This is a genomic window from Streptomyces sp. enrichment culture (genome assembly GCF_964273145.1).
Taxonomy (GTDB): Bacteria; Actinomycetota; Actinomycetes; order Streptomycetales; family Streptomycetaceae; genus Streptomyces.
In genome coordinates, this window is sequence record NZ_OZ186873.1 from 6,022,987 (window position 1) to 6,135,044 (window position 112,058).

Annotated in this window: 104 protein-coding genes and 1 pseudogene (2 of these 105 only partly in view); 55 read left to right on the top strand and 50 right to left on the bottom strand. The window is 74.3% G+C overall.

Annotated features, from left to right (window positions below; translation table 11 throughout):
- Positions 1-176 carry the 3' portion of a polysaccharide deacetylase family protein gene (locus ACSU6Z_RS26675; protein WP_437049412.1) on the top strand. Its footprint begins 661 nt before the window's first position, so only the last 176 of its 837 coding nucleotides appear in the window; the start codon falls outside the window, past its left edge; the stop codon is at positions 174-176.
- A 30-nt stretch (positions 177-206) separates the two neighbouring features.
- Here the strand turns inward: ACSU6Z_RS26675 and ACSU6Z_RS26680 are convergent, their stop codons facing one another.
- Positions 207-872: a class F sortase gene (locus tag ACSU6Z_RS26680; protein WP_437049414.1), complete on the bottom strand. Its 666-nt coding sequence runs from the start codon at positions 870-872 to the stop codon at positions 207-209.
- Positions 873-1,204: 332 nt separating this feature from the next.
- Here ACSU6Z_RS26680 and ACSU6Z_RS26685 point away from each other — a divergent pair, with 332 nt between their 5' ends.
- Positions 1,205-1,690, top strand: coding sequence for a hypothetical protein (locus ACSU6Z_RS26685; protein ID WP_437049416.1), 486 nt, complete (start codon positions 1,205-1,207; stop codon positions 1,688-1,690).
- Between the two features lie 178 nt (positions 1,691-1,868).
- Here ACSU6Z_RS26685 and ACSU6Z_RS26690 read toward each other — a convergent pair whose 3' ends face one another.
- The 3 genes from ACSU6Z_RS26690 to ACSU6Z_RS26700 form a co-directional block, all read right to left on the bottom strand.
- A complete protein-coding gene (locus ACSU6Z_RS26690; RefSeq protein WP_437049418.1) occupies positions 1,869-2,411 on the bottom strand; it encodes a hypothetical protein in 543 nt (180 codons plus the stop codon).
- 216 nt (positions 2,412-2,627) lie between these two features.
- The gene (locus ACSU6Z_RS26695; protein WP_437049419.1) at positions 2,628-3,392 is read right to left on the bottom strand and encodes a DUF4239 domain-containing protein; all 765 of its coding nucleotides are present in this window, start codon (positions 3,390-3,392) and stop codon (positions 2,628-2,630) included.
- A 33-nt stretch (positions 3,393-3,425) separates the two neighbouring features.
- Positions 3,426-3,554, bottom strand: a complete 129-nt coding sequence (locus tag ACSU6Z_RS26700; RefSeq protein WP_437049420.1) for a hypothetical protein — start codon at positions 3,552-3,554, stop codon at positions 3,426-3,428.
- Between the two features lie 1,081 nt (positions 3,555-4,635).
- Between ACSU6Z_RS26700 and ACSU6Z_RS26705 the strand changes: the two genes are divergently transcribed.
- Positions 4,636-5,457, top strand: coding sequence for an SAM-dependent methyltransferase (locus tag ACSU6Z_RS26705; protein ID WP_437049422.1), 822 nt, complete (start codon positions 4,636-4,638; stop codon positions 5,455-5,457).
- Positions 5,454-7,598 carry a putative bifunctional diguanylate cyclase/phosphodiesterase gene (locus ACSU6Z_RS26710; protein ID WP_437049423.1) on the top strand — a complete coding sequence of 715 codons (2,145 nt, stop codon included), beginning with the start codon at positions 5,454-5,456 and terminating at the stop codon, positions 7,596-7,598. The genes ACSU6Z_RS26705 and ACSU6Z_RS26710 overlap by 4 nt, the downstream gene beginning before the upstream one ends.
- Before the next feature lie 65 nt (positions 7,599-7,663).
- On the opposite strand, the gene ACSU6Z_RS26715 is transcribed toward ACSU6Z_RS26710, so the two are convergent.
- A complete protein-coding gene (locus ACSU6Z_RS26715; protein WP_437049425.1) occupies positions 7,664-8,818 on the bottom strand; it encodes a hypothetical protein in 1,155 nt (384 codons plus the stop codon).
- A gap of 170 nt (positions 8,819-8,988) precedes the next feature.
- Positions 8,989-9,873 (bottom strand): LysR family transcriptional regulator, encoded by an 885-nt coding sequence (locus ACSU6Z_RS26720; RefSeq protein ID WP_437013946.1) that lies wholly within the window; start codon positions 9,871-9,873, stop codon positions 8,989-8,991.
- A gap of 120 nt (positions 9,874-9,993) precedes the next feature.
- On the opposite strand from ACSU6Z_RS26720, the gene ACSU6Z_RS26725 reads away from it, so the two are divergent.
- The 5 genes from ACSU6Z_RS26725 (at position 9,994) to ACSU6Z_RS26745 (ending at position 15,388) form a co-directional block, all read left to right on the top strand.
- Positions 9,994-10,665, top strand: a complete 672-nt coding sequence (locus tag ACSU6Z_RS26725) for a succinate dehydrogenase (RefSeq protein WP_437049427.1) — start codon at positions 9,994-9,996, stop codon at positions 10,663-10,665.
- 2 nt (positions 10,666-10,667) lie between these two features.
- The gene (locus tag ACSU6Z_RS26730) at positions 10,668-12,617 is read left to right on the top strand and encodes a fumarate reductase/succinate dehydrogenase flavoprotein subunit (protein ID WP_437049429.1); all 1,950 of its coding nucleotides are present in this window, start codon (positions 10,668-10,670) and stop codon (positions 12,615-12,617) included.
- Positions 12,614-13,363, top strand: a complete 750-nt coding sequence (locus ACSU6Z_RS26735; protein WP_437013942.1) for a succinate dehydrogenase/fumarate reductase iron-sulfur subunit — start codon at positions 12,614-12,616, stop codon at positions 13,361-13,363. Before ACSU6Z_RS26730 ends, ACSU6Z_RS26735 begins: the two co-directional genes overlap by 4 nt.
- A gap of 457 nt (positions 13,364-13,820) precedes the next feature.
- Positions 13,821-14,591 (top strand): GNAT family N-acetyltransferase, encoded by a 771-nt coding sequence (locus ACSU6Z_RS26740; RefSeq protein ID WP_437049431.1) that lies wholly within the window; start codon positions 13,821-13,823, stop codon positions 14,589-14,591.
- A complete protein-coding gene (locus ACSU6Z_RS26745; RefSeq protein ID WP_437049433.1) occupies positions 14,591-15,388 on the top strand; it encodes a lysophospholipid acyltransferase family protein in 798 nt (265 codons plus the stop codon). The genes ACSU6Z_RS26740 and ACSU6Z_RS26745 overlap by 1 nt, the downstream gene beginning before the upstream one ends.
- A gap of 164 nt (positions 15,389-15,552) precedes the next feature.
- Here the strand turns inward: ACSU6Z_RS26745 and ACSU6Z_RS26750 are convergent, their stop codons facing one another.
- On the bottom strand, positions 15,553-16,578 hold the full coding sequence (locus ACSU6Z_RS26750) for an LLM class flavin-dependent oxidoreductase (protein ID WP_437049435.1): 1,026 nt from the start codon (positions 16,576-16,578) through the stop codon (positions 15,553-15,555).
- 139 nt (positions 16,579-16,717) lie between these two features.
- A complete protein-coding gene (rpmF, locus tag ACSU6Z_RS26755) occupies positions 16,718-16,888 on the bottom strand; it encodes a 50S ribosomal protein L32 (RefSeq protein ID WP_437049437.1) in 171 nt (56 codons plus the stop codon).
- 116 nt (positions 16,889-17,004) lie between these two features.
- Between rpmF and ACSU6Z_RS26760 the strand changes: the two genes are divergently transcribed.
- The gene (locus ACSU6Z_RS26760) at positions 17,005-17,496 is read left to right on the top strand and encodes an LNS2 domain-containing protein (protein ID WP_437049438.1); all 492 of its coding nucleotides are present in this window, start codon (positions 17,005-17,007) and stop codon (positions 17,494-17,496) included.
- A gap of 27 nt (positions 17,497-17,523) precedes the next feature.
- Here the strand turns inward: ACSU6Z_RS26760 and ACSU6Z_RS26765 are convergent, their stop codons facing one another.
- The 5 genes from ACSU6Z_RS26765 to egtA form a co-directional block, all read right to left on the bottom strand.
- On the bottom strand, positions 17,524-17,739 hold the full coding sequence (locus tag ACSU6Z_RS26765; RefSeq protein ID WP_437049440.1) for a dodecin: 216 nt from the start codon (positions 17,737-17,739) through the stop codon (positions 17,524-17,526).
- 153 nt (positions 17,740-17,892) lie between these two features.
- Positions 17,893-18,855 (bottom strand): L-histidine N(alpha)-methyltransferase, encoded by a 963-nt coding sequence (egtD, locus tag ACSU6Z_RS26770; RefSeq protein WP_437049441.1) that lies wholly within the window; start codon positions 18,853-18,855, stop codon positions 17,893-17,895.
- Complete coding sequence (egtC, locus tag ACSU6Z_RS26775) at positions 18,852-19,661, bottom strand: ergothioneine biosynthesis protein EgtC (RefSeq protein WP_437049442.1); 810 nt, start codon at positions 19,659-19,661, stop codon at positions 18,852-18,854. Before egtC ends, egtD begins: the two co-directional genes overlap by 4 nt.
- Entirely contained in the window at positions 19,661-20,980 is a 1,320-nt protein-coding gene (gene egtB, locus ACSU6Z_RS26780; RefSeq protein WP_437049443.1) for an ergothioneine biosynthesis protein EgtB, read from the bottom strand. Before egtB ends, egtC begins: the two co-directional genes overlap by 1 nt.
- Positions 20,977-22,314, bottom strand: a complete 1,338-nt coding sequence (egtA, locus tag ACSU6Z_RS26785) for an ergothioneine biosynthesis glutamate--cysteine ligase EgtA (RefSeq protein WP_437049444.1) — start codon at positions 22,312-22,314, stop codon at positions 20,977-20,979. Before egtA ends, egtB begins: the two co-directional genes overlap by 4 nt.
- A 420-nt stretch (positions 22,315-22,734) precedes the next feature.
- On the opposite strand from egtA, the gene ACSU6Z_RS26790 reads away from it, so the two are divergent.
- Both ACSU6Z_RS26790 and ACSU6Z_RS26795 read left to right on the top strand, forming a co-directional pair.
- A complete protein-coding gene (locus ACSU6Z_RS26790; RefSeq protein WP_437050503.1) occupies positions 22,735-23,751 on the top strand; it encodes an NAD(P)-dependent oxidoreductase in 1,017 nt (338 codons plus the stop codon).
- A 169-nt stretch (positions 23,752-23,920) separates the two neighbouring features.
- The gene (locus ACSU6Z_RS26795) at positions 23,921-24,343 is read left to right on the top strand and encodes a PPOX class F420-dependent oxidoreductase (RefSeq protein ID WP_437049446.1); all 423 of its coding nucleotides are present in this window, start codon (positions 23,921-23,923) and stop codon (positions 24,341-24,343) included.
- Positions 24,344-24,554: 211 nt separating this feature from the next.
- On the opposite strand, the gene ACSU6Z_RS26800 is transcribed toward ACSU6Z_RS26795, so the two are convergent.
- A complete protein-coding gene (locus tag ACSU6Z_RS26800) occupies positions 24,555-25,007 on the bottom strand; it encodes a YbhB/YbcL family Raf kinase inhibitor-like protein (protein WP_437049448.1) in 453 nt (150 codons plus the stop codon).
- A 175-nt stretch (positions 25,008-25,182) separates the two neighbouring features.
- Between ACSU6Z_RS26800 and ACSU6Z_RS26805 the strand changes: the two genes are divergently transcribed.
- The gene (locus ACSU6Z_RS26805) at positions 25,183-26,598 is read left to right on the top strand and encodes an RtcB family protein (protein WP_437049450.1); all 1,416 of its coding nucleotides are present in this window, start codon (positions 25,183-25,185) and stop codon (positions 26,596-26,598) included.
- A gap of 29 nt (positions 26,599-26,627) precedes the next feature.
- Here ACSU6Z_RS26805 and ACSU6Z_RS26810 read toward each other — a convergent pair whose 3' ends face one another.
- Complete coding sequence (locus ACSU6Z_RS26810) at positions 26,628-27,083, bottom strand: archease (RefSeq protein ID WP_437049451.1); 456 nt, start codon at positions 27,081-27,083, stop codon at positions 26,628-26,630.
- Between the two features lie 255 nt (positions 27,084-27,338).
- Here ACSU6Z_RS26810 and ACSU6Z_RS26815 point away from each other — a divergent pair, with 255 nt between their 5' ends.
- Together ACSU6Z_RS26815 and ACSU6Z_RS26820 are read left to right on the top strand one after the other, a co-directional pair.
- On the top strand, positions 27,339-27,995 hold the full coding sequence (locus tag ACSU6Z_RS26815; protein WP_437049452.1) for a dienelactone hydrolase family protein: 657 nt from the start codon (positions 27,339-27,341) through the stop codon (positions 27,993-27,995).
- A gap of 420 nt (positions 27,996-28,415) precedes the next feature.
- Positions 28,416-29,081, top strand: coding sequence for a phosphoribosyltransferase (locus ACSU6Z_RS26820; protein WP_437049454.1), 666 nt, complete (start codon positions 28,416-28,418; stop codon positions 29,079-29,081).
- A 281-nt stretch (positions 29,082-29,362) separates the two neighbouring features.
- Here ACSU6Z_RS26820 and ACSU6Z_RS26825 read toward each other — a convergent pair whose 3' ends face one another.
- The gene (locus tag ACSU6Z_RS26825) at positions 29,363-29,926 is read right to left on the bottom strand and encodes an NAD(P)H-dependent oxidoreductase (RefSeq protein ID WP_437049455.1); all 564 of its coding nucleotides are present in this window, start codon (positions 29,924-29,926) and stop codon (positions 29,363-29,365) included.
- Between the two features lie 118 nt (positions 29,927-30,044).
- On the opposite strand from ACSU6Z_RS26825, the gene ACSU6Z_RS26830 reads away from it, so the two are divergent.
- A complete protein-coding gene (locus ACSU6Z_RS26830) occupies positions 30,045-30,707 on the top strand; it encodes a TetR/AcrR family transcriptional regulator (RefSeq protein WP_437049457.1) in 663 nt (220 codons plus the stop codon).
- A gap of 276 nt (positions 30,708-30,983) precedes the next feature.
- Here the strand turns inward: ACSU6Z_RS26830 and trxA are convergent, their stop codons facing one another.
- Complete coding sequence (gene trxA, locus ACSU6Z_RS26835) at positions 30,984-31,379, bottom strand: thioredoxin (RefSeq protein WP_437049459.1); 396 nt, start codon at positions 31,377-31,379, stop codon at positions 30,984-30,986.
- A gap of 118 nt (positions 31,380-31,497) precedes the next feature.
- Here trxA and ACSU6Z_RS26840 point away from each other — a divergent pair, with 118 nt between their 5' ends.
- Both ACSU6Z_RS26840 and ACSU6Z_RS26845 read left to right on the top strand, forming a co-directional pair.
- On the top strand, positions 31,498-32,931 hold the full coding sequence (locus ACSU6Z_RS26840) for a dihydrolipoyl dehydrogenase family protein (RefSeq protein ID WP_437049461.1): 1,434 nt from the start codon (positions 31,498-31,500) through the stop codon (positions 32,929-32,931).
- 188 nt (positions 32,932-33,119) lie between these two features.
- A complete protein-coding gene (locus ACSU6Z_RS26845) occupies positions 33,120-33,716 on the top strand; it encodes a hypothetical protein (RefSeq protein WP_437049462.1) in 597 nt (198 codons plus the stop codon).
- Between the two features lie 160 nt (positions 33,717-33,876).
- On the opposite strand, the gene ACSU6Z_RS26850 is transcribed toward ACSU6Z_RS26845, so the two are convergent.
- The 9 genes and pseudogenes from ACSU6Z_RS26850 to trpD form a co-directional block, all read right to left on the bottom strand.
- Complete coding sequence (locus ACSU6Z_RS26850) at positions 33,877-34,203, bottom strand: plasmid stabilization protein (RefSeq protein ID WP_437049464.1); 327 nt, start codon at positions 34,201-34,203, stop codon at positions 33,877-33,879.
- 459 nt (positions 34,204-34,662) lie between these two features.
- Entirely contained in the window at positions 34,663-35,241 is a 579-nt protein-coding gene (locus ACSU6Z_RS26855) for a DUF6328 family protein (protein ID WP_437049465.1), read from the bottom strand.
- A gap of 448 nt (positions 35,242-35,689) precedes the next feature.
- Positions 35,690-35,809: pseudogene (locus ACSU6Z_RS26860) on the bottom strand (DUF1048 domain-containing protein); the annotation flags it as partial.
- Positions 35,810-36,064: 255 nt separating this feature from the next.
- Positions 36,065-38,884 (bottom strand): SpoIIE family protein phosphatase, encoded by a 2,820-nt coding sequence (locus ACSU6Z_RS26865; RefSeq protein WP_437049467.1) that lies wholly within the window; start codon positions 38,882-38,884, stop codon positions 36,065-36,067.
- Between the two features lie 259 nt (positions 38,885-39,143).
- The gene (locus tag ACSU6Z_RS26870; RefSeq protein WP_437049468.1) at positions 39,144-39,452 is read right to left on the bottom strand and encodes a chorismate mutase; all 309 of its coding nucleotides are present in this window, start codon (positions 39,450-39,452) and stop codon (positions 39,144-39,146) included.
- Between the two features lie 7 nt (positions 39,453-39,459).
- Positions 39,460-42,660 carry an amidohydrolase family protein gene (locus tag ACSU6Z_RS26875; protein ID WP_437049470.1) on the bottom strand — a complete coding sequence of 1,067 codons (3,201 nt, stop codon included), beginning with the start codon at positions 42,658-42,660 and terminating at the stop codon, positions 39,460-39,462.
- Positions 42,661-42,666: 6 nt separating this feature from the next.
- Positions 42,667-43,920, bottom strand: coding sequence for an MFS transporter (locus ACSU6Z_RS26880; protein ID WP_437049471.1), 1,254 nt, complete (start codon positions 43,918-43,920; stop codon positions 42,667-42,669).
- Entirely contained in the window at positions 43,917-45,173 is a 1,257-nt protein-coding gene (locus tag ACSU6Z_RS26885) for an ATP-grasp domain-containing protein (RefSeq protein ID WP_437049472.1), read from the bottom strand. The genes ACSU6Z_RS26880 and ACSU6Z_RS26885 overlap by 4 nt, the downstream gene beginning before the upstream one ends.
- Before the next feature lie 67 nt (positions 45,174-45,240).
- Positions 45,241-46,314, bottom strand: a complete 1,074-nt coding sequence (trpD, locus tag ACSU6Z_RS26890; RefSeq protein ID WP_437049473.1) for an anthranilate phosphoribosyltransferase — start codon at positions 46,312-46,314, stop codon at positions 45,241-45,243.
- Between the two features lie 122 nt (positions 46,315-46,436).
- Between trpD and ACSU6Z_RS26895 the strand changes: the two genes are divergently transcribed.
- Entirely contained in the window at positions 46,437-47,852 is a 1,416-nt protein-coding gene (locus ACSU6Z_RS26895; protein ID WP_437049474.1) for a PLP-dependent aminotransferase family protein, read from the top strand.
- Positions 47,853-47,870: 18 nt separating this feature from the next.
- On the opposite strand, the gene ACSU6Z_RS26900 is transcribed toward ACSU6Z_RS26895, so the two are convergent.
- From ACSU6Z_RS26900 to ACSU6Z_RS26965, 14 genes are all read right to left on the bottom strand, one after another.
- The gene (locus ACSU6Z_RS26900) at positions 47,871-49,214 is read right to left on the bottom strand and encodes a hypothetical protein (RefSeq protein ID WP_437049475.1); all 1,344 of its coding nucleotides are present in this window, start codon (positions 49,212-49,214) and stop codon (positions 47,871-47,873) included.
- 152 nt (positions 49,215-49,366) lie between these two features.
- The gene (locus ACSU6Z_RS26905; protein ID WP_437049476.1) at positions 49,367-50,059 is read right to left on the bottom strand and encodes a hypothetical protein; all 693 of its coding nucleotides are present in this window, start codon (positions 50,057-50,059) and stop codon (positions 49,367-49,369) included.
- Entirely contained in the window at positions 50,056-50,685 is a 630-nt protein-coding gene (locus ACSU6Z_RS26910) for a phenylalanine--tRNA ligase beta subunit-related protein (RefSeq protein WP_437049478.1), read from the bottom strand. The genes ACSU6Z_RS26905 and ACSU6Z_RS26910 overlap by 4 nt, the downstream gene beginning before the upstream one ends.
- A gap of 144 nt (positions 50,686-50,829) precedes the next feature.
- A complete protein-coding gene (locus ACSU6Z_RS26915; RefSeq protein WP_437049480.1) occupies positions 50,830-51,489 on the bottom strand; it encodes a flavodoxin family protein in 660 nt (219 codons plus the stop codon).
- Positions 51,490-51,513: 24 nt separating this feature from the next.
- Entirely contained in the window at positions 51,514-52,713 is a 1,200-nt protein-coding gene (locus ACSU6Z_RS26920; RefSeq protein ID WP_437049482.1) for an MFS transporter, read from the bottom strand.
- Complete coding sequence (locus tag ACSU6Z_RS26925; protein ID WP_437049484.1) at positions 52,710-53,996, bottom strand: amidohydrolase family protein; 1,287 nt, start codon at positions 53,994-53,996, stop codon at positions 52,710-52,712. The genes ACSU6Z_RS26920 and ACSU6Z_RS26925 overlap by 4 nt, the downstream gene beginning before the upstream one ends.
- A gap of 22 nt (positions 53,997-54,018) precedes the next feature.
- Positions 54,019-54,651, bottom strand: coding sequence for a hypothetical protein (locus ACSU6Z_RS26930; RefSeq protein ID WP_437049485.1), 633 nt, complete (start codon positions 54,649-54,651; stop codon positions 54,019-54,021).
- The gene (locus tag ACSU6Z_RS26935) at positions 54,641-56,068 is read right to left on the bottom strand and encodes a phenylacetate--CoA ligase family protein (protein WP_437049487.1); all 1,428 of its coding nucleotides are present in this window, start codon (positions 56,066-56,068) and stop codon (positions 54,641-54,643) included. The genes ACSU6Z_RS26930 and ACSU6Z_RS26935 overlap by 11 nt, the downstream gene beginning before the upstream one ends.
- A gap of 241 nt (positions 56,069-56,309) precedes the next feature.
- Complete coding sequence (locus ACSU6Z_RS26940; protein WP_437049488.1) at positions 56,310-57,029, bottom strand: SDR family NAD(P)-dependent oxidoreductase; 720 nt, start codon at positions 57,027-57,029, stop codon at positions 56,310-56,312.
- Positions 57,030-57,072: 43 nt separating this feature from the next.
- Entirely contained in the window at positions 57,073-57,657 is a 585-nt protein-coding gene (locus ACSU6Z_RS26945) for an anthranilate synthase component II (protein ID WP_437049489.1), read from the bottom strand.
- Positions 57,654-59,126, bottom strand: coding sequence for an anthranilate synthase component I family protein (locus tag ACSU6Z_RS26950; protein WP_437049490.1), 1,473 nt, complete (start codon positions 59,124-59,126; stop codon positions 57,654-57,656). Before ACSU6Z_RS26950 ends, ACSU6Z_RS26945 begins: the two co-directional genes overlap by 4 nt.
- Positions 59,127-59,524: 398 nt before the next feature.
- Positions 59,525-59,821: a GlsB/YeaQ/YmgE family stress response membrane protein gene (locus ACSU6Z_RS26955; RefSeq protein ID WP_437049491.1), complete on the bottom strand. Its 297-nt coding sequence runs from the start codon at positions 59,819-59,821 to the stop codon at positions 59,525-59,527.
- 574 nt (positions 59,822-60,395) lie between these two features.
- Positions 60,396-62,414, bottom strand: a complete 2,019-nt coding sequence (locus ACSU6Z_RS26960; protein WP_437049493.1) for an FAD/NAD(P)-binding protein — start codon at positions 62,412-62,414, stop codon at positions 60,396-60,398.
- Complete coding sequence (locus tag ACSU6Z_RS26965; RefSeq protein WP_437049495.1) at positions 62,411-63,412, bottom strand: amino acid ABC transporter permease; 1,002 nt, start codon at positions 63,410-63,412, stop codon at positions 62,411-62,413. Before ACSU6Z_RS26965 ends, ACSU6Z_RS26960 begins: the two co-directional genes overlap by 4 nt.
- Before the next feature lie 620 nt (positions 63,413-64,032).
- On the opposite strand from ACSU6Z_RS26965, the gene ACSU6Z_RS26970 reads away from it, so the two are divergent.
- The 19 genes from ACSU6Z_RS26970 to ACSU6Z_RS27060 all read left to right on the top strand — a co-directional run bounded on the left by ACSU6Z_RS26970 (position 64,033) and on the right by ACSU6Z_RS27060 (position 82,575).
- Positions 64,033-65,160, top strand: a complete 1,128-nt coding sequence (locus ACSU6Z_RS26970; protein ID WP_437049497.1) for an LLM class flavin-dependent oxidoreductase — start codon at positions 64,033-64,035, stop codon at positions 65,158-65,160.
- Positions 65,157-65,675 carry a GNAT family N-acetyltransferase gene (locus ACSU6Z_RS26975; protein WP_437049499.1) on the top strand — a complete coding sequence of 173 codons (519 nt, stop codon included), beginning with the start codon at positions 65,157-65,159 and terminating at the stop codon, positions 65,673-65,675. Before ACSU6Z_RS26970 ends, ACSU6Z_RS26975 begins: the two co-directional genes overlap by 4 nt.
- Positions 65,672-66,646: an ABC transporter substrate-binding protein gene (locus tag ACSU6Z_RS26980; RefSeq protein WP_437049501.1), complete on the top strand. Its 975-nt coding sequence runs from the start codon at positions 65,672-65,674 to the stop codon at positions 66,644-66,646. Before ACSU6Z_RS26975 ends, ACSU6Z_RS26980 begins: the two co-directional genes overlap by 4 nt.
- 16 nt (positions 66,647-66,662) lie before the next feature.
- Positions 66,663-67,691, top strand: coding sequence for an amino acid ABC transporter permease (locus tag ACSU6Z_RS26985; RefSeq protein WP_437049503.1), 1,029 nt, complete (start codon positions 66,663-66,665; stop codon positions 67,689-67,691).
- Positions 67,688-68,452 carry an amino acid ABC transporter ATP-binding protein gene (locus ACSU6Z_RS26990; protein WP_437049505.1) on the top strand — a complete coding sequence of 255 codons (765 nt, stop codon included), beginning with the start codon at positions 67,688-67,690 and terminating at the stop codon, positions 68,450-68,452. The genes ACSU6Z_RS26985 and ACSU6Z_RS26990 overlap by 4 nt, the downstream gene beginning before the upstream one ends.
- Positions 68,453-68,510: 58 nt before the next feature.
- On the top strand, positions 68,511-69,494 hold the full coding sequence (locus tag ACSU6Z_RS26995; protein ID WP_437049507.1) for an ABC transporter substrate-binding protein: 984 nt from the start codon (positions 68,511-68,513) through the stop codon (positions 69,492-69,494).
- Between the two features lie 50 nt (positions 69,495-69,544).
- Positions 69,545-70,612 (top strand): LLM class flavin-dependent oxidoreductase, encoded by a 1,068-nt coding sequence (locus ACSU6Z_RS27000; protein WP_437049509.1) that lies wholly within the window; start codon positions 69,545-69,547, stop codon positions 70,610-70,612.
- Positions 70,613-70,702: 90 nt separating this feature from the next.
- Positions 70,703-71,260: an NADPH-dependent FMN reductase gene (gene ssuE / locus ACSU6Z_RS27005; protein ID WP_437049511.1), complete on the top strand. Its 558-nt coding sequence runs from the start codon at positions 70,703-70,705 to the stop codon at positions 71,258-71,260.
- Between the two features lie 499 nt (positions 71,261-71,759).
- Positions 71,760-72,977 (top strand): acyl-CoA dehydrogenase family protein, encoded by a 1,218-nt coding sequence (locus ACSU6Z_RS27010; RefSeq protein ID WP_437049513.1) that lies wholly within the window; start codon positions 71,760-71,762, stop codon positions 72,975-72,977.
- Between the two features lie 66 nt (positions 72,978-73,043).
- Positions 73,044-73,502 (top strand): RrF2 family transcriptional regulator, encoded by a 459-nt coding sequence (locus tag ACSU6Z_RS27015; protein WP_437049515.1) that lies wholly within the window; start codon positions 73,044-73,046, stop codon positions 73,500-73,502.
- A gap of 370 nt (positions 73,503-73,872) precedes the next feature.
- Positions 73,873-74,781, top strand: coding sequence for a glutathione S-transferase C-terminal domain-containing protein (locus tag ACSU6Z_RS27020; RefSeq protein ID WP_437049517.1), 909 nt, complete (start codon positions 73,873-73,875; stop codon positions 74,779-74,781).
- 92 nt (positions 74,782-74,873) lie between these two features.
- Positions 74,874-75,338 (top strand): GtrA family protein, encoded by a 465-nt coding sequence (locus ACSU6Z_RS27025; RefSeq protein WP_437049519.1) that lies wholly within the window; start codon positions 74,874-74,876, stop codon positions 75,336-75,338.
- A gap of 107 nt (positions 75,339-75,445) precedes the next feature.
- Positions 75,446-77,038 (top strand): ABC transporter substrate-binding protein, encoded by a 1,593-nt coding sequence (locus ACSU6Z_RS27030; protein WP_437049521.1) that lies wholly within the window; start codon positions 75,446-75,448, stop codon positions 77,036-77,038.
- Complete coding sequence (locus tag ACSU6Z_RS27035; protein WP_437049523.1) at positions 77,035-78,039, top strand: ABC transporter permease; 1,005 nt, start codon at positions 77,035-77,037, stop codon at positions 78,037-78,039. Before ACSU6Z_RS27030 ends, ACSU6Z_RS27035 begins: the two co-directional genes overlap by 4 nt.
- A complete protein-coding gene (locus ACSU6Z_RS27040; RefSeq protein ID WP_437049524.1) occupies positions 78,029-78,916 on the top strand; it encodes an ABC transporter permease in 888 nt (295 codons plus the stop codon). The genes ACSU6Z_RS27035 and ACSU6Z_RS27040 overlap by 11 nt, the downstream gene beginning before the upstream one ends.
- Positions 78,913-79,929: an oligopeptide/dipeptide ABC transporter ATP-binding protein gene (locus ACSU6Z_RS27045; RefSeq protein WP_437049525.1), complete on the top strand. Its 1,017-nt coding sequence runs from the start codon at positions 78,913-78,915 to the stop codon at positions 79,927-79,929. The genes ACSU6Z_RS27040 and ACSU6Z_RS27045 overlap by 4 nt, the downstream gene beginning before the upstream one ends.
- On the top strand, positions 79,922-80,641 hold the full coding sequence (locus ACSU6Z_RS27050) for an ABC transporter ATP-binding protein (RefSeq protein WP_437049527.1): 720 nt from the start codon (positions 79,922-79,924) through the stop codon (positions 80,639-80,641). Before ACSU6Z_RS27045 ends, ACSU6Z_RS27050 begins: the two co-directional genes overlap by 8 nt.
- A gap of 99 nt (positions 80,642-80,740) precedes the next feature.
- Entirely contained in the window at positions 80,741-81,790 is a 1,050-nt protein-coding gene (locus tag ACSU6Z_RS27055) for an LLM class flavin-dependent oxidoreductase (protein ID WP_437049528.1), read from the top strand.
- A 146-nt stretch (positions 81,791-81,936) separates the two neighbouring features.
- Positions 81,937-82,575 carry a class I SAM-dependent methyltransferase gene (locus tag ACSU6Z_RS27060; RefSeq protein ID WP_437049529.1) on the top strand — a complete coding sequence of 213 codons (639 nt, stop codon included), beginning with the start codon at positions 81,937-81,939 and terminating at the stop codon, positions 82,573-82,575.
- Positions 82,576-82,612: 37 nt separating this feature from the next.
- Here ACSU6Z_RS27060 and ACSU6Z_RS27065 read toward each other — a convergent pair whose 3' ends face one another.
- Positions 82,613-83,350 carry a D-Ala-D-Ala carboxypeptidase family metallohydrolase gene (locus ACSU6Z_RS27065; protein ID WP_437049531.1) on the bottom strand — a complete coding sequence of 246 codons (738 nt, stop codon included), beginning with the start codon at positions 83,348-83,350 and terminating at the stop codon, positions 82,613-82,615.
- A gap of 345 nt (positions 83,351-83,695) precedes the next feature.
- Between ACSU6Z_RS27065 and ACSU6Z_RS27070 the strand changes: the two genes are divergently transcribed.
- Both ACSU6Z_RS27070 and ACSU6Z_RS27075 read left to right on the top strand, forming a co-directional pair.
- The gene (locus tag ACSU6Z_RS27070; protein WP_437049533.1) at positions 83,696-85,483 is read left to right on the top strand and encodes a RecQ family ATP-dependent DNA helicase; all 1,788 of its coding nucleotides are present in this window, start codon (positions 83,696-83,698) and stop codon (positions 85,481-85,483) included.
- Between the two features lie 104 nt (positions 85,484-85,587).
- The gene (locus ACSU6Z_RS27075) at positions 85,588-85,875 is read left to right on the top strand and encodes a hypothetical protein (protein ID WP_437049534.1); all 288 of its coding nucleotides are present in this window, start codon (positions 85,588-85,590) and stop codon (positions 85,873-85,875) included.
- A gap of 88 nt (positions 85,876-85,963) precedes the next feature.
- Here the strand turns inward: ACSU6Z_RS27075 and ACSU6Z_RS27080 are convergent, their stop codons facing one another.
- Positions 85,964-87,154, bottom strand: coding sequence for an amidohydrolase (locus ACSU6Z_RS27080; protein ID WP_437049536.1), 1,191 nt, complete (start codon positions 87,152-87,154; stop codon positions 85,964-85,966).
- 195 nt (positions 87,155-87,349) lie between these two features.
- Here ACSU6Z_RS27080 and ACSU6Z_RS27085 point away from each other — a divergent pair, with 195 nt between their 5' ends.
- The 6 genes from ACSU6Z_RS27085 (at position 87,350) to ACSU6Z_RS27110 (ending at position 92,992) form a co-directional block, all read left to right on the top strand.
- Positions 87,350-88,813, top strand: a complete 1,464-nt coding sequence (locus ACSU6Z_RS27085; protein WP_437049537.1) for an aminotransferase class I/II-fold pyridoxal phosphate-dependent enzyme — start codon at positions 87,350-87,352, stop codon at positions 88,811-88,813.
- A 206-nt stretch (positions 88,814-89,019) separates the two neighbouring features.
- Positions 89,020-89,193, top strand: coding sequence for a hypothetical protein (locus tag ACSU6Z_RS27090; protein WP_437049539.1), 174 nt, complete (start codon positions 89,020-89,022; stop codon positions 89,191-89,193).
- 22 nt (positions 89,194-89,215) lie between these two features.
- Positions 89,216-89,932, top strand: a complete 717-nt coding sequence (locus tag ACSU6Z_RS27095) for a hypothetical protein (RefSeq protein ID WP_437049540.1) — start codon at positions 89,216-89,218, stop codon at positions 89,930-89,932.
- Positions 89,929-90,981 (top strand): DUF6895 family protein, encoded by a 1,053-nt coding sequence (locus tag ACSU6Z_RS27100; RefSeq protein ID WP_437049542.1) that lies wholly within the window; start codon positions 89,929-89,931, stop codon positions 90,979-90,981. Before ACSU6Z_RS27095 ends, ACSU6Z_RS27100 begins: the two co-directional genes overlap by 4 nt.
- Positions 90,978-91,901, top strand: a complete 924-nt coding sequence (locus ACSU6Z_RS27105) for a DUF6895 family protein (RefSeq protein ID WP_437049543.1) — start codon at positions 90,978-90,980, stop codon at positions 91,899-91,901. The genes ACSU6Z_RS27100 and ACSU6Z_RS27105 overlap by 4 nt, the downstream gene beginning before the upstream one ends.
- Entirely contained in the window at positions 91,898-92,992 is a 1,095-nt protein-coding gene (locus ACSU6Z_RS27110) for a serine hydrolase domain-containing protein (protein WP_437049545.1), read from the top strand. Before ACSU6Z_RS27105 ends, ACSU6Z_RS27110 begins: the two co-directional genes overlap by 4 nt.
- A gap of 67 nt (positions 92,993-93,059) precedes the next feature.
- Here ACSU6Z_RS27110 and ACSU6Z_RS27115 read toward each other — a convergent pair whose 3' ends face one another.
- Together ACSU6Z_RS27115 and ACSU6Z_RS27120 are read right to left on the bottom strand one after the other, a co-directional pair.
- Complete coding sequence (locus tag ACSU6Z_RS27115; RefSeq protein ID WP_437049546.1) at positions 93,060-94,436, bottom strand: alpha-lytic protease prodomain-containing protein; 1,377 nt, start codon at positions 94,434-94,436, stop codon at positions 93,060-93,062.
- A gap of 137 nt (positions 94,437-94,573) precedes the next feature.
- The gene (locus tag ACSU6Z_RS27120) at positions 94,574-96,238 is read right to left on the bottom strand and encodes an alkaline phosphatase D family protein (RefSeq protein ID WP_437049548.1); all 1,665 of its coding nucleotides are present in this window, start codon (positions 96,236-96,238) and stop codon (positions 94,574-94,576) included.
- Between the two features lie 226 nt (positions 96,239-96,464).
- Here ACSU6Z_RS27120 and ACSU6Z_RS27125 point away from each other — a divergent pair, with 226 nt between their 5' ends.
- The 3 genes from ACSU6Z_RS27125 (at position 96,465) to ACSU6Z_RS27135 (ending at position 98,553) form a co-directional block, all read left to right on the top strand.
- Complete coding sequence (locus tag ACSU6Z_RS27125) at positions 96,465-96,770, top strand: hypothetical protein (RefSeq protein ID WP_437049550.1); 306 nt, start codon at positions 96,465-96,467, stop codon at positions 96,768-96,770.
- 247 nt (positions 96,771-97,017) lie between these two features.
- A complete protein-coding gene (locus ACSU6Z_RS27130; RefSeq protein ID WP_437049552.1) occupies positions 97,018-97,995 on the top strand; it encodes a pyridoxal-phosphate dependent enzyme in 978 nt (325 codons plus the stop codon).
- Between the two features lie 198 nt (positions 97,996-98,193).
- Entirely contained in the window at positions 98,194-98,553 is a 360-nt protein-coding gene (locus ACSU6Z_RS27135) for a cupin domain-containing protein (RefSeq protein WP_437013829.1), read from the top strand.
- A 133-nt stretch (positions 98,554-98,686) separates the two neighbouring features.
- Here the strand turns inward: ACSU6Z_RS27135 and ACSU6Z_RS27140 are convergent, their stop codons facing one another.
- The 6 genes from ACSU6Z_RS27140 to rhaI form a co-directional block, all read right to left on the bottom strand.
- A complete protein-coding gene (locus tag ACSU6Z_RS27140; RefSeq protein WP_437049553.1) occupies positions 98,687-99,361 on the bottom strand; it encodes a LutC/YkgG family protein in 675 nt (224 codons plus the stop codon).
- A complete protein-coding gene (locus tag ACSU6Z_RS27145) occupies positions 99,358-100,836 on the bottom strand; it encodes a LutB/LldF family L-lactate oxidation iron-sulfur protein (RefSeq protein ID WP_437049555.1) in 1,479 nt (492 codons plus the stop codon). Before ACSU6Z_RS27145 ends, ACSU6Z_RS27140 begins: the two co-directional genes overlap by 4 nt.
- Positions 100,833-101,594: a (Fe-S)-binding protein gene (locus tag ACSU6Z_RS27150; RefSeq protein ID WP_437049556.1), complete on the bottom strand. Its 762-nt coding sequence runs from the start codon at positions 101,592-101,594 to the stop codon at positions 100,833-100,835. Before ACSU6Z_RS27150 ends, ACSU6Z_RS27145 begins: the two co-directional genes overlap by 4 nt.
- A 94-nt stretch (positions 101,595-101,688) precedes the next feature.
- Entirely contained in the window at positions 101,689-103,152 is a 1,464-nt protein-coding gene (locus ACSU6Z_RS27155; protein ID WP_437049557.1) for a rhamnulokinase, read from the bottom strand.
- Entirely contained in the window at positions 103,149-105,188 is a 2,040-nt protein-coding gene (locus ACSU6Z_RS27160; protein ID WP_437049558.1) for a bifunctional aldolase/short-chain dehydrogenase, read from the bottom strand. Before ACSU6Z_RS27160 ends, ACSU6Z_RS27155 begins: the two co-directional genes overlap by 4 nt.
- Before the next feature lie 116 nt (positions 105,189-105,304).
- Positions 105,305-106,465, bottom strand: a complete 1,161-nt coding sequence (gene rhaI / locus ACSU6Z_RS27165) for an L-rhamnose isomerase (protein ID WP_437049560.1) — start codon at positions 106,463-106,465, stop codon at positions 105,305-105,307.
- A gap of 372 nt (positions 106,466-106,837) precedes the next feature.
- Here rhaI and ACSU6Z_RS27170 point away from each other — a divergent pair, with 372 nt between their 5' ends.
- The 6 genes from ACSU6Z_RS27170 to ACSU6Z_RS27195 form a co-directional block, all read left to right on the top strand.
- Complete coding sequence (locus ACSU6Z_RS27170) at positions 106,838-108,352, top strand: sugar ABC transporter ATP-binding protein (RefSeq protein ID WP_437049562.1); 1,515 nt, start codon at positions 106,838-106,840, stop codon at positions 108,350-108,352.
- Positions 108,353-108,482: 130 nt separating this feature from the next.
- A complete protein-coding gene (locus tag ACSU6Z_RS27175) occupies positions 108,483-109,523 on the top strand; it encodes an ABC transporter permease (RefSeq protein WP_437049564.1) in 1,041 nt (346 codons plus the stop codon).
- On the top strand, positions 109,516-110,559 hold the full coding sequence (locus ACSU6Z_RS27180; protein WP_437049565.1) for an ABC transporter permease: 1,044 nt from the start codon (positions 109,516-109,518) through the stop codon (positions 110,557-110,559). The genes ACSU6Z_RS27175 and ACSU6Z_RS27180 overlap by 8 nt, the downstream gene beginning before the upstream one ends.
- Positions 110,560-110,611: 52 nt before the next feature.
- On the top strand, positions 110,612-111,691 hold the full coding sequence (rhaS, locus tag ACSU6Z_RS27185; RefSeq protein WP_437049566.1) for a rhamnose ABC transporter substrate-binding protein: 1,080 nt from the start codon (positions 110,612-110,614) through the stop codon (positions 111,689-111,691).
- 16 nt (positions 111,692-111,707) lie between these two features.
- Positions 111,708-112,028, top strand: a complete 321-nt coding sequence (locus tag ACSU6Z_RS27190) for an L-rhamnose mutarotase (RefSeq protein ID WP_437049567.1) — start codon at positions 111,708-111,710, stop codon at positions 112,026-112,028.
- 14 nt (positions 112,029-112,042) lie between these two features.
- A protein-coding gene (locus ACSU6Z_RS27195; RefSeq protein WP_437049569.1) for a BNR repeat-containing protein crosses the window boundary here: on the top strand, positions 112,043-112,058 show its 5' end (the start). The gene runs 1,400 nt beyond the window's last position; only the first 16 of its 1,416 coding nucleotides appear in the window; it begins with the start codon at positions 112,043-112,045; its stop codon lies beyond the right edge, outside the window.

Below are 112,058 nucleotides of genomic sequence, written 5' to 3' on the forward strand. Positions count from 1 at the left end.
CCGGCAGCCGCGCCATCGTCGACCGGGTCGAGGACGGCGCCGCCCCCGGCGTCGTGGTGCTCTCCCACGACGCCGGGGGCGACCGCTCCCAGAGCGTGGCGGCGCTGCGCCGCTACCTGCCCCGCCTGCTGGACTCCGGCTACCACATCACCGTGCCCCGCCGGCAGTACACGTGACCGGCCGGTGCCCGCCGGGCCGGGAACCGCTCAGCGGATCCCGGTCAGGCGGGCGAAGGCGACGACGTTGCCCTCGTACCCGTTCTGCCGGGAGTAACCGCCGCCGCAGGTGATGACCCGCAATTCCGCGCTGCCCTTCGAGGCGTAGACCCGGTCGCCGGGAAAATCGTCCTTCCGGAACACTTCGATGCCGTAGACCTCGAATTCCGCGGTCTTTCCGTCCTGGCGGGAGATCTCCACTCTGTTTCCCTGCTTCAGGGCTCCGAGCCCGTAGAAGACGGCGGGTCCCTGCTTGTTGTCGACATGGCCGACGACGACGGCGGTGCCCTTCTCGCCGGGGGAGACGGCACCGGTGAACCAGCCGGCCAGGTTCGGGTCCTCCGGCGGCGGCGCGCCCACCCAGCCGTCCGCGTCCAGACCGACCGGCATCATCGGCGCGTCGACCTGGATCGCGGGAATCCTGACCCGGTCGGGCACGGCGTACGGCAGCGGCCTCACGGCCGGGTCGGCGAAGGCGCCGCGGGGGACGCGGCTGTCGGACGCCGCCGCCGGCGCCGGTTGCGGCGGGCCCACGTCGAACTCCCCCGAGCCATTGCGAATCAGCGCCAGGCCGGTCAGCAGAACAAGCGCTATGACGCCCCAGGGAGCGCGCTTCCGTTGCCGCTCCTCCTCTTCCGCCAGCTCGGACGCAGACATTCGCCATCCCCTCTCGACACGGCCGTCGCCGTGTCATGTCGCGCATGGGAAAACGCTAAGCGGCGCGCACCCGACCGGCGACGGGGCAGCGGCGAACGGGTGGCGGGTCCCACTTCCGTGCGCCATACGGGGTGTTCACCCGAAGGACATTTCTGACGGTCCGTGACCTGCGGGGATATCCGCTCGCGCGGCTCCCCCCGGTGGGCCCGCTCACCAGGACGGACCATCCCCGACATGCGGCCCCGAGCGGGGCGGCTCAGGGTCTTCGTGGGAGACGCTTTCTCGCCGATCGACCGGGAACGGGTCCCGGGGCGTCTCCCGCGGAGGAACACATGCGCAACACTCGTGCCCTGGCGGCCGCCGGCGCCGCGGTCGCCGTCCTCGGGCTGGCCGCCCCCACGGCCGCCGCGTGGGACACGCCGAGCAACATCGTCGCCCTGCCCAGCGTCATCGCCCGCGGCGGCCAGCTGACCGTCACGGTCGACGGCTGCCCGCACGGCGGCACGATGACCTCGGACGCCTTCCCGACCACCCACCTGACGCCGGTCAGGGGCGCCAACGAGACCTCCAGGGGTGTCGCCACCGTCAACCGCGACGCCCGCCCGGGCTCGCACGACATCACGGTCAACTGCTCCGGCAGAACCCTGACCCGCCCGGCGGCCTTCACCGTCATCGGCGGCGTCCGCGGCGGCGTCGGCGGCAGCAGCTCCAGCGGGGCGACCCCGGCCGACATCGCCATCGGCGGTGGACTCGTGGCCGCGGCCGCCGCCGGTGGCGGCCTGTTCTGGATGCGCCGCCGGGCCGAGAAGCGCATCTGACCTCCGTCGTCCCCGGCCGCACGGCAGGCTCCGCACTCGGGGGCGGACCCCGTGGGGGCGCCGGCCGGCACCACTGTTCCCGATCCCCGCGCCGACACGTCCGACCGCACGCCGACAGGGCTTCGCCCCGGACCCCGACCAGGGAGGGTCCGGGGCGAAGCCCTGTCGGCGTGCGGCGTCAGGCGCCCTCCTGCCCGTCGCGGCGACGCCAGAAGTGGTACGCCGCGCCGATCGAGCCCACGATGAACGCGGCACCCAGAGCGATCTCCCCGGGGTCGGGGCCGTCGAGGCCGCCGCCCTCCCCGGCGTGCACGCCCTTGTCCGGCGGAGGGGGCAGGGGGCTGTGGCTCGGGCTCGGCGCGGGACCGGGGCCGGGACGGCCCGCGATGGTCAGGCTCGTCGCCCCGCTCGTTCCGTCACAGGCGAACGACACCTGGTACACGGCGCCGGGTTTGGCGTCCCGGTCGACCACCGCCCGGGCCGAGGACCGGCCGGGTGGGATGGTGACGGTGTCGAACACCGGTGCCGAGACCGTCGCGTGCCCCTTGCAGCCGTCGCCCGCGCGGTCCACCCACAAGGTGACCTTGCCGCCCGCCGCGACGGTCGGGGGTTCGACGCCGAACCCGAACGGCGTGATGCCGCCCGCGCCGGCGGCCGGTACGCAGGAGGTGAGGGCGGTGAGGCCCAGCAGTGCGGCAGAAGCGGCACATATCGCGCGCATGGTGTGAATCTCCGGTCCCGAGGAGCAGGTGCGGACCAGTTCCGCTCACGCCTGGAATGCACCTCGATGACCGAAACGCTAGGAAGACGCGCGCGACGACGCGATCGCAGTCGCGCGAATGGGGCACGTGTGTGGGCTGCTCAGGGGAGGCGGGTGCGGCGGCCGGGCGACGGCCGTGAGGCGGGGTGCCCCCGGCCGTCGCACCCGGCCCCTGCCTCAGCCCTTCAGGTGAGGGAAGAGGGTCAGGAACGGGTCCGTCGACGCGGCGATGCCGCGGCTGTACGGTGCGTCGAAGTCCCAGATCAGGAAGAGCAGGAAGGCGATCAGGGCGGAGAACAGCCCGGCGAGGACCAGTTCGCGCGCCGTACGCCGGATCTGCAGGGCGAAGACCATGCCCACCGTGACGACGGCGCCGATGACCAGTCCGAACCACACCACGCCCGGCATGGTCGCCCCGGTCGACTCGGCGCGGGCGGTGCGCGCCTGGTCCGCCGCGGCCACCTGGTCCAGGAGCGGCTGGTAGGCCTGGGCCTCGAAGTCGGTGCGCGGCTCGTAGTCGGTGACGTCCGCGCGGACGCGGTCCAGGAGCGCGGTGCCGCGCCCGGTGACCCGGCCCTCGTCGGACATGACCTTCCACTCGGTGGTGACGACGTGCCCGACATAGGCGTTGACATCGTCCCGGATGCGGTCACGGACCTCGGGCGGATAGACCCGGACCCGTTCGGAGATCTCGTGCAGCGCCACGGCCTCCGCCTGGACGTGGTCCTGCGCGGCGCTGCGCGCCTCCCAGACGCCGGCGATGGCCAGGCCCAGGACGATGGCGTACACCACGCCGATCCACATCGTCATGTACTCGATGACGTCCGGGGTTTCGGTGGGGTCCTCGTCGTCGGACGCGGTGCGGTGCCGTACGAGGGTGATGACGACCACCACGGCACAGGCGGCCGCCATCGCGAGAGTGAGAACAAGCCATTCCGCCAAGAGGTTCCTCCAGAGGGTCGGCGCGCCGGCGTGTCAGCGCGGACGCAGCGCGGCGACGGCGATCACCGCGGGTGCCGTGATGAGCAGGACGAAGTAGAGCGGTGACGGGGAGCCACGGGTGAGCCGCCGCGGGGCCTGGGCGCGGTGGCGCGGGTAGTGCACCGGCGTCAGGGAAGGGCGGGGTGCGGGGGTCGCCGACGGTGTGGGAGTGGGGGTGGGCGATGGGGTGGGAGTGGGGCGAGGGGGCTCGGGCTCCGGGAGCCGACGGGGTGGTGGAGGCGGAGGTTCGGGTTTCGGCGCTGCTCCTGGCGGCGGGGGTGGCGGGGGCGGCGGGGGCGGCGCCGGTTCCGGCGGGGGCGGCACCGGTTTCGGTGGGGGTGGGGGCGGCGGAGGTGGCGGAGGTGTGGGGGTGGGTGTCGGTGAAGGAGGCGGGGTGGGGGTGGGAGTCGGTACGGGGCACGGTGGGAACGTAGGCCACGAGTGGTTCCCGGTGATCGCCACCGCTCCGATGCCGCCCGGGGCGTTCGAGACATACGCGCAGGCGTCGGCCCGCGCCGCGCCGGCCGGCGCCCCGGCGAGCGCGAACGTGAGCGCCGCCAGGGCCAACAGCCGTCCGGCGGAAGCGGGGTGACTCGATTCGGGTGCATGCACGACGACAGATCATGAGGGCCGGCGTGCCGCGCCGCGTCCCGGTGCCGGCCGATTGCCCCGAAGGAGGGACATCCGGCACCCATGGCGAACCCGAGTGCGAAAAGATGCGGCCCGCCGTGCTCGTCCGTCCCCGCCGGCGCCGTACCGCGCCCGGAAGGAGATCCCCGCGCCCGCTGAACACGGCGGTGCTCCCGGTGCGTGCCCGGTGCCGCGCGATGGCGCGGCGGGGCGCCGCGAACCCGCGGCGGTGAAAGGGAGGCCGGCGGCGGAGGTGTCCTGGCGGAGCGCACCGCCCGTGGCGGGCGCCGCGGGCGGTAGCGGCACCGACGACGGCGTGCGGCCGGGGCGCCGGCGGCACCACGGCCGGCAGCCGGAACACGGGCCCGGACGCGTCCGGCGGACCGTCCCCTCCGCCGTCCCCTCCGCGTCGCGGCGGAAGGGGACGGCCCGGTGCCCTTCCCGTCGGAGCGCGGGGCACGTGCCGCAGGCAGTGACCGGGAACGGATGGTCAATTTCCGTTTCCCTCGCTCCTTTGGCGGGCGATCAGTAGCCTCTGCTCGAACACCGGATCGCCTATGCCACGGAGAGAGCGATGGAGCGTCCCGCCTGGGCCCCGCGGAGCATCGACATCACGGTGCCCAGCGTGTCCCGGATCTACGACTTCTACCTCGGCGGTTCGCACAACTTCGAGGCCGACCGGGAGGCGGCCCGCAGGGCGATGGAGCACCTGCCGGGACTGCCCAGGATCATGCGGGCCAACCGCGCCTTCCTGCGCCGCGCGGTGCGCTTCGCCGTGGACGAGGGCATCACCCAGTTCCTGGACATCGGCTCCGGCATCCCCACCTTCGGCAACGTCCACGAGGTGGCGCGGGCCGCCCGCCCCGGAGCGCGCGTGGTGTACGTCGACCACGACCCGGTGGCGGTCGCGCACAGCCGGGCGGTCCTGGAGGAGAACGGGGACGGCGAGGACGTGGACGTCGTCGCCGCGGACCTGCTCAAGCCCCAGGACATCCTCACCAGCCCCCAGGTGGAGCGGCTGATCGACCTGAATCGTCCGGTGGCGCTGCTCCTCGTTGCCATACTGCACTTCGTGGACGACGCGGACGACCCGTACCGGGCGGTGGCCGAACTGCGCGACGCGCTCGCGCCCGGCAGCCTGCTCGTCCTCACCCACGCCTCGTACGAGGGAATCCCGCTCCCGCCCGAGCGGGTGGCGGGCGCGGTGGACGTGTACAAGGACATTCACAACCCGCTGATCATGCGCTCGCGCGAGGCGATCGCGCGGTTCTTCGAGGGGTACGACATGGTGGAACCCGGCCTGGTGGCGATGCCGCACTGGCGGCCCGAGACGGCGCCCGAGGACGAGGACCCGTACGCGTTCTCCGGATTCGCGGGCGTGGGGCGTACGGCGTGAGCGCGGAACCGGACGGGCCGGAGGACAGACTGCGCCGGTTCGCGACGATCTGGAGCCGAGCGGTCTTCCCGGTGGCCACGACGTCGGCGACCCGGCCCGAGTTCGAGGCGCGACTGCTGCCGCTGGCCCGGCGGTTGAGCGAGGCCCTGCGGGCGCGGAGCTTCGACGCCGACCAGGGCCGAGCGGTCGGCGCCGCGCTCGTCGACGCGCACTGCACCGCCCCGGAGGCGCTCAGCCGGACGCTGGACTGCGTCGACGCCTACCTGGTGCTCTACTGCGGCGGCGACGGCGACCGGGAGGACCTGCGGGCCCGCTCGGCGCGGCTCCAGCACGCCATGGCCGCCGGGTACGCACAGGCGCTGCGCGACCGGACGCTGGCCGAGCAGGAGGCCATCGCGCAGGCCGCGCTGCGGGCGCAGGGCGTGGTGGCGCAGGCGCTGCACGCCAGCGAGGCCCGCTTCCGGGCCGTCTTCGAAGGTGCCGCGATAGGGATCGGCATCGCCGACCTGGACGGCAACGTCCTCCAGGTCAACCGCGCCCTGACGCGCATGTTCGGCCTGACCGAGCAAGCGCTGCGCGGCCGCAACGTCACCGAGTGGACCCATCCCGACGACGCGCCCCAGACCTGGCGGCTCTACGAGGAGCTGGTGCGCGGCGAACGGGAGCACTACCACGTCGAGAAGGCCTTCCACCGGCCTGACGGAACGGTCCTGTGGACCAATCTGACGGTCTCCCTGCTGCGCGACGCCGACGGCGCCCCCCAGTACCAGCTCGCCCTCATGGAGGACACCACCGAGCGGCGGCTGCTCAACCTGCGGCTGCGCTACGAGGCCACGCACGACGCCCTGACCGGCCTGCCCAACCGCAGCTTCTTCTTCGAACGCCTCGAGAAGGCCCTCAACGCCGGCCAGGGCCAGCGCTTCGGCCTGTGCTACCTCGACCTGGACGGCTTCAAGACGGTCAACGACAGCCTCGGCCACGCGGTCGGCGACCGGCTGCTGGTGGAGGTCGCCGACCGGCTCCAGGCCTGCGCCACCGCGCCCGGTGAGATGGTCGCCCGGCTCGGCGGCGACGAGTTCGTGGCGCTGACCACCGGCCCCGACACCCGCCGGGCGGTCGACGAACTCGCCACGCGCATCATGAACGCGCTGCTCGCCCCGGTCAGCGTCGACGGGCGGGAGCTGACCGTGCGCGGCAGCATCGGCATCGTCGAGGGCCCGGCGGGGGAGCGCAGCCCGGCGGAGGTGCTGCGCAGCGCCGACATCACCATGTACCGGGCGAAGTCGGCGGGCGGCAACCGGTTCGAGCTGGCCGACCCGGAGGCCGACGCCCGCGCCATCACCCGGCACGGGCTGACCACCGCCCTGCCGACGGCGCTGGAGAGGAGCGAGTTCTTCATCGAGTACCAGCCGCTGGTGCACCTCGGCGACAGCAGCGTGCGCGGCGCCGAGGCCCTGGTGCGCTGGCTGCACCCGCAGCACGGCGTGCTCGGCCCCGACCGGTTCATCCAGCTCGCCGAGCGCACCGGGCTGATCGTGCCGCTGGGCCGCTGGGTGCTGGAGCAGGCGGTGCGGCAGGCCCGGCAGTGGCGCGAGACGTGTGGCGGCGACCCCGTGTCCGCCCCGCCGCGCATCAACGTCAACCTCTCGCCCCGCCAGCTGACCGACCCCGGCCTGGTCCGCGACACCGTCGAGATCCTGGAGCGGGCGGGCGTCGAGCCCGACGCGCTGTGCCTGGAGGTGACGGAGTCGGCGCTGATCGGCGCGGACGACGACCTGCTCAAGCCGCTGCGCCGGCTGGCGGACATGGGCGTCGACATCGCCCTGGACGACTTCGGCACCGGCTACTCCAACCTCGCCAACCTGCGCCGCCTGCCGGTGAGCGTCCTCAAGCTGGACCGTTCCTTCACCCGGGGCATGCAGCAGTTCCCCGCCGACCCCGTCGACCTGAAGATCGTTGAGGGGATCGTCTCGCTGGCGCACAGCCTGAACCTCGCGGTCACAGTGGAGGGCGTGGAGACCGGCGCCCAGGCCGAGCAGCTGCGGATCCTGGGTTGCGACACGGCCCAGGGCTGGTACTACGCACGCCCGGGCCCGCCGGAGCGGCTGCACGAGCTGGCACTGGTGGACGCCACGGGGTGAAGCCGGCGTCCTGTCTGCCGTGCCGGGGCGGCATGCCGCCCCGGCACGGCAGACAGGACGGCCGGTCAGCTCGGCGGATCGAGCGAGAACACGACCCGCTTGCCGGTGCTGTAGTTCGCCCGTTCGTTGATGCCCCACAGCCGCTTTGCGGACGGCGACCACGACAGGTTCTGGGTCAGTGGCGGCGCGTACGTGAGTACATGGGGTTCGCCGTTCGGCCGGGCCCAGTGGATGCAGTACGGGACGTCCGCGTTGTCGCTCCCCGCGTACTCGGGGCACTCACCGCTGAAGTAATAGTGCTCCCCGTCGAACGCCGCCCCCTGGACGCGCCAGACGGGCACGCGGAAGGCCTCCTGCGCCTGCACGGTTCCCGTGCTGTTGGACGCCGTGTCCGTCTCCAGCAAGCCGTTGTCGGACAGGGGCCAGCGGACCACGGGTCGGCCGCCGTGTGCGCCGAACTCCGAGGTGATCAGCCCGTCCTCGCCGCTGCGGTCCAGGCTCAGCGACGTCAGACACGGTGCGCTGTCCGTGCAGGCGGCGCCCGGAGCGCCGTTGTGATAGAGGCCGATCATCGGCAAGGCGTAGTTGTGGTACCGCGCCGAGGAGACGCTGCCCCGGATGCCGACCGACTCGGAGGAGTTGTCGCTCATCTTCCACAGGTGCCGCAGGTCGTACACCTGTATCTGGTGGCCGGTCGCCAGGAAGAGCTTGTTGCCGTACCAGGCGATGCCGTCCGCGTGCGCCCCGGGCGCGGGCGAGCGGGTGGTGGCAGGGTCGCCCACCGCGCGGAAGTTGGCCGAGGAACCGCTGCCGTAGGTGTCGACGAGGAGGACGTGGTTGTAGATGGGCGGATGGCCCGGGCTGTTGTCGACCACGGTGATGCGGGCGAACGTGTTGCCGGTGTAGTGCCAGGAGGCGATGTAGACGTACTTGCCGAGCCAGGTTCCCGCGGGCGAGGCGTCGTGGGAGCCGGTGATGCCCTGCGGTGTCCACTCGGAGGAGGTGTCGTCGGCCTTGTTCCAGCAGAAACCGTCGATGGAGTAGGCCGTGTCGAGGTTCGTGGGGTGGCAAAGGCCCTTGCTGCCGGTGTGGCCACGCCCGTCGAGGAGCGGGCCGAGGGCGTCCTCGCCCGGTTCGTAGTAGCTGGTGACCTTGCCGCTGGCCTCGATGTCGGCTATCGCGTCCCACCGGCTCTGGAAGTCGTCCGAGGTCAGCTTCATCGCGGACGCGTCCATCGGCGTCAACGGCGTCGCGGCTGCCGCTGGTCGGGGTACCGCCACCAGGAGGGCCACGGCGCCCAGCGCCGCCGCCGCGGCGGCTGCCGCCCGGCCGGACCAGGTCCGACCCAAGCTTGTGAATCTTGACATTGCTTGATCATACGGATCGGTCGTCACCGCTCCAGCAGCATCCGCTGCAGTTCCCGCGCCGCCCGCGGCGGAGCCACGTCGCTGCGGTGGGCCAGCGCGATCGTCCGGTGCAGTCCGGGCCGGGCCAGCGGCGTCACCCGCAGGCCGCGCCCGGACCGCGCGGCCACCATCCGCGGCACGACGGCGACGCCCAGCCCCGCCCGGACGAAGCCCAGCACCGCGTCCATCTCGCCGCCCTCGACCGCGAAGTCCGGCTCGAACCCCTCCGCGCGGCACGCCGCCACGGTCAGCTCCCGCAGGTCGTAGCCGTGCCGGAACATCACCAGACGCTCGCCCTCCAGGTCGGCGACGCGCACGGTGCGCCGCCCGCCGCCGGGCCGGGGCGCCTCCGGGGACGACACCACCACCAGGTCCTCCCGCAGCAGCTCCACCGTCGTCAGCGCCGGCGACGGGGTGGGCAGCGGCAGGACGACCAGCGCGAGGTCGAGCGCACCGCGCGCCAGCTCCCGCACCAGATCGTGCGAGCCGCCCTCCTCGATCAGCAGCCGGATGCCGGGGTACCGGTCGTGGAAGGCGCGCAGCACGTCCGGCAGCAGGCCCGTGCACAGGCTCGGGGTGGCGCCCAGCCGCACCCGGCCGCCGCGCAGCTGCACCAGCTCCTGCACCTCGTGCCGGGCCGTGTCCGCGTCGGCCAGGATGCGCCGCGCCAGCGGCAGCAGCGCCTCCCCGGCGTCGGTCAGCGTGATGTTGCCGCGGGCGCGCAGGAACAGGTCCGCGCCCAGCTCCCGCTCCAGTGCCTTGATCTGCTGGGACAGCGACGGCTGGGCGACGTGGACCAGCTCGGCGGCCCGGGTGAAGTGCCGGGTCTCGGCGACCGCCACGAAGTACTGGAGCTGCTGGAACTGCACTCCACCATCATAGGCAGCTCCTATCGAATCAAGCCATACCATGTCTTGGACCGATGGCCCCTGCGCCCTCTAGCGTCTTGTGCCATGGCTCTGGCAACGCGGACGGACCGACGGTCGTCCATGGCACGCACCGTGTGGGACTCGACCGTCGGCAAGAAGACGGTGATGGCGGTCAGCGGCCTCGTCATGCTGCTGTACCTGGTCGCCCACATGATCGGAAACCTGAAGATCTTCTTCGGGGCGGGCGAGTTCAACCACTACGCGCACTGGCTGCGCACCGTCGGCGAGCCCTTCATGCACTACGAGTGGACGCTGTGGCTCATCCGCGTCGTCCTGGTCGTGGCCGTCGTCGCGCACGCCGTCTGCGCGTACCAGCTCAGCCGGCGCGACATCAAGGCGCGGCCCAGCAAGTACGTCCACAAGAAGCCGCGCGCCAGCTACGCCACGCGCACCATGCGCTGGGGCGGCGTCATCCTCGGCCTGTTCATCGTCTGGCACATCCTGGACCTGACCACCGGAACCGCGCACCCGGGCGGCTTCGAGACGGGCAAGCCCTACCAGAACGTCGTGGACACCTTCTCCACCTGGTACGGCAACGTCGTCTACATCGTCGCGATGCTCGCCCTCGGGCTGCACATCCGGCACGGCTTCTGGAGCGCCGCCCAGACCCTCGGCGCCGGCAGCCGCACCCGCGACCGCGCCCTGAAGTCCGTTGCCAACGTCCTCGCGCTGCTGCTCACGGCCGGCTTCATCGCCGTACCCGTGGGCGTCATGACCGGAGTGGTGAGCTGAAGATGACCTCCTACGCCGACTACACGACCGGTGCGCCGGTCGTCGACACCAAGGCACCCGCCGGGCCGATCAACGAGCGCTGGGACAAGCGCCGCTTCGAGGCCAAGCTGGTCAACCCCGCCAACCGGCGCAAGCACACCGTGATCGTGGTGGGCACCGGCCTCGCGGGCGGCTCGGCCGGCGCGACCCTCGCCGAACAGGGCTACAAGGTCATCCAGTTCTGCTACCAGGACTCCCCGCGCCGCGCCCACTCCATCGCCGCGCAAGGAGGCATCAACGCGGCGAAGAACTACCGCAACGACGGCGACTCGATCCACCGCCTGTTCTACGACACCGTCAAGGGCGGCGACTTCCGCGCCCGCGAGTCCAACGTCCACCGGCTCGCGCAGATCTCCGTCGAGATCATCGACCAGTGCGTGGCGCAGGGCGTCCCCTTCGCGCGTGAGTACGGCGGCCTGCTCGACACCCGCTCCTTCGGCGGCGTGCAGGTGTCCCGCACCTTCTACGCCCGCGGCCAGACGGGCCAGCAGTTGCTGCTGGGCGCCTACCAGGCGCTGTCCCGGCAGATCGCGGCCGGGAACATCGAGATGCATCCGCGCACCGAGATGCTCGACCTGATCGTCGTCGACGGGCGGGCGCGCGGCATCGTGGCCCGGGACCTGATCACCGGGAAGATCTCCACCTACTTCGCGGACGCCGTCGTCCTCGCCTCCGGCGGCTACGGCAACGTCTTCTACCTGTCGACGAACGCGATGAACTCCAACGCGACCGCGATCTGGCGGGCGCACCGGCGCGGCGCGTACTTCGCCAACCCCTGCTTCACGCAGATCCACCCCACCTGCATCCCGCGCACCGGCGACCACCAGTCCAAGCTGACGCTGATGAGCGAGTCGCTGCGCAATGACGGCCGGATCTGGGTGCCCAAGGCCAAGGGCGACACCCGCCCGCCGAACGAGATCCCCGAGGACGAGCGCGACTACTACCTGGAGCGCATCTACCCCTCCTTCGGCAACCTCGTGCCCCGCGACATCGCCTCCCGCGCCGCGAAGAACGTCTGCGACGAGGGCCGCGGCGTCGGCCCCGGCGGGCAGGGCGTCTACCTCGACTTCGCGGACGCCATCAAGCGGATGGGCCGCAAGAAGGTCGAGGAGAAGTACGGCAACCTCTTCGACATGTACGAGCGGATCACCGCGGAGAACCCCTACGAGGTCCCCATGCGGATCTACCCCGCGGTGCACTACACGATGGGCGGCCTGTGGGTCGACTACGACCTGCAGACCACCGTGCCGGGCCTGTTCGCGATCGGCGAGGCCAACTTCTCCGACCACGGCGCCAACCGGCTCGGCGCCTCCGCCCTGATGCAGGGCCTGGCCGACGGCTACTTCGTGCTGCCGGCCACCATCAACGACTACCTGGCCCGCAACCCGCACAAGGACGAGGTCGGCGACGGCCACCCGGCGGTCCGGGAGGTGCTGGCCGAGACCGAGAACCGGCTCGACCACCTGCTGTCCGTCGACGGCGACCGCACCCCGGACTCCTTCCACCGCGAACTGGGCGAACTCATGTGGGAGTTCTGCGGCATGGCCCGTACCGACTCCGGCCTGCGCAAGGCACTGGAGCGCATCCCGCAGATCCGCGAGGAGTTCTGGCGGCGCGTCAAGGTCCCCGGCACCGGCGAGGAGCTCAACCAGTCGCTGGAGAAGGCCAACCGCATCGTCGACTACCTGGAGCTCGCCGAGCTGATGTGCCTCGACGCGCTGCACCGCACCGAGTCCTGCGGAGGTCACTTCCGCGAGGAGTCCCAGACCCCGGACGGCGAGGCCGCCCGCAAGGACGACGAGTTCGCCTACGCCGCCGCCTGGGAGTTCACCGGCACCGGCGAGGCCCCCGTCCTGCACAAGGAAGACCTGGTCTTCGAGTACGTCCACCCCACCCAGCGGAGCTACGCATGAAGCTCACCCTGCGCGTCTGGCGGCAGAAGAACGCCGACGCCGAAGGCACCATGTCCACGTACGAGGTGGACGGCATCTCGCCCGACATGTCGTTCCTGGAGATGCTCGACACCCTCAACGAGGAGCTCATCCTCAAGGGCGAGGACCCGGTCGCCTTCGACCACGACTGCCGCGAGGGCATCTGCGGTGCCTGCTCGCTCGTCATCAACGGCGACGCGCACGGCCCCGAGCGCACCACCACCTGCCAGCTGCACATGCGGTCCTTCAAGGACGGCGACACCATCGACATCGAGCCGTGGCGGGCCGCCGCCTTCCCGGTCGTGAAGGACCTGGTCGTCGACCGTTCCGCCTTCGACCGGATCATCCAGGCCGGCGGATACATCACCGCCCCCACCGGCTCCGCCCCCGAAGCCCACGCCACGCCGGTGCCCAAGCCGGACGCCGACTACGCCTTCGAGCACGCCGAGTGCATCGGCTGCGGCGCCTGCGTCGCCGCCTGCCCCAACGGCGCGGCGATGCTGTTCACCTCCGCGAAGGTCAACCACCTCAACGTCCTGCCGCAGGGCGCGCCCGAGCGCGAGACCCGTGTGCTGGACATGGTGGCCCAGATGGACGAGGAGGGCTTCGGCGGCTGCACCCTCGCCGGGGAGTGCGCCACCGCCTGCCCCAAGGGCATCCCGCTCACCTCCATCACGAACATGAACCGGGAGTGGCTCCGGGCGACGCGGAAGGCGGCCAAGCGCTGAGGGCCGTCGTCCGAATCGGACGACGGAGGGGCGGCGTCGCCGGCCGGCGCCGGTGAGCGGGGCCCGGCGCGTGCGGCCGCGAGGCGGAGGAGGAAGCCGGCGCGGGCGTCGGCGGGTGACGCGGCGCGGGCGCGGGCCGGACCCCGCGCCCGCGCCGCGAACCGAACGACAACCCCGGACGCGCCGGCCGAAGTGGTGGGGACGAGCGTTCGCCGGCAGGGTGCGGACGGGCGGGACCGGGAGTGGTGCTCATACCCGGTCCCGCCAGGCACCCGCACACCGGACCCGCCCGGATCCGCCCGGCCCGCCCCGCCTTCCGGGCCCCACTCCGTTCAACAACCCCACACCCGCGCTCCCGGCCAGGGTCACGCACACGCCAACCGGCGTCGGAAGAACAGGAGCGGCAGACCGCACCGGTGTGCCGCCGCCGTCCCCGACCCGTGACCTGGAGACCGCCATGACCGGCACACTGGCCGTCGACCGTCCCGCGCAGCCCGCGGCACCTCCCCGCTACACCGTCGGACTCGCCCGCGACGAGGAGGACGTCCGCGCCGCGCAGCGCCTGCGGCACGACGTCTTCGCCGGGGAGATGGGCGCCCTGCTCGCCACGCCGCAGCCGGGGTACGACATCGATCCGTTCGACGCGTACTGCGACCACCTGCTCGTCCGCGACACGACCACCGGCCAGGTCGTCGGCACCTACCGGCTGCTGCCGCCGGAGCGCGCCGCGGTCGCCGGACGCCTCTACGCGGAGGGCGAGTTCGACCTCGCCGCCCTGGACCCGGTCCGGGCGGGACTGGTCGAGGTGGGCCGGTCCTGCGTCCACCCCGATCACCGCGACGGCGCCGTCATCGGGCTCATCTGGGCCGGTATGGCCCGCTACATGGCCGATCGCGGCCACGCGTGGCTCGCCGGCTGCTGCTCCCTCCCGCTCGCCGACGGCGGCGCCCTGGCCTCCGCCACCTGGCACCGGATACGGGACAGGCACCTGGCGCCGGACGAGTACCGCGTACGCCCCCTGCTGCCCTGGACCCCGCAGGCCGTGCCGCCCGCCGCGCCGGCCGGCCTGCCGCCCCTCCTGCGCGGTTACCTCCGCCTCGGCGCCTGGGTCTGCGGCGAGCCCGCCCACGACCCCGACTTCGGCGTCGCCGACCTGTACGTGCTGCTGCCGATGGACCGGATCCACCCGCGCTACCTGCGCCACTTCCTCTCCCTCGTCCCGGCCTGATGAGCCCCTGGCTGCCGAGCGCGCCCTGCACACCGCGGTCGTGCGTGGAGCGGACCGGCACCGCGGCGGCCGTCCCCCGGGCCGTCCTGCGGCTCGCGGCGGTCACCGCCCTGCTCCTCGCCGGGATCGCGCTGTCGCCGCTCGGCGCGCGTGTTCCCGCCCGGCTGGTGCGGGGGTGGTGCCGGTGGATCGTGCGGGCCGCGGGCGTCCGGGTCCGCGTCCGCGGTGGTGCCGCGCCCGCGGGCGGACTGCTCCTCGTCGCCCACCACGTCTCCTGGCTCGACGTCCCGCTGCTGGCCGCCGTCCGCCCGGCCCGGACGCTGGCCAAGGCGGAGATCCGGCGGTGGCCGGTGGCCGGGCCGCTGGCCGCGCGCGGTGCCCTGTTCATCGAACGGGACCGGCTGCGGGCCCTGCCGGACACGGTGGCCCGCGTCGCGGACGCTCTCCGCCGCGGTCGGGCGATCGCCGCCTTCCCCGAGGGCAGCACCTGGTGCGGCCGGGCCCACGGTCCCTTCCGGCGGGCCGTCTTCCAGGCCGCCCTCGACGCCGGGGTCGCCGTGCAGCCGGTGCGCATCGGGTACCGCACCCGCGCGGGAGCGGTGAGCACGGTGCCCGCGTTCGTCGGTGAGGACACCCTCCTCACGTCCTTGTGGCGGGTGGCCTCGGCGTCCGGCCTGGTGGCCGAGGTGGAGGTGTGCCCGGCGATCGCGCCGGGCCGTCATCCCGACCGCCGCGCCCTGGCGGAGGCGGCCCAGCGGATGCTCGGCCGCCCCGCCGGGCCGGAGAGCACGGGGTGATCCCCGCAGCCGGGTCCGGCTCCCGCGCGGCAGCGCGCCCGACGGGCGCCCCTCGACGCCGGCGGGTTCCCCCGCCGGCGGTCCGCCGCCCCGGCCGGCCGTTCTCCCGCGGGGCGGGACGGAGCGGGCGTCCCGCGGCCCGCCCCGGGTGCGGGAGCGCGAGGTCAGGCGGGCGCGGGGGACGGCCGCCCCGGCCCGCGGGCGATCGCGGCCAGCCGCCGGTAGGAGTCCAGCAGCGCCTCGCGGTCGTAGGTGCTGGTCGTCACGAGGACCTCCTGCGCGCCCGTCTCCTTCAGCACGCCCTCCAGCTCGTCGGCGACCTGCTCCGCCGTCCCGGCGATGTGCCCGGCGAGCCCGGACTCGTAGAAGCCGCGCTCCTTGTCCGTCATGGCGCGCGCCTCGACGCGCTCGGCGGGCGGCAGCGGGGGGAAGGTGCCGTGGGTGCGGGAGTACGCCATCGACCACGCCTCCGGCATCAGCAGCCGCCGCGCCTGATCGGGGGTGCCGGCGACGGCGACGGTGCCGGAGACGACGACGTAGGGCTCGCTCGCCCAGGGGGAGGGCCGGAAGCGGGCGCGGTAGTGGTCGATGCCGCGCAGCATCCTCTCCCGGTCGCGCAGGTCGCCGATGACCATGGGCAGGCCCGCCCGGGCGGCGATGGCCGCGCCCTCTCCCATGGCCAGCACGAACGGCGGCACGGTCAGCCCCTCCGACGGGCGCGCGTGCACGCCGGTGGGGGAGGTGCCGCGGAACCAGCCGAGCAGTTCCGCCAGTTGCCCCTCGAAGTCCTCCGCGTCGCCCTTGTCGCGGCCCAGCGCCTTGCGCACCCCGTCGGTGAAGCCCACCGAGCGGCCGATCCCCATGTCGATCCGCCCCGGGAAGAGGGACTCCAGCACCCCGAACTGCTCGGCCACCACGAGCGGCCGGTGGTTGGGCAGCATCACGCCGCCGGTGCCGACGCGCAGGGTGCGCGTCGCGGCGGCCACGGCGGCGGCCAGCACGGTCGGTGCCGAACCGGCCACCCCGGGCACGCCGTGGTGCTCCGAGACCCAGAACCGGTGGTAGCCGAGGCCCTCCAGCTCCCGCGCCAGCCGTACGGTGTCACGCAGTGCCTCGGCGGGCGTGTGGCCCTCGCGGGTGCGGGAGCGGTCGAGGACGGAGAAGCGGGTCCGGGCGATCAGGGATTCCACACGGGGTTCAACGTCTGACGGGCCGCCGCATTCCCGCCGCCCCCGGCCGGGGGCGGGGTGGCCCCGCCCGCCCGGACCCCCGGGGAGGGCGGTGACGGGCGGCCGGCCGGGTCGGTCGGGGCGATCGTGCGGCGTCCGGTCAGTCCCCGGGACGCAGCAGACCGCGCTCGTACGCCTTCACCAGGCGCTGCGGCACGAGGTGGCGGACGCCGTCGACGGTGACCGGCACCAGCGTGGGCGTGGCGGCCTTCCACCGGGCGCGGCGGTGACGGGTGTTGCTGCGGGACATCTTCCGCTTCGGGACAGCCATGGGACTCCTTCTCGGTCGTAGCCGTCCGGGACGCTACATGAAAATGGATCCCATGAGCAATTACGGATGCCGCCGGGCGGGGGCCGGCGCTGCGGGCCAGGCCCTAGGGTGGGTGCGTGACCGATGGCACCAAGCCCCCGCTGGCCGTGTTCGACCTGGACAACACCCTCGCCGGCACCGCCCACCGGCAGCGGTTCCTGGAGCGCCGGCCGCGCGACTGGGACGCCTTCTTCGCCGCCGCGCCCCAGGACCCGCCGCTCGCCGAAGGCGTCGCCATGGTCCGGGCGAGCGCCGAGGACTGCGAGGTCGTCTACCTGACCGGACGCCCCGAGCGCTGCCGGCGCGACACGCTCGACTGGCTGGCCGCGCACGGCCTGCCCCCGGGGCGCGTGTACATGCGGCGCGACGGCGACCGCAGGCCGGCCCGGCGCACCAAGCTGGAAATCCTGCGGCGGCTTTCCCGCACCCGGCAGATCCGCGTCCTCGTCGACGACGACGAACTCGTCTGCGAGGACGCCGAACGGGCCGGCTTCACCGTGGTGCGGGCGCGCTGGGCGGCCCGGTCGGCGGAGCTGGAGGCGGCGCAGGAGCGGGAGGGGCGGACCTGAGCCGGACCGCGGGCCGAGGGGGCGCGGTCAGATCGCGTCCTCCAGGCGGAAGCCGACCTTCAGGCCGACCTGCCAGTGCGCGACCCGGCCGTCCTCGATCTGCCCGCGCACCTGTGTCACCTCGAACCAGTCCAGGTTCCGCAGGGTCTGCGAGGCGCGGGAGATGCCGTTGCGGACGGCCTGGTCGACGCCCTCGGGCGAGGTGCCGAAGATCTCCGTGACCCGGTAGGTGTGGTTCGACATGCGGGTGCTCCTTTCCGTTCGGCGGTGACGGCCGGGGCGCGTGTGGCGCGCGTCACTCCACCGTGCCCCACGCTGCGGCGGAGCGCGAGGTGTCGGCTCCGCCGCCCGTCGACGGGACGAGCCCGTGAACGGGCCCGGCGGGTGCGGGGCGCGTCAGCGCGCCACGCTCAGCGACAGGGCGAAACGGCCCTCGCCGTCGGTCCACCAGTGGGACAGCTCCAGACCCGCCGCGGCCAGTTCGCCGCGCACGCCCTCCTCGCGGAACTTCGCCGACACCTCCGTGCGCAGCTCCTCGCCCGCCGCGAAGTCCACGGCCAGGTCCAGCGCCGGGATCTTCACCGTCTGCGCGGTACGGGAGCGCAGCCGCATCTCGATCCACTCCCGCTCGGCGTCCCACAGCGCCACGTGGTCGAAGGCGGCGGGGTCGAAGTCGGCACCCAGCTCCCGGTTGACCACCGCGAGGACGTTCTTGTCGAACGCGGCCGTCACCCCCGCCGCGTCGTCGTACGCCCGGACCAGCACGTCCTCGTCCTTGACCAGGTCCGTGCCCAGCAGCAGCGCGTCGCCCGGGGACAGCAGGGCGCGCACGGAGGCCAGGAACGCGGCGCGTTCGGCGGGCAGCAGGTTGCCGATGGTGCCGCCGAGGAACGCCACCAGCCGCGGCCCCGGGACGTCCGGCAGCGCCAGCCCGGCGGTGAAGTCGGCGATCAGCGCGTGCACATCCAGCCCCGGCCGTTCGGCGGCGAGTGCCCGCCCGGCCCGCGTCAGGGCGCTCTCGCTGACGTCGACCGGCACGTAGACGCGCAGGCCGGTGAGGGCGTCGAGCAGGTACCGGGTCTTCTCGGAGGAGCCGGAGCCCAGCTCCACCAGGGTGCGGGCGCCGGCCGCCGCGGCGATCTCCCCGGCCCGGCCGGCGAGGATCTCGCGCTCGGCGCGCGTGGGGTAGTACTCCGGCAGCTCGGTGATCCGCTCGAACAGCTCGCTGCCGCGCGCGTCGTAGAACCACTTCGGCGGCAGCGTCTTCGGCGTGCCGGTCAGGCCGTTCAGGACGTCGGCGCGCAGGGCGGCGTCCGTGGCGTCCTCGGGCAGCGTGCGGGAGAGACGGAACAGGCTCACGTACGGGGCTCCTTCGCGGGTGCGGGTGCGGGTGTCGGCCCGGTGGGTGCGGGCGCTTCGGTCCCCTTCAGCGGGGTGAGCAGGACGTCGGTGCGGTCCGCCGCGAGCAGGGTGCGGTCGGGGACCTCCCGCCAGTGCGGATCGTCGTCGTAGGGCTCGGAGGCCACGACGGTGCCGCCGCCGGGCCGGATCAGGTACCACAGCGTGTCGCCCCAGGTGGTGGCGGCGATGGTGGTGCCGTCGGTGAGGAGCAGGTTCAGCCGGGAGGCGGGGGCCGCCGCGGCGACCTCGGCGACCGTGCCGGCCAGCGCCCGGGGCGCCTCCTCGCCGCCGCGCAGCCGGTTCAGGGCCAGCGCCCACACGAACGCGGAGTCGTTGCGGGCCTCCAGCGCCAGCACCTCCTCGGGCGGCAGGGTGCGCACGAGCGGGGCGAGCGAGCCCGGCCAGCCCGCCACGGCCCCGTTGTGGCTGAACAGCCACCTCCCCGCGGCGAACGGAGCCGCCGCGGCCTCCGCGTCGGCGCCCGCCAGGGTGGCGTCGCGCACCGCGCCGAGCAGCGCCGTCGTGCGCACCACCCGGGCCAGGTCGGCGAAGGACCGGTCCGCCCAGACCGGCCCGGCCCTGCGGTACCGGGCCGGCACCGGGTCCCCCTCGGCGTACCAGCCGACCCCGAACCCGTCGGCGTTGACCGTCCCGTACCGCTGCCGCCGCGGCGCCCACGACTGGCGGTACAGGCCGTGCGGCGGCGCCACGAGCAACGCGCCGAGCGGCTCGGCGGGCCCGGTGTAGGCGAGGTGGCGGCACATCAGGCACCGTCCTCGGAGCGGGCCGTGCGGAACCCGGAGAAGATCTGCCGCCGGATCGGAAGGTCCCAGTTGCGGAAGGTGCCCCGGCAGGCCGCCGGGTCCACGGCGAACGAACCGCCGCGCAGCACCTTGTACTCGGGTCCGAAGAACACCTCCGAGTACTCCCGGTAGGGAAACGCCCGGAAACCGGGGTACGGCAGGAAGTCGCTCGCCGTCCACTCCCACACGTCACCGATCAACTGCCGCACCCCGAGCGGGGATTCACCGGCCGGGTAACTCCCGGCGGGGGCGGGCCGCAGGTGCCGCTGAGCCAGGTTGGCGTGCTCGGGGCCCGGATCGGCGTCGCCCCACGGGTAGCGCGTCGAGCGGTCGCCGACCGGGTCGTGACGCGCCGCCTTCTCCCACTCGGCCTCGGTGGGCAGCCGCCGTCCGGCCCAGCGGGCGTAGGCGTCGGCCTCGTACCAGCACACGTGCAGCACCGGCTCGTCGGGCGGCACCACCTCCGTGACGCCGAAGCGGCGGCGCAGCCACTGCCCGCCGTCGCGGCGCCAGAACAGCGGCGCGCGGATCGAGTGGCGCCGTATGTGGTCCCAGCCCTCCGGCCGCCACCAGCGCGGGTCGTCGTAGCCGCCGTCCGCGATGAACGCCTGGTACGCGGCGTTCGTCACCGGCGTGGTGTCGATCCGGAACGGCGCCACCTCGCGCCGGTGCGCGGGGCGTTCGTTGTCCAGCGCCCACGGCTCGGTTGAGGTGCCCATGATGAACGGACCGCCGGGGACGAGGACCTCGGACGGGCCGGTGAACGGCGGCACCGGCCCGGGGTCCGGAGCGGTGAGCGCCCGCGGTCCCTTGCGTAGCTGATGGGTGATCAGCATGGTTTCGGCGTGCTGCTGTTCGTGCTGGGCGATCATGCCGAAGACGAATCCGGCCTCCGTCAGCCGCGACCCGTCGAAGGCGGTGCGCTCCAGTACGTCCAGGGCGCGGACGCGTACCTCGGCCGCGTACCGGCGGGCCTCGGCGGGCGGCAGCAGCGGCAGCCAGGGGCGCTCGGACCGCGGATGCTCGAAGGCGTCGTACAGGCTGTCGATCTCGGGCCGCAGCGCCTCCTGCCCGGCGACGGCCCGCAGCAGCCACTGCTCCTCCTGGTTGGCGACGTGCGCCAGGTCCCACACCAGCGGCGACATCAGCGGGGAGTGCTGGGCGGTCAGGTCCGGGTCCTCCACGCAGCCGGTCAGCAGCGTGGTGCGGTCGCGGGCGGTGACCAGCGTGGTCAGCGCCCGCCGGCGGAGGGCCTCGGTGTCGGGGTCGGGGCCGGTCATGGGCGGATGTCCTTCCCGTGCGCGGTGCCGTGCGTGCGGCGGCGCGGGCGGCGGTGTGCGCCGTCCGGTCCGTCCAGCAGGTCGTCGGCGGGGCAGCGGCCCCGCAGGACGTAGCGGTCCAGGTACGCCGTGACGGCGTCCGTGAGCTCGGTGGCGGCGCCCAGGCGGGGCAGGGCCGCGAGCGCCGCGGTGAAGCAGGCGACGGCCACCTCGCGCAACTCGGGGTCGGCGAGTCCGTGCCGGGCCGCGTCGCGCCAGAGCGCGTTGTGCGGGGCGGGCCGGTCCAGGGCGCGTTCGGCGAGCGGCTTCACCGCCCGGTAGGCGGTCTCGGTGGCCTCCGGGTCGTCGAACAGCGCCGCCGTCACGGCGAGCGGCACCCTCCACCCGTCGTCGCCGGGCTGCGCGTCGATCATGCGCAGCTCCAGATGGCCGCGCGGGCGCACCGGTGGGAACAGCGTGGTGAGGTGGTAGTCGAGGTCGTCCCGGGTCGGCGGCCGGGGCCCGCGCGACCGGGTCCACTCCCGGAAGGTCAGCCCGTCGGGCACCTCCCACGGCGCGCCGTCCCGCCGCACGCACATCACCGGGGCGTCCAGCACGTGCCGGGCCCAGGCGCCGCGCGGATCGGCGTCCAGCGGGGGACCGCCCGCCCGCCCGGCGCCGATCTGCTCCCAGCGCAGCTGCCGGGTGGACCGCCAGCCGGTGGGCCGCCCGCCGGCCAGCGGCGAGTTGGCGAACGCGGCCACCAGGACCGGGCCCAGCCGGTGGGCCAGCCACCAGCGCCGCACATGGCCGAGGGCGCCCGGTTCCTCGTGTCCGGCGTCCAGGCACACCTGCACCGAGGCCGAGGCGCACATCATGGCGCGGCCGGCCGGGCCGGCGCGGTCCAGGCAGGCCTCCATGGCGTCGTAGCGCGGCCGGTGCAGGAACCGGCGGGGCGGGTGCCAGGGGTCGTGGCCGTAGCCGGAGAGACGGAGCCCGTCCTCACGCAGGACCGCGCGGACGGCGGCGAGGTCGGCGGAGACGGTGGCGACGCACTCCGTCAGCGAGGTGGCGGGCGGCGAGCTCAGCTCCAGCTGGCCGCCGGGCTCGACGGTGAGCGCCGACCTCAGGGGCACGGCCCGCAGCGCGGCGTAGGCCGCTTCGAGCCGTTCGGGTGTCACGGGCCGCCGCGGGGTGCGCAGCTCGTGGACGAGCCATTCCACTTCGACGCCGAGGCGCCGCGGTGGTCCGGTTTTGAAGCAGATGCCGCGGACCAGGGCCTCGGCCTCCTCTTCGGTGACGGCGGCGAACGGCTCCGTACCGCCGCCCACCGGACTGCTGACCGGTTCGGACATGTCGGGATCCTCCTGAGACGCCGGCGTGCCACCGCTCCGGGGCCGGTGGCCCGGAGCGGCACACCCGTCCCACCCAAGACCTTCGCGCGGCTCGGCACAAGGGCGCGTACCGCGACGTTCGAGGACCGGCCGTGGCGGCTTCCGGGCCGTCTCCGCCGGTTCTCCCAGGCGTTCCCGGGACGGGAGGACTCCGTTGCGCCGCAGGACCGGGACGGCTCGGGGCGTACGTGAGCACGACGGGGACCCGCGGTCGCCGCCGCCCGGTGCCGGGGAGCGGGGCCGCGGAGCGCTCCGGGACGGCCCCGCACGGGCGGCCGGAGCGTTCCGGGCCCGGCGGGAGGTTCGCCTCGGCGTTCGAACGCGTGGTGTCCGGGATCCCGGACACCACGCGGGACGCGGCCCGCCGGGGTTCGTACGGGTATCGCCCGACGGTGTACGGGGTGCGCGGGCGGGTGCGTCTCCCGCCGCGTCCGGTCCCGCCGGTGGATGGCAGGCTGGTCCCCAGTCGATCACGCACGACACCACGACGACAGGAAGCCGAACGTCATGACCGACCAGCTCACCGTGAGCGTCCTGGGCACCGGCATCATGGGCGCCGCGATGGCCCGCAACCTCGCCCGCGCCGGACACGCCGTCCGCGCCTGGAACCGGACCCGGGAGAAGGCCGAGCCGCTGGCGGCCGACGGCGTGCGCGTCGCCGGCACCCCCGCCGAGGCCGTGGACGGCGCCGATGTCGTCCTGACCATGCTGTACGACGGCCCGGCCGCCCTCGACACCATGCGCCAGGCCGCGCCCGCCCTGCGCCCCGGCACCGCGTGGGTGCAGTCGACCACCGTCGGCGTCGAGTCGATCGCCGACCTGGCGGCCTTCGCCCGCGAGCACGCTCTCGTCTTCTACGACGCCCCCGTGCTGGGCACCCGCCAGCCCGCCGAGGCGGGCCGGCTCGTCGTCCTGGCCGCCGGGCCGGCCGAGGGGCGGGCCACGGTGGTGCCCGTCTTCGACGCCGTCGGGGCCCGCACGGTGTGGACCGGCCAGGACGGCGCGGCCGGCAGCGCCACCCGGCTGAAACTGGTGGCCAACAGCTGGGTCATCGCCGCCACCAACGCCGCCGGGGAGGTGCTGGCCCTGGCCGGGGCGCTGGGCGTGGACCCGCAGGACTTCTTCGACATCATCGCCGATGGGCCGCTCGACATGGGGTACCTGCGGGCCAAGGCCGAGCTCGTCCTGGACGGCCGGCTGTCCCCGGCCCAGTTCGCGGTCGGTACGGCCGAGAAGGACGCCCGGCTCATCGTCGAGGCCGGTGAGCGGCACGGCGTCCGCCTCGACGTCGCCGCCGCGAGCGCGCGACGGCTCGCCCGGGCCGCCGCGCAGGGGCACGGCGACGAGGACATGGCCGCGGCCTACTTCGCGAGCTTCGAGGAGAAGCCGTCGGCGTGAGGTCCGCCGGTGAGGATCCGGGGCCGGTCAGGTGAGAGAGGAGAGAAAGGTCCGACGGAAGAGTCCCGGCAGGAAAGAACTGACAGGAAACGACGGACAGGAAGGACGCGGCGCGGACGCCGCGTCAGCCTGACGTGACGGACGACAGATACGACAGAAAGGATTCCGCATGTCCAAGCCGCCCCTGCCGCCCGAGGCAGTCGACCTGCTGCGCCGGGCCAACCCGTGCGTCATGGCCACCCTGCGCTCGGACGGCACCCCCGTGTCCACCCCCACCTGGTACCTGTGGGAGGACGGCCGGGTGCTGATCAACCTCGACGAGGGCCGGGTACGCCTGAAGCACCTGCGCCGTGACCCGCGCGTGACCCTCACCGTCCTGGACAAGGGCGACTGGTACACGCACGTGACCCTCATCGGCCGCGTCGCCATGCTGCAGAACGACGACGCGCTGGCCGACATCGACCGGATCTCCGAGCACTACACGGGCAAGCCCTATCCGGACCGGGTCCGCGCCCGGGTCAGTGCCTGGATCGAGGTCGAGCGCTGGCACGGCTGGGGAGCGCTGAAGGACAGCGACCAGGCTTCCGTCTGAGCGCGCCGTCCGGGCGCGGGCCCGGCGCGCGCCGCCGTGGCGGTGACGGCCGTGATCGACGCGGCCGGGGCCGTGCGACCGTGTGCCCTGCTCCCCGCGCGTCACGGCGCCGTGGCGCCGGGGCCGAGCCCGCCAGGACCGCCGTCGCGGTCCGGCCCGGGGAGGCGGCCGGTGCGGGCGGACGGCGGGCGCGGGCGCTCCGGGGACCCGGTCAGCGCTGGTACAGCCCGACCAGGGTGCCGCTCGCAAGCTGCCGTGCGTCCACCGCTCGGTGCACCTGGTCGGCGCCGGGCGCGTCGGGCAGCACGCACGGCTGCCGCACGGCGTAGAGCCGGAAGAAGTAGTGGTGCGCCCCGTCCCCGGGCGGGGGGTGCGGGCCGCCCCAGCCCTGTTCGCCGTACCCGTTGACGAGCTCGGTGCCGCCGGGCGGGCACCGGCCCTCGGCGACGCCGTCGCTGCGGGGATCGATGGCGACCACGACCCAGTGCACGAAGGTGCCCGACGGCGCGTCGGGGTCCTCGCACAGCAGGATCAGTTCGGTCGCGTCGTCCGGCACGCCGCTCCAGGCCAGGGGAGGGGAGACGTTCTCCCCCTCGTACGCGTACCGCCGGGCGATGAGGGAGTGGTCGTTGAATGCGCTGCTGCTGAGCTCGATACCTGCCATGGGCCCGGAGTACCCCGGGCGATTCCGTCATACCGGACATGTGCGGGTGTGGGTGGCGGCGGGCCCCGCGTGCCCGTCCGGTTCGGCCACGGGGGTGCCGGGGTACCCGTGATCCTCCGGTACGAGGAGGGGGCGGAGGGGACACGCGAGGGGGCGCGAGCCGCGGGAGGTCGCGATGGAACTGGTCGAGGAACGCCCCTGCCGCCACCGGATCGAGCCGCACGGCGCGATGCGGGTGCCGGGCGTGGTGTTCGCCTCCCGGGACCTGCTGGCCGACGCCGAGAAGTCGCTGGCGCAGGTCGTCAACGTGGCCGCGGTGCCGGGCATCGTCGGCGCCTCGTACGCCATGCCCGACATCCACTGGGGCTACGGCTTCCCCATCGGCGGCGTGGCGGCCACCGACGTCGACGAGGGCGGCGTCGTCTCACCCGGCGGGGTCGGCTTCGACATCTCCTGCGGGGTGCGGCTGCTGGCCGCCGACGTGGACGGCCGGGAGCTGAGGCGGGCGCTGGGCGCCGTCATGGACGGCCTGGACGGGGCGATCCCGCGCGGCGCGGGCCCCGGCGGCGTGTGGCGGCCGGCCGGCCCCGGGCCGCTGGAGCGGATCCTCTCCGGCGGTTCCCGCTACGCGGTCGAGGAGGGGTACGGCGAGGAACGCGACCTCCTGCGCTGCGAGGACGGCGGCGCGGTCGCCGGCGCCGACGTGACGCGGGTCGGCGAACGGGCCCGGGAACGCGGCCTCGCCCAGGTCGGCAGCCTCGGGTCGGGCAACCACTTCCTGGAGGTCCAGCGGGTCGCCGAGGTCTACGACGAAGCGGTCGCCGACGCCTTCGGACTCGCCGCCGGCCAGGTGTGCGTGATGATCCACTGCGGCTCGCGCGGCCTCGGGCACCAGATCTGCACCGACCACGTCCGGGCGATGGACCGGGCCATGGCCCGGTACGGCATCACCGTCCCCGACCGGCAGCTGGCCTGCGCCCCGGCCGACTCGCCCGAGGGACAGGCCTACCTGGGGGCGATGGCCGCCGCCGCCAACTACGCCCGTGCCAACCGGCAGTTGCTCACCCACGCGGCCCGCGAGGTGTTCCGCCGCGCGGCGGGCGCGCGGCTGTCCCTGGTGTACGACGTGTCCCACAACCTCGCCAAGACCGAGACCCACGAGGTGGCCGGGCGCGGGCGGCGCCGGCTGTGCGTGCACCGCAAGGGCGCCACCCGCGCCTTCCCTCCGGGCCACCCGGAGCTCCCGCCGGACCTGCGCCGGTCCGGGCAGCCGGTGCTGATCCCCGGCACCATGGGCACCGCCTCGTACGTGCTGACCGGAGTGCCGGGAGGCGACGCCTTCCACTCCACCTGCCACGGCGCGGGCCGGGTGCTCAGCCGCCACCAGGCCGCCCGCGCGGTCACCGGCAAGGAGGTGCGGGCCCGGCTCGACGCGGCCGGCATCGCGGTGCGCCCGCGCTCCTGGCGCGGCCTGGCCGAGGAGACGCCCGAGGCGTACAAGGACGTGAGCGCGGTGGTGGCCGCGAGCGAGCGCGCGGGGCTGTGCCGCACGGTGGCCCGGCTGGTGCCGCTGGGCGTGGTCAAGGGCTGACGCCCGCCGGGCCGGCCCCCACCCGCCGCTCAGGCGTCGACGGTCACCGCGCACGACCACCCGTAGGCGTCCGGACCGATCCGCAGCTCGTTCCAGGCCACGGCCTTCGGTGCCGCCCCGGTGATCTCGACGTCGGCCAGCCCGGCCACCGCCAGCCGGACGTCGAGGCCACCGTCGTCCTCGTCCGCCTCGACGTCCACGGGCACCCGGCCGTGCACCTCCAGCCGGAAGATGACCTCGTCCAGCAGCGCGGCCAGCAGGTCCTCGTCGCAGCCCTCGGCCAGCCGCACCCGGTCCACGGCCGTCGCCCGGACCCCGGAGACGTCGGCGAAGCACTCGACCATCGCCAGCACCGCCTCCGCCAGACACCGCTCCCGGCTCGCCGCCCACGCCTCGATGCGGATGTCGGCGGTGTGCGGCACCGCCCGGTGGCCGCTCTCACCCCGCTCCCGTGCCTGCCTGTCGTCGCCCGTGTCCCCGAGCATGTCCACCGCCTGTCCGATCGCCGATCGCCGCGCCCTCGTCCGGCGCGGACGCCTCGCCCTGCCTGCCGTGCCGCCGTGCCCTCATGCCGCCCGTGCACGACTATGGAGTTGCCTCTGTGCCCGGCGTCACACTTCGTGGAACGAGTGCCGCCGGGACGAGCGCTTCCCGTTCACCTCCGCCGGGCCGTACGCCCCGATCGATGAGGCGGTCACCGCGGAACGGTTCGGCCGGCCGCGAGGAGAAGGAGGCCGCCGATGATCTCCAGACCGGTCACGGTGCCCGCCGGCGCCGCCGCGCTCGCGGGCGACCTCGCCGTGCCGGAGCACGCCCGGGCCGTCGTGCTCTTCGCGCACGGCAGCGGCAGCTCCCGGCACAGCCCGCGCAACCGCAGGGTCGCCGGCGCGCTGCGCGCCGCCGGACTCGGCACGCTGCTGATGGACCTGCTCACCGCTCAGGAGGAAGCGCGGGACGTGCGCACCGCCGAGCACCGCTTCGACATCCCCTTGCTGGGCCGCCGTCTGGTGGCCGCGGTCGACTGGCTGGCGGACGCGCCCGGTGCCCGCGGCCTGCCCGTCGCCCTGTTCGGCGCCAGCACCGGCGCCGCGGCGGCCCTGGTCGCCGCGGCCGAGCGGCCGGACCGGGTGCTCGCCGTGGTCTCGCGCGGCGGACGGCCCGACCTCGCGGGCGGCGCCTTGGACGCCGTACGAGCGCCGGTGCTGCTGATCGTGGGCGGCAGGGACGAGCAGGTGCTGGGGCTGAACCGGGAGGCGGCCCGGCGGCTGCGCGCCCCGCACGCCGTGCGCGTCGTCCCCGGCGCCACCCACCTGTTCGAGGAGCCCGGCACCCTGGACCAGGTCGCCGACGCCGCCCGGCAGTGGTGCGACGAGCACCTGCGCTCCGCGGCCGGCTGACCCCGGCGGGTTCGGCGGGTTCGCAGTGGTGTGCGGCCGTTCCCCTGCCGGAAGGCGGTCCGCTCGTGCTGGTCGCGGAACGGCATGCGCGGCATCGCCGGTGCCGCGGTCGCGTCGCCGCCGGGGAGGTCGTGGCGCTCCACCAGGGCCACGTCGGCCGGGGCGCGAGGGGGGCCACGGCTCGCGCCGGGAGCCGGGTCGCCCGCGCCGGTGGTCCGGAAACACCCACGGCTCCTGAGGGGTGGACACCACCGGCGGCCGGGGACCGGGGCACCGCATCGGCGGCGGTCCCGGAGGGTACACGGGGGACACGCCGGGACGGCCGGAATGCGTGGGCAGAGCCCGGGACCGGAGGACCGGGGCCAGGGAGGGCGGAGGGCGGCGGGGGAGCGAGGAAACCGGGAAGGAGGAACGGCAGCCATGCGGTTCCACGACCGTCGGCAGGCCGGACGGGCGCTGGCCGGGAGGCTGCGGGCACTGCGGGAGGAGGGATCCCTGCCGGATCCCGTCGTCCTCGCGCTGCCGCGCGGCGGCGTGGCCGTGGCGCGCGAGGTCGCCCGGGAGCTCGACGCCCCGCTCGACGTGCTCGTCGTACGAAAGATCGGGGCACCGTTCCAGGAGGAGTACGGCATCGGCGCGATCGCAGGCGACGACGACCCGCTCTACGACGAACGCGCCCTGCGTCGCCTGGGCCTCACCGAGACCGAGCTGGCCCCCGTGGTGGCGCGGGAGCGCGCGGAGCTCCGGCGCCGCGAGGAGCGCTACCGGCGGGGCCGCCCCGCCCCCGACGTGCGGGGCCGCACCGTGATCGTCGTCGACGACGGCCTGGCCACCGGATCGACGGCCCGTGCGGCCCTGCGCGCCCTGCGGCGCCGGGGCCCCGGGCGGCTCGTGCTGGCCGTGCCGGTCGGCGCGCCCGAGGCGGCGGAACTGATGCGCGCGGAGGCCGACGAGGTGGTCTGCCTGCACCGGCCGGCCGCGTTCCAGGCGGTCGGCCTCTGGTACGACGACTTCGGGCAGCTGACGGACAGCGACGTGCTGGCGGCCCTGCACGGCGACCGGCCCCTGCCCGGTTCCGGGGAGTGAGCCCCGGTCGATCGGTGTGGAGCCGGCGGCTGCGCGCCCCGCATGCCCTGCGCGCCCCGCGCGAGTCCGGGGTCCGCGCGCCCGGGACCGGCGCCTGCCCCTCGCCGCACTTCACCGTGCTCGTCCTCGCGGTGCGGCGTGCCTCGCGCCCCCGGACCTCGGACGGCGCCGCCGGCGCGCAGCGCCGCGATGTCGCCGGGGCCGCGGCCCGCACGCGCGAAGGGCCGGAAGCCCGACGCGTCGTCGGACCTCCGGCCCCGATGCGGACCCGCGGGCGCCGGTCAGGCGGCCACGGCCCCGCCGGCCTCGCCCTGCAGGCGGGTGACGATCTCGACGAGCTGCGCGGCGACCTCGGCGTCGTCGGCCGGGTGAGTCGAACCGAAGCGGTTCGAGGAGCCCGGGATGGACAGCTTGACGTCCTCCACCACCTTGCCGCCGGCGATACCCACGGCCTTGCGGGTGTCGTCGTGCGCCCAGACACCGCCGTACTGGCCGAGGGCGGTACCGGCCACGGCGACCGGCTTGCCGCTGACGGCGCCGGCGCCGTACGGGCGGGACAGCCAGTCGATGGCGTTCTTCAGGACGGCCGGGATGGTGCCGTTGTACTCCGGCGTGAACAGCAGCAGGGCGTCGGCGGCAGCGGCGGCCTCGCGCAGCCGTACGGCGGCGGCCGGGACGCCGCCCTCGACGTCGATGTCCTCGTTGTAGAAGGGGATCTCGGCGAGGCCCTCGAAGAGCTGCACCTCGGTACCCGCGGGGGCGAGCTTCACGGCGGCTTCGGCGAGCTGGCGGTTGTGCGAACCGGCGCGGACGCTGCCGACGAGCGCGAGGATGCGAACGGACATGAGGAACTCCCAGGTGTGCGAAACACTGCTGCAACGGTCCGGACCGAGGTCCGTTTAATTTTCTACCATCCTAAGCGGACCGCGGTCCATTTTGTTCCCGGTGTCTTACGCTGTTCCCATGCCGGCCGCCCTGCCTCCCTTTCCGAAGCCGCAACCGGACGCCGAACAGGCCGAGTTGATCCGGCTGGGTGTCGATGACGGCGAGTCCGGCCTGCGCGCCGACGCCGCGCGCAACCGGGCCCGGCTGCTGGAGGCCGCCGCGCGGCTGGTGGCGGAGCACGGGGCGGCCGGCGTCACCATGGAGGCGGTGGCCGCGGCGGCCTCGGTGGGCAAGGGCACGGTGTTCCGCCGCTTCGGCGACCGCACCGGCCTGCTCATGGCGCTGCTGGACCACTCCGAGAAGAAGTTCCAGGCCGCGATCCTCGGCGGCCCCCCGCCCCTGGGCCCCGGGGCGCCGCCCGTGGAACGGCTGCGGGCGTTCGGCCGCGCGGTGCTGCGCCGCACGAGCGACGAACTCGAACTGCAACTGGCCGCCGAACCGGGCGCCGAGCGCCGCTTCACGGTCCCGCCCCGCCGCTTCCTGCGCCATCACGTGGTCCTGCTGCTGCGGCAGGCCCTCCCGGACGCGGACGCCGAACTGCTCGCCCACACGCTGATGGCCTACCTCGACCCCGTTCTCGTCCACCACCTCACCCGGCAGTGCCGGATGCCGCTGGCCCGCCTGGAGGCAGGCTGGCTGGACCTGGTCGCACGGGTGACCCGCACCGACCCGCCCGGCTAGGGGCTCCCTTCGGGCCATGCCGCGGACGCGGCGTCCGGCACGCCTGCCCGCCGCGCCGCCGTCACCCGCCGACGCTCCGCGCCGTCCGCGCCGTCCGCGCCGTCCGCGCCGTCCGTGTCGGTTCCTCCGCCGCCTCGCGGGCGCGCACCGGACCCCGCTCACCGGCGCCGCCCGGTCCGGCGAAGCCCCCGACGCCGCGTCCACCGCATCACCGGGCCGTCGGCCACCACCCGTGCGGCCGGGCCCCGGCCGTATCCGCTCCCGGCCCGTCGGGCCTCACTGCCCGGACTGCCCGCTCTCCTCGCTCTGCCCCTGCTGCTGTGCGATCGACTTGCGCACCTCGTCCATGTCCAGCTTCCGGGCCTGCCCGATGACGTCCGTCAGGGCGGCCTCGGGCAACGCGCCGGGCTGGGCGAACACGGCGATCTGGTCCCGCACGATCATCAGTGTGGGAATGGACTGGATGTTGAAGGCCGCGGCCAGCTCCGGCTGGGCCTCGGTGTCGACCTTGCCGAACACCAGATCGGGGTTCTGCGCGGCCGCCCTTTCGTAGACCGGTGCGAACTGACGGCACGGACCGCACCACTCCGCCCAGAAGTCGATCAGGACGAACTCGTTGTCCGTGACCGTCTGATCGAAGTTCTCCTTGGTGAGCTCCACAGTGCTGCTCATGGCGTGTTCCCTCTTCCTGGTGTGGGGCGAGACCGTCGGCACAACATGGCCGACCGGGTGGGTATTCCGCGCGCGTACCCATGTGGCCACCGCGCACACCACCCACCAGACTGACCCCATGACGGATACGGAAACCAACGCGTACGACGTCGTGGTGATCGGCGCCGGCCCCGTCGGCGAGAACGTCGCCGACCGCACCCGCGCCGCCGGGCTGTCCACCGCCATCGTGGAGGACGAGCTGGTCGGCGGCGAATGCTCCTACTGGGCGTGCATGCCCAGCAAGGCGCTGCTCCGCCCGGTCCTCGCCCGCGCCGAGGCCCGCCGCGTGCCCGGACTGCGCCAGTCGGTGCAGGGTCCCCTCGACGCGCACGCCGTTCTCGCCCACCGCGACACCTACACCTCCCACTGGAAGGACGACGGCCAGGTGCGGTGGCTGGAGGGCGTCGGCGTCGACCTCCACCGCGGCCGGGGCCGGCTCGACGGCCCGCGCACGGTGACCGTGACCGGTTCCGACGGCGAGCGGCGCGTCCTGACCGCCCGGCACGCCGTCGCCGTCTGCACCGGCAGCCGCGCCGCCCTGCCCGACCTGCCGGGGCTCGACGCCGTACGTCCGTGGACCAGCCGTGAGGCCACCAGTGCCAGGACCGTACCGGGCCGGCTGATCGTGGTCGGCGGCGGCGTGGTCGCCGCCGAGATGGCCACCGCCTGGCAGGCCCTCGGCTCCCGCGTCACCCTGCTCGTGCGCGGCGAGGGCCTGCTCGCCCGCATGGAGCCGTTCGCCGGCGAACTGGTCGCCGAGGCGCTCACCGAGGCCGGGGCCGACGTGCGCACCGGTACCTCCGTGACGTCGGTCGGCCGGGAGGACGGCACCGTCGTGGCCGTCACCGACCGCGGCGACCGGATCGAGGCCGACGAGATCCTCTTCGCCACCGGCCGGGCCCCGCGCACCGACGACATCGGCCTGGAGACCGTCGGCCTGGAGCCGGGTTCCTGGCTCGACGCCGACGACAGCCTGCGGGTGCCCGGCCACGACTGGCTGTACGCCGTCGGAGACGTCAACCGGCGCGCCCTGCTCACCCACCAGGGCAAGTACCAGGCGCGCATCGCCGGCGCCGCGATCGCCGCCCGGGCCTCCGGCACCGACGGCCTGGAGTCCCACCCCTGGGGCGCGCACGCGGCGACCGCCGACCACGCGGCCGTCCCGCAGGTGGTGTTCACCGACCCGGAGGCGGCGGCCGTGGGCCTGTCCCTGGCCGAGGCCGAACAGGCCGGCCACCGCGTCCGCGCCGTCGACGTGGACCTGTCGACGGTGGCCGGCGCCGGCCTGTACGGCGACGGCTACCGGGGCCGGGCCCGCATGGTGGTCGACCTGGAGGACGAGATCGTACGCGGAGTGACCCTCGTCGGTCCCGGGGTCGGCGAGCTCGTCCACTCGGCGACGATCGCGGTCGCCGGACGGGTACCGGTCGGCCGCCTGTGGCACGCCGTGCCGTCCTACCCGACGATCAGCGAGGTGTGGCTGCGGCTGCTGGAGGCGTACCGGGACAGCTGAGGCGGACCGGATCGCCCCCGCCCGGCAGGCCGCGCGATCGGGGGGGCGAAGTCCACCTCCGCACCGGGCGTTCGGCGATCCCTCGTACTGCCGGGAGAAGGACGTCGAGCCCATCCCCGCCGACCGCGGGGGACCGTCCTCCGGTGGAGACGGGCAGCGGTCACGGGGCAGCTCTTAGCATGGGCCGCATGACGGAGCCGGCACTCACCGCGGCATCAGGCCCGGTCCGCGTCGACCACCACACGTTCGAGCTGACCGACTCCGGCGAACGCACGCCCACGGGGTTCGACACATCGAACGGGCTGGTCTTCTCCCGGCCCGGGCAGACAGTGATCTGCACCGGCATCAGCACGGGCTGGGTCAATGTCGCCGTCCAGGTGCGCCGGCACCCACCCGAACGGGTGGACACCGACGCGTGGGACGAGATCGTCGACCACGGCGTGGAGACGACCACCGGAGCCCTACGGGTCACCAGTGTCATGGGTGACGCACCGGACCTGCCCGTCCTCACGCCGCAGGGACCGGGGACGTACCGCGTGCGGGTGCACGCGCGGGGGCGCGACACCGCCCCCGACGGCGCCGTCGACGAACCCGTCGAGGACTACCTGCTCGTCGTCTGGCCGGCCGAGCCCCGACCGGACCGGATCCACAAACGGACCGACCGCTGTGGCGCCGGGCTGCGAGCCCGTCCGAGCATACCGGCGCCTGCGACGCCCGCCGGCGACGACGGGGACGATCTCCGACGGCGTACACGCGAACGACTCCGGCGCCGTCGCACGCCGTGAGCCCCCGCCTTCCGGGGAGGCCGTGTCCACGCGGGGAGGTGAGGCGGTCGCGGGAGGTGCCCGAAGGCCCGCGTCATCGAGGGTTCCGCCTCGCGGCCCTCGTAGTGCGGGCGCGCACCCGGACGGCGGGTGCGCGGTGGTGGCCGTGGCTGGCGGAGCGCTAGGAACGGCCCAGCGCCTGGGCCAGCTCCTTTTTGTTCATCGACGAGCGCCCTTCGATCCCCCTGCTCTTCGCCTCCTGGTAAAGCTCGTCCCGCGTCGGCTCGTTCGAGCGGTTCCCGGACTTCTCACCGCCACGCCGGGAGGGGGACTTGCCCTGCGTGGAGCTTCGACTGGCGGACTTCGCCTCGCCGGACCGGGCGCGTTCCTTGTTGACCGTGCGGGCCGCCATCTCCTCGGCCCGGTCCTCGGACATGCCGCGTTGCCTGCCGCTGTCCTTGATGTGTTCGTACTGGCGCTCCCGCTTCGGGCCGGAACCTCGGGGCATGGCGGCTTTCCTCTCGCTCGGCTCGCCTGTCACGGCGGCGCGTTCTCCGGGGCTCGCGCGCACGGTGACTTCTCGGACGTCAATCGCCTTCCCCGCGGTGTCCGGAAATAACGCCCCTCCCCCGGCCGGGGGAGGGGCGGGTGCCGGCCGCGGACGGGTCCGGAACGGCGGAGGCATCGATGGCGTGGGGGATCTCGATGCCGTACGCCGTCGGCGCGGTCGGCCGGCGCCGCTCCCGCGCCGACGGTTCCCGGTTCGTCTCGGTCGCCGGTGAGGGGACACCTCGCCCGGCACGGCTGTCCGGGCTCCTTCGCGGCCGGGTCCGGCGCCTGTGGCAACGGTGACGCGGGACCGGGCAGGGGATGCCCGCAGGGCACGAGGACCGTCCGACCGCGCGTACCTCACCGTGGGGAGCCGCGCAGTCGCGGTGGTCCGGTTCCGGTGCCTCGTCCCGCGCGCTCAGGTGCGCCGCGCGTCGTCGGTGCCGGAGCGCCGGACGGCGCGGCGACGCAGGTGCAGCGGCAGCGCGTACCAGCACAGACCGAACCACAGCATGACCCCGCCGGCGAGCACTTCGGCGAGGACGCCGGGGACCACGACACGGAGGATCAGCAGGAGTGTGCAGCCGATGGTCAGCGCCAGGAGGACCATGCCGCACATCATCAGACGGCAGGCCGCCTCCACCAGTTCGTCCTTCATGCGCTGACCGGACAGGAAGCGGTGGAGGGAGACGGGCGCTATGAGCGAGCCCGTGGCCGCCGCGCCGAGCACCACGGTGGTCACGTAGACGACGCGGTCGAACGTCTCCAGCTCCCGGAACAGCGGGGTGAAGGCCACGCTGAGCAGGAATCCGAAGAGGATCTGCACGCCCGTCTGGGTGACGCGCGTCTCCTGCAGGATCTCGTTCCAGCGGCGGTTGACCCGCTCACGCGCCGTCTCCGGTCTTTCGGCACCCGTTCTCGGACCGTGGCCGTCGTGACGCGCGCAGCAGGAGGTGTCCTCCCCCGTCGGCTCGACCGTCTGCTCTGTCATAGTCATGGCATCCTCCGCATCCCAGGCAGATCGGTTGCCCCGTTCGGGTCGCCTCCATGCAGGTCCGGGAGGAGGGGAGGACCGGTCCGGTCGCAACGGGCGGCGGAAGGCGCCGTGGACGGCCGGGGGTTCGGGGGTGGCATGGTGCGTCACCCCCGGGGCACGGACGGGGCGACGGCCGCCCGAAGGTGCCGCCGGGGCAGCCCGGCTCCGCACCGGCCGCGTGCTTCGCCGGGCCGAGCAGGTCGGTGCCGGGCAGCCCGCCGCCGGAAACCTGCTCGCCGGGGGCGCGGCAGAACCGAGCCGGGCCCCCGGCGGCCTGCTCGGTCACTTCGGTGGACGGGGTCCGCGGCGGCTTCCGGCGGCCGGTCGGACCCGAGCCCGTTCGCGCTGCGCTGGGGCGAACGAGCCGCACGTGCGAGCTGCCGCACCCCCTGGCAGGGGGCGACGGGTGCTATTTCCCGGACGCGCCGGGTTCCCCTCCGATGGATTCCTGGTAGACGTCCGCATAGGTGCGTGAGTCCTTGATCAGGTTGTCGCAGAACGCGGCGACGTCGGTGCCGACGGGTTCCACTCCGCAGGCTTGGGACTTCTCCTGCCGCGACGCGCTGAACCCGGCGGAAGAGGCGCCGGATGGGGCACCCGCGACGAGTCGGAGCACCACCCCGTACGCCCCGGCCCGGTGGCGGGGTTTCCGGCCGGTACCGCGGTCGTCGGGGCGCGGGGCCGTACTCCACCCGACGCACCCGCCTGCCCCGGCGGGCCGGGCGGCTCCTCCCGGAGCGCAGGCGGGTGCCGGACGGTGGTGGCCGTGGCGCCGGCCGGCGCGTCAGCCCGGGTCGTCGAACATGGCCAGCAGTGTCTGCTCGTCCGTCTCCGGCGCGGGCAGCTCCGGCTGCGGGATCTGCTCGGCCCACACCGTCTTGCCCTGCGGCATGTAGCGGGCACCCCAGCTCTTGGTGTACTGCGCCACGAGGAACAGACCGCGCCCGCCCTCCTCGGTCGCGGCCGCCCGCCGGATGCGCGGGGAGGTGTTGCTGCGGTCGGAGACCTCGCAGATCAGTGACTCGTCGCGCAGCAGCCGCAGGCCCACCGGCCCCTGGCCGCCGTACCGCACGGCGTTGGTGACCAGTTCGCTGACCACCAGCCCGGTGCTGAAATCCAGCTCCGGCATCCCCCAGGCGGCGAGCTGGGCACGGGTGAGGCTCCTGGCCCGCGCCACGGCCGAGGGATCGGACGGGAACTCCCAGGACGCCACCCGGTCCTCGGGCAGCGCGCGCACACGGGCCAGCAGGAGGGCCACGTCGTCGTGCGGGCCGCCGGGCGGGAGGGTGTCCACGACCCGGTCGCAGATGTCCTCCAGCACGGGGCCGGCGAGGTTCAGCGAGGTCAGCAACCGCCCGGTGCGCGCGTCGGTGTCCTCGTAGCCGCGGCTCTCCTTGAGCAGGCCGTCGGTGTACATCGTCAGCAGGCTGCCCGCGGGCAGGTCGACGGTGGCGGACTCGTACGGCTGGATCCCGCCGAGCCCGAGCGGTGGGCCGGCGGGAAGGTCGATCAGCTCGGCCTCCCCGCCCGGGGTCAGCACGGCGGGCGGCGGGTGACCGGCCCGTGCGGCCGTGCAACGGCAGGACACCGGGTCGTAGATCGCATACAGGCAGGTCGCCCCGGTCGCGGGGTCCTGCTCGTCGGCCGATTCGTCGGGGGCGCGGCTGACCAGGTCGTCCAGGTGGGCCAGTACCTCCTCGGGCAGCAGGTCCAGCCCGGCCAGCGTCCGCACCGCCGTACGCAGCCGGCCCATGGTGGCCGCCGCCTGCAGACCGTTTCCGGGCACGTCCCCGACGACCAGCGCCACGCGCAGGCCGGACAGCGGGATCACGTCGAACCAGTCCCCGCCCACACCCGCCCTGGCGTCCGCGGGCAGATAGCGGGAGGCCAGGTCGACGGTGCTCAGCCGGGGCAGGGCGTGCGGCAGCAGGCTGCGCTGCAGGGTGAGGGAGGCGCGGTGCTCCCGGCGGTAGCGGCGGGCGTTGTCCACGCTGATCGCGGCACGGGCCGCCAGTTCGCCCGCCAGCGTCAGGTCGTCCTGCTCGTACGGCCTCGTCCTGCCGCGGCGGTAGAACCCGGCCAGGCCGAGGACGGACCCCCCGGCGGACAGCGGAGCGCCCAGGTAGGAGTGCACACCCTCGCCGAGCAGGCCGACCGGGTGCACCCGGTCGGCCTGCTCGGCGAGGGCGGCGGTCACCACCGAGTCCGTGACCGGCTGCCCGGTCTCCAGGCACCGGGCCTGGGGTGTGCCGTCGGGGTAGCCGGCCGGTTCGCCCACGCCGCCGATCGAGGTGTCGCGGGAGTCCTCGCCCGCCCAGGCGGCCACCCGGCGCAGTGTCACGTCGGGGCGCGGCCGTCCGGGCGGCTCCTCGCCCGACAGGACGTCCTCCACCAGGTCGACGACGACCAGGTCGGCGAAGCGCGGCACGGCGATCCGTGCCAGTTCCTCGGCGGTGCGCCGCATGTCCAGGGTGGTGCCGAGCCGGACGCCCGCCTCGTTCAGCAGGGACAGCCGCCCGCGCGCCTCGGCGGCCAGCCGGCCGACGCCGGGCTCGCCGACCAGCAGCAGCCACGCGTCGGCCGGTGCGGCGGGGTGCGGCCGGGCCGTCGCGTTGGGGGCGTCCGTCCCCGCCGCCTCGGCGGGACGTTCCAGGAGCGGCACATGACGGCCGTCGGGGGCGATCACGGTGGCCGGATCCGGCGCACCCCTGCCGCGGGCCTCCTCGAAGCTGACCTCGACCGCCGCGCCGTCCGCGTCGCCGTGGTGCAGCTCCCGGCGGCGCAGCAGGGCCGTGCGGTTGCCCGCGAGCGGCACCTCGGCGAAGGTCTCGTCCGGTGAGGAGATCAGCTCGACGGCACGCTCCAGCAGTGTCAGCCGCTCCTGTGCGGCCAGGCGGGGTGCCGGTCCGCCCGGCCGGGACAGTTCCCCCGAGTCGAGCTCCAGCTCGGCGTGCCCGCCGCGCTCCCTGGCCTGGCGGAAGGAGTGCATGAGCTCGAGCTCGCGGACCGTGCTCAGCTCCAGCAGGCGCTCCTCGATGCGTCCGATGGCGGCCTGCAGGACCAGTGCCATGCCGGGGTCGGCCAGCTCCCGGGGCACGGAGAGGTTGACCGCGCCCCGCACGGTACCGCCCACCGGGTCGCGCACCGGCGCGGCCATGCAGGTCAGCTCCTTGAGGTCGCGCAGGAAGTGTTCGTGGCCGACGACCACGAACGGCGCCCTGGTGCTCAGCGCCATGCTGACGCTGCTGGTTCCCATGAACCGCTCGTCGACGTTGGCGCCCGGCACCAGGGAGGCGGCGTCCATCAGCTTCAGCCCCGCCGGTTCGCCCCACCGGCCCACGATGTTCGCCCGTGAGTCGGCCAGCGCCACGGTCACCGGTATGCCCGAGAACCGTTGGTACAGGCGGTCCAGCACCGGGACGGCGGCCCTGACCAGCGGGGAGTCGGAATCCAGGTGGTCCTCGATCGGCAGGGCCGCCTGCTCGCGGTCGATGCCGAGGGACTGCGAGCGCTGCCAGGAGGCGAGGATCTCCGGGCGTACCCCGGTGACCGGCAGCTCCCGGTCACCGTGATCATTGCCCGAAGGTGTCGGATACGGCTCCACGGAACCAGGATAATCAGGCAAATAGGGCATTTGCTCCGGTAGGGTGCTCGGCCACGGCGTTTCGGGAGCGGAGGTGGCCGGGCCTGCCCCCCGGGGGGCACCGCGCCGGACGGGCCGTGGGCCCGCGGGCGGCGCCGGCCGGAGGTTTCCGCGGGGAGGCGGGCGGAGCGCGCACGCGCCCTCCTCGCCTCGGTCGGGTGGAGCGGAGGGCGGTGAAGGGCGTCCGCCCGGTTTCGGGGCCGTGGCCGGACGGTGCGGCTCAGGCGCGGTCGGGGGCCGCGGCCCGGCGGTGCTCGGCCAGTTCCAGCTCGATGAACGCCCCGACCATGGCCCGCCACACGGCCTCGGCGACCTCGGGCGCCAAGCCCGCGGACTCCGCCCGCAGCCGGGCCGCGGCGATGACGCGCTCGGCCCGGTCCGGGGCCCGTACGGCCTGTTCGTCCGTCTTGAGGGCCGCAGCCGCACGCACCAGCCTCTGGCGCCGGGCGAGCAGGTCGACCAGCTCCCCGTCGAGCGTGTCGATCAGGGCGCGGATATCGGCGAGTGACCGGGGTGTGAGGCTCGGCATGCCGTCATCATTCCACGCGGTGATCCTCGCAGCAGCCGTCCCTGACCATCTGCCCGGTGACCGCGCTCCAGCCCCCCTCCGGTGCCGTCCGTGCCGCCGGAGGGTCGAACGCCGCTTCGAGCTCGCGCCGTTCGTGCAGCACCCCGCCCCGGACGACGCCGCTGGTACGGATCAGGGCGCCGAAGTCCTCGAACGGGTCGCCGTCGACGAGCGTCAGGTCGGCCAGCTTGCCCGCCTCCACCGTGCCGAGGTGGCGGTCCACCCCGAAGACCCGGGCCGGGGTGCGGGTCACCGTGGTCAGGGCCTCGGCGGGCGTCAGACCGTAGCGGTGCAGGGCGCGCAGGGCCAGGTGGAGCTGGAGGCCCACCGGGGACAGCGGGGCGTCGGTCCCGAGGAGCAGCTGTCCGCCGCCGCGCACGACCCGGCGGTAGGCGTCGATCTCCCGCTCCAGGACGGCCAGTTCCAGGGCGGTCGGAGGCCGGTCCGCGATGCCCCGGACGAGGGACGCGTCCCAGGGGGGCATCATCCCGGTCACCCGGCCGTCCTCGGCCAGCTCCGGGTGCGCGCCGATCAGCGGCATGGCGGTGAACGGGGTGGCGATCAGGTGGAAGCGGCCCCGGTTGTAGACCTCCAGGGTGTCCTGGTGGGTGTAGCCCTCGGCGCTCGCACCGTGGCCGTACTCGGCGCGGTCGGTGGACAGCAGGTGGGTGGTGAGGTCCTGCCCGGCGTGGATGCCGGCGGCGCACAGGTGGCCGCCGCTCGGCACGCCGAGCCGGTCGTGAGCGTGGCGGGCGGCCCGGGCCATGTGCCGGAAGGGGGTGCGGACGTACGTCTTGACGAAGTCCCAGTCCAGTTCCCGGGCGCGGGCCAGCGAGCGGGCGAAGCCCTCGTCGGTGCGGTGGGCGCGGCCCATGCTGTAGCCGACGCGGGAGCCGTCGAGCAGCTCGCCGGTGGCCAGCAGGCGGGGTGCGGCGAGCCGGCCGGCCGCGATGTCCTCGCGCAGCCGGACCTGTTCGTAGGCGAAACCGCCCAGCGAGACGGCGGTGGTGATGCCGTACGCGAGCTGGAGGGCGCCCTGCCGGGCGCCGTAGGTGTACTGCCAGGGATGGACGTGCGCGTCCCACAGACCGGGCAGCACGGTACCGGCGGAGGCGTCCACCGTACGCGCGGCGGCGCGGCCCGGCCGGTGCGGCTCGACCCCGGTGATCCGGCCGTCGCGGATGAGGATGTCCACGTCCGCGCGGGGCGCGGAGCCGGTGCCGTCCCACAGCAGGCCCGCGTGCACGACGGTGTCCAGGGGAGCGGGACGGCGGTAGCGGAGGGTGACGGGCACGGTGCGCGCGGGCCCGGCCGGTGTGCCGTCGTCGGCCAGGGTCAGCAGCCGCAGCCGGCCGCTGGACTGGTAGAGCAGGGTACGGGAGTCGCCGCACCAGGCGGGGTGGTCGGCGGGCTCGTCGGTCAGGCGGCGGGCCTCGCCGTCGGGGGTGCCGTCGGGGGTGACCGGCAGCAGCCACAGGGCGGACTCGCCGACGCAGGCCATGGCCCGGCCGTCGGGCGACCAGACGGGACCGGAGGCGTAGCGGTCGGACAGCGAGGCGTGCGGGGCGAGCTCGTACCGGCGGTCCGCGCCGGTGCGGGCGTCGACGACGCGGATGATGTTGTGGCCCTCGCGGAAGCGGAGGTTGAGACGGTTGCGGTCGCACAGGACGAGATGGCGGCCGTCCGGTGACCAGCTGGGGCGCCCGGGCAGACCGCCGCCGCCGAGCGGGGCGGCGAGCGTCCGTTCCTCGCCGGTGGCCAGGTCGCGCAGGAGGAGGTTGCCCGCCATGTCCAGGCAGGCCAGACGGGCGCCGTCGGGGGAGACCACCGCGTGGACCCGGCCGCCCGGCGCGAGGACGCTCTCGGTGCCGTCGGCCAGCTCACGCCGGCGTACGGTGTTCAGCCCCTCCCGGTCGTCGGTGTAGACGAGAGCACGGCCGTCCGGGGTCCACACCGGGCCCTGGACGTACGAGGTGGGCGCGTTCTGCCGGATCCTGCGCGGGGCGCCGCCCTCGATGCCCACCACCCACAGGGCGTTCAGCGCGGCGAAGGCCACGCTGCGGCCGTCGGGGGACGGGCTGGGCAGGTGGATGCCGCGCACCGGCCGTGACCGCTCGGCCTCCAGCGCGTACGTCTTGATCGTGTAACCGGGCCGGGAGACCTCCAGGGCCGCGTCGAAGGGGAGTTCCCGGCCCGTGCCGTCGCGGTGCGGGCGGATCACCCGGAACCGGCCGCCCAGGGTGACGAGCAGCTGTTCGTCGTCGATCCAGCGCGGCGGCGCGGGCGCCAGCTCGTCGTCGAGGCCGACCTGCCGGCCGTCCACGAACAACGCGATGGCCTCGGTCTTGGGCGGACCGGGGATGCTGCGCAGCCACGCCAGGCGCCCGGCCGGGGAGACGGCGGGAGCCAGCAGGTTGCCCTCGGTGACGGTGTGTTCCGTGCGCGTCCCGGCGCCGTCGGGGGCGACCGAGAGGATCGTCCGCGCCGTGAGCGAGGGAGGGCTGTATCCGGCGCGGACGAACAGCAGCCGGGAGCCGTCGGCGGACCAGACCGGGTCGAAGTCCTCCCAGGGACCGTCCTGGACGGGCCCGTCCTGTCCGGGGAGCCCGGTGACCTGGCGCAGGGCGCCGTCGCGGACGCGGACCGTCCAGATCCGGTACGGGCTGCCGTGGACCGGATCGCCTCCGCGTTCGGAACAGAAGGCGAGGGTCCGGCCGTCGGGGGACCAGGCGGGCGCGCGGTCGTCGAAGGGGCCGTCGGTGAGGCGCCGCAGCCCCGAGCCGTCCGCGAGCATGAGCCACAGGTGGAACGCGCCGTCGCGGTAGGCGCTCATCGCGAGCTGCCGCCCGTCGGGCGAGAACACCGGCCGGTTGGGTTCCAGGTCGGGCGGGGTGAGCGCGGTGGCGGCCGAGCCGTCCCCGGGCACCGACCACAGCACGCCCTGCACCTCGGCGACGACCCGTTCGCCTCCCGGGGCGGCGGTGGCGGCGCCGTTGGTGGCGTCGGTGAAGCGCAGGCGCACCGTTTCGCCCGGGAGCGCGACGGCCGGCTCCGGCGGTCGGGGCGCCGCGGTGGCGGGCGCGGCGAGTCCGTCGCCGAGCAGCGCGCCGGACAGAGTCGTTCCCGAGGTGGCCTTCAGGAACTGCCTGCGGGGCAGAGCCGGATGCATGGGGACTCACTTCTCCTGGTCGGAGCGGGGAACCTGTCCCGCGGGCGCGGGCATGCCGTGGTACGCGGCGACCGCGGCGACCGCGGCGACGGCTCCGCACAGCAGCCAGACGGCGTCGCCCATCAGGGCCCAGGCCGCGACGCCCGCGGCGGGGCCCGCCGCCGAGCCGACGCCGAACATGGCCTGGGAGGCACCGAGGTAGCCGCCGCGGTCCTCGGGGGCGGCGGCCAGCGCGGGATAGGCGGTCATGGTCGGGGAACCGACGATCTCGCCGATGGACCACACGACCGTCGCGGCGACGAGGCCGGCGATGCCCAGCGGCAGCGCGTAGGCGGTGAGGCCGGCGCCGACGGCCAGGATGCCGGCGACGGCGGCCGTCCGGGCGGGCCAGCGCTGCACCTTCCGGGTCACCACCAGCTCGCACAGGATGACGATGACGCCGTTGACGGCGACCAGGCCGCCGTACACGAAGGTGTCGAAGCCGTGCGCGCGCACCGCGAGCGGCAGTGTCGACAGGTACTGGGTGTAGACGGCGGAGAAGCCGAGGATGGCGGCCAGGAACAGTACGAAGGAGCGGTCGCGCAGCACCGCGCGGTATCCGGTCGCCCCCTTCGGCAGGGGCGGCGGCGCCCCGGACGCCCGGGCCGCGGGGCGGTCGGCCGGCAGCAGCAGGTGTCCGAGGACGGCGACGGCGAGGGCGGCCACCGCCTCCCCCCAGAAGAGCAGCGCGTACGAGTGCGTGAGGAGCGCGGCACCGACGAGCGGGGCGGCGGTGGTGCCGACGTTGGTGGCGAGCCGGTACATCGCGAACACCATGACGCGGCGCTGCTCGCCGGTGAGCCTGCTGACGAGCTCCGCCGACGCGGGCCGGTAGACCTGGCTCGCCGCCCCCGTGCCCGCCGCCAGCAGCAGCATCACCGGGTACGACGACGCGTACAGCACCGCGGCCGTGAGCGCCGCGTTGAGCGCCATCGACGCCACGATGGACAGGCGGACGCCGACACGGCCGATGAGCCAGCCGCCGAGGAGGATGCCCGCGACCGCGCCCGCGCCGTGCGCGGCGAGCGCGAACCCGGCCCGCACCTCGGGGAACCCGCGCGCGACCATGAAGAGCACGAGGAAGACCTGGAGGAAGCCGCCGAGCCGGTTCACCATGATCCCGGCGATCACCGCCTTCACCGGGAGCGGCGCTTCCCGCCAGGTCGACGCTATGCCGGCCGCCTCGTCACCGGTGCTGCGGGCCGTCTCCTCCACGCTCACCGCGGCACGACGACCGGTGCCGCCGCCGGTTCCAGGCGGACGGCCGGCTCGGCGGCGTCCAGGATCCGCCGGCAGGCACCGGCGGTGTCGGCGGTGGCGACCAGCATGGCGTAGCGGCCGGTGTGCGAGGCGGGCGGCAATTCCAGGACATGGCCGGGCCGGGCCATGACGCGGGCGACGGCGATGCCGGCGGGCAGCCGGTCCCGGTCGATGGTGACCTGCCCGACGACGGTCTCCACCTCGGGGTACAGGAAGCGGACGGCGGCGGCCCCGTGCAGGGCGGTGCCCTGCCGGGGGCGCCGCCCGAGGGCCAGGCGGGCGGCGGCGGAGCCGGCGTCCCAGCCGGTGGCGAGCAGGCCGAGGTAGGAGATGAAGTCGCCGCCGCTGCGCGCGTTGACCTCGATCAGGGCCGGTCCGCGGGCGGTCAGGCGCCACTCCGAGTGGGTCCAGCCGCGGGTGATGCCGACGGCGGCGTGCACCGTGGTCAGCGCGCGCAGCAGCGCCGGCTCCGTGAGCAGGGGGTCGGCCGCCGCGACGCTGTGACCGACCTCCTCGAAGCTGGGCGGAGCACTGAGCTCCTTGCGGGCGACGAAGAGCGGAGTGACCTCCCCGTCCCAGATCAGGGCGTCGACGCTGATCTCGGGTCCGTCGAGATACTCCTCGACCAGGACGGGCCGCTCGAAGCGCTCGCGGACCTCGGACATGGTCGTGCCGCGGATCTCGGGAAAGATCTCGGCGAGTTCCTCACGGGTGCGGGCCATCCGGGTTCCCGTGCTGCCGACCAGCGCGCGCGGCTTGACCACCACGGGGTAGCCAGTCGCGGCGGCCGCCGCGTACGCCTCCCCCAGGGTGGACACGGCGGTGGAGCGGGCCTGCGGCCCCCCGGCCTTCGCGACCGCGAGCCGGGTCAGGTGCTTGTCCCGGCACGTCAGCACCGCTTCCGGGGACAGGCCGGGCAGACCGAGGGCGCGGGCGACCCGGGCGGCGGGCAGGATACGGGTCTCGTCCCAGCACAGGATCGCGTCGGCGCCGACGGGGCGGGCGGCGCGGATCATGGCCTCGGCGTCCAGCGTGTCCACCCGGGTGTGGCCGGTGATGAACGGTGACTCCCAGTCGGCCTCACGGTCGGAGAACAGCCAGATCCGGTACTCGCGGGCCACGGACTCCAGCAGGTGGCCGCGGGTCTCCTGGTCCATGGGGCTGATCAGGACCAGCAGCGGTGCGCAGGGCGAGGGCAGGGAGGCGGAGGGCATCGGCGGCGCCTTTCGGTGGGTGGGACTGCGGGCCGGAAGGGGCGGCGGGCCGGCGGCGGCCGTGCGGTCAGGCCGCCGCCAGCTTGGCGGAGATCTCGGCCCAGCGGCCGATCAGGTCGGTGGCCGTCCCCGAGTCGATGGCCGCGGCCGCCCGGTCCAGCTCACCTCCGATCCGCTCGGCCAGGGGACGGCGGGCCACCTCCGGGTCGCTCACGGCGGCGAGCGCCGTGAGCGCCGCGGCCGCCGAGAGCAGCACCGCGTCCCGGACGGGGCCGCCCTGACCGGCGAACACGGCGCGGGCGACCCGCGCGTTGTGGTGGGCGTCACCGCCGCGCAGCGCGTCGGCCGGGACGAGGCCGATCCCGACGTCCCGCGGGTCGAAGACGCTTTCGCGCACCTCGCCGCCGTGCACACTCCACACGCGGGAGGTGGTGGTGACGGTGAGTTCGTCGAGTCCGTCCTCGCCGTGGAACACGAGCGCGCTGTCGCCGCGCCGCGCGAAGACGCGGGCGAGCAGCGGGGCGCGGTCGGGAAAGGCCACGCCGACGGCGAGGGCGGCCGGCCGGGCCGGGTTGGTCAGCGGGCCGAGCAGGTTGAGCACCGTGGGGACGCCCAGTTCACGCCGGGCCGGCGCGGCGTGCCGCAGCGCGGGGTGGAACCGCTGGGCGAAGCAGAAGGTGATGCCGAGTTCGGCGCCGACCTGGGCTACCTGATCGGGTGTCAGGTCCAGCCGGACGCCGAGCGCCTCCAGGACGTCGGCGGAGCCGGAGGCGGAGGAGGCGGCCCGGTTGCCGTGCTTGACGACCCGCGCCCCGGCCGCGGCGGCCACGACGGCGGCCATGGTGGAGATGTTGACCGTGCCGGCCCGGTCGCCGCCCGTCCCCACCACGTCCACGGTGTGGCCGGGCACGTCGACGGGCAGGGCGAGGGCGCGCATGGCCTCGGCCATGCCGAGCACCTCGGCGGCCGTCTCGCCCTTGGCGCGCAGGGCGACGAGGAGCCCCGCCAACTGGACGGAGGTGGCGGCCCCGGTCATCACCTGCTCCATCGCCCAGGCGGTGTCCGACACCTCCAGGTCCTGCCCGTCCAGCAGCGTGCCGAGCAGGTCGGGCCAGGTTCTCGTGCTCTCGCGGACTGTCACAGCCCGCAGTCTTCCGAGCCGCCGCAGGGGGCACCAGACCAGTTGGGAATCCCGTCACCGGACCAATCCGAAACCGCTTGTACATTGGCGGCGCCCGAAAACCGCAGAACAAGGGGGAGGATATGACGTGGCACGTCATGCTCGAAGTGGTGCGGGACGGGCCGGTGCCGCTCGGTGCGCAGATCGCCGACCAGCTGCGGCAGCAGGTGGAACGAGGGCTGCTGACCCCGGGCACCAGGCTGCCCTCCAGCCGTCAGCTGGCGAAGGACCTGCGGGTCTCGCGCAGCGTGGTGGTGGAGGCCTACGAGAAACTCACCGGCGAGGGGCTGCTGGAGTCGGTGCGCGGCTCGGGGACCAGGGTGGCGGCGCACGCGGACACCCGGATCAGGAAGTCCGTGGTGCTGGTCGACCGGGCGGTCCCGCGGGTGCGCTTCAACCTGCTGCCGGGCACGCCGAACCCGGCGACGTTCCCCCACCGCGAGTGGACCACCTCCTACCAGCGGGCGGTGGAATCGGCCCGCTGGCAGGGGCTCGGCTACCCGCCGCTGCTCGGCGTCGACCGGCTGCGCACCGAGTTGGTCTCCTACCTCGGACGGGTGCGGGGAGTGCTCGGCAGTCCCGACGACACCATGGTCACCGGCGGGTTCGCGCACGCCCTGGGACTCGTCTGCGCCGCGCTGCGCGAACTGGGCATCGACCGGCTCGCGGTGGAGGACCCCAGCCACGACCGGCAGCGGCAGTTCATCGAGGAGAACGGCGTCCGGACGGTGGCGGTGCCGGTGGGACCGGACGGGCTGGAGATCGAGCCGCTGTACGCGAGCGGGGTGCGGGCCGTCCTGGTGACGCCCTCGCACCAGTTTCCGCTGGGTGTGCCCATGTCGCCGCAGCGCCGGGAGGAACTGGTGCGCTGGGCCCGGGACACCGGCGGCTGGATCGTCGAGGACGACTACGACGGCGGGCTGTGGCTGGAGCAGCGGGGCCGCCACCTCGCGCTGCAGCCGACCGGACCGGACCGGGTCATCTACGCGGGGACGGCGAGCAAACTCCTCGCGCCGGGGCTGCGGCTGGGCTGGATGGTGCTGCCGCCGCGGCTGACCGCGCTGATGGAACGGGTGCGGGTGCGCCGGGACCTGGGCTGCGACGGCCTGATGCAGCTGGCGTTCGCGGACTTCCTGCGCAGCGGGATGCTCGACGCGCACCTGCGCAGGATGCGGACCCGCTACCGCGCGCAGCACAGCGCGCTGATGCGTGCCGTGGAACGCTGCCTGCCCGCCGCCACCCTGGTCGGCCCGGTCGCCGGACTGCACGCGTACGCGGTGCTGCCGGAGGGCGTGGACGAGGAGGCGCTGGTGGACCGCGCGCTGGGGCTGTCCGTCCTGATCAAGGGCGGCCGGATCTTCCACGACCGGCCGCACACCGCCCGGCCCGGGCTGGTACTGGGGTACACGGCCCTGGGCCGGTCGGGCATCGAGGAGGCGATCAGCCGGATCGGGCAGGCCTACGAACAGCAGCACGGCGGAATCTGCCGGGCCTCCTGAACACGGGCGGCCCGCGGGTCAGTTGAACGGGGACAGGGCCGGGCGGGCCCGGACCCAGGCGCTGAGCGCGGCCGTCGGGGCGCTGCGGTGCTGCGGCAGCAGGGTGCGGTCGGCGTCGAACAGGCGGTCCTGGTAGAAGCTGCGCAGGTAGGGGGCGCCGGCGGTGCCGCCCGAGCCGGTGGTCTGCTCCGGCAGGTAGCGCACGGCCACCCCGTAGTGGATCTTCCGCCAGGCGTAGAGCTCCTGGTCGAGGCGGTGGGCGGCGTCCAGCACCCGTCGGCCCGCCGCCTCGTCGGGCACCCGGTGCAGCAGATCCCGCAGCGGTTCGAAGTCCGGGTTCTGGTGCAGCAGGACGTAGGCGTTCTCGGTGGCCTCGTGCAGGGCCTCGACCTTCTCGGGGTGGACGCCCAGCAGGTGGATGTGCAGCAGCTGGGTGGGAAAGGCCTGGACGGCGCTGGCGTCCCCGGTCGCGGCCCGGAAGCCGTGGAAGTGCTCCACGGGCATGGTCCGGCGCATCGCGAGCAGGGCCTGCGTCTGCACGGCGGCCAGGACCGCGGCCCGGTCGAGGCACTCGGCCGCGTACTCCCACCGGGTGGCGCGCAGCCACTCGGCCGCGGACATCACCCGGGCCAGTACGCCCCAGGTGGTGGCTTCGACGAGGTGGATCACGCGCAGGAAGGTGACCTCGTCGTGCTGGGTGGTCTGCGGCAGCACCGCCAGGTGCTCCAGGATGTCCGCGCTCCCGTGGGGCGGCAGGTAGTCGTGCCAGTGGCGGGGCGGGGCGAACGAGGCGGGCCGCAGCGCCGGCGCGTGGCCGGCGGTCAGCGACACCAGCGAACCGAGCCGTTCGATGCGCTCGGCCAGCTGCGCCGGCTCGGGCAGGGCGTCCTGCGCCCACGTCTCGGTGCCGTCCAGGGTGCGCTGCTCGTAGGCCCGCCAGCCGGACGCGATGGCCCGCACCGCCTGCCAGCAGGCGCGTTCCACGGCGCTGTCCGGGGCGTGCCGACGGGTGCCGAGCACGTGGTTGACCAGCCGGACGTTGCCGTAGGGCTGGTAGCGCTTGCCGCGCCGGTCCAGCGGTCCGCCGCCCCGGGCCTCCACCTGCCGGGGGCTCTCCCCCTCGGGGAGGGCGAGTTTCCACTCCGCCTGGAAGACGAGCTCGGCCAGGCGCAGCACCGCCCGCTCCCGGCTGTCGAGCCGGTCCCCGTCGAGTGCGAGGACGAGGGACACGTCCTTGTAGGCCTCGGCCATCCAGGCCCGCAGCGCGGGGTCGAGCCGGTCGCGGCCCACGGCGCGCGCGTGGTCGATGTAGTGGGCCGTGTCGAAGTCGAGTACGGCACGCAGTATGGCGGTGGTGCGCATGGCAGAAGTCCCCCCGGGCGCCCCGGAGGGGCGCTCCTGTCCGTATTACTGGATCCCGTGGTCGGCTCGGTCGGTCGGATCCCCGGTTCGGATCGATGACGGGTGCGGTCGGACGGATCTTTGCGGATCCCTGACGGGTACGGCCGCCGCGCTCACCCCCGGCACGGACCGGCGACCGCGTAGGGCCCGGCGCAGGCGCCGGCGCCGTACGGCAGCCGGTCGAGTATCTCCAGACGGCTCTCAGCCTCGGCCGCCAGCGTCCGCGCCGTGTCGGCGAAGTGGGCGTCCAGCTCGTCCGGTGCGAGGGCCCGGTGGACCTGCGGCTCACCGGCAGGCCGGTCCGTCACCGGCACCGGGGTCGCCTCGGGCCGTACCAGCCAGTCCTCGCCGAGGCGGGCGTTGACGAATCCGGCCACGGCGCGCGCCGCCGCCAGGTCCCGTACCGGGTACGGGCCGACGACGTCGGTCGCGCCCAGGACGAGCAGCTCGGCGGTGGCGATCGGGTCGCCGGTGCTCCCGACGGGCAGCGCGGCGATCCGGCGCGCCAGCGGCCGCAGGGCCGTCAGGTCGGCGGGGCGGTAGAAGTGCGTGGTCTGCGGCGAGCAGCCGGCGGCGGTGAACTCGGCGACGACACGGTGCTGTTCCGCGGCGGCCGCGGGGACCCGGACGAAGACCCCGCCGATGTACTGGCGCTGCCAGCGGGCCGTGGCCCGGTGCAGGTCGGACCGTCCGGCGGGGGAGGGCCCGGCGCAGACGAGGATGCGGCGCTGATGCCTGCTGGGCAGGGGACCGCGGGGCGGGTCCGTGTACGGTGCGGACGCCGTGCGGCCGGTCGGCGTGCTCACAGGGCCACCTCCCGCACTTCGGGGACGGCTCCGGCTTCCCCGAGGAGGCCGGTCAGGGCCCGTACCCCGGTCTCGAAGTCCTCGGCGCCCAGACCGGGCGCGTCGTAGACGGTGAACACCAGGTTGCGGGAGGACTCGGTGACGCTGGTGCGGCGGTCGGGGCCCCGCAGCACCGAGGCGACGATGGCGGTGCCGTCGCGGACCACGGGCTCGTCCTGGGAGCAGACGACGGTGGAGCGGAACCCCGTGAAGGTCTCGCCCTGCGCGGCCCAGTCGAAGTGCAGTCCGCCGTCGACGGCGTCGGCGTCCTGGACCCCCATCAGCACGCCCGTGGTCAGCTCGCCGTACAGCAGGGCGTCGACGGCGGGGCCGATCGCGGGCAGGCCCTTGCGGCGGGCCGAGGCGATCTGGCCCGGCAGGGGACAGGTGAGCCCGTGCGCGCCGAACCACCGGGCATAGACCCGCGCGACCTGTGCCGCGCGGTCGTAGACGTCCCCGGGGTGCTCCGCGAGTTCCCGGCGCCGCCGGGCGATCCGGTCGGTGAGGGCAGCGGGGTCGACCGCTGCGGCGACGGCGGCGAAGCGGGTGAGGTTCTCCGCTCCGGACGGTTTGGTGCCCGCGCTCAAGGCCGGCATGTTCAAGGCGTTCTCCCGTTTTCCTTGCCGTGCGTCTTCCGGTCGGTGATTCCAGCAGCCGGGTCGGCCTTGTCCCAAGGCCACTGGCGGCCGGGGGGCCCGTACCACTCTCACGAAGCGGACGGTGCCGTCCCCTCAGTGAGTACGTACCCGCCCGGCGCGTTCGTTGCGGTCGTGCGGCGGCAGCACGGGTTCACCGGTGACGTCCTGGTGGCGCCGCAGCAGCAGGATCATGTCGAGCATCCGCTCCACCATCCGCTCCACCGCCTCCAGCCCCTCCGGGTCGGCCAGTCCGGGTGTCCGGGCGGTGTTGCGCAGCAGCGCGGGAAAGCCGCTGCCGACCAGGATCATCCGGTTCAGCAGCAGGTTGTCCACGAGCTGGTTGTGCACGGAGCCCTCGCTGTAGCGGCGGCCCGTGACGATGATCCCGCCCACCTTGTTGGCGAGCGGCCTGTCGAAGCGCAGGAACCCGACCCCCGCCCGCTCGATGAAGATCTGCATGAGGTGGGCGAGACCGAAGCCGTGCACGGGGGTCGCGTAGATGATGCCGTCGGCGCGCCTCATCTCCTCGATGATCTGCGGCATCGCGTCGGGCAGCGCGCACGGGTCGGCGCGGTAGTTGCAGTCACCGCACGGGCTGCACGGTGAGATGCGGTGGTCGCGCAGGTGGATCGTCCGGAACGCGGCACCCCGGGACTCCACCAGTCCGGCCGTGTGCTCCAGTGCCAGGTCGGTGTTCCCGCCGGCCCGCTCGGAGCCGCATATGCCCAGGACGACGGGTCGTTGTTCCTGCAAGGTGTCCCCCAACGTGTCGGCGGGTCAGCGGGTGTCGGCGACGAGCACCGGCTCCTCGGGGGTCCGGACGCGGGCCACGGCGAAGGCGGTCACCAGGGAGAGCGCGGCCAGGCAGCCGCCGACCAGCCCGAGGGCGTCCGGCCCGTCGGCGCCGCCGGTGCGCACCACCTGCCCGCCGAGGAAACCGCCCAGCGAGATGCCGAGGAAGGTGGCCGAGGAGTTCAGCGACAGCAGCAGCGGCCCGGACGTCGGCGCGATGCCGAACAGGCGGTGCTGCTGGGGCGGCTGGGTCGCCATCGCGGTCAGACCCCACAGCGCCATCGCCACGACGGCGCCGACGCCCGTGGTACGGGTCAGCGGCAGGGTGAGAAGGACCGCGGCGAGTCCGGCGACGGAGACGGCGAGCACGGGGCCCGCGCCGTACCGGTCCGTGGCGCGGCCGCCCAGCGCCGTGCCCGCGACGGCGGTGACGCCGAACGCCAGCAGGAGCAGGGCGAGGGCCGAACCGTCGCCGTCGGTGACGGGGCCGAGGACCAGCCCGATGTAGGTCAGCGCCAGGTAGCCGCCGGTCATGAACAGCAGTGTGGTGCCCACCGTGAGCAGCACCCGCGGGTCCCGTGCCGGGGCGAGCCGCGCGGCCAGGCCCGGGGCGGCGGGCAGCCGCACCTGGGGCAGGCCCGCGGCCACGGCGGCCGCGCACAGCACGCCCAGCCCGGCGAGCAGCCAGAACGTGGAGCGCCAGCCCAGGTCGGCGGCGACCCAGGTACCGAAGGGCACGCCGGCGACGGTCGCGGCGGACAGCCCGCCGAGGACGACCGCGAGGGCCTTCCCCCGCTGCTCGGGTGCCGACAGCGCGCCGGCCGAGGCGGAGGCCGCGGGAACGTAGAGCGCGGCGCAGGCGGCGGTGAACACCCGGGCGGCCAGCAGCCAGCCGAGGCCGGGGGCCAGGGCGGAGGCGGCGTTGCCCACGGCGAAGCCGGTCAGGGACACCACGAGGACGGCGCGCCGCTCCCAGGCGCCGGTGAACGCACCGAGCACCGGCGCGAACACGGCGTAGGCCAGGGCGAACAGGGTGCTGATCCAGCCGGCGTCGGCGGGGCTGACCCGCAGGTCGCCGGCGACCTCCGGCAGCACGCCGGCGACCACGAAGGTGTCCGTGCCGATGGCGAAGGCTCCGACGGCGAGCAGCGGCAGGACGGGCAGCCGGTTCCCGGCGGCGGTCATCGGACGGCCTCCGCCGGGGCGCGGTAGGCGTCGAGGCTGCCCGCGACGGTGTCGCCGCCGAGCAGGACCGCCTCGATGCCGCCCGGCCGGCCGAGGACCGTGATGTCCTCGGCCGGGTCGTCGCCGGTGATGACGAGGTCCGCCAGACGCCCGGCCTGGACGGTGCCCGCGTCGTCCCCCCGGCCCGCCAGGCGCGCGCCGTTGGCGGTGGCCCAGGTGAGCACCGTGGGGGCGGGGATGCCCGCCATGGTCACGTACAGCTCCAGCTCCTCCGCGTAGGTGCCGTGCGGGGTCCACGCGAAACCGAAGTCGTCGCCCGCCACGACCGGGATGCCCATCTCGACCATCAGCGGCAGGATCCGCAGGGTGTTGTCGATCTCCGCCTGGAACTCCAGGGACTCCAGGTAGTCGGTGGTCTTGCCGTGCCGGGTCCCGGTGGTCAGCAGCTTGTGCGGCTGGAACAGGCTCGGCACGACGAAGATGCCGCGTTCGGCGATGGCCTCCAGCGCCGCGTCGTCCGCGTACGTGGCGTGGTCGATCACGTCGACGTCGGCGGCGATGGCGTTGCGGATGCCGTCCAGACCGCGTGAGTGGGCGCGGATGCGGGCGCCGTGCTCGTGCGCGGTGCGGCTGGCGATCTTCAGCTCCTCCGCGGTGAACAGCAGTTCGTGGGAGCGCCCGTTGGGGAAGGTGTCGTCGCCCGAGGAGAAGACCTTGACGATCTCGGCGCCCTGAGCGATCTCCGTGGCCACGTACTCGGCCATCTCCTCGGGGGTGTCGGCGAGCCGCATCAGGTCGGTCGGGATGCGCTTCTTCACCTCGGAGTTGCGCCGCTCGGGCGGCCCGGACACCATCAGGTCGCGGCTGCACGGGGTGATCCGGGGGCCGCGCAGCCGACCGGAGTCGACGGCCCTGCGCAGCGCCATGTCGATGCCGGCGACCGAGCCGGCGCCCACGAAGGCCGTGTAGCCGAGGGAGAGCAGGCGCGTGGTGTTCTCGGCGGCGCCGAGGGTGACCTCGGGGATGGAGTACTTGAACAGCATCTCCCGCCCGTCGAGGACGTTGAGGTAGGCGATGTGCGTGTGCCCGAGCGTCATGCCGGGCATCACGGTGCGGCCGTCGAGGTCGACGACGTCCACGTCGGGTGAGTGCAGCGGAGCGAGGTCCTCGGGCAGCACCGCCTCGATGCGGTCGCCGTCGATCAGCACGCTGCGGCGGGGCACCGACGCCTTGCCCAGTCCCTCCTGGACGGTGGCGCGGTGCAGCAGGGTCTTGCGGGACATGGATGAACCTTTCTCCGATGCTTCACGGGAAGGACGGTTCGGCGTGGCCGAAGACCGTCCAGACGATTTCGGCGCCGGGCCTGCGGGCGACCCAGCTCAGGCCGTGGGCGCGGACGCCCGGCGCGTTGGTGACGGCCAGGTCGGCGCCGCCCGCGGCCAGGATCTCGGCGGCGTGCTGGGTGGAGTCGGCGTCGATCCAGCGGACCTCCCGCTCGCTCAGCGCGGCGGGCACGACCTCGGCGTAGATCCGCCGGACCTCCCACATGGCCGCCACGCTGACCGGCCCGCGGCCCTGCGGTGGCGCGGTGTCCGGCGGGGCCGCGATCCCGTACTCGGGGGTCGCCTGCGGGAAGAACGCCACCAGCCGCAGGTCGCGGTGCCAGTGGAACCGGGTCAGGCCCTGGTAGGCGCTGGGCACGAGCGCGTACTCGACCTTCCGGCCGACCAGCGCCGCCAGGACGTCGTCGAACGTGTCGAAGAGCCGTACGCGCAGACCGTGGCGCTCCACGAGCGGGCCCGCGGCGAGGTGGCTGGAGGTGCCGGACGGGCCGAGCGTGCCCAGGGTGCTGCCGGGCCGGCGGGACCAGCGCTCGGTCAGGCTGTCCCAACGCGCGCCGTACTCCTCGGCGAGCCGCCGCGCGGTGTCAGCGCTCATAGCCACGGTGTGCCGCCATCCGCCGGGCGACCTCGGTCTCGTGGTCGGGAGCGGTGCGCCGGTCGACGATCCGGGCGGCCTTCCAGCTGACGAAGGCGCCGGTGCTGACGATCGGGTCGAGGCCGTCGCTGAGTTCGGTGCGCACCGGTACCCCGAGCGCCTCGGCGGCCCGCTCGCGGACCTGGTCGGCGAGCGCGGCCGGGTCCCCGGCCGGATCCTTGAGCAGTTCGAGGCGGACGGTGAGCCGGTCGCGCCCCTCGTCGTCCCGGTCGATGACGACCTGGTACCCGGCGGAACCGGTCACCCCGGTCAGTACGGCGGTCTCGATCTCTCCCGCGGTGAACAGCCGGCCTCCCAGCTCCAGCCGGTCCAGGGTGCGCCCGACGATGCGTACGACGTCGCCGGGCATCTCGCAGTCGCAGTCGGAGGGGCCGACGACGACGGCGTCGCCGGTGCGGTACCGCACGAGCGGCTTGACCCCTTCCACCAGCATGGTCACGGTCAGTTCGCCGCTGCCGTGCGGGCCGCGGGAGTCGCCGGTCTCGGGATCCACCACCTCGAACAGGTAGTTCGTCTGGGACAGGTGCATCCGCTTGTTCCGGCAGGCCGTCGCGATGACGAACGCCTCCTGGGAGCCGTAGAGGATGTTGTAGACGTCGGCTCCCCACACGGACTCCAGGTTGCGGGCCAGCGCGGGCGTGCACATCTCGCCGGTCACGAAGAGCAGTTTGAGCGCGAAGTCGCGGCGCAGGTCGTAACCGTAGTGCTCGGCGGCCTTGGCCAGGGTCAGCGCGACTCCGGGCGTGCAGCAGACGACCTCCAGTTCGAGGTCCTTCATCAACTGGAGGGCCTTGGGGAAGCCGATGACGGGGGAGTAGGGCCATATCTTGGCGTTCATCGAACCGGTGTTGCGGGCGACGTCGCCGAGGGTGTCGCCGAAGGAGTGGACCTCGGTGGGGCCCATCAGCCCGATGCGCGGCCGGTGGTCGCCGAAGTGGTGCCGGAAGATCGACGCCCAGGACTCGGTGACGTGGGCGTTGCTCGCGACGACCTCGCGGCCGTCGCGGGGGCAGGGGGTGGCGGGACCGGTGGTGCCGGTGGTCTCGTAGAAGAAGACCGCCTCGGCCAGCGGGCGGCTGAGCACGTCGAGCATCTCGCTGCGCAGATGGGCCTTGGTGGTGAAGGGCAGGCGGGCCAGGGTCGCCGGGGTCACGGCGTCCAGGTCCACTCCGCTCAGGTGCCGGGCGTAGAAGGGCGAACCGTCCCGGACCTGGGCCAGGACGGTGCGCAACTGGCGGGAGCGCCAGTCGTCGAGTTCCCGCTGGGTGAGGGTGCGGGCGTAGAAGGCCTGGTGGAGGGCGAGGTAGCGGGCGGTGAACTCGGCTGCGGGGCCCTGGGTGGGCAGCCACATGGGCATGGGTCCTTTCTGACGCTTCACGTACGTGCCGTGGAGAGGGAGACGGCCGGGCACGGGGCCGCGCGGCGGCCGTGCACGGCGGGAGGGCTTTCCCGGCGGACGGCTCGGTGACGACGGTGGCGGGCGGCTCGGTGAGGTTCCGGCGCGGGCGTGCCGCGGGGCGGTGCGAGCCGCGCGGGGGAGGAGGGGAGCGCCTCGGCCGGACACCGGTGTCCGGTGCCGTGCGCTCAGGACCGGATGTTCAGCGCAGTCCGCCGTTGACGTCCAGGACGCTCGCGGTGACGTAGCCGGCGTCCTCGCCGGCCAGGTAGCGGATCGCGGAGGCCACCTCGCCGGCGGCGCCGAATCTGCCCAGCGGGATGCGGGCGCGGTACTCCGCGGCGCGTTCGGCGGGGACGCGGGCGGCCATCGGGGTGTCGACCAGCCCGGGTGCCACGGCGTTGACACGGATGCCGTGCGGCGCGAGGGACCGGCCGAGACTGCGGGTCAGGGCGATCAGCGCGCCCTTGGAGGTCCCGTAGGCGGTGTCGGGGCTGCCCGACTGGCCGCTGACGGAGGCGACGTTGACCACGCTGCCGGGGCGGCCGGCCGCGATCAGCGCGCGGGCCAGCGCCTGCGTGGCGAAGAAGGCGGCGCCGACGTTGACGTCGAGGACGCGCCGGTAGTGCTCCGGCGTGTAGTCCAGGAAGTCCCTGGCCTCGTAGATCCCGGCGTTGTTGACCAGTGTCCCGGGCAGCCCGTACGTCTCCTCGATCCGCCGGAAGAGCGCGGCGACCTCCTCCGGGTCGCCGAGGTCGGCGACGAGCGCCGCGTGGGCCGTGGGATCGGCCTCGGCGACCCGGTCCACGGACACCACCCGGTGTCCCGCGCCGGCCAGCGCGGCCGTGACCGCCCGTCCTATGCCTCCCGCGCCGCCGGTGACGACGGCCACCGGCGGCGGTGTTCCCCTGATCGCGCTCACTTCTGTTTCCCCCCGTGGATACTGCCGTGTGCGGTGCCGGCGGTCAGCGGACCGCCGTGGTGCGTGCCTGGTCCAGGAAGTTGCCGAACAGCCGCAGCCCGTCCTCGGTCATCACGCTCTCGGGATGGAACTGCACCCCCTCGACCGGCAGGGTGCGGTGCCGCAGCCCCATGACGTAGCCGTCGTCGAGCGAGGTCGCCGAGACCCGCAGGTCCGCCGGCGGCGGGTCGGTGACGATCAGCGAGTGGTAGCGGGTCACCGTCAGTGGTGCCGCCACCCCGGTGAAGACCCCTGCCCCGTCGTGCGCCACCGGACTGGTCTTGCCGTGCATCAGGTTCTGCGCGACGGCGATCCTCCCGCCGTAGGCCAGGCCGATCGCCTGGTGGCCCAGGCACACGCCGAGCAGGGGCACTTCGCCCGCGAAGGCGTGCACCAGTTCCACGTGCCCGGAGTCGGCCGGGTGGCCGGGGCCCGGGCCGAGCACCACGGCGTCGGGTCCGCTCGCCCGGAGCTCCTCGACCGAGCGGGTCCGCGAGCGGACCACCTCGGTCTGCGCGCCGAGCATCAGCAGGTACTGGTCGATGATGTGGCTGAAACTGTCGTAGGCGTCGACGAGCAGGATCTTCACGGCAGCAGTTCCTCACCGGTCAACGCCCAGTAGGTGGCGCTCATCTTGGCCAGGGTCTCCCGCCATTCCCCGGCGGGCGTGGAGTCGGCGACGACACCGGCCGACGCCTGGGTGGAGTAGCGCCGGCCGTCGTGGACGGCGGTGCGGATGCACAGGGCGAGCATCGCGAAGCCGCGCACGTCGACGACTCCGAGCGCTCCGGCGTAGATGCCCCGGGTGTCGTCCTCGATCTCGTTGATGATCTCCATGGCGCGCAGCTTGGGCGCGCCGGTCATGGTTCCCGCCGGGAAGGTGGCGCAGACGGCCGACCAGATGTCCGTGGCACCGGTGATCCGCCCGGTCACGGTCGACACCAGGTGGTGCACGTAGGCGAACGGCTCCACCTCCATCATCGAGGTGACGTCGAGCGTACCGGGCACGCAGACCCGTCCGATGTCGTTGCGGCACAGATCGACGAGCATGACGTGCTCCGCCTGCTCCTTGACGCTGTCCCGCAGTCCGGCGACGCGCCGGGCGTCCTCGGCCGGGTCGGCGGCGCGCGGTGCGGTGCCCGCGATCGGGCGCATGGAGAGGGTGTCGTTCTCGATCCGGACGAACAGCTCGGGGCTCGCCCCGATCACGGTGCGGCCGGCCCACGGCACCAGGTACATGTACGGGGAGGGGTTGCGGTGGCGCAGTCTGCGGTAGACCTGCCCGGGCGTCAGATCCGTCTCCACGTCGATGCGGTGGCCGATCTGGATCTGGTAGCTGTCGCCGACCCGGATGTGGCGCAGGCAGCGGTCCACCCGCTTGGCGAAGGTCTCCTCGTCCACGGAGTCGCGTACGGACCGCGGGGCCGGCGCCGGGGGCACGTCCGTCTCCCCGGCGGGCGCGGCCGCGGCCTCGGCGAGGACGTCCGCCAGGGGCCTGCCGGTGTCCGGCGGCCATGCGGCGGCCCGTGCGGCGAGGTGCCGGACCGTGCCGGCGGGTACGTCGTACCAGAGGGTCTCCCGGAAGAGGCCGAGGGTGCAGCGCGGCAGGCCGGCCTCGTCCTGGCTCTGCGGCAACTGCTCCATGCTCCACGCGGCCTCGTAGGACAGCGTGGTGAGGAAGCCGAAGGCGAAGGTGTCGGCGGGCACGTCGGTGTCCACGTCGAAGGCGCCCTGCACCCGGCGCAGGAACTGCCAGACCTGGTCCGGTCCGGTCACGTCCCACACCCGGGAACCGGATCCGTCGGCAGCGGGGCGGCCCGGGCCCGCCGCCAGGGCGTCGGTGAGGGCGTCGGTGAGTTCCGGCCCCGCGGTGAGCTCCACCCGGTCGGCGTAGACGCGCACTTCCGCCAGGAGGCCCCAGCCGACGGCGGCCGAGAGCCGGTCCTGCTCCGGCCCGTCCAGGCTCTCCAGCAGGTACACGTCGCCCTGCGGGCGGGTGCGGGACAACGCCTCGTAGACGCGCAGGGGGTTGCTGGGACCGTGGGCGGTGGACTCCACCCGGACTTTGAGACCCCTCGTGCGCTGGGGTTCCCCACGCCCGGTCGTAGGCGGTACTGACAACAAGGACACCGAAGAGAGCCTTTCCCCCTGCGCCCGCCATGACCGCGGCGGACGGCATTTCCTGGGGGAGACTTCACCAAACCGGGCACGTCACGGTCCATACCACTTGGGTGGCTGGGGAGGGGACCATTCTTGGCATCCGGGGACAGGGCGGAACACCGGGTTCCGGTTCGGGCGTCCCCGGGCGGGGTGTCGACGGCCCTCTCCGGCGGCGGGACACGCGAGGGCGCGGGGCCCCCGAACCCGCGAGTGCCCCCGCCCGAAGGCGGGGGCACTCGCGTACTTCGCTCACCTCACGGCACCGTGCACCCGGCCGCGCCGGCTGCCGCGTCCGGTCACGCGTGGGCGTGACCGCGGCTGTGGCCGTGCCCGTGGCGGCGGCCGGTGAACAGCCGGTACAGCGCGAGGAGGATGACGGACCCGACGATGGCCGCGATCCAGGTGGACAGATCGAAGAAGCCGTCGATCGAGTCGACTCCGAAGATCACCTTGCCGAGGAAGCCGCCGAGGAGACCTCCGGCGATACCGATGAGCATGGTGACGATGATGCCGCCCGGGTCCTTACCCGGCATGAGGGCCTTGGCGATGGCCCCGGCGAGCAGACCGATCACTATCCAAGCGATGACGCCCATGGCAGAGTTTCTCCTTGCTGTCGGTTCGCCGAACGTGTTTCCGAGGAACGCGTCGTCAAACCGCGGCCACGGCCGGACGGACCTGAACCGGCACCGGCGGGCCCGGAGGCGCGACGACCGCCGGCGCGGCGACGTCGTCGAGCGTCACTCCCGGCTCGGGCACGCGTGTTGATCCATCGGGCGTCGGCACCGAAGGCGCGAACCGGATTCGGGACCGTTCCGGTGAACGGCGACAGGGCTTCGCGCACCGGAACGGCGGATCCTTCCCGCGCCCCTGGCCTTCATCCGGCGGCCGCCGCCGGTCGGGCACGCCCCGCCCCGTCCCCGCTCACCGACACCGCGTTCGGAAGGCCGGCAAGGGCCTCCGCCTGGCCGAGGGGATCCAGGAGGGGATCGCCGTGTACCGCGCGGGCCTGCCGGTCGGCCCCCGGCCGGCACGGAGGGCGCCCACCACGACAACTTCGGCGTCGAGTCACGCGCCTTCCGGACCGCCCCGCGCCCCGCCGGCACCGCGGGACAGCCGCCGGCGGTGACGCCCGGCACGGTGCCCCGCCCCGTACGCGGGATGCCGGAATCACGGAGCCGGCACGGCGGCGGGTGGTGACGCCGTGTTCCGTGCCCCGGGGACGGGTGGGCCGGCGCCGTCGTCCGGAGTCGACGTCCTGTCCGCCGCGGCCAGCGCCCGCAGCAGGGCGCGGGCCACCGCGTCGTTCTGGCGGAAGGCCGGGGCGTTGCTGCGGGGGCGGGCGAAGGCGGCGACGGCCCGGCTGTTGGTGGGGGCGCCGAGGGCGATACGGCGGGGGTGGGGGCCGCCGAGCGACGGGTCGACGACGCGCCCGTCGGCCGGGGAGACGGCGAGCAGACCGGTGCGGTGGGTGTGGGCGGCGTCGGCGACGATCTCCTCGGTGAGCGCGCCCGTCCGGTGCAGGCGCCGCAGGAGAGGGTCCGCCGTGCGGTCGAGGGAGGGGGCCGGGACGTAGGCCTCGATCAGGGCGGTGGCGTGGACGGTGTGGCCGGGGACGGTGGGACTGGTCGCGGTGAACGTGCCGGTGGCCTCGTCCGTGCCGATCCGGATGTCCGCCCCGGTGAAGCGGACGATCCCGGCCCGCGACAGCGCCAGCAGCTGGCGCAGGCGGAACCCGGGCGGGCCGGAGGCGAGGAAGCCGAAGAAGCCGTGCCACCAGCCGTCGAGGTCCTCGGCGACGGAGCGGGCGGTCAGCCGCCCCGCGGCGATCAGGCGGGGCAGCACGCCGTACACGGAGAGCAGCGCGAGGAACGCCCCGAGGTCGGCGCTGAACTCCGGGTCCTCGCGGCGGGCGACATCCCGTGCGATGTGATCGCGCAGGTGGTCCTGGAAGGCGTCCGCGTCGGGGAAGACGAGGCCGTCCAGGGGACGGTCCAGGGCCGCGAGGTCCAGCCGGTCCGCCGGGTCGGGCACGGCCGCGGCGACGAGGGCGGTCATGCCGCCGGAGTGCCAGTCGAGACGGTCGTAGGCGGCGCTGAACTCCGGCCAGGGCAGGGCCGTGCGCCCGGGGTAGGCGTGGAACAGTTCGTGGTAGTGCCCGAACCCGATCTCCTTCGCCATCAGCGGCCACACGTCGCGCCGCAGGTCCAGCGGGCGGTCCTCGGCGAGCAGCGCGTCGACGGCGGCGGGGCCGAAGTGGCGCGGCAGCGGGGGCCGCGGGCCCCGGAGCCGGTAACCGGTCTTGGCGTGGTAGGGCACCCCGCGCCGCGATCCGACGTGCAGGACGGGTTCCCGCCCGGACGGCAGGTAGGTGAGGCCGCCGTCGGGCTCCGTGCGGTAGGTGCCGCCGCGGCCCTCGGTGAGCAACACCATCAGGTCGACGAAGGCCAGCCCGAAGCCGCGCAGGACGACGTGTTCGCCGGGCCGCAGGCCCGACAGGTCGGCGTCGGCGGTGAACGCCGGCGGCAGGTGGAAGCGGCCGTGCCGGCGCGCGAAGGCGGCCAGGGACCGGTGCTCGGGGGCGGGCGCGGCATCCAGGTGCCCCTGGGCGAGGACCACCTGGTCGGCGGTGAGCGGGGCGGCGCGGCCGGCCAGGCGCACGCGCTGCGGACCGTCCGCGGGACCGGTGACGGCGGTCGCGGTGGTGCGGTGCCGGACGACGGTGACCGAAGGCGGCAGGTCGGCCAGGACCCTGCGGAACACCCAGTCCAGGTAGGCGCTCTGGGCGCGGCGGGTGGGGAAGTCGGTGCCGGTGAGCGTCCGCAGCTCGGCGAGCACCTCCGGGTCGGCGGGCTCCTCGTACGGCTCGTGGCGCGGGCCGCGGCCGGAGAACTGGGCGGCCCACTCGGCCAGCGACGGACCGGGCCGTACCGGGCCCTCCAGGGTGGAGGACTCGTCGGTGAACAGGGTGATGTCCTCCGCCATGGAGTTCATGCGCAGCAGCGGCGACTGGTCGTGCCGCCAGATCCGTCCGGGACCGGGCGGACAGGGGTCCACCAAGTGGATCACTAATTCCCGGCCCTCTTCCCACAGTTCGGGGGCGTTGGCGGCGATGCGCTCCAGCAGACCGGTGGCGCGCGGACCGGCGCCGACGACGACCAGGACGGCCGGGGAAGTGGCACCGCTCACCGGTCACCACCGGTCACCGGACGGGCGTCGGCGGCGGTCGCCGCGCGCAGCCGGGTCCCCGCGGAGGCCAGGTGCCCGCGCAGCCGCTGCAGGGGCGTGGGCGGCAGGGCGCGCGAGGTCCCGCGGGCGTAGTACCGCTCCACGTAGAACTGCCCCGCGCTCAGCACGGTGGTGACGGCGATGTACCACAGGGTGGCCACCAGCAGCAGCGGGATGACCTGGTAGGTCTGGTTGTAGACGAGCTGCACCGAGTAGAGCAGGTCGTGCACGGCCAGCACGCTGACGATGCTGGTGCCCTTCAGCGTGCCGATCAGCATGTTGCCGGCGGTCGGCACGATGGAGCGCATCGCCTGGGGGACGACGATGCGGCGCAGGGTGCGCAGCCGGCTCAGGCCGAGGGCCTGGGCGGCCTCGGTCTGTCCGGCGTCCACCGAGAGGATGCCGCCGCGCACCACCTCGGCGGCGTAGGCGGCCTCGTGCAGGGTCAGGCCGATGACGGCCGTGAGGGTGGGGCCGAGCAGGTTCACCGTCTGGACGGTGACGAACTGCGGGCCGAACGGGATGCCGAGTCCGAGCGTCGGGTACAGGGCGCCGATGTTGAACCAGAACAGCAGTTGCACCAGCAGCGGGGTCGAGCGGAAGATCCACACGTATCCCCAGGCGAGGGCGCGCAGCACCGGGTTGGCGGACAGCCGCATCACCGCGAGCGGCGTACCGAGCAGGAAGCCGAGGACCGTCACCGCGGCGGTCAGCCACAGGGTCAGCAGCAGGCCGTCCACGACGGCGGCGGTGGTGAAGTACCGGCCGACCACGTGCCATTGGAACGCGTCGTTGCGGACGACGGAGTTGACGGCCGTCGCGAGGAACAGCAGTCCGGCGGCGGCCGACAGCAGGCGGCCGACGCGCCGGCGGGGCACGATCGGCGGCAGCGCTGCCGAAGGGCCCGGTTCCGGGCGCAGGGCGGGCGGGGCGGGAGCGGTGTCGGAGGAGGTGACCATCGGGGGCTCCGGGGAGGGATCGCGGGCGTGGGAGTGATCACCGGGGTGGCATGCGCACGCGAGCACGGCTGGAGTGCTCCGCGAGGACAGGCTGCGGCCCGGGGATTCCGGCGTCGTCACGCGCTGCCGCGTCCCTCAACGCGGCCCAGGAGGGCGCCGCGTACGGCGGAGCCCGTCCGCCGCCGATCGTAGGCGGGCGCGGGACCGGTCTGTCAACACCAGTAGGAATGAGGTGCGTTGAGGTCCGGCATACGGGCACTGGTTGACGGCGGGCCCGTTGTCCTGCTCAATTGTCCGCATGAACGCCCAGCAGCGCTTGGTCTCGCGCGACCACATCGACTTCGGTCGGGTGTGGTCCGCCGCGTGTCGCGTCTGACTCGGCAGCGGGCCGTCTGACCGGCCCTTCCCTCCCTCGGTGACCCCGTCGCGGGCCGAGTTCTCACCGCGCGCTGCCGCCACACCCCTGTTCTTCCGACGCTCCGGCGTCGTCGCGCTCGTCCCATCCGTCGGCATTCGCCTGACGTTCCATCAAATTCCTTTCTCTGTGCGCCAGTCGGCCATGTCCGCCTGCCGGCGACGCGCTCCTCCACGCCCATCAGGACTTGAGGAAAGGCCCTTCCATGCCCGTAGAGTTCCTCGGCATCGCCGCCACCAACGACGGATCCGAAACCACCCCCCGCTCCGGCCCCGCCTTCGACAAGGAGTACACACTGCGGCTCGCCCGGGCCCACGAGGACCACGGCTGGGACCGGGTGCTGTTCGCCTACGGCTCCGGCTCACCCGACCCCGCCCCGGCCGCCGCGTACGTCGCGAGCCGGCTGGACCGCTTGCAGATCCTGCTCGCCCACCGGCCCAACGTCTCCTACCCCACCTTCGCCGCGAAGACGTTCGCCACCCTCGACCGGATCAGCGAGGGCCGGCTGACCGTGCACTTCATCACCGGGGGCAGCGACCACGAGCAGGGCCGCGAGGGCGACACCCTCACCAAGGACGAGCGCTACGCCCGCACCCGCGAGTACATCCGCATCGTCAAGAAGATCTGGACCACCCACGAGCCCTTCGACCACGAGGGCGAGTACTACCGGTTCCACGACTTCGTCAGCGACGTCTTCCCCGTCCAGCAGCCCCGCCCGGGTGTCTCGTTCGGCGGTTCGTCCCCCGCCGCGTACGCCGCCGGAGGCGCCGAGGCCGACATCTACTGCCTGTGGGGCGAACCCCTGGAGAGGACCGCCGAGCAGATCGAGGCCGTGAAGGCCGCCGCGCGGGCCGCGGGACGCACCGACGTGCCGCGCATCCAGGTCGCCTTCCGCCCCATCATCGCCCCGACCGAGGAACTGGCCTGGGAGAAGGCGCACCGCACGGTCGGCGCCATCCGGGAACGGCGTACGGAGGGGCTCGTACGTCACCACCGGTCCGGGGCGCCGGAGAACACCGGATCGCAGCGGCTGCTGGCCATCGCCGAAGCGGGGGAGCGCTACGACCGCGCTCTGTGGACCCCGACCGCCGCCGCTACCGGAGGCGCCGGCAACTCCAACGCCCTGGTGGGCACCCCGGAGACGGTCGCCCAGGCGCTGCTGGACTACTACGACCTCGGTGTCGACATCCTCTCCGCCCGCGGTTACGACCTGCTCGGCGACGCCATCGACTTCGGCCGCCACGTCATCCCGCTCGTCCGCGAGGAGGTCGCCAAGCGCGACGCCGAGCGGGCCGCGCGCGCCGGCGAGCCCCTCGCGGCGGTGCACGGATGACCTCCACCCCCGAACCGACCGTCGTCCGGGTACCGGTCCGCGACCCCCGGGTCGAGCCGCTGCTGCGCGAACTCGGCGACGAGTACACGGCCCGGTACGGCGAGGACGCCCACGCCGAACTCGCCCGCCACCCCGACGAGGAGTTCACCGCGTCCCGCGGCGGTGTCCTGCTGCTGCTCCTGGAGGGCGGGACGCCGGTCGCGGGCGGTGCCTTCCGCCGGTACGACGCCACCACCGCCGAGCTGAAGAGGATCTGGACGCACTCCGCCCACCGCGGACGCGGCCTGGCCCGCCGGGTCGTCGCCGAACTGGAGGCCGAGGCGAGCGCCCGCGGCTACCGGCGGATCCACCTGACCACCGGGCCCCGCCAGCCCGAGGCCCGCGGCCTGTACCTGGCCACCGGCTACACACCCCTGTTCGACACGCGGGCCGACCCCGAGACCATCGGCCCGCTGCCCTTCGAGAAGCACCTCCCCGCCGCGGCGGTACCCACCGGAAAGGCAACGGACCTGTGAACCCCAGCACCTCCGCCTCCCGCCCGCGCCACGCGGCCGTCCGGGCGCTGCTGCCCCTGCTGCCCCTGCTCGCGCTGACCGCCTGCGGCTCCGGTGCGAGCGGCGGGACGGCGGCGGTCGGCGCCGCCGCCTCCCCCGCGCCGTCCGACGACCCGGTTGCCGCCGTGCGCAAGGTGGACTCCGTCGCGGCCCTGCTGCCCGCCGACGTGCGGGCGGCGGGCACGCTGCGGATCGGCAGCGCCATCGGAACCCCGCCGGGGGCCTACTACCCGAACGGCCCCGGCAAGGAGCCCGCCGGCCAGGACATCGACCTCGCGAACGCGGTCGCCAAGGTCCTCGGGGTGAAACCGGAACGCCAGGACGCCTCCTTCGAAACGATCCTGCCCGCCCTCGGCAGCGGCAAGTACGACGTCGGCACCGGCAACTTCGGCGTCACCGCCGAACGCCTGAGGACGATCGACTTCGTCACCTACATCAACGACGGCCAGGGCTTCGCGGTGCGCACGGGCAACACCGCGCTGGGCACGAAGGTCACCCGCCTCACCCAGTTGTGCGGGCTGACCGTCGGCACCGGCGCCGGCACCACCTTCGAGGCGACCCTCACCGCGCGGAAGGGGGAGTGCGCCAAGGAGGGCAGGAAGCCGTACGACGTGAAGGTCTACTCGGAGAACGGGGCGACGCTCACCGCGCTCCAGCAGGGCCGCGTCGACGTGGTCATGTCGACCATCAACGGGCTGCGCCATCAGGCCGCACAGCCCGCTTCCCGCACCACCTTCCTCGGCGAGTACCACCGCCTCGACGTCGGATTCGCCTTCAAGAAGGGCTCCCCGCTCACCAGGGCGTTCCAGGCCGCCGTCAACCACCTGATCGAGGACGGCGCCTACGCCCGCATCCTCGCCAAGTGGGGCACCACCGCCTCCGCGCTCGACGCCTCCGAGATCAACCCGCCCGAACACGCCCCCGCCGCCTGAGCAGGAAGACACACCGATGCGCCTCACCACCGCCACCGCGCCACCCGGTGCCGCCGCCCCGGGCAGCGGCCCGGAGCCCCCGCCCGTCCCGGACGCCCCGCTCGACGTCGTCCCCGCCCGTCACCCCGCCCGCTGGGCGGCGGCCGTCGCCGTGACCGTCCTGGCCGCCCAGTTCGTCCACGGCCTGGCCACCAACCCGGTGTGGGAATGGGGCGTCTTCGCCGACCACGTCCTGTCCGAGACCATCGTCCGGGCCGTGTGGGTGACCCTCCAGCTCACCGCCTACGCCACCGTGCTGGGTTTCCTGCTCGGCACCGTCCTGGCCTTCATGCGGCTCTCGCGCAGCCCGGTCCTGCGGACCGTGGCCTGGACCTACGTCTGGATCTTCCGGTCCATCCCGATGATCGTCCAGCTCGTGTTCTGGTTCAACCTGAGCGCCCTGTACGAGGAACTCGGCGTCGGCATCCCCTTCGGGCCGGTGTTCTGGTCCGTCGACAGCAACAGCCTGGTCGGCACCATCGGCGCCGCCGTCATCGGCCTGTCCCTGCACCAGGCCGCCTACGCCGCCGAGGTCGTCCGGGGCGGCGTCGTCTCCGTCGACCACGGGCAGCGGGAGGCCGCCGCGGCCCTGGGCATCCCCCGGCCGCGGCAGATCCGCCGGATCGTGCTGCCGCAGGCCATGCGGGCCATCCTGCCCACCGCGGGCAACGAGGTCGTCGGCCTGCTCAAGGGCACCTCGGTGGTCTACGTCATGTCCATCGGCGAGCTCTTCTACCAGGCACAGGTCATCTACGGCCGCACCGGCCGGGTGATCCCGCTGCTGCTCGTCGCCACCGCCTGGTACGTGGTGCTGACCACCCTGCTGTCCCTCGCGCAGTACCACGTCGAACGCCGCTTCGCCCGGGGCGCCGACCGCACCCCGCCGCCCACCCCGCTCCAGCGCGCCCGGCACCTGCTCCGCGCGGCGCGGGCCGCGGCCGACCGCCCCGAGGGGCCCGACGCAGTACCCGCCACCCCTCTGGAACCGCTGGGAGGGACCCGATGAGCCAGGTGATGGTGGAGGTCCGCGGCGTCCACAAGAGTTTCGGTGCGCTGCAGGTGCTGCGCGGCGTCGACCTGACGGTCCGCGCCGGCGAGGTCACCGTCGTCCTCGGCCCGTCCGGGTCGGGGAAGTCCACGCTGCTGCGCACCATCAACCACCTGGAGAAGGTCGACCGCGGCTGGATCGGCGTCGACGGGGAGCTCGTCGGCTACCGCCGTGCCGGCGGCAAGCTGTACGAACTGAAGGAGAAGGACGTTCTGAGGCAGCGCACCCGGATCGGGTTCGTCTTCCAGAACTTCAACCTCTTCCCCCATCTGACCGTGCTGGACAACCTCGTCGAGGCGCCCGTCTCCGCGCTGCGCCGGCCGCGCAAGGAGGCGGAGGCGACGGCCCGCCGGCTCCTCGCCCGGGTGGGCCTCGCCGACAAGGCCGGCGCCTACCCGCGGCAGCTCTCCGGCGGCCAGCAGCAGCGCGTCGCCATCGCCCGCGCACTCGCCCTCGAACCCAAGGTGCTGCTCTTCGACGAGCCCACCTCGGCGCTCGACCCGGAACTGGTCGGCGAGGTCCTCGACGTCATCAAGGACCTGGCCCGCACCGGGACCACCATGATCGTCGTCACCCACGAGATCGGTTTCGCCCGCGAGGCCGCCGACACGGTGGTGTTCATGGACGGCGGCGTCGTCGTGGAGCAGGGACCGCCCGCGGCCGTCCTCGACGCCCCCCGGCACGAGCGCACCCGCGCCTTCCTCTCCAAGGTCCTCTGACTCCCCGGCCGCTCCCCGCCCTCCCGCCGTCCCTTCCCGCCACACAAGGAGAACCACCGTGTCCCGCCCCGCCTCCCCCGCCCGCCACGGCACCGCGGTCGCCCTCGCCTCGGCCCTCCTCCTCACCGCCTGCGGCACCCCCTCCGACGGCGGTACGGCCGAGGTCGCGGACACCTCGGGAAACAGGACGAGGATCAACCTGAGCCCCGACCAGGACCGCGTCACCACGTCCACGGTGGAGTCCCTGGCCGCCGCGGTCCCCGGACGGATCCGCGACCGGGGCGCCCTGGAGATCGTCGGCTCCTCCGGTTCCGCGGCGCCGCTGGCCTTCCACGCCACCGACGACAGAACCGTCATCGGCGTGGAGACCGACATCGCCCACCTCGTCGCCGACGTCCTCGGCCTTGAGGCCCGCCTCACCACGGTCTCCTGGGAGAACGTCTTCGTCGGCCTCGACAGCGCCAAGTACGACGTCGGCTTCAGCAACATCACCGTCACCGAGGAACGCAAGGAGAAGTACGACTTCGCCACCTACCGCAAGGACAACCTCGGCTTCGAGGCGAAGAAGGGCAGCGGCCTGAAGGTCGACGGCCCCGAGGACGTGGCGGGCCGGAAGGTCGCCGTCGGCAGCGGCACCAACCAGGAGAAGCTGCTCGTCGAATGGAGCGAGGCGAACCGGAAGGCCGGACGGAAACCGGTCGACATCAAGTACTACCAGAACGACAGCGACACCTACCTCGCCCTCCGCTCCGGCCGGATCGACCTGTACCTCGGCCCCCACCCGACCGCCGCCTACCACGCGGCCACCACCGGGCGGACGGAGGTCGTCGGCACCTGCTCCGGCGGCGGCGCCACCCTCCAGGGCCTCATCGCGGCCACCACCAGGAAGGGCAACGGCCTGGTCGGGCCGCTCGCCGGCGCCCTCGACGAGATCATCCGCAACGGCACCTACGCCCGGGTGCTCGAGCGCTGGGGCCTGTCCGACGAGGCCGTGCCCACATCGGAGATCAACCCGCCCGGCCTGCCGAGGACCGGCACCTGACCGCTCCGAAGGACGCGGAGGAGACACGAGGAAGCAGCGAGGAGACAGCGATGAGATTCCAGGTCCTGACCATCGTCGGCCACGCACCCCATCCGCTGACCGGGGAGCTCGGCTCCACCGCCGACCGGATCGCGCAGGTCGTGGAGACCGCCGTCGCCGCCGAGCGGATGGGCTTCGACGCCTACGCCGTCGGCGAGCGGCACGCCGGCCCGTTCCTGTCCTCCAGCCCCGCGGTCCTGCTCGGCGCCGTGGCCGCCCGGACCATCCGCATCCGGCTGCTGACCGGTGTCACCGTGCTCGCGATCCTCGACCCGGTGCGGGTCGCCGAGGACTACGCGACCCTCGACCAGCTCTCCCGGGGCCGTGTCGAGCTGGTCGTCGGCAAGGGCGCGGAGGCGGGCCACTTCGACCTGTTCGGCCTGGACGAGGACCTGCAATGGGAGTACCAGGCCGAGAAGTACGAACTGCTGCGCCGGCTCTGGCGGGAGGAGGGGGTCTCCTGGGAGGGCAGGTTCCGTCCGCCGCTGAAGGACGCCACCGTCGTCCCCCGCCCGTACGGCTCACGCCCGCCCCGCGTCTGGCACGGATCGGCCACCAGCCTCAACTCCCCGGAACTGGCCGCCCGGTACGGCGATCCCCTGTTCAGCGCCAACGCCGTCCAGCCCCGTGAGGCGTACGCCCGGCTGATCGGCCACTACCGGGAGCGTTTCGAGGCCTACGGCCACGACCCGCGCACCGCGTACGTCGGTGCCGGGTCCGGAGGGCTGTTCGTCGCGGACACCACCCGGGAGGCGGTGGCCCGCTTCAAGGACTACTACGAGGCACGGGTCCGCCAGACCCACCGGCCCCACTTGGAGGGCAAGCCCGGCTACAACACCCCGTTCCGCACCGTCGAGGACGCCGTCGCGCACGGCCCGCACCTCATCGGCAGCCCGCAGCAGGTCATCGACAAGATCCTCGGCTTCCACGCGTCCTACGGGCACGACCTGCAGTCCGTCACCGTCGACACCTCGGGTCTGTCCCTGCCGGAGCAGATCGACCAACTCGCCCGCTTCGCCGAGGAGATCGCCCCGGTGGTCCGGCGGGAGGCCCCCACCACGCTGTGGCGGGAACCGTGAGCCGGCGGCCCGGCCGGCACCCCCGAGCCCGTGTCCCCCGTTCGCAACCGACCCCCGCCCCGTCCGCACCGTAGCCGAAAGGTCTCCGCCATGGCCCGTGTCCTGTCCGTCTCCGGCAGCCCCTCCGCCACCTCCCGCACCGCGCGCCTGCTGCGCCACCTCGACCACCGGCTCACCGCGCAGGGGCACGAGGTGGTGCCGCTGGACGTCCGTACCCTCCCCGCCGAGGCGCTGCTCGGGGCCGACGTCCGGCACCCGGCGATCGCCGAGGCCGCCGCCCTGTTCGCCCGGGCCGACGGCGTCGTGATCGGCACCCCCGTCTACAAGGCCGCCTACTCCGGTCTGCTGAAGACGCTGCTCGACCTGCTCCCGCAGTACGCGCTGGCGGGCAAGACGGTCCTGCCGCTGGCCACCGGCGGCACCACCGCCCACGTCCTGGCCATCGACTACGCGCTGCGTCCCGTGCTGAGTTCCATGGGCGCCGCGCACATCGTGCCGGGCTGGTTCACGCTCGACCGGGACATCACGGTGGCCGACGACGGCACCCTGACCGTCGCGCCGGGTTCCGCCGAGGCCCTGGCCGAGGTCACCGACCGGTTCTCCCTCGCCCTCGGCGGCCGGCCGGCCCTGCTGGCGGCCACCGGGTGAGCGCCGTGACCGCGGCCGCCGGTTCCCCCGGCACCACGGGCCCGCTCCGACGAACCCCGCCGACCGCGGGCCCGGCGTGTCCCCCACCCTTCACTGGTTCCCGCCCACCGACGCCGCCGGCCGGCACCGTGCCCGCCGGCGGCCGCGACGAGGCCGCCGAGCGGATCGCCGAGTGCCCCCGGTTCGGCTTCGACGAGTCCGTCCGCTCCGGCCGCCCGCGTCCAAAGGAGGCGTACCGGTCCGGCCGAGGGGGTCTTGCCCGGGCTCCGTGAACGTCTCCGTACCGGCCACCGGCCGAGGGGGCGGGGCGCGTCCGGGACCCCCGCGGGCGCCTTCCGCTGACGCCGCCGCGCCACGCCACCGGCGTGTTTCGGCCGACGTACCCCACCATCCCTAGTTTTCCTATTGGTTTGCTAGGAAAGTGTTGACGCCGGTCGGCGCAGCGCGTGAGCATGACGCCCGTCGACCGGTTCTCCACGGCCCCCGAAGGAAGACCGCCATGACCACAGCACCGCAGGACGGCGACCGGGCGAGTCGGCCCGACTGGCCGCACATCGCCCAGGAGATGGCGGACGACCTGGCCACCGACGCCGTCGAGCGCGAACAGGCCGGGAAGGCGCCGGTGGAGGAGGTCGCGCGGCTGCGCGAGGCGGGACTGCTGACCCTGCTGGTGCCGGCCGAGCACGGCGGGCCGGGCGCCGGCTGGCGTACCGCGTACACGGTCGTCCGCACCGTGGCGGCGGCCGACGGCGCGCTCGGCCACCTGCTCGGCAGCCACTACTTCCTGTCCTCCAGCGCCCGCTTCTTCGCCGGTCCCGCCGTCGCCGCGCGCGTGGCACGGGAGTCGGCGGCGGGACGGTGGTGCTGGGGCGGCGGCCTCGCCTCCCACGAACCGCCGCTCGTGCTGACCCCCGTACGGGACGGCTACGTGCTGGCCGGCCGCCGCGGTCCCACCGTGGCCGCCCGCGTCGCCGACCGGCTGGTCGTCCGCGCGGCCCGCTCCGGTACCGGCGAGCCCCTGGCCGTCCTGGTCGACCCCGCCCGCCCCGGCGTGGTGTTCGGCAACGACGGCGACACCTTCGGCCAGCGGCTGGCGGCCGGGGACAGCGTGGAGTTCGACTCCGTGCCGGTCGCGGCCGACGACGTGCTCGGCTCGCTCTCCCCGGACGAGGGGGTCCTGTCGCCCTTCGCCTGCCTGGCCGCGCCCGCCGCGCGCCTGTTCTCCGTCCAGTTCTGCCTGGGCGTCGCCGAGGGACTGCTCGCCGAGGCCCGCGAGTACCGCCGGGCCGCGCACGCGCCCTGGCCGCCGTGCCCCCGGCCGCCGTGGCCGGGCGGCCCGTCGCAGGACCCGTACGTGCTCGGCGCCTACGGGGAGCTCGTCGTCGCCGTCCGCGCCGCCTCCGCCCTCGCCGACCAGGCGGTCCGGGCACTGGAGCGCGGCCTCGCGCGGGGCGAGGACCTCGACGACGAGGAGTGCGCGGAGATCACCGTGCTGGCGAGCGCGGCCGAGGCCGCGGCCTTCCGCGCCGTGCGGGAGGTCACCACCGGCGCCCTGGACGCCATCGGGCCGCGCGCCGCCTTCGCCCGCCACGGATTCGACCGCTTCTGGCGCGACGCCCGCACGCACATGCTGCGGGTGCCGGGCGCCCACCGGCTGCGCGAGCTCGGGGAGTACTTCCTCGACGGCGCCCACCCTCCGTTCACCCTGCCCTGCTGACGCGGCGGGCAGCCGGCGGCGGGCCGCGGGTGCCGGGCGGGGCGGGGCGTGGCGGATAATCGCGGCATGCGAATCTCGGCCAAGGCGGACTATGCGGTGCGCGCCGCGCTGGAGCTGGCGGCGGCGGGGGAGGGCGCCCCACTCAAGGCCGAGACGATCGCCTCGGCCCAGGGCATCCCGCACAAGTTCCTGGAGGGCATCCTCGGTGATCTGCGCCGGGGCGGGCTGGTGGTGAGCCGCCGCGGTGGCAACGGCGGCTACCGGCTGGCCCGTCCGGCGGACACCATCGCGATCGCGGACGTGATCCGCGCGGCCGACGGACCGCTTGTGTCGGTGCGGGGCGTGCGCCCGCCCGAGCTGTCCTACACCGGTCCGGCCCGGTCGCTGCTGCCGTTGTGGATCGCGGTGCGCGCCAACGTCCGCAAGGTCCTGGACGAAGTCACCCTGGCCGACGTGGCCGCGGCCGAACTGCCCGGCGAGGTCGTGGACCTCGCCGCGGACCCGGAGGCCTGGACGAACCCCTGAGCGCCCTCGGCCGCGGACGGGACGCGCCGTGCGGCGCGGCCGCCGCCCGGGAGATCCGGACGCCCCGCTCCCTTGACGAAGTCCGGAGCCCGGCCGACACTCGGAGCGGAATCCCTAGCGAATCGGTGGGAAATATGGGACGCCTGGAGCCGGCCGACGAGCGTGCGGCGCGCACGCCTCGCCCGTCCCCCCTTCTCACGTCCCGGCTCCACATCGATCTGCTGCGTGTCTGCAGCGCCGCCGGCCCTCTGCGCTGAACCGGCGTCCGTCCCGGCGCCCTTGTCGCCGCCCGCCGCCCGTGCGCCCGGCGCCGCGCCCGCCCCCTCCGCCCGTCACACGTCCGAGACCCAGAACGCACCCGGGGAGACACATGTCCGCCACCTCCGCCGCACCGTCGTCCGCCGTGCCGCTCCTCTCGCCGCCGCCCGCGTTCCGGGGCAGGATCGGCCGCGACGCCCGCAGCGGCCACTACGCCGTGCCCCACCGCTACCGCCTGCACCTGTCGCCGGCCGACCCGTACTGTCTGGCCCTCGCCGTCACGCACGGCCTGCTCGGCCTCGGCGGCGTCCTGCCGGTGACGCGGCTGCCCGCCGTGCCCGACGAGGCCGGCGGCGGATACGCGGCGCTGCGTCCGCTGTACGAGGCCGGCGCCCACCGTCATCCCGGGCCGGCCGCGGCCCCCGTCCTCAGCGACGAGTGGACGGGACGGATCGTCAGCAACCACGCCCCGGACATCCTGTGCGACCTGGCGCGGCGCTTCGGCGAGCGGGACGGCGGACGCCCGGTGCTGTACCCGCGCGACGCGGAAGCGGAGATCGAGGCCGTCACGCGCCTGTGCGCGCACGGCATCGACGAGGCCGCCCAGCGGGCGGGGCGGGCCGACGCCGACGGCACCGCGCGTGAGACCGCCCTCGACGCCCTGCTGCGCGTCCTGCGTTCGCTGGAGCGGCGGCTGGCCTCCCAGGAGTATGTGCTGGGCGACCACATGACCGCCGCCGACGTGTGGCTGTGGGTGACCCTGGTCCGGCTGGACGTCGTACACCGCCTGCACCTGGACGCCGCCGCGGTGCACCGCCTCACCGCTCATCCGCACCTGTGGGCCTACGCGCGGCGTCTGGCGGCCCACCCCGCCTTCGGAACGCGTCTCGACCTCGACGGCATGGCCCACAGGCACCACGCCCACTGCCGGGGGCTGGAGGCGGCCGGAGCGGCCCTGGCGATCGTGGACTGGGCGGAACACTCCCGCGACCGGGCCCGGGCCGGGGTCGGGGCCGTCTGAGGGACGACCGGCCCTCCCCGAGCAGACCGCCCGTTCGCCGTACACACCCCCCTCTCCCGCCCCCTTCGTCCCCGTCCGCCGAGGAACCGCAGATGCCCACCGGGACACCGTCGCCGTCACCCGCCTTCGAGGGCACGCCGCCCCCGCGGCGCTCCGTGCTGTCGTGGGAGGCCGGCTGCTTCGCCGCGATCGGTGTCCTCTCCACCGCCGGGCAGGCGCTGCTGTACTGGCTGCTGCGCGGCTGGTGGCCGCCGGCCGCGGCCAACCTGGTGTCGCTGCTGGTGCTGACGGTGCTGAACACCGAGGCGAACCGGAGGCTGACGTTCCGTCACACCGCGGCGCCGCCGCTCCGCGCCCACCTCGGCGCCGGCGCCCTCTTCCTGCTCGGCTACCTGCTCACCTCCGGCGCGGTGCTGTGGTTCCGGCACGCCGCGCCCGGCGCCTCGCCGGCCGCCGAGACCGCGGTGCTGGCCGCCGCCTCCGTCGCGGTCACCGTCGTGCGGTTCGCCGTGCTGCGGCTGGCCGTCTTCCGCCGCCCCGGCCGCCGCCGCACCTGATCCGCATCCCTCTGGTGACCTGGAGTGTCGTCCTCCAGTACGCTGTTGGCGCTTCAGTTGCGAACTATTCGCAACAACCGTCTACAGGCAACAAGGGTGTGAGGTACATGACGACCCGTCGGATACGTGGAGTCGCCGCCGCGGCGGCGCTGGCCACCGGGGCCGCCGCCTGTTCGGCGCCCGGGAGCGGCGCGGACGGCGGCGACGGCAAGCCCGCCGAGTCCGTCGTCATCGGGGTGGCCACCGAACCGGACACCCTCAGCCCGCTGCTGGGCTACGGCAAGGACGGCAACTCCAAGATCTTCGACGGGCTGCTCGCCCGCGGCGCCGACCTGAGGCTGAGACCCGCCCTGGCGGCCGCGCTGCCGAAGGTCGGCGACGGCGGACGCACGTACACCTACACCCTGCGCGAGGGGGTGAGGTTCAGCGACGGCGAACCGCTGACGGCGCGGGACGTGGTCTTCACCTACCGCACCGTCCTGGACGCCGGGACCAACAACACCGCCAAGAGCGAACTGGACGCCATCAAGGAGGTCCGGGCGAGCGGCGACGACAAGGTCGTCTTCACGCTCAAGTACCCCTACGCCGCCTTCGCCGCCCGCACCGTGCTGCCCATCGTGCCCGAACATGTCGCCGGCGGGCAGGACCCCAACACCGGCTCGTTCAACACCGAGCCGGTCGGCACCGGCCCCTACGTCCTGGCGAACTGGAGCAAGGGCGAGAAGCTCACCTTCAAGGCCAACCCGCACTACTGGGGCGGCGCGCCGAAGGTGAAGACGCTCACCGTGGCGATCGTCCCGGACGACGACGTCCGTGCCACCCGGCTGCGCTCCGGCGACCTCGACGGCGCCGTCCTGCCGCCCAACCTGGCCGCCACCTTCGAGAACGACGAGAACCGGCGCACCTACGAGGCGAAAACCTACGACTTCCGCGCCGTCACCCTGCCCACCGGCGGCAAGGTCACCGGCGACCCCGCCATCCGGCGGGCCCTGGACGCCGCCGTGGACCGCCGGGCGATGGTCGACAGGATCCTCGACGGCGCGGGCAGCCCGGCGTACGGGCCGCTGCCCGGCGACGACCCGTGGTTCGCGAAGGACATCGCGCGCCCCCGCGACCTCGCCGGGGCCAAGCGCCTCCTGGACGAGGCGGGCTGGAAGCCCGGTGGGGACGGCGTCCGCGTCAAGGACGGCCGGCGCGCCGCGTTCACCCTGCTGTACCCCGCCGGCGACAAGGTCCGCCAGGACCACGCCCTCGCCTACGCCTCCGACGCCAAGGAGGCCGGCATCGAGGTGAAGGCGGAGAGCGCCACCTGGGAGGTCATCGAGCCGAGGATGGGACGCGACGCGGTCCTCGCCGGCTTCGGCAGCGTCGGCGACCCCGACTTCGGCCTGTACACCCTGCTGCACTCCTCCCTCGCCGGCGACGGCTTCAACAACATGGCCCGCTACGACAACCCGGCGGTGGACGAGGCGCTCGACGCGGGCCGCCGCGGCCAGGACCCCGCCGAGCGCGAGGCCGCCTACGGCAAGGTCCAGCGCGAGCTGGTCAAGAACCCCGGTTACACCTTCCTCACCCACATCGACCACCTCTACGTGCTCGCCGACCGCTGGAAGGGGCTGACCACGCAGCTCGAACCGCACGAGCACGGCTTCGCCAGCGGTCCGTGGTGGAACGTCGAGGACTGGCAGCCCAAGCGATGACACGCACTCCCGGGACCCTCCCCTGGAAAGCGGTGGCACGCCTGGCGGGACGGCGGGCCCTGTTCGCCGCCCCCGTCCTGCTCACCGTCACCTTCGGCGTGTTCGCGATCGCCGCCGCCTCCCCCTTCGACCCCGTCAAGGCGTACGGCGGCACCGCCGCGCTCGGCGCCGACCGGGAGACGCTCGACCGGCTGCGGGACAACCTCGGGGTGGACGAGCCCTTCACCACCCGCTGGTGGCACTGGCTGACGTCCGCGCTGAGCGGCGACTTCGGCCACTCCACCGTGATGCGGCAGCCGGTGGCGCAGGTGATCGGCGAACGCCTCGGCTGGTCGGCGCTGCTGTGCGCCGTCGCCTTCGCCGTCGCGGTGCTGCTGGGCACCCTGCTCGGGGTGCTGGCGGCCCGCCGCCCCGGCTCGGCCACGGACCGGGCCGTCACCTCGCTCGCCTACTGCCTGGAGGCGGCACCGGTCTTCTGGATCGCGCTGCTCGCCGTCTGGCTGTTCGCCCTCCAGTGGGACGTGCTCCCGGCCGGCGGCCTCACCGACACCGCCAGCGAACAGGTCACGGCGGGACAGGTCGCGAGCCACCTCGTCCTGCCCGCCGGGGTGCTCGCCGTCTCCCAGCTGCCGTGGTTCGCCCTGTACGTCCGCCAGGGCGTCGCCGACGCCCTGGCGGAGGACCCGGTGCGCGGCGCCCGCGCCCGCGGCCTTCGCGAACGCACCGTCCTGCTCGGCCACGCCCTGCGCTGCGGACTGCTGCCGGTCCTCACCCTGATCGGCTCCCGCGTCCCCGAACTCATCACCGGCGCCCTGCTGGTGGAGAGCGTCTTCAGCTGGCCGGGCATCGCCGCGGCCACCGTCGAGGCGGCCACCGCCGTCGACTTCCCGCTGCTGGCCGCGCTGACCACGCTGGCCACCGCCGCCGTCCTCGCCGGGAACCTGCTCGCGGACGTGCTGTACGGACTCTTCGACCCGAGGGTGAAGCTCAGTGACATGTGACCCTCCCGCGCCCGCCGCGCCCCTGTGGCGCTCCCACGGCACGGACCGCCGCTCCACCCGCGCCCTGCGCGTGCGCGCCTCGGCCGCGCTGGTGGCCGCGACCGTCCTCGCCGTCCTGCTCGTCCCGCCGCTGGCCCAGCTCGACCAGCAGGCCGTCGACCTGGCCGCGAAGCTTCAGCCCCCGTCCTGGGAGCATCCCTTCGGCACCGACGACGTCGGCCGCGACCTGCTGCTGCGCTGCGTGTACGGCCTGCGCGTGTCCCTGCTGGTCGGCGTGGCCGCCGCGCTGACGGCGACCGTGGTCGGCACCGCGGTCGGGGCCGCCGCCGGGACCCTCGGCGGCCGGGCCGACCGCGTGATCATGCGGGTCGTCGACACCGTCTCCTCCGTGCCCCACCTGCTGCTCGGCATCTTCGTCGTCGCCATGTTCCGGCCGGGCGTGTGGCCGGTGGTCGTCTCGGTGGCGCTCACCCACTGGCTGTCGACCGCGCGCATCGTCCGCGCCGAGGTGATGTCCCTGCGCGCCCGCCCCTACGTCGACGCGGCCGTCTCCGGCGGCGCCTCCCGCCGGCGCGTCGCGGTACGGCACCTGCTGCCCGGCGTGCTGCCCCAGGCCGGCCTCGCCGCCGTGCTGATGGTGCCGCACGCCATGTGGCACGAGTCCGCGCTGTCCTTCCTCGGGCTGGGGCTGCCCGCCCACACCGCCAGCCTCGGCACCCTCGTCCAGACCGCCCGGGGCTCCCTGCTGGCCGGCCAGTGGTGGCCCACCCTCTTCCCCGGCCTGTTCCTCATCCTCCCCACCCTCGCCATCGCCGGACTCGCCGGGGCCTGGCGGGAACGGATCAACCCCCGCCGGCGATCGGAGCTGATGCTGTGACCGAGCGAGTCCCCGTGCTGTCGGTGCGCGGCCTGTCGGTGCGCTTCCTGATGCCGGGCGGGCGCCGCGTCGCCGCCGTCACCGGCGCCCACTTCGACGTGGCGCCCGGCGAGTGCCTCGCCCTGATCGGCGAGAGCGGCTGCGGCAAGTCCGTCCTCGCCTCCGCCCTGCTCGGCCTGCTCCCCGGCAACGCGCAGACCGCCGGACAGGCCCTGCTGGGCGGCCTGGACCTGCTCGCCGCCGACGAGCGGACCCTCGCCCGCACCGTACGGGGCCGGCTGGTCGGCCTCGTCCCGCAGAGCCCCGCCGCGCACCTCACGCCCGTCCGCACCATCCGCTCCCAGCTGGAGGAGACGGTGGCGGAGCTGACCGGCGTCCGGGGCCGCGCCGCCCTGCGCGCCGCCGCCGAGGCCGCCGCCGAACGGGCCGCGTTCCCGGCCGGCCACCTCGACCACCACCCGCACGAACTCTCCGGCGGCCTCGCCCAGCGCGCCGCCACCGCCCTCGCCCTCGTCGGCGGCGCCCCGCTGCTGCTCGCCGACGAACCGACCACCGGACTCGACCGCGACCTGGTGGACCGCACCGTCGACGAACTGCGCCGCCACGTCGACACGGGCACCGACGGCGGCCGGGCCCTGCTGATGATCACCCACGACCTGGCCGCCGCCGAGCGCATCGCCGACCGGGTCGCCGTGATGTACGCCGGCCGCATCGTCGAACTCGCCGACGCAGCCGCCTTCTTCGGCACGCCCGGCCCCCGCCACCCCTACAGCCGCGGCCTGCTCCAGGCCCTGCCCGACCGGGCCTTCACCCCCATCCCGGGCTTGCCGCCCGAACTGGACGACCTCCCCGACGGCTGCGCCTTCGCCGCCCGCTGCGCACGCGCCACCGACATCTGCGCCGCACCGCCGCCACCGGCCGGCACGGTCGCCTGCCACCACCCGCACGGGGAGCCCGCCACCCCGCCCCCCGATGCCCACCGACTCGCCCCGGAGGCCGCCGACCGTGCTTGAACTGCGCGCCATCACCGCCGGATACACCAGGAACGCGCCGGTCGTCCGGGACGTCTTCCTGACCGTCGCCCCGGGCGAGGCCGTCGGCCTGCTCGGCCCCAGCGGCTGCGGCAAGTCCACCCTGGCCCGGGTCGCCGCCCTGCTGCACCGCCCCGACTCCGGCACCCTCGTCCTCGACGGCGAACCCGTACGCCGCTGGCGCCACCGCGCCCCGCGCGAGCAGCGCACCGCCTTCGGTGTCGTCTTCCAGCAGCCGCGCCTGTCCGCCGACCCCCGGCTGCCGCTGCGCGACCTCATCGCCGAACCGCTGCGCGCCACCGGCCGGCGCGAGGGCCTGGCCGAGCGGGTCGCCGAACTCGCGGCCGACGTCGGCCTGACCGCCGACCTGCTGGGCCGACGGCCGCACGAGGTCAGCGACGGCCAGCTCCAGCGCGCCTGCCTCGCCCGCGCCCTCGTCCTGCGCCCGCGCTGGCTGGTGTGCGACGAGATGACCGCGATGCTGGACGCCTCGACCACCGCCGCGCTGGTCGCCGTCGTCGAGCGGTACCGCGCCGCCACCGGCGCGGGTCTGCTCGCCGTCGGCCACGACCGCGTCCTGCTGGATCGCTGGTGCGACCGCACGGTCCACTGGGAGACGCTCACGGCGCCGTCGGTCCCCACCGGCGCGATCCCGCGGACAGCCACCAACCCGCGTGTCCCTCTGGACAGTTGACGCACTGGTCCACATCCTCGGGGGAGACAAGAGCACGACTCCGGCAATTCCGGCACGACCCACCCGCACACCGATCGCGCCATCGGAAGGTAGGCGTTCGTGAAGTTCAGCTACGCCATGCTCCCCGACTACCCCCTCGCCGACTCGCTCGACTCCATCCGGCTCGCCGACGAACTGGGCTTTCACGCCTGCTACGCCGCCGACGAGACCTGGCACAAGGACCTGTGGCTCCTCCTCGCCGCCGCCGCGGGCCGAACCCGCGACATCCGCCTGGGGCCGAGCGCCTCCCCGGTGACCCTGCGCGAGCCGACGCTGATTGCACAGGCCCTCGCCACCCTGGACGAACTGAGCGGCGGACGCGCCGAAGGGGTCCTCTCCAGCGGCAACTTCGGACTGCTGGCCCAGTACCGCATCGACTGGGCCCGCACCCGGCCGCTGTCCCGGGTCAAGGAGGCCCTGCACGTGGTGCGCACCCTGCTGGACGAGGGAAGCATCACCTTCGACGGCGAGTTCCACGCGTACGACGGGCTGTTCACCTTCGCCCGCCCCGTCCAGCGCCGGGTGCCGCTGAAGCTGGGCGCGATGCGCGGGCCGAAGTCGTTCGAGGCGGCGGGGGAGTTCTCCGACGGCTGCCACCACGCCCTCAGCTACACCCGAGAGGCCTACGACTACGCGGTGCGGCACATCCGCGCCGGCGCCGAACGCGCCGGCCGGGACTGGCGGTCGCTCGACATCGGCGCCTGGGTCGTCTTCGCCACCGGGCCCGACCCGGCCGCCGCCAAGGACGCGGCGCGCAGTGTGGTCGGCATCTACGCCTCCTCCATGTCCGCGGAACAGCTGCGCCGCAACGGGGTGGAGCCGAGCGAGCTCGAGCCGGTCGTCCAGGCCATCGCCGCCGGCGACCTGGCCCGCGGCATCGAACTGACGACGCCCCAGGTGGCCGAACGGCTCTCCGTGGCGGGCACGCCCGAGGAGTGCCTGGAGAAGATCCGGCGCGAGATGGCCCCCGCCGGGGTGAACCACGTGATCTGCGCGATCACCGACCGCACCCTGGTGAAGACGCTCACCGGCCGCGACCTGCCGGACGTGGCCGACGTGAACACCCAGCTCCGCCTGATCCACGAGCGGATCATGCCCGCGTTCGCCTGATCCGGCGCCGCCCGGTTTTGCGAGAACGGCAAGATCGTTCGCCGGTGCGGGGCGGGCGGGTGCAGGCTCGGAGGCGGGGCGCCGGGACCGCCCCGTGCGCGCCCCGGCCCACCGCGAACCCACCCGACCGCCCCTCAGGAGGCGCCATGAGCGACACCCCCGCCACCGCCCGGCCCGCCGACTTCTGGGAGGCCCGCTACCGCGACGCCGACCGCGTCTGGAGCGGGCGCCCCAACGCCCTGCTCGTACGGGAGGCGGCCGGCCTCGCGCCCGGCACCGCCCTCGACCTCGGGTGCGGGGAGGGCGCCGACGCCGTGTGGCTCGCCTCCCGCGGATGGCGCGTCACCGGCGTGGACATCTCGGCCACCGCCCTCGCGCGCGCCGCCCGGCACGCGGCCGAGGCCGGCGTGGCCGACCGGGTGACCTGGGAGCGCCACGAGCTGGGCCGGTCGTTCCCCGAGGGCGCCTTCGACCTCGTGAGCGCCCACTACCTCCAGTCGCCCGTCGAACTGGACCTGCGGGCGGTGCTGCGAAGCGCCGCCCGCGCCGTCGCCGTGGACGGGACCCTGCTGGTCGTCCTGCACGCCGGCTGGCCGTCCTGGCAGACCGAGCCGCCCTTCGCCTACGCGTTCCCGACGCTGGAGGGGGTCCTGGCCGACCTGGACCTGCCCGACGGCGGTTGGACGGTGGAGACGAGGGAGACGGTCCGCAGGCGGAGCCCCTCGCCCGACGGGGCCGACGGCTTCCGCGACGACCACGTGTGGCGCCTGCGGCGGATCCGGTAGGGAAGGGCCCGGCAGGAGGGGGCCGGCAGGGAAGGGCTCAGACGCCGCAGGCCGGCGCGGACCAGAACCGGCTGCCCCGGTGGTCGAGGTGGGTGTGGTCGTCGTGCCCCGGGTAGCCCGGGCCGAGGATGCCGTTGAAGCCGTGGTTGCGGGCCTGCCTGGCCAGGGTGCACAGGGAGTGCGGGCCCGCCCCGAGGTCGGCGGCGTCCCCGTACAGGTGGCGGCTGTCGCTCGCGCCGCCGACGGCGTCGTTGCAGGCGCGGGAGCGGAAGCCGCTGGTCACCGTGATCGGCTGGTCGCCCAGGGCGTGCCGCAGGGCCTCCAGCTTCCACATGGTGCGCAGGGCGTTGGCCTTGGCGGTCGCCGCGTCGACCGCGCCGCCCGACCAGGTGGTGTTGCAGTCGTTGAGCTCGCCGTACGAGAAGTGGACCGGGGTGCAGTCGTCGTCCTGGAGGGCGTAGAGCTTGCTGTAGGTGGCCGCACCCGCGATGCCGTCCGCGGTGAGCCCGTACGCCGACTGGAAGCGTTTGAGGGCAGCCGTGGTGGCCGGGCCGAACCGCCCGTCGACGGCCAGGACGGAACCGTAACCCGGGTAGCCGCCGAGCCGGATCTGGAGCTGGGTGACGTCGGCGCCCGAGGAGCCCTCGGACAGGGTGCGGCTCCAGGTGTAGCAGCCGTCGGCGTGCGCGGTGCCGGCGGTGGCGAGGACGCCCGCCGTGAATCCCGACACGATCATGAAAAAGGCCAGAATGGTCCTGGCGGCACGAGCGGCCATGTGGTCCCCCTGCGGTGAAAACGCGGCCCGATGATGTCGTGAACGTGTCAACCATGGGGTACGCGGTGGCTGTGGGCAAGGGCCGGGAGCGGCGGCGCGGCCGGACGGTGTGCCGCGGTGCCGCGCCCGCGGCGGTGCGGTGCCCGGCGCGGGCCGGATCCCCGTACTCCCGCACGGCCGGAAGCCGGCGCCGCGGCGCATCCTTCCGGGTGCCCGTGCGGACCGCGGAGAACTCTCCCCGCGCGTTCCCGCGCGTCCGGGCGGGCGACCGCTCACCGCAGGGCCGACTGGCGGGCGCCGCCCCGGGTACCCGCGTGTCCACCACCGGCGAGCGAGGGAGCGGTCATGGCTGTGCGGAAGGGGGCGTCGAAGGCGAAGGGCGGGAAGGACGGGAAGGACGAGAGAGGGGAGAGGGGCGGGAACGGCGGCGGGAAGGACGCCGTGCGGCTGCGGGAGACCGCCGCCGAGGTGTTCGGCTGGGACCACCTGCTGCCCGAACAGCTCCAGGCCATGGAGTCGGTCCTGGCGGGCCACGACACCCTCGTCGTCATGCCGACCGGGTCCGGAAAGTCCGCCGTCTACCAGGTCCCCGGCGTGCTGCTGTCCGGCCCGGTCGTGGTGGTCTCCCCACTGATCGCCCTCCAGCGCGACCAGATCGCCGGTCTGCCGGACGGCGACCGGGTGCCCGGCGCCGTCGCCGTCAACTCCGACCTCTCCGCGTCCCGGGCGCGGGACGCCTGGGACGCGGTGGCGCGGGGCGACGCCCGCTTCCTGTACCTGTCGCCGGAGCAACTGGCCAAGGACGACGTCGTGGAGCGGCTGGCCACCGCCCGGCCCGCCCTGTTCGTCGTCGACGAGGCCCAGTGCGTGTCCTCCTGGGGCCACGACTTCCGGCCCGACTACCTGCGCCTGGACCAGGCCGTACGGCGCGTGGGGCGGCCCCCGGTGCTCGCCCTGACCGCGACCGCCGCCCCGCCCGTGCGCAAGGAGATCACCGAACGGCTCGGCATGCGCCGGCCGCGGCTGACGGTGGCCGGTTTCAACCGGCCGAACATCCGGCTGGAGGTCCGCCGGTTCCTCGACGAGGACGAGCGGCGCCGCGCCGTGGTGGAACGGGCGGCGGCCGAAGCCAAGCCGGGCATCGTCTACGCCGCCACCCGCCGGGACACCGAGGAGTACGCCGGCGAGCTGGCCGCGCTCGGTCTGGCCGCCGAGGCCTACCACGCCGGGCTGCGCGCCACCGAACGCGCCCGTATCCACGACGCCTTCCTCGGTGGCGAGGCCGACGTCGTGGTGGCGACCTCGGCCTTCGGCATGGGCATCGACAAGGAGGACGTGCGGTTCGTGCTGCACGCCGCGCTGCCGGGCTCGCTGGACGCCTACTACCAGGAGATCGGCCGCTGCGGCCGGGACGGCCGCCCCGCGCTCGCGGTGCTGCACTACCGGTCCGAGGACACCGGCATGCAGACGTACTTCGCCGGCCGCGCCCCCGGCCACGACACCCTGTCCGAGGTCGCCGACGCCGTGCACGGCCACCGCGACGACCCCGCCGGGCTGGACCGGCTGCGCCGGGAGACCGGGCTGTCCCGCAACCGGGTCACCGCCGCGGTGAACCTCCTGGAGGAGGCCGGGACCGTCGCCACGGGGGAGGGGGGCGAGATCCGCCCGGAGGGCGGCACCCCGCCGGAGGAAGCGGCCGAACAGGCCGAGCGGGCGGCCGAGGCGCACCGGCGCACCGACCGCTCCCGGGTCGACATGGCCCGGGCGTACGCCGAGACCACCGGCTGCCGGCGGCGGTTCCTGCTCGGCTACTTCGGCGAGGAGTACCGGGCACCGTGCGGCGGCTGCGACGTGTGCGAGGCCCGGGAGGCCGAGGGGGCCGAAGGGGAGGGCGGCGGCGAGGAGGCGGAACGGCCCCGGCACCCCGCCGCGTCGGCCTTCCCGGTCGGGGCCCGGGTACGGCACGGGGAGTGGGGCGAGGGCTCGGTGCTGAGCGAGGACGGCGACCGCATCACCGTCCTGTTCGACCGGGCGGGCTACCGCACCCTGTCCCTGGAGGCGCTGTCCGGACGCGACGACCTGCTCGCGGTGGTGGAGGAGGCACCGGGGGAGGGGCCGCCGTCCGAGGGGTGAGCCGCCCGGCCCCTCCCGGGACGGCCGGCCCACTCGTTTCCGGCCGGGTCCCGGGGGAACCCCGAACCCCGCCAGCCCCTGCGACACCGACCGGAGGTGCGGAGATGACCGGCCACGACGATCACCGGGAACCCGGGGAGAACCGGTACGCCCGGGCCCGGGACAGCGACGAACCGGGCGCCCACTCGGGTTCCGAGAGCCAGGCGCGCGAGCGCACGGTGCCCGGCACCGCGAGCGCCAAGGAGGGATACCAGACGGAGCACGGCACGACGGCGGGCAATCCCCTGGAGGGTATCGAGACCAGGGAGCCCGAGGCCGTCCGCCCGGACGGCGCCGACGAGGGGCGGGAGACCCGGGGGAGCGGCCGGGACGAGGAGTCCGGCGGTTCCTGAAGCGGGACCGGCCGGGCCCGCCGCGCGCCTGAACGGAGCCGGGCCGCGCCGCACCGGTGCCCCCGACGGGGTGTACCGCGCCGCCGCCTCAGCCCTCCGCGGCGGCGGCCCTGCGGTGCCCGGCCCACGCCTGCTCGCGCAGTCCCGGCCGGAGCAGGACGTCCGCGGCGGTGCACGCCAGGGCCTGCGCCGCAGCGAGCAGCACTTCGCGGGCCCGTCCGGAGGCGGCGGCCGCCGCGAACTCGGGGGTGTGGTCGGACCCGTCCTCGCCCATGATCGCGACGAACGGGTGGACGGCGGGCACCCGCGCGCTGACGTTGCCGATGTCCGACGAGCCCAGGTACACCCCGGGCGCGGGCGGCGTCAGCGCGATCCCGGAGTGCGCCAGGTGCTCGGCGAACCGGTCGGACAGGACACCGCTGTCCCGGAAGTGGTCGTAGCGGACCGTCGCCCGCTCCACCTCGGCACGGGTGCCCGTGGCCCGCGCGACGCCCTCCGCGGCCTCGCGCAGTCGCCCGATCAGCTCGTCCAGGGCGCCCGTGGTGGCCGCGCGCAGCCCGAACCGCCCTTCCGCGTACTCCGGGACGATGTTGGTCGCCGTGCCGCCGTGCGTGACGATGCCCTGCACGTGCGAGGCCGCCGGCAGGCGCCGCCCCAGCACGGCGACCACGTTGAACAGCTCGATCAGCGCCGCCAGCGCGTCGACGCCCTCGGCCGGGTTGCCCGTGGGGTGGGCGGCGCGCCCGTGGAACCCCACCCGGTACTGCACCTGCGCGGTCAGCGGCGCCCTCCGCCAGCCGTACACCCCCGGGTGGAACATCAGCGCCGCGTCCACATCGTCGAACACCCCGGCGTCCGCTTCGACGGCCTTCCCGCCGCCGCCCTCCTCGGCGGGCGTGCCCACGGCCGCCACGCATCCGGCGGTGCCGCCCAGCACGGCGTGCAGCGCGAGCGCCGCGCCCAGTCCCGCCGCCGCGACGAGATTGTGGCCGCAGGCGTGGCCGAGGCCGGGCAGGGCGTCATACTCCAGTAGCAGCGCGACGGCGGGACGCCCCCGGCCCGAGCGCGCGGCGAACGCGGTCGGCAGGCCCGCGATGCCGCGCTCCACCGCGAAACCGGCGCGTTCCAGCTCGCCGGTGAGCAGGGCCGCCGCCCGGTGTTCGGCGAAGGCGTACTCGGGATCGGCGTGCAGCCGCAGGGCGACGTCCCACAGCGGGCCGGCCCGGTCGGTCACGGCCCGGCGGACGTCCCGGTGGACCTCGTCGAGCGTGCGGGTCACGCGGCCTCCTCGGTGTCGGGTGCGTGTCGTCGTACCGGCACCGGGTTCCACCGCCCGGACGGTGCGACACCCCCCGGGTTTCGACGGTCGCGCAGCGTCAACACGGTCGGTGTCCCCGAAGGAGACCACCGGCGGCCGGGGACGGGCCCGCCCGGGATGGGGCGGCAGACGCCGGGACGCGAGACGGGAGGAACGATGGATCATTCGCGGGTGCCCGTGCTGGAGGCACTGCAGGAGTTCCGGCGCCGGGGGGACGTGGCCTACGGCCCGCCCGGGCACAAGCAGGGGCGCGGGGTCGATCCGCGGGTGGCCGACATCGTCGGGCTCGACGTGTTCCGCTCCGACGTGCTGTCCCTCAACGGGCTGGACGACCGCCGCCAGTCGCAGGGCGTGCTCAGCCAGGCCCAGGACCTGATGGCGGACGCGGTCGGCGCCGACCGGGCGTTCTTCTCCACGTGCGGCAGCTCCCTGTCGGTCAAGACCGCCATGCTGGCCGTGGCCGGGCCCGGCGAGAAGCTGCTGCTGTCCCGCAACGCCCACAAGTCCGTCATCGCGGCCGTCGTCGTCAACGGCGTCGAACCGATCTGGGTCCACCCGAAGTTCGACGGCGAGCGGCACCTGGCCCACCCGCCGGAACCCGACGACGTGCGCCGCCGCCTCCAGGAGCACCCGGACGCCAAGGGCATGCTGCTGATCACGCCCACCGACTGGGGGACCTGCGCGGACGTCGAGGGGGTGGCCCGGGTCTGCCACGAGTTCGACGTGCCCCTCATCGTGGACGAGGCGTGGGGCGCCCACCTGCCCTTCCACCCCGCCCTGCCCGCCTGGGGCATGAACGCCGGAGCCGACCTGGTGGTGACCAGCGTCCACAAGATGGGCGGCGCGATCGAGCAGAGTTCCGTCTTCCACCTCCAGTACGACCGGGTGTCGCCGGAGGCGCTCAAGCAGCGCGAGGACCTGCTGGGCACGACGAGCGCCTCGTCCCTGGTGTACGCCACGCTCGACGGCTGGCGCCGGCAGATGGTGGAGCACGGCCACGAGCTCCTCGACGACGCGCTGCACCGCGCGGAGCGGATCCGGGCGACGGCGGCGGACATCCCGGGGCTCGCCCCCATGGGCCAGGAGGTCGTCGACGCCGGTCTCGCCGCCGCCTTCGACCCACTGAAGATCGTGATCGACGTACGGGAGCTCGGGATCAGCGGCATGCAGGCGGCCGAGTGGCTGCGGGCGAGCCGGCACGTGGACGTCGGCGGCTCCGACACCTGCCGCATCAGCGCCTCGATCACCCACGCCGACGACGACGAGACGGAGAAGATCCTCGTGGACGCCCTGCGCGCGCTCGCCGACGAGGCCGGATCCCTCGAACGCCGCCCGCCCGTACGGCTGCCGCAGCCGCCGGTCCTGGAGCTGGAACAGGCCATGCTGCCGCGCGAGGCGTTCTTCGCGCCGGTCGAGCACGTGCCCGCCGAGCGCGCCGCCGGCCGGATCGCCGCCGAGATGATCAGCCCCTACCCGCCCGGCGTACCGGTGGTGGCCCCCGGGGAGGTCATCACCGACGAGGTCCTCGACTACCTGCGCAGCGGCGTCGACCACGGCGTCCTGATCCCCGACGCGGCCGATCCCTCGGTCCGGACGCTGCGCGTGGTGGCGCGCAGTTGACGTCCGTTCGTCTTCGGATTCCGTCAAGTCCCGGTCATCGGCCGGGACTTGACGCTTGTTTGGAGTTCAATCACCGCATCACGCAGTATTTGTCCCTTTTGCTGAAATTTTTCCTACATTAGTTTTTCGGGCTGGTTGGACATGTTTTCGGATGTGATGGAGACTTGGGAAGCGAAGGCAATGGGCAAACAGAGGGAGATGGTCATATGCCTTCCATCGACAAGCTGACCGAGGAAGTCATCGACCTTGAAGCGGAACTCGACCCGGTAGAGCCCGAAGGCATCTACCGCGACAGTCGGCAGAACGCCGCGCTGGCCCTGTTCGGCGGCGCGTTCAAGCTTCTGCTGTCGCCGCCCACCCCCCGTCCGAAGAAGGGCTGACCGGATCGGCAGGAGCAACCGAATGGAACAGTCAGGCACTTCGTCCCTCTTGCAGGGCGCGGTGCAGGATCTGGCTACCGGCGTGGCCTCCGCCCTTCGGGGCGGGGGCCACCGCCGGATGACCGGTGACCCACTGGTGGCGGGGGCCGCGGAGAGCGTCGCGGTCGCAGCCGTGCGGGTACTGGGAGCCGACCTGATGCTGCCGCACCTGCTCTTCCACACCCCGCCCGCCCCCGAGGACCTCGCCGCGTTCCGCAAGGCCGTCGGGTCCTACCCGCCCCGGGTCGGCGTCGCCCCCACCGTCCAGTGGAGCCACTGGGCCATGCGGCGCACACTGCGGCGGCTCACCGCTTCCCCCGGCGACCCGGCCGCCGGCACCGGGGACGCGGAACCCGAGGCCGGCTGGCTCGACGACGCCACCTGGCAGACCCTGACGCACCAATTGTCGGTGCTGGCCCCCCTCGCCGTGCCCGGCGAGGAGTGCGCCGTGGTCCGCGCGGCCCGGCGCCGGCCGGTCGACGTCGCCCGGGGCTTCGTCCGGGCGGTACGCCGCAGGGACTGGAGGCAGGCGGCCGGCGCGGGCCGCTGGCTGGCACTGCTCGACGGAGTGCCCGACACGCTGGGCCTGGAGACCGGGCTGGACTTCGTGGAGCTGATGGGCGGCAGCGATCCGCGGGTCGTGCTCCAAGTGCGGGCGGCCCGGTTGATGCGGACCGAAGCGCTCGTGGGACGGCCGTGAACGCCGGGGAGATCCGCGAGGTGGCGGAAGGGGCGCTCGCCTGGGTGTCCGCGCACCGTGACCACTTCGCGCTGGGTGACGACGCGCTCGCCGCCGACGGGGAGGTGGACCGCACCTGGAAACCGCTGGGCGAACTCGCCCAGGTGTGCGCCACGGTGACGCGGCGCACCCCGCCGGCGGACCCGCTCCACACCCGCGCGTCCGACCTGCTGGCGTTCGCCTGGCGACAGACCGGGCAGGGCGAGCTGTTCCTCCGGATGCAGCACGAGGAGCCCTTCGCCACCTACCCCCTGGAGGTGTACGCGGCCTTCGCCGCGGCGGGCCTGCGCCACCCCGGCTACGAGGCGTCCGCCGCCAAGGTGGCCCGTACCCGCAGCTGGCGGCTCACCGAGCAGGACCCCACCCGACGGCTGGGCGTGCTCGCCGCCGAGCGGCGCGGTCACCTCGACGGACATCCGCCCGCCGCGCAGGCCGAGCACGCCCTGCGCAGGACATGGCTGGGCGGACTGCCCGAACCATGGACCTTCGAAGTCCCCTCCGGATACGCGCTCACCCACGTGGTCTTCCACCTCACCGACTGGGGCCGCGCCGACCGGGGCGTACCACCGGACCTCGCGGCCTATCTGACGCAGTGGCTGCCACCCTGGCTCGACACCTGCGGGGAGGCCCGGATGTGGGACCTGACCTGCGAACTGCTCGCCGTGGCGGCGAGCGTGCCGGGCCCGGCCGCAGCGACCGGGTCCCGGGACGTACGGGAGGCGTGGCGCCGGATCGCGGCGGCCCAGGACGGTACGGGCGGGCTCCCCGAGGTGGGCGGAGCCGGGCCGGGCCGGGTCGGCACGTCCGGCGGCGACACCGCGGCGGACCCCGGGGAGGACTTCACCTTCACCTACCACTCCACCCTGATGGCCGCCTTCGCCGCGACCTTGACCATCGGGCACCCCGGCACGCCCCGGACGGGCGGTGTCCGGCCGGACGCCCTCGACGGCCGCGTCCGGCGCCCGGCGCCGGCCCGGTACCCGCACGGCGGACAAGGAGCGCTCGGATGACCGACACGCGTCTGATGCACACCGTCGGGGCCCGCGCCATGGAATGGCTGTGGGCCCACCGCGACGGCTTCCGGCTGGAACCCGACGTGGACCCCGAAATAGGGTTCCTGGAGCGTTTCAAACCGGTGGGTGAACTGGCCCTGATATGCAAGGTGCTGCTTCGCGAGGGCGTGGCCGGGGCGCGCCAGGCCCAGCTGGCCCGGCAACTGGTCGACCACGTCTGGCGGGAGACGCTGGACGGCGGCCGCATGCTGGTGCGCGGACAGCGGACGGAACCCCTCTCGCCCATCCCGGCCGAGGTGTACCTGCCCTACAAGGAGCTCGGCTACAGCCAGCCCGAGGTGGAGCGGGCCACTGCCCTCAACCACCGCCTCGCCAGCTGGCACTTCTTCGACGCGACACCGACCCGGCGGCTCGGACTCTCCGCGTTCCAGCGCCGTTTCGGCCTGCGCCCCGTGCAACCGCCCGAGGCCGAGGCGTTGACCCCGACCTGGCTGGAGCACACGCCGGAGCCGTGGACGGTGGAGGGCCGCATCGGGTACGACATCACCCACACGGTCTTCCACCTCACCGACTGGGGGGAGAACCCGGACGGGCTGCCGCCCCGCCTCGCCGACTACCTCGCCACCTGGCTGCCGGCCTGGCTCGACGACTGGCTGGACCTGCAGCGGTGGGACCTGCTCGGCGAACTCCTCGTCGTCGACGCCTGCCTGCCCCGCCCCACCTTCGACGAGCGGGCCTGGGAGGGTTTCGCCGCCGCCCAGCAGCCCGACGGCGCCGTGCCCGCCATCCGGACGATGCCCGACGGCGACCCCGACGAGGTGTTCGACATCGTCTACCACCCGACGCTGGTCGCCGCCTTCGCCTCGGCGCTGTCCACCTCCCGCGCCTTCAGTGAACTGGCGCGCGCCGCCTCATGACGGCCCGCCCCGCCCTCTGGCCGGGCGATCCGCCCGACGATGACGACGGCACCGGCTCCGCCCCGCGGCCGGACGCGGACGACGAGACGCACCTGCGGGAGCGGCTCGCCACCGTCGCCGACGCCGCCGACGCCCCCGACGTCGTCCTCGCCCTCTCCCGGCACGGCCGCCGCATCGTCCACAGCGGCGGCACCGCTCCGCCCCCCGAGGTCCCCAGACCGGACCTGCGCTACGAGATCGGCTCGGCCGGCAAGACGTTCACCGGGCTGCTGCTGGCCCAGCTGATCCGGCGCGGCGTGCTCACCGGGGGCGAGCCGGCCGCCGCCTGCCTGGACCCCGGCCGGCCCGCCGGCCCGGACCCGGTGACGCTCGCCCACCTCGTCACCCACACCGCCGGACTGCCCGCCCTGCCGCGCGACTTCCTCCCCCGGACCCTGTCCGCCTGGCGCACCAACCCCTACGCCCGCTACCCGGCCGACCGGGTCACCGAGGCCTTCCTGCGCCACCGCCCCCGCCACCGCCCCGGCACGCGCTGGCGCTACTCCAACTTCGGCGTCGCCGTGCTCGGCCACGCCGTCGCGGCGGTCACCGCCACCCCCTGGGAGGACCTGCTCACCGCGCACGTCCTGCGCCCGCTCGGCCTCGGCGGCACCGCCCTGGCCGCCGCGGACCCCGGGACCGACGCGACCGGTCACCGCAAGGACGGCCGCGGGGCCGTCCCGGCCTTCGACGCGGGGGGCTTCCAGGCGGCGGGAGCCGTCCGGGCCACCCCACTGGACCTGCTCGGCTTCCTCGAAGCGCACCTGCGCCCGTCCGGCTCGCCCCTGGCCGGTGCCCTGCGGGCGGTGCGCACCCCCGTGATCCGGCGCGGACCGGGGCACCGGCACGTGCACACGGTGGCGTGGTTCCGCCACCCCGCCGACGGCGGGCCGATGTACTTCCACTCCGGTGCCACGCTGGGACAGCAGGCGTTCCTGGGCTTCAGGCCCGGCACCGGCACGGCCCTGGCCGCGGTGTGCACCCGCCGGGTCCGCGGCGGCGCCCGCGACCCGTTCCTGTCCGGCGCCTACGCCCTGCTCGCCGAGGGGTGACCGAGGGGGGACCGGCGCCCGGCCCCCGGTGGTGCGGGAACGCCGCCCCCACACCACCGGACGGCGCCTACAGCCGCTGCCACAGGGCGGGCGTGCCGTCGGGCGCCCACGCGTCCTGCGCCTGGTGGTCCTGCAGGCACTGGTAGCGCGCGCCGCGGTGCGTCACGGTGGTTCCGGCCCCGTAGACCCGGCCCGTCGCCCACGCGTCGGCCGCCGCGCTGTCGTGCGGAGCGGACGGCGCGGCGGCCGACGCGGTCACCAGGGTGAGGCCGAAGTCGCCGAGCAGCGGATTGACGGGCTGGTAGTACGTGGTGCCGCCGTTCGTGCAGTCACCGGAGCCGCCGGAGGTGACGCCCTGCGCCTGGACGCCGGTGACGAACGGGCCGCCGGAGTCGCCGGGTTCGGCGCACACCGTGGTCTCCGTCAGCCCGTCGACGGTGCCCTGCGCGTAGCTGACGCTCGTGTCGTGCTGCTCGATGGTGCCGCAGCGCCAGCCGGTGGTGGAGCCCGAGCGGCAGACCGACGCCCCGACGAGCGCCTGGACCGAGCCGGCGACCTGCACCTTCCGGTCCCCTTCCACCTTGACGTCCGGCGTGGCGGTCCAGGCGCTGCTGACGCCGACCCAGGCCATGTCCTTGCCGGGGAAGACGGAGCCCTGGAACGTGCCCTGGGCCACCCGGTTGTAGCCGGTCGTCCTCGCGCCGGGCCTGCCGCAGTGGCCGGCCGTGGCGAAGCCCTGCTGCTGGTCCTTGGTGACGGAGAAGCCGACGGAGCAGCGGGCCTTGTCGTCGATGTAGTAGGGGTCACCGCCGACGATGTCGTCCAGCACCCGCGGCCGGTCCGCCGACACCCGGACGCCCACGTCCCCGTCCTTCAGGCCGGCGGCCCGCACGAACGCCGCCGCGGCCGGCTCGTCCACCGCTTGGACGACGACCCGGTTGGCCCGCACGTCGATGTACCAGACCGGTGTGTCGGGGGTCTGGACGCGCCGGGCGGTGGAGTCCAGCCGCGCCTTGACGGCCCGTAGCCCGCTCAGCCCCCGGTCGACGACCGCCGCCTTCGCGCCCTGCGCCTCGATGACGGGCACGTCCGCGGCGTCGGTGGTGGCGACGGTGAGCTCGGCGGAGGTCGCGCCGCTCACCCAGGCACCGGCGAAGTGCTCGCCCAGCGTGTTGCGCAGCAGACCCGCGCGGGTGCCCGCCTCCGCCTCGTTGACCAGCCGGGCGGCGGCCTGCCGCGGTGTCAGCTTCAGGTCGCGCTGCAGCGCGTGCAGCAGCTGTGCGGGGGCCCGGTCGGCGCCGAGCGTCCGGGCGGCGCCGGGCAGGGGGCCCGGCGCGGGCGGCGGCGCGGCGGACGCGGCGGCGGGGGCGGCGGTCAGGACGAGGGCGCCGAGGGCGGTGAGGGCGGCGGTGCGGCGCCGGCCCGTGACATGTCTGCCGACCATGCGAAGCAGCTCCTTCTCATGAGGGTGGGACTGCGGCGAAGTCCTAGTGGCCTTGCCGCAAAGGCCCGGGCCGATGCTCGCGACGGCCGCCTTTCGCGCTTTGGGGGACGCCGGGGGTGCCATGTGCAGTACGCCGCTCACGCGGGCTTCAGACCGGGGGCGCCCGCCTCGGTGACGAAGGACGCGGCCGTGGTGACGGGGGCACCGGGCGTGGTGACGGCGGACACCGTCCGGAAGTCGATCCGGGCCGCCTCCCGGTCGAATTCCACCCGCACGTAGCCGCGCTTGCCGTTGTAGAACTTCAGATGCGGGTTGGCCCTCATGTATGTGTCCCAGTTGGCGGGTTTCTCCACGCCGTCCTTGCCGCTGGCCACGGAGGTGGAGGTGACCTCCGTGCCGAGGGTCCTCGACTGCGGGTCGTCGAAGTCCTCCTTGATGTCGAAGGCGTAGGCCACGTGCACGTCACCGGTGAGGACCATCCAGTTGTCGACGCCGGCCGCCTTCGCCCCGGCGACGATCCGGTCGCGTGAGGCCCGGTAGCCGTCCCAGGCGTCCATGGACACGCCGGCGTCGGCGGCCACGCCGAACTTGCGCTGCGAGAAGCACACCTGCTGCGGCATCACGTTCCACAGCGCGTCCGAGGCCCGCCAGCCCTCGATCAGCCAGCGCTCCTGCGCGTCCCCGGTCATGGTGCGCGCGGGATCGTCCGACTCCGGTCCCGGCGCGTGCGGCCGGTCGCCGTAGGCCTGGTCGGAGCGGTACTGGCGGGTGTCGAGGACGTCGAACTGGGCGAGCGTGCCCCAGTGGAGGCGGCGGTACAGCTGCGCGTCGGGCCCCTGGGGCAGCTGCGCGGCGCGCAGCGGCTGGTTCTCCCAGTACGCGCGGTAGGCGGCGGCCCGGCGCACGAGGAACTCCTGGGGCGGGACCCCGTTCTCGGGGACGCTGCCGGCGTAGTTGTTCTCGGTCTCGTGGTCGTCCCAGGCGACGACGAACGGGTGCGCGGCGTGGGCGGCCCTCAGATCGGGATCGCTCTTGTAGAGGGAATAGCGCAGCCGGTAGTCCGCGAGGGTCATCGTCTCGCGGTTGAACACGTCCGGGAGCGTGCGGCCGGTGTACCGGCGCTCGCCGCCGACGGAGTTGACGGCGTACTCGTACAGGTAGTCGCCGAGGTGGAAGACGACGTCGACGTCGTCCTCGGCGAGGTGCCGCAGGGGCGTGTAGTAACCGTCCTGGTAGGCCTGACAGGCGACGGCGGCCAGGCGGAGCGCCGGGGTGCCGTCGCCCGCCCCGGGCGCGGTGCGGGTGCGGCCCGCCGGGCTGATCCAGGACCCGGTGCGGAAGCGGTAGTGGTAGCGGGTGCCCGGCTTCAGTCCCTTGACGTCGACGTGCACGCTGTGGGCGTACTCCGGGTGGGCCTCGGCGGTGCCCCGCCGGGCGACGAGGGCGAAGCGCTCGTCCTCGGCCACCTCCCACTCCACGGCGACGCGCTGCTCGCCCAGCCCGCCGTCCGCCTCGAACGGCTCGGGGGCCAGCCGCGTCCACAGCACCACGGAGTCGGGCAGGGGGTCGCCCGAGGCGACGCCGAGGGTGAACGGGTCCTTGCTGACCCGGGCCGCCTCGAGCCGGGGGGTGGCGACGGCGCCCCGGGCCGGCAGGTTGGTGGTGAAGGCGAGCGCGGCGGTCGCCGCGGTGACGGTGAGGAAGCGCCGGCGCCCGAGGTGCCGGGCGGCCGCGCGCAGGACGGCGTCGTGCGGGGAGAAGGCGTGCTCGGCCAGTGCTCTGTGACGGCCCGTGGGCGCCATCTGGTGTCCTCTCGTACGGGGCAGGACGCGGATCAGGCATGTTAAGCAGACAAAATGCGTAAATCTGTCAGGGCGTGCGGAGCGGTCACACAGGAGGCGGTACGGGCGCGGGAACCCGCCGGGGTCCGTCCCGGGCCGCGTGTGGGCGTCGCCCTCGAAGGGCACCCGGTCCGCAAGGGGCGAAGGAGCAGGCGAGGACGGGGGAGAGAGGACGGTCGCGGGACCGATGGCCAGGACACGGCGCTACGAGGTGGCGGCCTCCCGCCGCTGGTGGGACGAGGAGGACGGGCGCTGGCTGCCCGCCGGGGAGGTGCACGCCTGGGAGCAGGGCATGAACCAGACCGTGTGCGGCCTGGCGCTGCACCGCTCGCAGCTGTCCCGCTTCCCCGCCGTCCCCTGGGCCGAGATCCTGCCGGAGACGGGCGGCGCCGCCGACGCCGTCCAGCGGGTCTGCCCGCGCTGCGCCGCCGCCGCGGGCCGCCGCGACCCGAACGCCCGCCGGTCCTGGCGGCGCACCAACCCCCGGCCGTGAGGGGCGGGCCCGGCGATCGGGTCCCCCCGCCGGCCCCGCCGCCCCCGCCGCCCCGCACCGCGTCCACGCCGCCCAGGTCACCGGATCACCCCTTCGGGACGATCCCCCGGGCCGACCGCGCTCACTCCGCCGCCGGCGCACGGCCCCTGCCGGGGCCGGGGGACCCGTGATGGGATGGGTGACCCCGTGCGCGCACCGGACACCGCCCCGGCGTCCGGTGTGCCCGACACCCCGACGGAGGACACGCGTGACGAGCTCCACCCCGCCGGTCACCCTCGACGACGTCCGCGACGCCGCCGCCCGCCTGAAGGGCGTCGCCCACCGCACCCCCGTCCTGCGCTCCCGGACCCTGGACGCGATCGCCGGCACCGAGGCCCTCCTCAAGTGCGAGAACTTCCAGCGCGTCGGCGCCTTCAAGTTCCGCGGCGCCTACCACGCGGTCTCCCGCCTCACGCCCGGACAGCTCACCCGGGGCGTCGTCGCCTACTCCTCCGGCAACCACGCCCAGGCCGTCGCGCTCGCCGCCCGCGAGCTCGGCACCACCGCGGTGATCGTCATGCCCGAGGACGCCCCGCGGTCCAAGCGGGACGCCGCCGTCGCCTACGGCGCCGAGATCGTCACCTACGACCGCTACACCGGCGACCGCGAGGCCATCGGCGAGGCCTTGGCCGCCGAACGGGGCCTGGCCCTGATCCCGCCCTACGAACACCCCCACGTCATCGCCGGCCAGGGCACCGCGGCGCTCGAACTGGTCGAGGAGGTGGGGGAGGTGGACGCGCTGATCGCACCCGTCGGCGGCGGTGGGCTGATCGCCGGAAGCGCCACCGCGGTCAAGGGACTGCGCCCGGCGACCCGGGTGATCGGCGTCGAGCCCGAGGCCGGCGACGACACCAGGCGGTCCCTGGAGGCGGGCCGGCGCGTCGCCGTCGAGGTCCCGCACACCATCGCCGACGGCCAGGCCCTGCCCATCCCCGGGGAACTGACCTTCTCCCTCAACCGGCGGCTGCTCGACGAGGTCGTCCTCGTCTCCGACGACGAGATCCGGCAGGCGATGAGGTTCGCGTTCGAACGGCTGAAGATCGTCCTCGAACCCAGTGGCGCCACCCCGCTGGCCGCTCTGCTCACCGGCCGTGCGGGCCGCCTCCCGCGCCGCGTCGGCGTGATCCTCTCCGGCGGCAACATCGACGCCGGACGCTTCGCCCGGCTGTGCGGCACCGGCGGCTGACACCGCCGGGTGTCACCCGAATGGCGGTCCCGGCTTGACAGACGGACGATGAAGTGACGGAGCCGGCCCCGCCGATGCCGGCCGTGGAGGACGCCGTGGCGGACGGAGACCGGCCCCGGCCGCAGACGGACGCGGCCGGAAAACCGGGAAACCGGGGAACCGGAGAAACCGGGAAAATCCGGGAAAAGGAGGAGCGTCATGTTCGAGGTCAAGACGCTCGACAAGCCGGACGAGCGGCGCGATTTCCCTCGAGGCCATCTCGAAGCCGTCCACCTGACGGGGCTCGACTTCGCCGTGGCCACGTTCGAGCCCGGCTGGCGCTGGTCGGAGTCGGTCGGACCGATCGCGGGCACCGACAGCTGCCGGATCCACCACAACGGCTATGTCGTCCAGGGACGGATGCGCATCCGCATGGACGACGGCGCCGAGGGCGAGGTGGGCCCGGGCGACGTCTTCGTGTGCGCGCCCGGGCACGACGCCTGGGTCGTGGGCGACGAGCAGTGCATCGTCTACGACTTCGCGGGCGCCATGGCCCAGGAGTACGCGAAGGCCGAGTAGCGGCACGGCCCCGGAAGCCCCCCGGGGCCGGACACACCGTTTCCGTACGCGGCGGTGTGCGGCCCGGGCGCCGCGCACCGCCGCCACCCGTGCCCGGACCGCGACGGGGCCGCTCCGCGTGGTCGGCGGCGCGTCAGGTCACCAGCACGACCTCCAGCGTCCGCGGCCCGTGCACCCCCTCCACCCGGTCCAGCTCGATGTCGCTGGTCGCCGACGGGCCGGAGATCCAGGTCAGCGGGCGTGCCGGGTCGAGGCGTTCCAGGGCCCGGGGCACGGAGGGGACGACCTGGTCCGGGACGCGCACCACGCAGACGTGGTGGTCCGGGATCAGCGTGATCCGGCGGCGGCCCTGGTCCGGTCCGCCGTCCAGCACGATCGTGCCGGTCTCGGCGATCGCCACCGCGCATCCGGTGATCACGCTGTCGACCCGGTCGAGCTCGTGCGGGGTGGACGCGGCCCGGTCGGGGACGCGGGTCGCGTCCACCGCCCGCAGCCAGGACGGCGGCAGCCCCGCGGGGACGAGCACGCTGCGCGAGCCGCGCTCGGCCACGAGCCGCGCGAGCAGGTCCGGCAGCTCCCCGCCCGCGCAGCGGTGCACGACCGCCCGGTAGTCCGCCAGGTTCTCGGCGAGCAGGTCCACCGTCTCCTCGGCGCTCCGCTCCCCGTGCTCGCGCAGGTAGTCGCGCACGACCGCCCGCTCGTACCGGGGGTCCCTCCCGGGCCGTCCGGGCACGGGGGGAGTGTCGTCGCGCGGGACGTCGGCGAGGGCACGCCGTACCCGGCCCCGGATCCTCTCCCTGCTGTTCACTTGAGGCCGTCCTTCCCGCCGCGCGTGCGCTGCCACCAGTCGCGGAACGGCTCCGCGGGAACCGCCGGGAGGTCCCGGCTGCCGGTCCAGGCCCGGCCCGGGCCGGGCAGTGTCCGCGGGTGGAAGCGGCGGGTGCGCGACGCCAGCCGCTGGCCCGCGCGCAGCACTCCCGGACGCGTGAACGCCCACTGCGCCGCCCGCATCGCGGCCCGCTCGGCGGCGTGCCCCTTGGCCGGTTTGAGGACGACCTTGTCGCCCCGCCGCACCGCCGCCCCGCCCCGCACCACCCGCTCCCGCAGGTGCACCAGCACCTCCGGGATGTCGATGGCGACCGGGCACACCTCGTAGCAGGCGCCGCACAGCGAGGACGCGTAGGGGAGGGAGGCGTCGATCTCGCTTCCCGTGCCCCGCAGTTGCGGGCTGAGGATGGCGCCGATGGGGCCCGGGTAGACCGAGCCGTAGGCGTGGCCGCCGGCCCGCTCGTACACCGGGCACACGTTCAGGCAGGCCGAGCAGCGGATGCAGCGCAGCGCCTGGCGGCCGACCTCGTCGGCGAGGGTGTCGGTGCGGCCGTTGTCGAGGAGGACCAGGTGGAAGGCCCGCGGTCCGTCCTCGTCCGTGGTCCCGGTCCACATCGACGTGTACGGGTTCATCCGCTCGGCCGTGGAGGAACGGGGCAGGGTCTGGAGGAACACCTCCAGGTCCCGCCAGGTGGGCACGATCTTCTCGATGCCGACGACGGAGATCAGCGTCTCGGGCAGGGTCAGGCACATCCGCCCGTTGCCCTCGGACTCGACGACCACCAGCGTGCCGGTCTCGGCGACGACGAAGTTCGCGCCGGAGATGCCGACCTTGGCGCGCAGGAACTTCTCCCGCAGGTGCAGCCGCGCCGCCTCCGCCAGTTCGGCGGGCGTGTCGGTGAGGCCCTCCGGTGCCGGGCGGCCCCACTGGCCCATCTCGCGGGCGAAGATGTCCCGGATCTCCCCGCGGTTGCGGTGGATGGCGGGCACGAGGATGTGCGAGGGCCGGTCCCGGCCCAGCTGCACGATCAGCTCGGCCAGATCGGTCTCGTAGGCGCGGATGCCCTCGGCCTCGAGGGCCTCGTTGAGGCCGATCTCCTGCGTGGCCATCGACTTGACCTTGACGACCTCGGACTCGCCGGTCTCCTTGACCAGGCGGGTCACGATCCGGTTGGCCTCGTCGGCGTCGGCGGCCCAGTGCACGGTGCCGCCCGCCGCCGTCACCGCCTCCTCCACCCGCACCAGGTAGCGGTCCAGGTGCCGCAGCGTGTGGTCCTTGATCTGCCTGCCGGCCTCGCGCAGCGCCGCCCAGTCGGAGACCTCCGCGACGGCCTTGGCCCGCTTGGCGCGGATGGTGTGCGTGGCGTGGCGCAGATTGCCGCGCAGGGTCCGGTCGTGCACGGCGGTGCGCGCCGCCCGCGGAAAGGCCGGCATCCCCAGATACGTGCCGCTCATACGGCCGCCCCCTCCCCTTCCTCCGTGCTCGCCAGGATCTCCGCGATGTGCACCGGCCGCATGCCCACCCGCAGCCGGGACATCGTCCCGCCGAGGTGCATCAGGCAGGAGTTGTCCGCCGCGCACAGGACCTCGGCGCCCGTCGACTGCGCGTTGCGCACCTTGTCCGTCCCCATCGCCGCCGACACGTCGGCGTTCTTCACCGCGAAGGTGCCGCCGAACCCGCAGCACTCCTCGGCACCCGGCAGCTCGACCAGCTCCAGCCCCCGTACGGCCCGCAGCAGCCTCAGCGGCCGCTCGCCCAGGCCCAGGGAGCGCAGCCCGTGGCAGGTCGGGTGGTACGTCACCGTGTGCGGGTAGTACGCCCCGACGTCCGTCACCCCCATCACGTCCACCAGGAACTCCGTCAGCTCGTACGTCTTCGGCACCACCGGCGCCACGGTGGCCGCGAGCGCGTTCCCGCGGCCCTCGGCCCGCGCCCGCTCGCCCATGCGGGGATACAGCTCCCGCACCATCGCCCCGCACGACCCCGACGGCGTCACGATCGCCTCGTACCCCCCGAACACCTCGGCGAAGTGCCGCGCCAGCGGTTCCGCCTCGCGCCGGTACCCGGTGTTGTAGTGGGCCTGCCCGCAGCAGGTCTGGGCCGCGGGGAAGTCCACCTCGACGCCCAGCCGGGTCAGCAGCCTCACCACCGCGCGGCCGGTGTCCGGATAGAGCGTGTCGTTGACGCAGGTCAGGAACAGGGCGACACGCATCGCGGCTCCTCGTGGATCGATCATCGGACGTTCGCAGGGTAGTCGGCGGGCCGGGACCGGGACAGGGCCCGGTCGCCGGCCGGCGAACCGGTGCTCACCGGCGGGTGAGCCGGGCCTCGGCCGCCCGCCAGCGCGCCGTGCCGCCGCGCGGCTCGTACCGGGTCAGCGGCTGGGTGCGGACGAGCAGTTCGCGCATCCCGGCCAGGTCGCCGGCGGTTCCGTGCGCCCGGGCCTGGACGAGGACGTTGCCGAGGGCGGCGGCCTCGGTCGGGCCCGCCACCACCGGCAGCCCGCAGGCATCCGCGGTCAGCTGGCACAGCAGGGCGTTGCGGGTGCCGCCGCCCACGACGTGCACCACGTCGACCGGGTGCCCGGCGAGCCGCTGGGCGTCCTCGACGGCCCTGCGGTGGGCCAGGGCGAGGGAGTCGAGGATGCAGCGCGTGACCTCGGCGGGCGAGGCGGGCACCGGCTGTCCCGAGGCGCGGCACGCCTGCCCGATCCGCTCCGGCATCCGGCCCGGCGCGAGGAACGCCGCGTCGCCCGCGTCCACCACCGACCGCAGCGCCGGCACCTTGGCCGCCTCCCGCAGCAGCCCGCCCAGGTCCGTTCCGCCCCAGGCCCGCACGCACTCCTGGAGCAGCCACAGCCCCATGATGTTGCGCAGGTAGCGGACCGTGCCGTCCAGCCCCAGCTCGTTGGTGAAGTTGGCGGCGCGGCTCTCCTCCGTCAGCACCGGCGCGGTCAGCTCCAGGCCGGCCAGCGACCAGGTGCCGGTGCAGATGTAGGCGAACCGCTCGCCCGTGGCGGGGACGGCGGCCACCGCGGAGGCGGTGTCGTGCGAGGCGACCGCCGTCACCGGCACCGGCCCGGCCAGTCCCGTCTCCTCCAGGACCTCCCCGCGCAGCAGGCCCGCCGGGTCGCCGGGCTGCCGCAGCGGCGCGAACAGGCCGAGGTCGATGCCGAGCCGGTCCGCGACGTCGTACGCCCAGTCCCGGGTGCGCGGGTCGACCAGCTGGGTGGTGGAGGCGTTGGTCAGCTCCGTGCCCTGCTCGCCCGTCAGCCAGTACGTCAGCAGGTCCGGTACCAGCAGCAGGCGCCGCGCCTGGGCGAACTGGGCGGTGGAGCGGGCGGCGGCCAGCTGGTACAGGGTGTTGAAGGGCGCGTACTGCAGCCCGGTCGCCGCGTACAGCTCCCCGGCCGGCACGGTCGTCCACACCTTCTCCGCGACGCCCTCGGTGCGGTCGTCGCGGTAGTGCACGGGGTTGCCGAGCAGCGCCCCGTCCGCGTCGAGCAGCCCGTAGTCCACCGCCCAGCTGTCGATGCCGACGGAATCGACCCGGCCGTCGCACAGCGACCCGGCCGCCCGCAGCCCCTCCAGGACCCCCGCGTACAGCCCGAGGACGTCCCAGCGCAGCCCCTCGGGCACCCGGACCGGCCGGTTGGGAAAGCGGTGCGCCTCGGTCAGCTCCAGGGTGTCGGGGCCGGCGCGGCCGACCATGACGCGCCCGCTGGACGCGCCGAGGTCGACCGCGGCGTACGACTTCACGCGGGCGCTCACCGCAGGAAGGCGGCGGCGACACCGGCGTCGACCGGGACGTGCAGGCCGGTGGTGTGGGTCAGGTCGCCGCCGGTCAGCGCGAACACGGCGTTCGCCACGTGCTCCGGCAGCACCTCGCGCTTGAGCAGGGTCCGCTGCGCGTAGAACTCGCCCAGCTTCTCCTCCGGCACCCCGTACACGGCCGCCCGCTGCGCGCCCCAGCCGCTCGCGAAGATCCCGGAGCCGCGTACGACACCGTCCGGGTTGACGCCGTTGACGCGGATGCCGTGCTCGCCCAGCTCGGCGGCGAGCAGCCGCACCTGGTGGGCCTGGTCGGCCTTGGTGGCGGAGTAGGCGATGTTGTTCGGACCCGCGAACACGGCGTTCTTGGAGGCGATGTAGACGATGTCGCCGCCCAGTCGCTGCGCGATCATCACGCGGGCCGCCTCGCGGGAGACCAGGAAGGAGCCGCGGGCCATGATGTCGTGCTGGAGGTCCCAGTCCTTCGCCGTCGTCTCCAGCAGCGGCTTGGACAGGGAGATGCCCGCGTTGTTCACCACCAGGTCGACACCGCCGAAGGCCAGCACCGCGGCCCGGAACGCCTCGGTGATCTGCTCCTCGGAGGTCACGTCCACGGTCACCGCGACGGCCTTGTCGGGTCCGCCCAGCTCCTCGGCGACGGCGGCGGCGCTCTCGCCGTTCAGGTCGGCCACGACGACGCACGCGCCCTCGGCCACCAGCCGGCGCGCGATCGCCCTGCCGATGCCGCTGCCCGCGCCCGTCACCAGCGCCACCCGCGTGGCCAGCGGCTTCGGCTTCGGCATCCGCCGGAGCTTGGCCTCCTCCAGCGCCCAGTACTCGATGCGGAACTTCTCCGCCTCCTCGATCGGGGCGTACGTCGAGACCGCCTCCGCGCCGCGCATCACGTTGATGGCGTTGACGTAGAACTCGCCGGCCACCCGCGCGGTCTGCTTGTCCTTGCCGAAGCTGAACATGCCCACGCCGGGGACGAGGACGATCGCCGGGTCGGCACCGCGCATCGCGGGGGAGTCCGGCTCGGCGTGCCGGTGGTAGTAGGCGGCGTACTCCTCGCGGTAGGCGGCGTGCAGCTCCCTCAGCCGGGCCACGGCCTCGTCCAGCGGGGCCGACGGCGGCAGGTCCAGGACGAGCGGGCGGACCTTGGTGCGCAGGAAGTGGTCGGGGCAGGAGGTGCCGAGCGCGGCCAGCCGCGGGTGCTCGGCGCGGGAGACGAAGTCCAGCACCACCTCGGAGTCGGTGAAGTGGCCGACCTGCGGCCGGTCCTGGGAGGCGAGCGCCCGCACGTACGGCGCCAGCGCCGCCGCCCGCTCGCGCCGCTCGGCCCCGGGCAGCGGCTCGTACCCCTCGATCACCGGACCGAACGGCTCCGGCCGGCCCCGCTCGGCGAGGAACCTCTCGGCGGTGCGGATGATGTGCAGCGAGTTGCGCTCGCACTCCTCGGAGGTGGCCCCCCACGCCGTGATGCCGTGCCCGCCCAGGACGCAGCCGATCGCCCGCGGGTTGGCCTCCTTCACCGCCGCGATGTCCAGGCCCAGCTGGAAACCGGGCCGCCGCCACGGCACCCACACCACCGTGTCGCCGAAGCACTCGGCGGTCAGCTTCTCCCCGTCGGCCGCGCAGGCCAGCGCGATCCCGGAGTCGGGGTGGAGGTGGTCGACGTGCGCCGCATCGACCAGACCGTGCATCGCGGTGTCGATGGAGGGGGCCGCGCCGCCCTTGCCGTGCAGGCAGTAGTCGAACGCGGCGACCATCTCGTCCTCGCGCTCGACGCCCGGATAGACGTCCTTCAGCGCCCGCAGCCGGTCCAGCCGCAGGACGGCCAGGCCCGCCTCGGTCAGCGTGCCGAGGTCGCCGCCGGAGCCCTTGACCCACATCAGCTCCACGTCGCCGCCGGTGACGGGGTCGGTGGCGGTGCCCTTCGCGGAGGCGTTGCCGCCGGCGTAGTTGGTGTTGCGGGGGTCGGCGCCGAGCCGGTGGGAGCGGGCGAGGAGGGCGGCGGCTTCGGGGTGGGGTGTCATGTCCTTGAGTCCTTTTCGAACGAGGGGTGGGGAGGAGCGCTCTTCAGGGGCGGGGGGAACCGCGCGGCCGGCCACACCCGGCCCGCGGTCCGCGCGTCACGGGACCCGGCGGACGTTCACGCCCCCCACCCCGCCTGCTCCCCGCCGACCCGCTCGGCGACGATCCTCTGCGCCCACCCGGACGCCTTGTACGCCTCGAGCGGCTCGGGATCCAGCCCCATCTCCTCCCGCACCTCCCGCAGCAGCGGACGCACGTCCGTGTTGTACGCGTCCATCAGCACCGCGTTGGCCTCCAGCACGTCCCCCGAGGCCTGCGCCGCGCCCAGCGCCTCCCGGTCCACCAGCAGCGCCTTCGCCGTGGCCTCCTGCACGTTCATCACCGAGCGGATGATCGCCGGGATCTTGGCCTCGATGTTGTGGCACTGGTCGAGCATGAACGCGACCTCGGGCGTGAACCCGCCCCCGCGCACCACCTCGTACATGATCCGGAAGAGCTGGAAGGGGTCGGCGGCCCCGACCATCAGGTCGTCGTCCGCGTAGAACCGCGAGTTGAAGTCGAACCCGCCGAGCCTGCCCGCCCGCAGCAGGGCCGCCACGATGAACTCGATGTTCGTGCCGGGCGCGTGGTGCCCGGTGTCGACGACGACCTGCGCCTTGGGGCCGAGCGCGAGGCAGTGGGCGTAGGCCGTGCCCCAGTCCGGCACGTCGGTCGTGTAGAAGGCCGGCTCGAACAGCTTGTACTCCAGCAGCATCCGCTGCCCGTCGCCGAGCCGCCCGTACACCTCCGACAGCGCCTCGGCCAGCCGGTCCTGCCGCGCGCGGACGTCGTCCTGCCCGGGGTAGTTGGTGCCGTCGGCGAACCACAGCTTCAGGTCCCGCGACCCGGTCGCGTCCATGATGTCGACGCACTCCAGCAGGTGGTCCACCGCCTTGCGGCGCACCGCCGCGTCCGGGTGGCAGACGCTGCCCAGCTTGTAGGCGTCGTCCTGGAAGGTGTTGGAGTTGATCGCCCCCACCCTCACCCCGCGCTCCTCGGCGTATTTCGCCAGGGCGGCGTAGTCGTCGACCCGGTCCCAGGGGATGTGCAGGGCCACGGTCGGGGCGACGCCGGTGAACTCGTGCACCTTGGCGGCGTCGTCCAGCTTCTCGAACGGGGTGCGCGGCACGCCCGCCTGCGCGAACACCTTGAAACGGGTGCCCGAGTTCCCGTACGCCCACGACGGTGTCTCGACGGCCTGGGTCTTCAGCGCGGCCTTCACCGCGGCGAGCTCGGTCACTGGGTGCTCCTGTGGCATCGGGTCGCCGTGACCGGGGGCACGACGACGGGAACAAGCGGGAGGGCAACGCGGGGAACAAGCGGGGGGCCGACGTGGGGGACCGGCGCGAGTGCAACCGCGAGTGAAACGATTCAGAAGGTGAAGCTATGAGCAGCCCGGAAGGGTGTCAACCCCAAAGGCGTCGCACGCTCGCCGCAACGCGATCAATCGGCCCGGCCGTCGAAAGTTTTTCGAGTCGGACCCATTGACGTGGTGTGTCGGCCTTGCCTAACGTCCCGGCCAGCCCGTTTGAAACCTTTCACGGCGTCGTGAGGCCGTCCCGCTTTCACGACGTCGTGAGGGCTGTCCCGCCGACGTCGCCGAGGAGCCCTCATGACCCACCCGTCCGGCACGGCTCCGGCCCCGGTCCTGGCACTGAGGGACGTCTCCAAGTCCTTCGGCGCGGTCCGCGCCCTGCGCGACGTCCGTCTGGAGCTGTTCCCGGGGGAGGTGCACGCCCTCGCCGGGGAGAACGGCGCCGGCAAGTCGACCCTCATCAAGACGCTCGCCGGGGTGCACCGGCCGGACGCCGGCCAGGTGCTGCTCGACGGGCGCCCCGTCGTCTTCCACGGCCCCGGCGACGCCCGTGACGCCGGCATCGCCGTCATCCACCAGGAACCGACCCTCTTCCCCGACCTGTCGATCGCCGAGAACATCTTCATGGGCCGCGGGCCCCGGCGTTCCCTCGGCCGCATCGACCACAAGGCCACCCGCGCGGCCACGGCGGACCTGATGCGGCGCCTCGGCGTCGGCCTCGACCCCGAGCAGCCCGCGCGCGGCCTGTCCATCGCCGACCAGCAGATCGTCGAGATCGCCAAGGCGCTCTCCTTCGACGCCCGCGTCCTGATCATGGACGAGCCGACCGCCGCCCTCACCGGCAGCGAGGTCGCCCGTCTCTTCGGCGTCGTCCGCGCCCTGCGCGACCAGGGCGCCGCCGTGCTGTTCGTCTCCCACCGCCTGGAGGAGATCTTCCAGATCTGCGAACGCGTCACGACCCTGCGCGACGGCGCCTGGATCGCCGGCGAGCCGCTGGCGGGCATGACCGAGGACGACCTCGTGCGCCGCATGGTCGGCCGCGACCTGGACGAGCTGTACCCCAAGCAGGAGACCCGGCCCGGCGAGGTCGCCCTCGGCGTGCGCCGGCTGACCCGGGAGGGCGTCTTCACCGACGTCTCCTTCGAGGTGCGGCGCGGCGAGATCGTCGGCCTGGCCGGCCTCGTCGGCGCCGGCCGCACCGAGGTCGCCCGGGCGGTCTTCGGCATCGACCGGTGGGACGCCGGAGAGGTCGAGGTCGACGGCAGGCCCCTCGTCAACGGTTCCCCCTCCGCCGCCATGGCCGCCGGGCTCGCCCTCGTCCCCGAGGACCGCCGCGCCCAGGGCCTGGTGATGAACATGTCCATCGAGCGCAACATCGGCCTGACCGGACTCCGCACCACCGTCAGGGCGGGGCTGATGGACCGCCGCGCCGAACGCGGCCGCTCCCTCGACTGGGCGGTCAGGCTCCAGGTCAAGTACGCCCGCATCGCCGACGCCGTCTCCACCCTGTCCGGCGGCAACCAGCAGAAGGTCGTCCTCGCCAAGTGGCTCGCGACCGATCCCAAGGTGCTCATCGTCGACGAGCCCACCCGCGGCATCGACGTCGGCACCAAGGCCGAGGTGCACCGGCTGCTCGGCGCGCTGGCCGCCGACGGCGTCGCCGTCCTGATGATCTCCTCCGACCTGCCCGAGATCCTCGGCATGGCCGACCGCGTCCTCGTCATGCACGAGGGCCGCCTGACCGCCGAGATCGCCCGCGCCGACGCCACCGAGGAGGCCGTGATGGCCGCGGCCACCGGGAGGGCCGCGTGAGCGAGGCACGGACCGAGGCGGCCCGCGCACGGCACGCCCGGACGGCGGCCGGCGGGCGGGACGCCGGGCGGCCGCCGACGGCCGCGCCGCCGCACCGCACGGGCGCCGAAGCGAACCACCGGAGGGCAGCATGACGGCGACCACCACCGACCCCACCCCCGCCACCGACGTGCCCCGGGCCCGTGCCGCACGGCTGGCCGACCGCGTCCTCAAGATGCGCGAACTGGCCATCCTGGCGGTGTTCCTGGTGATGATCGCCGTCACCCAGGCCGGCAACAGCGCGTTCCTGTCCGAGCAGGGCGTCAAGGACCTGCTGCTGAACGCGACGATCCTGGTCCTGGTCGCCACCGGCCAGTCCCTGGTGGTCATCACCCGCAACGTCGACCTGTCGGTCGGCTCCACCCTCGGCATCAGCGCCTTCGCCGCCGGCACGTACCTCCAGGGCGGCGGCAGTCCCTTCGTGGCCGTCGCCCTCGCGGCCCTGCTGGGCGTCGGTTTCGGCCTCCTCAACGGACTGCTCGTCAGCCTCGGCCAGGTGCCCGCGCTCGTGGTCACCCTCGGCACCCTGTACATCATCCGCGGCATCGACTCCCTCTGGGTCGGCTCACGCCAGATCACGGCGGCCGACCTGCCCGGCGGGTTCACCGACTTCGGCTCCGGCGGCATCTCGGCGGTGCCGTACCCGGCGCTGATCGCCCTCGCCGTACTGGCGGCGACCGCGTACTTCCTCAAGCACTTCGGCAGCGGACGCGAGCTGTACGCGCTCGGCTCCAACCCGGAGGCCGCCCGCCTCGCCGGCATCCCGGTGCGCAAGCGGATCCTCACCGCGTACACCGTCTGCGGCGCGCTGGCCGGGCTCGCGGGCGCCCTGTACCTGGCCCGCTTCGGCAACGTCGACTCCGGCACCGGCACCGGCTACGAACTCACCGTCGTCAGCGCGGTCGTGGTCGGCGGCGTGGTCTTCACCGGCGGTTCCGGCAGCGTCTACGGCGCCGCGCTGGGAGCGCTGCTGCTGACCTCCGTCAACAGCGCGCTGCCCGCCCTCGGCGTCAGCTCCGTCTGGGTGCTCGCCGTCAACGGCGTCCTGCTCCTGCTCGCCATCACGGCCGACCGGGTCCTCGCGCTGCGCGTGGCGGCCGCACTGAAGAAGAGGAACGCCCGCCATGGCTGACACCTCCCCGGCCCGCACCGCCCGCCGGTCCGCCGCCGTGCGGTGGGACGGGGCCGTCGGAACCGTCCTGATCATCGTCCTGCTGCTGTCCTTCGGCTTCGTCGACGGCTTCGGCAACGCCCTCAACCTGTCGTTCCTGATCGGCAACACCCTGCCGATCGCGCTGATCGCCCTGCCGATGACCCTGCTCGTCGTCACCGGCGAGATCGACCTCTCGGTGGCCTCCACGGCCGGGCTGTCCGGCGCCGTGATGGGCGCCCTGTGGAACCAGGGCCTGGCCATCGAGGCGATCATCCCGCTCTGCCTGCTGCTCGGCGCGGTCTGCGGGCTGGTCAACGGCCTGCTGGTGACCCGCCTCGGGCTGCCCTCCCTCGCCGTCACCATCGGCACCCTCGCCGCCTACCGGGGCATCGCGCAGATCGTGCTCGGCTCCGACGCGGTGACCGACTTCCCCGCGCAGTACCTGGACTTCGCGGCCGGACGCATCGGCGACACCTTCGTCCCCTACACCCTCCCGCCCTTCCTCGCGCTGCTCGCCCTCGCCGCGGTCACGCTGCACGCCACGCCGTTCGGGCGGTCGCTGTTCGCGATCGGCGCCGGCGAGGAGGCCGCCCGGTTCGCCGGGATCCGCGTCCGGCGGCAGAAGCTGATCCTGTTCACGGCGACCGGCCTGACGGCCTCCCTCACCGGTGTCTTCTGGGCCCTGCACTACGCCAGCGCCCGCTACGACAACGCCACCGGCCTGGAGCTGTCCGTCGTGGCCGCCGTCCTGCTCGGCGGCATCGACTTCGACGGCGGCAAGGGCACCCTCGGCGGCGCGATCGCCGGCGTGTTCCTGCTCGGCACGCTGCAGAACGTGATGAGCCTGCTCGACGTCTCCGCGCAGTCGCAGACCGTCGTCACCGGCGTCCTGCTCGTCGTCTCCGTGCTCGGTCCCCGGACCGCACGGCAGATCTCCGCCGCGAGGGCCGGGCGCCGCGCCGGCCCGGCACCGGCGCCCGCCCCGCCGCCTCCGGCGCCCACACCCTCGCCGTGACCCCTCCCGCCACCCCGCCCGCCCCCGGCCACCCCCGTGAGGACGATCCGCCATGCGCACACCGCCCGCCCGCCGCACCTGCGCGGCCCTCGCCGCCGCCTGCCTCGCCCTGGCCGCCACCGCCTGCGACGGCACCACCAAGGAGGACGTGAGGAACGAGGACCGCTCCGCCGCCACCGGGGGCAAGGCCGACCCGGACGCGGAACTGAGGAAGGGCCTGACCGTCGCCTTCCTGCCCAAGCAGGTCAACAACCCCTACTTCACCGTCGCCGGCAAGGGCGGCGAGAAGGCCCTGAGGGAACTCGGCTCCCGCTACAAGGAGGCCGGCCCCTCCAGCGCCACCGACACCTCCGGCCAGGTCTCCTACGTCAACACCCTCACCCAGCAGCAGGTCGACGCCATGGCCGTCTCCGCGCAGGACCCCGGCGCCCTGTGCACCGCGCTCAAGCAGGCGATGAGGAACGGCATCGAGGTCGTCACGTACGACTCCGACACCAGGCCCGAGTGCCGCAACGCCTTCATCTCGCAGGCGTCCGCCGAGGACCTGGGCCGCACCCAGGTGCAGCTGCTCGCCGAACAGATCGGCCACAAGGGCGAGATCGCGATCCTGTCCGCCGCACAGACCGCCACGAACCAGAACACCTGGATCGGGCACATGAAGGACGAGCTGAGGAAACCCGCGTACAAGGACATGAGGCTCGTCGAGGTCGCCTACGGCAACGACGACGCCCAGCAGTCCTTCCAGCAGACCCAGGGCCTCCTCCAGGAGCACCCGGACCTGAAGGGGATCATCTCCCCGACCACCGTCGGCATCAAGGCCGCCGCCCAGTACCTGTCCGGCTCCCGCCACAAGGGCAAGGTGAAGCTGACCGGCCTCGGCACCCCCGACGACCTGCGCAGGTACGTCAAGGACGGCACCGTCGAGGCGTTCGGGCTGTGGGACCCCGCCAAGCTCGGCGAACTGGCCGCGCGCACCGCCGTCGCGCTCGCCTCCGGGCAGATCACCGGCAAGGAGGGCGAGACCTTCCGCGCCGGTGCCCTGGGCGAGTACACGATCGGCCGGGACGGCGTGATCGACCTGGGCGAGCCGGCCGTGTTCGACGCCGGCAACATCGACCGTTTCCACTTCTGACCACGGGCGGTACGTCATGCAGCGCGTCTGTTTCCTGCTCAAGGTCCGCCAGGACAAGATCGCCGAGTACCGCGAACGCCACGCCGCGGTGTGGCCGGAGATGTGCGAGGCGCTCACGGCCACCGGCTGGCACAACTACTCCCTCTTCCTGCGCGACGACGGCCTGCTCGTCGGCTACCTGGAGACGGAGGACTTCGAGGCCGCCAAGGCCGGCATGGAGGCGACCGAGGTCAACGCCCGCTGGCAGGCCGAGATGGCCCCGTTCTTCGAGGCCCTCGACGGCGCCCGGCCCGACGAAGCCATGAAGCCCCTCACCGAGGTCTTCCACCTCGCCTGACCCGGAGCGTGCAGATGAGAAGACGCACCG

What these genes read in the sequence shown, in the direction of transcription:
- ACSU6Z_RS27125 (WP_437049550.1), top strand. Translation starts at nt 96,465, where the DNA reads ATGGCCAGGACACGGCGCTACGAGGTGGCGGCCTCCCGCCGCTGGTGG.
- ACSU6Z_RS27020 (WP_437049517.1), top strand. Translation starts at nt 73,873, where the DNA reads ATGTCCGCCACCTCCGCCGCACCGTCGTCCGCCGTGCCGCTCCTCTCG.
- ACSU6Z_RS26795 (WP_437049446.1), top strand. Translation starts at nt 23,921, where the DNA reads ATGTCCAAGCCGCCCCTGCCGCCCGAGGCAGTCGACCTGCTGCGCCGG.
- ACSU6Z_RS26870 (WP_437049468.1), bottom strand. Translation starts at nt 39,452, where the DNA reads ATGCCGAGCCTCACACCCCGGTCACTCGCCGATATCCGCGCCCTGATC.
- ACSU6Z_RS27115 (WP_437049546.1), bottom strand. Translation starts at nt 94,436, where the DNA reads ATGGTCGGCAGACATGTCACGGGCCGGCGCCGCACCGCCGCCCTCACC.
- ACSU6Z_RS27110 (WP_437049545.1), top strand. Translation starts at nt 91,898, where the DNA reads ATGACGGCCCGCCCCGCCCTCTGGCCGGGCGATCCGCCCGACGATGAC.
- ACSU6Z_RS26840 (WP_437049461.1), top strand. Translation starts at nt 31,498, where the DNA reads ATGACGGATACGGAAACCAACGCGTACGACGTCGTGGTGATCGGCGCC.
- ACSU6Z_RS26875 (WP_437049470.1), bottom strand. Translation starts at nt 42,660, where the DNA reads ATGCATCCGGCTCTGCCCCGCAGGCAGTTCCTGAAGGCCACCTCGGGA.
- ACSU6Z_RS27150 (WP_437049556.1), bottom strand. Translation starts at nt 101,594, where the DNA reads ATGCGTGTCGCCCTGTTCCTGACCTGCGTCAACGACACGCTCTATCCG.
- ACSU6Z_RS26765 (WP_437049440.1), bottom strand. Translation starts at nt 17,739, where the DNA reads ATGTCGAACCACACCTACCGGGTCACGGAGATCTTCGGCACCTCGCCC.
- ACSU6Z_RS26830 (WP_437049457.1), top strand. Translation starts at nt 30,045, where the DNA reads ATGCCGGCCGCCCTGCCTCCCTTTCCGAAGCCGCAACCGGACGCCGAA.
- ACSU6Z_RS27085 (WP_437049537.1), top strand. Translation starts at nt 87,350, where the DNA reads ATGGATCATTCGCGGGTGCCCGTGCTGGAGGCACTGCAGGAGTTCCGG.
- ACSU6Z_RS26690 (WP_437049418.1), bottom strand. Translation starts at nt 2,411, where the DNA reads ATGCGCGCGATATGTGCCGCTTCTGCCGCACTGCTGGGCCTCACCGCC.
- ACSU6Z_RS26920 (WP_437049482.1), bottom strand. Translation starts at nt 52,713, where the DNA reads ATGACCGCCGCCGGGAACCGGCTGCCCGTCCTGCCGCTGCTCGCCGTC.
- ACSU6Z_RS27000 (WP_437049509.1), top strand. Translation starts at nt 69,545, where the DNA reads ATGAGATTCCAGGTCCTGACCATCGTCGGCCACGCACCCCATCCGCTG.
- ACSU6Z_RS26725 (WP_437049427.1), top strand. Translation starts at nt 9,994, where the DNA reads ATGGCACGCACCGTGTGGGACTCGACCGTCGGCAAGAAGACGGTGATG.
- ACSU6Z_RS26810 (WP_437049451.1), bottom strand. Translation starts at nt 27,083, where the DNA reads ATGCTCGGGGACACGGGCGACGACAGGCAGGCACGGGAGCGGGGTGAG.
- ACSU6Z_RS26815 (WP_437049452.1), top strand. Translation starts at nt 27,339, where the DNA reads ATGATCTCCAGACCGGTCACGGTGCCCGCCGGCGCCGCCGCGCTCGCG.
- ACSU6Z_RS27015 (WP_437049515.1), top strand. Translation starts at nt 73,044, where the DNA reads ATGCGAATCTCGGCCAAGGCGGACTATGCGGTGCGCGCCGCGCTGGAG.
- ssuE (WP_437049511.1), top strand. Translation starts at nt 70,703, where the DNA reads ATGGCCCGTGTCCTGTCCGTCTCCGGCAGCCCCTCCGCCACCTCCCGC.
- ACSU6Z_RS27060 (WP_437049529.1), top strand. Translation starts at nt 81,937, where the DNA reads ATGAGCGACACCCCCGCCACCGCCCGGCCCGCCGACTTCTGGGAGGCC.
- ACSU6Z_RS27145 (WP_437049555.1), bottom strand. Translation starts at nt 100,836, where the DNA reads ATGAGCGGCACGTATCTGGGGATGCCGGCCTTTCCGCGGGCGGCGCGC.
- trxA (WP_437049459.1), bottom strand. Translation starts at nt 31,379, where the DNA reads ATGAGCAGCACTGTGGAGCTCACCAAGGAGAACTTCGATCAGACGGTC.
- ACSU6Z_RS27070 (WP_437049533.1), top strand. Translation starts at nt 83,696, where the DNA reads ATGGCTGTGCGGAAGGGGGCGTCGAAGGCGAAGGGCGGGAAGGACGGG.
- ACSU6Z_RS26805 (WP_437049450.1), top strand. Translation starts at nt 25,183, where the DNA reads ATGGAACTGGTCGAGGAACGCCCCTGCCGCCACCGGATCGAGCCGCAC.
- ACSU6Z_RS27190 (WP_437049567.1), top strand. Translation starts at nt 111,708, where the DNA reads ATGCAGCGCGTCTGTTTCCTGCTCAAGGTCCGCCAGGACAAGATCGCC.
- rpmF (WP_437049437.1), bottom strand. Translation starts at nt 16,888, where the DNA reads ATGGCTGTCCCGAAGCGGAAGATGTCCCGCAGCAACACCCGTCACCGC.
- ACSU6Z_RS26925 (WP_437049484.1), bottom strand. Translation starts at nt 53,996, where the DNA reads ATGTCCCGCAAGACCCTGCTGCACCGCGCCACCGTCCAGGAGGGACTG.
- ACSU6Z_RS26845 (WP_437049462.1), top strand. Translation starts at nt 33,120, where the DNA reads ATGACGGAGCCGGCACTCACCGCGGCATCAGGCCCGGTCCGCGTCGAC.
- ACSU6Z_RS27160 (WP_437049558.1), bottom strand. Translation starts at nt 105,188, where the DNA reads ATGACACCCCACCCCGAAGCCGCCGCCCTCCTCGCCCGCTCCCACCGG.
- ACSU6Z_RS26825 (WP_437049455.1), bottom strand. Translation starts at nt 29,926, where the DNA reads ATGTCCGTTCGCATCCTCGCGCTCGTCGGCAGCGTCCGCGCCGGTTCG.
- ACSU6Z_RS27090 (WP_437049539.1), top strand. Translation starts at nt 89,020, where the DNA reads ATGCCTTCCATCGACAAGCTGACCGAGGAAGTCATCGACCTTGAAGCG.
- ACSU6Z_RS26715 (WP_437049425.1), bottom strand. Translation starts at nt 8,818, where the DNA reads ATGAAGCTGACCTCGGACGACTTCCAGAGCCGGTGGGACGCGATAGCC.
- ACSU6Z_RS26680 (WP_437049414.1), bottom strand. Translation starts at nt 872, where the DNA reads ATGTCTGCGTCCGAGCTGGCGGAAGAGGAGGAGCGGCAACGGAAGCGC.
- ACSU6Z_RS26970 (WP_437049497.1), top strand. Translation starts at nt 64,033, where the DNA reads ATGCCCGTAGAGTTCCTCGGCATCGCCGCCACCAACGACGGATCCGAA.
- ACSU6Z_RS27120 (WP_437049548.1), bottom strand. Translation starts at nt 96,238, where the DNA reads ATGGCGCCCACGGGCCGTCACAGAGCACTGGCCGAGCACGCCTTCTCC.
- rhaS (WP_437049566.1), top strand. Translation starts at nt 110,612, where the DNA reads ATGCGCACACCGCCCGCCCGCCGCACCTGCGCGGCCCTCGCCGCCGCC.
- ACSU6Z_RS27175 (WP_437049564.1), top strand. Translation starts at nt 108,483, where the DNA reads ATGACGGCGACCACCACCGACCCCACCCCCGCCACCGACGTGCCCCGG.
- ACSU6Z_RS26800 (WP_437049448.1), bottom strand. Translation starts at nt 25,007, where the DNA reads ATGGCAGGTATCGAGCTCAGCAGCAGCGCATTCAACGACCACTCCCTC.
- egtA (WP_437049444.1), bottom strand. Translation starts at nt 22,314, where the DNA reads ATGTCCGAACCGGTCAGCAGTCCGGTGGGCGGCGGTACGGAGCCGTTC.
- ACSU6Z_RS27065 (WP_437049531.1), bottom strand. Translation starts at nt 83,350, where the DNA reads ATGGCCGCTCGTGCCGCCAGGACCATTCTGGCCTTTTTCATGATCGTG.
- ACSU6Z_RS26705 (WP_437049422.1), top strand. Translation starts at nt 4,636, where the DNA reads ATGGAGCGTCCCGCCTGGGCCCCGCGGAGCATCGACATCACGGTGCCC.
- ACSU6Z_RS27095 (WP_437049540.1), top strand. Translation starts at nt 89,216, where the DNA reads ATGGAACAGTCAGGCACTTCGTCCCTCTTGCAGGGCGCGGTGCAGGAT.
- ACSU6Z_RS26900 (WP_437049475.1), bottom strand. Translation starts at nt 49,214, where the DNA reads ATGCGCACCACCGCCATACTGCGTGCCGTACTCGACTTCGACACGGCC.
- ACSU6Z_RS27030 (WP_437049521.1), top strand. Translation starts at nt 75,446, where the DNA reads ATGACGACCCGTCGGATACGTGGAGTCGCCGCCGCGGCGGCGCTGGCC.
- ACSU6Z_RS27025 (WP_437049519.1), top strand. Translation starts at nt 74,874, where the DNA reads ATGCCCACCGGGACACCGTCGCCGTCACCCGCCTTCGAGGGCACGCCG.
- ACSU6Z_RS26735 (WP_437013942.1), top strand. Translation starts at nt 12,614, where the DNA reads ATGAAGCTCACCCTGCGCGTCTGGCGGCAGAAGAACGCCGACGCCGAA.
- ACSU6Z_RS26820 (WP_437049454.1), top strand. Translation starts at nt 28,416, where the DNA reads ATGCGGTTCCACGACCGTCGGCAGGCCGGACGGGCGCTGGCCGGGAGG.
- ACSU6Z_RS26745 (WP_437049433.1), top strand. Translation starts at nt 14,591, where the DNA reads ATGAGCCCCTGGCTGCCGAGCGCGCCCTGCACACCGCGGTCGTGCGTG.
- ACSU6Z_RS26990 (WP_437049505.1), top strand. Translation starts at nt 67,688, where the DNA reads ATGAGCCAGGTGATGGTGGAGGTCCGCGGCGTCCACAAGAGTTTCGGT.
- ACSU6Z_RS26885 (WP_437049472.1), bottom strand. Translation starts at nt 45,173, where the DNA reads ATGCCCTCCGCCTCCCTGCCCTCGCCCTGCGCACCGCTGCTGGTCCTG.
- ACSU6Z_RS26985 (WP_437049503.1), top strand. Translation starts at nt 66,663, where the DNA reads ATGCGCCTCACCACCGCCACCGCGCCACCCGGTGCCGCCGCCCCGGGC.
- ACSU6Z_RS26685 (WP_437049416.1), top strand. Translation starts at nt 1,205, where the DNA reads ATGCGCAACACTCGTGCCCTGGCGGCCGCCGGCGCCGCGGTCGCCGTC.
- egtC (WP_437049442.1), bottom strand. Translation starts at nt 19,661, where the DNA reads ATGTGCCGCCACCTCGCCTACACCGGGCCCGCCGAGCCGCTCGGCGCG.
- ACSU6Z_RS26955 (WP_437049491.1), bottom strand. Translation starts at nt 59,821, where the DNA reads ATGGGCGTCATCGCTTGGATAGTGATCGGTCTGCTCGCCGGGGCCATC.
- ACSU6Z_RS27135 (WP_437013829.1), top strand. Translation starts at nt 98,194, where the DNA reads ATGTTCGAGGTCAAGACGCTCGACAAGCCGGACGAGCGGCGCGATTTC.
- ACSU6Z_RS26855 (WP_437049465.1), bottom strand. Translation starts at nt 35,241, where the DNA reads ATGACTATGACAGAGCAGACGGTCGAGCCGACGGGGGAGGACACCTCC.
- ACSU6Z_RS26850 (WP_437049464.1), bottom strand. Translation starts at nt 34,203, where the DNA reads ATGCCCCGAGGTTCCGGCCCGAAGCGGGAGCGCCAGTACGAACACATC.
- ACSU6Z_RS27075 (WP_437049534.1), top strand. Translation starts at nt 85,588, where the DNA reads ATGACCGGCCACGACGATCACCGGGAACCCGGGGAGAACCGGTACGCC.
- ACSU6Z_RS26975 (WP_437049499.1), top strand. Translation starts at nt 65,157, where the DNA reads ATGACCTCCACCCCCGAACCGACCGTCGTCCGGGTACCGGTCCGCGAC.
- ACSU6Z_RS26935 (WP_437049487.1), bottom strand. Translation starts at nt 56,068, where the DNA reads ATGCCCATGTGGCTGCCCACCCAGGGCCCCGCAGCCGAGTTCACCGCC.
- ACSU6Z_RS26730 (WP_437049429.1), top strand. Translation starts at nt 10,668, where the DNA reads ATGACCTCCTACGCCGACTACACGACCGGTGCGCCGGTCGTCGACACC.
- ACSU6Z_RS27035 (WP_437049523.1), top strand. Translation starts at nt 77,035, where the DNA reads ATGACACGCACTCCCGGGACCCTCCCCTGGAAAGCGGTGGCACGCCTG.
- ACSU6Z_RS27170 (WP_437049562.1), top strand. Translation starts at nt 106,838, where the DNA reads ATGACCCACCCGTCCGGCACGGCTCCGGCCCCGGTCCTGGCACTGAGG.
- ACSU6Z_RS27180 (WP_437049565.1), top strand. Translation starts at nt 109,516, where the DNA reads ATGGCTGACACCTCCCCGGCCCGCACCGCCCGCCGGTCCGCCGCCGTG.
- ACSU6Z_RS27010 (WP_437049513.1), top strand. Translation starts at nt 71,760, where the DNA reads ATGACCACAGCACCGCAGGACGGCGACCGGGCGAGTCGGCCCGACTGG.
- egtB (WP_437049443.1), bottom strand. Translation starts at nt 20,980, where the DNA reads ATGACCGGCCCCGACCCCGACACCGAGGCCCTCCGCCGGCGGGCGCTG.
- ACSU6Z_RS26895 (WP_437049474.1), top strand. Translation starts at nt 46,437, where the DNA reads ATGACGTGGCACGTCATGCTCGAAGTGGTGCGGGACGGGCCGGTGCCG.
- ACSU6Z_RS26965 (WP_437049495.1), bottom strand. Translation starts at nt 63,412, where the DNA reads ATGGTCACCTCCTCCGACACCGCTCCCGCCCCGCCCGCCCTGCGCCCG.
- ACSU6Z_RS26930 (WP_437049485.1), bottom strand. Translation starts at nt 54,651, where the DNA reads ATGAGCGCTGACACCGCGCGGCGGCTCGCCGAGGAGTACGGCGCGCGT.
- ACSU6Z_RS27105 (WP_437049543.1), top strand. Translation starts at nt 90,978, where the DNA reads ATGACCGACACGCGTCTGATGCACACCGTCGGGGCCCGCGCCATGGAA.
- ACSU6Z_RS26740 (WP_437049431.1), top strand. Translation starts at nt 13,821, where the DNA reads ATGACCGGCACACTGGCCGTCGACCGTCCCGCGCAGCCCGCGGCACCT.